This window comes from Pseudomonas retamae (genome assembly GCF_043496865.1).
GTDB lineage: Bacteria > Pseudomonadota > Gammaproteobacteria > Pseudomonadales > Pseudomonadaceae > Aquipseudomonas > Aquipseudomonas retamae.
On the sequence record NZ_JBIEIL010000015.1, the window covers coordinates 54,214 to 163,306 of the forward strand.

Annotated in this window: 96 protein-coding genes and 1 pseudogene (1 of these 97 cut by a window edge); 59 read left to right on the forward strand and 38 right to left on the reverse strand. The window is 60.4% G+C overall.

From position 1 onward, the window contains the following. Both ACGSLL_RS24565 and ACGSLL_RS24570 read left to right on the forward strand, forming a co-directional pair. On the forward strand, window positions 1–448 hold the 3' portion of the coding sequence (locus tag ACGSLL_RS24565) for a carboxymuconolactone decarboxylase family protein (protein WP_394508285.1). 71 nt of this gene lie to the left of the window's left edge; 448 of the gene's 519 nt are visible here — the last part of the coding sequence; its start codon lies beyond the left edge, outside the window; its stop codon occupies window positions 446–448. Between the two features lie 189 nt (window positions 449–637). Further along, the gene (locus ACGSLL_RS24570; protein WP_394508286.1) at window positions 638–2,869 is read left to right on the forward strand and encodes a GAF domain-containing hybrid sensor histidine kinase/response regulator; all 2,232 of its coding nucleotides are present in this window, start codon (window positions 638–640) and stop codon (window positions 2,867–2,869) included. Here ACGSLL_RS24570 and ACGSLL_RS24575 read toward each other — a convergent pair. Continuing rightward, complete coding sequence (locus ACGSLL_RS24575) at window positions 2,837–4,282, reverse strand: SulP family inorganic anion transporter (protein ID WP_394508287.1); 1,446 nt, start codon at window positions 4,280–4,282, stop codon at window positions 2,837–2,839. The two genes, ACGSLL_RS24570 and ACGSLL_RS24575, sit on opposite strands and share 33 nt — an antisense overlap. A 155-nt stretch (window positions 4,283–4,437) precedes the next feature. Here ACGSLL_RS24575 and ACGSLL_RS24580 point away from each other — a divergent pair, with 155 nt between their 5' ends. Continuing rightward, window positions 4,438–4,740, forward strand: a complete 303-nt coding sequence (locus ACGSLL_RS24580) for a DUF7693 family protein (protein ID WP_394508288.1) — start codon at window positions 4,438–4,440, stop codon at window positions 4,738–4,740. A gap of 215 nt (window positions 4,741–4,955) precedes the next feature. Here ACGSLL_RS24580 and ACGSLL_RS24585 read toward each other — a convergent pair whose 3' ends face one another. Together ACGSLL_RS24585 and ggt are read right to left on the reverse strand one after the other, a co-directional pair. Next, the gene (locus tag ACGSLL_RS24585; protein ID WP_394508289.1) at window positions 4,956–5,492 is read right to left on the reverse strand and encodes a cysteine hydrolase family protein; all 537 of its coding nucleotides are present in this window, start codon (window positions 5,490–5,492) and stop codon (window positions 4,956–4,958) included. A 65-nt stretch (window positions 5,493–5,557) separates the two neighbouring features. Beyond that, complete coding sequence (ggt, locus tag ACGSLL_RS24590; protein ID WP_394508290.1) at window positions 5,558–7,285, reverse strand: gamma-glutamyltransferase; 1,728 nt, start codon at window positions 7,283–7,285, stop codon at window positions 5,558–5,560. Window positions 7,286–7,435: 150 nt separating this feature from the next. On the opposite strand from ggt, the gene ACGSLL_RS24595 reads away from it, so the two are divergent. Continuing rightward, a complete protein-coding gene (locus ACGSLL_RS24595) occupies window positions 7,436–7,951 on the forward strand; it encodes a methylated-DNA--[protein]-cysteine S-methyltransferase (protein ID WP_394508291.1) in 516 nt (171 codons plus the stop codon). A gap of 1 nt (window position 7,952) precedes the next feature. On the opposite strand, the gene ACGSLL_RS24600 is transcribed toward ACGSLL_RS24595, so the two are convergent. From ACGSLL_RS24600 to ACGSLL_RS24610, 3 genes are all read right to left on the reverse strand, one after another. Continuing rightward, entirely contained in the window at window positions 7,953–8,543 is a 591-nt protein-coding gene (locus ACGSLL_RS24600) for an NUDIX domain-containing protein (RefSeq protein ID WP_394508292.1), read from the reverse strand. 362 nt (window positions 8,544–8,905) lie between these two features. Next, window positions 8,906–9,541 (reverse strand): lytic polysaccharide monooxygenase auxiliary activity family 9 protein, encoded by a 636-nt coding sequence (locus ACGSLL_RS24605; protein ID WP_394508293.1) that lies wholly within the window; start codon window positions 9,539–9,541, stop codon window positions 8,906–8,908. Window positions 9,542–9,762: 221 nt separating this feature from the next. Further along, window positions 9,763–10,200, reverse strand: coding sequence for a hemerythrin domain-containing protein (locus ACGSLL_RS24610; protein ID WP_394508294.1), 438 nt, complete (start codon window positions 10,198–10,200; stop codon window positions 9,763–9,765). A gap of 146 nt (window positions 10,201–10,346) precedes the next feature. Here ACGSLL_RS24610 and ACGSLL_RS24615 point away from each other — a divergent pair, with 146 nt between their 5' ends. Continuing rightward, window positions 10,347–10,772, forward strand: coding sequence for a GNAT family N-acetyltransferase (locus ACGSLL_RS24615; RefSeq protein WP_394508295.1), 426 nt, complete (start codon window positions 10,347–10,349; stop codon window positions 10,770–10,772). A gap of 106 nt (window positions 10,773–10,878) precedes the next feature. On the opposite strand, the gene ACGSLL_RS24620 is transcribed toward ACGSLL_RS24615, so the two are convergent. Next, a complete protein-coding gene (locus tag ACGSLL_RS24620; protein WP_394508296.1) occupies window positions 10,879–11,229 on the reverse strand; it encodes a hypothetical protein in 351 nt (116 codons plus the stop codon). 134 nt (window positions 11,230–11,363) lie between these two features. Here ACGSLL_RS24620 and ACGSLL_RS24625 point away from each other — a divergent pair, with 134 nt between their 5' ends. The 7 genes from ACGSLL_RS24625 (at window position 11,364) to ACGSLL_RS24655 (ending at window position 15,332) form a co-directional block, all read left to right on the forward strand. Continuing rightward, window positions 11,364–11,693, forward strand: a complete 330-nt coding sequence (locus tag ACGSLL_RS24625; protein WP_394508297.1) for a DUF6388 family protein — start codon at window positions 11,364–11,366, stop codon at window positions 11,691–11,693. Between the two features lie 173 nt (window positions 11,694–11,866). Next, complete coding sequence (tusD, locus tag ACGSLL_RS24630; protein WP_394508298.1) at window positions 11,867–12,259, forward strand: sulfurtransferase complex subunit TusD; 393 nt, start codon at window positions 11,867–11,869, stop codon at window positions 12,257–12,259. Beyond that, window positions 12,260–12,616, forward strand: coding sequence for a sulfurtransferase complex subunit TusC (tusC, locus tag ACGSLL_RS24635; RefSeq protein ID WP_394508299.1), 357 nt, complete (start codon window positions 12,260–12,262; stop codon window positions 12,614–12,616). After that, window positions 12,616–12,909 carry a sulfurtransferase complex subunit TusB gene (gene tusB / locus ACGSLL_RS24640; protein ID WP_394508300.1) on the forward strand — a complete coding sequence of 98 codons (294 nt, stop codon included), beginning with the start codon at window positions 12,616–12,618 and terminating at the stop codon, window positions 12,907–12,909. Before tusC ends, tusB begins: the two co-directional genes overlap by 1 nt. Then, complete coding sequence (locus tag ACGSLL_RS24645) at window positions 12,906–13,241, forward strand: TusE/DsrC/DsvC family sulfur relay protein (protein WP_394508301.1); 336 nt, start codon at window positions 12,906–12,908, stop codon at window positions 13,239–13,241. Before tusB ends, ACGSLL_RS24645 begins: the two co-directional genes overlap by 4 nt. Then, window positions 13,238–14,239 carry a glycosyl transferase family protein gene (locus ACGSLL_RS24650; RefSeq protein ID WP_394508302.1) on the forward strand — a complete coding sequence of 334 codons (1,002 nt, stop codon included), beginning with the start codon at window positions 13,238–13,240 and terminating at the stop codon, window positions 14,237–14,239. The genes ACGSLL_RS24645 and ACGSLL_RS24650 overlap by 4 nt, the downstream gene beginning before the upstream one ends. Window positions 14,240–14,330: 91 nt before the next feature. Next, window positions 14,331–15,332, forward strand: a complete 1,002-nt coding sequence (locus ACGSLL_RS24655; protein WP_394508303.1) for a glutathione S-transferase family protein — start codon at window positions 14,331–14,333, stop codon at window positions 15,330–15,332. A 118-nt stretch (window positions 15,333–15,450) separates the two neighbouring features. On the opposite strand, the gene cysG is transcribed toward ACGSLL_RS24655, so the two are convergent. From cysG to ACGSLL_RS24685, 6 genes are all read right to left on the reverse strand, one after another. After that, window positions 15,451–16,845 (reverse strand): siroheme synthase CysG, encoded by a 1,395-nt coding sequence (gene cysG, locus ACGSLL_RS24660; RefSeq protein WP_090284335.1) that lies wholly within the window; start codon window positions 16,843–16,845, stop codon window positions 15,451–15,453. Next, a complete protein-coding gene (gene serS, locus ACGSLL_RS24665) occupies window positions 16,846–18,126 on the reverse strand; it encodes a serine--tRNA ligase (protein WP_125927824.1) in 1,281 nt (426 codons plus the stop codon). It abuts the gene before it with no gap. 15 nt (window positions 18,127–18,141) lie between these two features. After that, window positions 18,142–18,516 (reverse strand): fluoride efflux transporter CrcB, encoded by a 375-nt coding sequence (gene crcB / locus ACGSLL_RS24670; RefSeq protein WP_208940637.1) that lies wholly within the window; start codon window positions 18,514–18,516, stop codon window positions 18,142–18,144. Then, window positions 18,516–19,838 (reverse strand): replication-associated recombination protein A, encoded by a 1,323-nt coding sequence (locus ACGSLL_RS24675; RefSeq protein ID WP_090284341.1) that lies wholly within the window; start codon window positions 19,836–19,838, stop codon window positions 18,516–18,518. Before ACGSLL_RS24675 ends, crcB begins: the two co-directional genes overlap by 1 nt. 151 nt (window positions 19,839–19,989) lie before the next feature. Beyond that, a complete protein-coding gene (gene lolA / locus ACGSLL_RS24680) occupies window positions 19,990–20,610 on the reverse strand; it encodes an outer membrane lipoprotein chaperone LolA (protein ID WP_208940636.1) in 621 nt (206 codons plus the stop codon). A 76-nt stretch (window positions 20,611–20,686) separates the two neighbouring features. Further along, entirely contained in the window at window positions 20,687–23,116 is a 2,430-nt protein-coding gene (locus ACGSLL_RS24685; RefSeq protein WP_394508304.1) for a DNA translocase FtsK, read from the reverse strand. Window positions 23,117–23,605: 489 nt separating this feature from the next. Between ACGSLL_RS24685 and aat the strand changes: the two genes are divergently transcribed. The 3 genes from aat (at window position 23,606) to infA (ending at window position 25,383) form a co-directional block, all read left to right on the forward strand. Further along, on the forward strand, window positions 23,606–24,286 hold the full coding sequence (gene aat, locus ACGSLL_RS24690) for a leucyl/phenylalanyl-tRNA--protein transferase (RefSeq protein ID WP_394508305.1): 681 nt from the start codon (window positions 23,606–23,608) through the stop codon (window positions 24,284–24,286). 58 nt (window positions 24,287–24,344) lie between these two features. Further along, complete coding sequence (locus ACGSLL_RS24695) at window positions 24,345–25,052, forward strand: arginyltransferase (protein ID WP_332769754.1); 708 nt, start codon at window positions 24,345–24,347, stop codon at window positions 25,050–25,052. Between the two features lie 112 nt (window positions 25,053–25,164). Next, a complete protein-coding gene (infA, locus tag ACGSLL_RS24700) occupies window positions 25,165–25,383 on the forward strand; it encodes a translation initiation factor IF-1 (RefSeq protein ID WP_002553999.1) in 219 nt (72 codons plus the stop codon). A 682-nt stretch (window positions 25,384–26,065) separates the two neighbouring features. Here infA and clpA read toward each other — a convergent pair. Beyond that, window positions 26,066–28,336 carry an ATP-dependent Clp protease ATP-binding subunit ClpA gene (gene clpA, locus ACGSLL_RS24705; protein WP_007964841.1) on the reverse strand — a complete coding sequence of 757 codons (2,271 nt, stop codon included), beginning with the start codon at window positions 28,334–28,336 and terminating at the stop codon, window positions 26,066–26,068. A 30-nt stretch (window positions 28,337–28,366) separates the two neighbouring features. Next, a complete protein-coding gene (gene clpS / locus ACGSLL_RS24710; protein ID WP_011334948.1) occupies window positions 28,367–28,750 on the reverse strand; it encodes an ATP-dependent Clp protease adapter ClpS in 384 nt (127 codons plus the stop codon). Between the two features lie 224 nt (window positions 28,751–28,974). Here clpS and cspD point away from each other — a divergent pair, with 224 nt between their 5' ends. Next, entirely contained in the window at window positions 28,975–29,259 is a 285-nt protein-coding gene (gene cspD / locus ACGSLL_RS24715) for a cold shock domain-containing protein CspD (protein WP_394508306.1), read from the forward strand. Window positions 29,260–29,339: 80 nt separating this feature from the next. Here cspD and icd read toward each other — a convergent pair whose 3' ends face one another. Beyond that, the gene (gene icd / locus ACGSLL_RS24720; protein ID WP_208940634.1) at window positions 29,340–30,596 is read right to left on the reverse strand and encodes an NADP-dependent isocitrate dehydrogenase; all 1,257 of its coding nucleotides are present in this window, start codon (window positions 30,594–30,596) and stop codon (window positions 29,340–29,342) included. 481 nt (window positions 30,597–31,077) lie between these two features. Between icd and ACGSLL_RS24725 the strand changes: the two genes are divergently transcribed. The 24 genes from ACGSLL_RS24725 (at window position 31,078) to ACGSLL_RS24840 (ending at window position 58,274) form a co-directional block, all read left to right on the forward strand. Next, a complete protein-coding gene (locus tag ACGSLL_RS24725; RefSeq protein WP_394508307.1) occupies window positions 31,078–33,303 on the forward strand; it encodes an NADP-dependent isocitrate dehydrogenase in 2,226 nt (741 codons plus the stop codon). A 197-nt stretch (window positions 33,304–33,500) separates the two neighbouring features. Then, entirely contained in the window at window positions 33,501–33,947 is a 447-nt protein-coding gene (locus tag ACGSLL_RS24730; RefSeq protein WP_394508309.1) for an NUDIX hydrolase, read from the forward strand. 59 nt (window positions 33,948–34,006) lie between these two features. Next, the gene (mnmA, locus tag ACGSLL_RS24735; RefSeq protein ID WP_090284358.1) at window positions 34,007–35,131 is read left to right on the forward strand and encodes a tRNA 2-thiouridine(34) synthase MnmA; all 1,125 of its coding nucleotides are present in this window, start codon (window positions 34,007–34,009) and stop codon (window positions 35,129–35,131) included. After that, on the forward strand, window positions 35,128–35,751 hold the full coding sequence (gene hflD / locus ACGSLL_RS24740) for a high frequency lysogenization protein HflD (protein ID WP_090284360.1): 624 nt from the start codon (window positions 35,128–35,130) through the stop codon (window positions 35,749–35,751). Before mnmA ends, hflD begins: the two co-directional genes overlap by 4 nt. Before the next feature lie 126 nt (window positions 35,752–35,877). After that, window positions 35,878–37,248, forward strand: coding sequence for an adenylosuccinate lyase (gene purB / locus ACGSLL_RS24745; protein WP_003223822.1), 1,371 nt, complete (start codon window positions 35,878–35,880; stop codon window positions 37,246–37,248). A gap of 86 nt (window positions 37,249–37,334) precedes the next feature. Continuing rightward, window positions 37,335–38,504, forward strand: a complete 1,170-nt coding sequence (locus tag ACGSLL_RS24750; RefSeq protein WP_332769768.1) for a ribosomal protein uL16 3-hydroxylase — start codon at window positions 37,335–37,337, stop codon at window positions 38,502–38,504. Continuing rightward, window positions 38,497–38,922, forward strand: coding sequence for a GNAT family N-acetyltransferase (locus tag ACGSLL_RS24755; protein WP_394508310.1), 426 nt, complete (start codon window positions 38,497–38,499; stop codon window positions 38,920–38,922). Before ACGSLL_RS24750 ends, ACGSLL_RS24755 begins: the two co-directional genes overlap by 8 nt. A gap of 243 nt (window positions 38,923–39,165) precedes the next feature. Next, on the forward strand, window positions 39,166–39,927 hold the full coding sequence (locus ACGSLL_RS24760) for a secretin N-terminal domain-containing protein (RefSeq protein WP_042609214.1): 762 nt from the start codon (window positions 39,166–39,168) through the stop codon (window positions 39,925–39,927). A gap of 474 nt (window positions 39,928–40,401) precedes the next feature. Further along, window positions 40,402–41,727: an isocitrate lyase gene (aceA, locus tag ACGSLL_RS24765; protein ID WP_016775277.1), complete on the forward strand. Its 1,326-nt coding sequence runs from the start codon at window positions 40,402–40,404 to the stop codon at window positions 41,725–41,727. Window positions 41,728–42,369: 642 nt separating this feature from the next. Next, entirely contained in the window at window positions 42,370–42,783 is a 414-nt protein-coding gene (locus tag ACGSLL_RS24770; protein WP_003223812.1) for an NADH-quinone oxidoreductase subunit A, read from the forward strand. Window positions 42,784–42,793: 10 nt separating this feature from the next. Continuing rightward, the gene (locus ACGSLL_RS24775) at window positions 42,794–43,468 is read left to right on the forward strand and encodes a NuoB/complex I 20 kDa subunit family protein (protein ID WP_016775278.1); all 675 of its coding nucleotides are present in this window, start codon (window positions 42,794–42,796) and stop codon (window positions 43,466–43,468) included. 69 nt (window positions 43,469–43,537) lie between these two features. Beyond that, window positions 43,538–45,322, forward strand: a complete 1,785-nt coding sequence (gene nuoC, locus ACGSLL_RS24780) for an NADH-quinone oxidoreductase subunit C/D (RefSeq protein WP_394508311.1) — start codon at window positions 43,538–43,540, stop codon at window positions 45,320–45,322. A gap of 2 nt (window positions 45,323–45,324) precedes the next feature. Continuing rightward, window positions 45,325–45,822, forward strand: a complete 498-nt coding sequence (gene nuoE, locus ACGSLL_RS24785; RefSeq protein ID WP_003223804.1) for an NADH-quinone oxidoreductase subunit NuoE — start codon at window positions 45,325–45,327, stop codon at window positions 45,820–45,822. After that, window positions 45,819–47,174 carry an NADH-quinone oxidoreductase subunit NuoF gene (nuoF, locus tag ACGSLL_RS24790; RefSeq protein WP_208940627.1) on the forward strand — a complete coding sequence of 452 codons (1,356 nt, stop codon included), beginning with the start codon at window positions 45,819–45,821 and terminating at the stop codon, window positions 47,172–47,174. The genes nuoE and nuoF overlap by 4 nt, the downstream gene beginning before the upstream one ends. A 136-nt stretch (window positions 47,175–47,310) precedes the next feature. Further along, the gene (gene nuoG / locus ACGSLL_RS24795) at window positions 47,311–50,025 is read left to right on the forward strand and encodes an NADH-quinone oxidoreductase subunit NuoG (protein WP_394508312.1); all 2,715 of its coding nucleotides are present in this window, start codon (window positions 47,311–47,313) and stop codon (window positions 50,023–50,025) included. Beyond that, entirely contained in the window at window positions 50,022–51,029 is a 1,008-nt protein-coding gene (gene nuoH / locus ACGSLL_RS24800; protein WP_039763316.1) for an NADH-quinone oxidoreductase subunit NuoH, read from the forward strand. The genes nuoG and nuoH overlap by 4 nt, the downstream gene beginning before the upstream one ends. 11 nt (window positions 51,030–51,040) lie before the next feature. Further along, window positions 51,041–51,589: an NADH-quinone oxidoreductase subunit NuoI gene (gene nuoI, locus ACGSLL_RS24805; protein WP_016775283.1), complete on the forward strand. Its 549-nt coding sequence runs from the start codon at window positions 51,041–51,043 to the stop codon at window positions 51,587–51,589. 9 nt (window positions 51,590–51,598) lie between these two features. Further along, window positions 51,599–52,099 carry an NADH-quinone oxidoreductase subunit J gene (nuoJ, locus tag ACGSLL_RS24810; protein WP_090284375.1) on the forward strand — a complete coding sequence of 167 codons (501 nt, stop codon included), beginning with the start codon at window positions 51,599–51,601 and terminating at the stop codon, window positions 52,097–52,099. 3 nt (window positions 52,100–52,102) lie between these two features. Further along, window positions 52,103–52,411, forward strand: a complete 309-nt coding sequence (gene nuoK, locus ACGSLL_RS24815; RefSeq protein WP_003180046.1) for an NADH-quinone oxidoreductase subunit NuoK — start codon at window positions 52,103–52,105, stop codon at window positions 52,409–52,411. Beyond that, window positions 52,408–54,261 carry an NADH-quinone oxidoreductase subunit L gene (gene nuoL / locus ACGSLL_RS24820; protein ID WP_258448708.1) on the forward strand — a complete coding sequence of 618 codons (1,854 nt, stop codon included), beginning with the start codon at window positions 52,408–52,410 and terminating at the stop codon, window positions 54,259–54,261. Before nuoK ends, nuoL begins: the two co-directional genes overlap by 4 nt. Window positions 54,262–54,300: 39 nt before the next feature. After that, window positions 54,301–55,833: an NADH-quinone oxidoreductase subunit M gene (gene nuoM, locus ACGSLL_RS24825; RefSeq protein WP_208940624.1), complete on the forward strand. Its 1,533-nt coding sequence runs from the start codon at window positions 54,301–54,303 to the stop codon at window positions 55,831–55,833. Between the two features lie 7 nt (window positions 55,834–55,840). Then, complete coding sequence (gene nuoN / locus ACGSLL_RS24830; protein WP_394508313.1) at window positions 55,841–57,304, forward strand: NADH-quinone oxidoreductase subunit NuoN; 1,464 nt, start codon at window positions 55,841–55,843, stop codon at window positions 57,302–57,304. Between the two features lie 315 nt (window positions 57,305–57,619). Continuing rightward, a complete protein-coding gene (locus tag ACGSLL_RS24835) occupies window positions 57,620–57,970 on the forward strand; it encodes a toxin (RefSeq protein ID WP_394508314.1) in 351 nt (116 codons plus the stop codon). Beyond that, window positions 57,960–58,274, forward strand: a complete 315-nt coding sequence (locus ACGSLL_RS24840) for a helix-turn-helix domain-containing protein (RefSeq protein WP_394508315.1) — start codon at window positions 57,960–57,962, stop codon at window positions 58,272–58,274. Before ACGSLL_RS24835 ends, ACGSLL_RS24840 begins: the two co-directional genes overlap by 11 nt. 113 nt (window positions 58,275–58,387) lie before the next feature. On the opposite strand, the gene ACGSLL_RS24845 is transcribed toward ACGSLL_RS24840, so the two are convergent. From ACGSLL_RS24845 to ACGSLL_RS24870, 6 genes are read right to left on the reverse strand one after another with little or no spacing between them, the layout of a single operon-like run. Further along, a complete protein-coding gene (locus ACGSLL_RS24845) occupies window positions 58,388–60,130 on the reverse strand; it encodes an ABC transporter substrate-binding protein (protein ID WP_394508316.1) in 1,743 nt (580 codons plus the stop codon). Between the two features lie 47 nt (window positions 60,131–60,177). Next, on the reverse strand, window positions 60,178–60,450 hold the full coding sequence (locus tag ACGSLL_RS24850) for a DUF2160 domain-containing protein (RefSeq protein ID WP_038861868.1): 273 nt from the start codon (window positions 60,448–60,450) through the stop codon (window positions 60,178–60,180). A gap of 10 nt (window positions 60,451–60,460) precedes the next feature. Further along, complete coding sequence (locus ACGSLL_RS24855; RefSeq protein ID WP_208940615.1) at window positions 60,461–61,261, reverse strand: carbohydrate ABC transporter permease; 801 nt, start codon at window positions 61,259–61,261, stop codon at window positions 60,461–60,463. Between the two features lie 9 nt (window positions 61,262–61,270). Further along, on the reverse strand, window positions 61,271–62,137 hold the full coding sequence (locus ACGSLL_RS24860) for a carbohydrate ABC transporter permease (protein ID WP_007912484.1): 867 nt from the start codon (window positions 62,135–62,137) through the stop codon (window positions 61,271–61,273). Further along, a complete protein-coding gene (locus ACGSLL_RS24865; protein WP_394508317.1) occupies window positions 62,134–63,246 on the reverse strand; it encodes an ABC transporter ATP-binding protein in 1,113 nt (370 codons plus the stop codon). Before ACGSLL_RS24865 ends, ACGSLL_RS24860 begins: the two co-directional genes overlap by 4 nt. Beyond that, a complete protein-coding gene (locus ACGSLL_RS24870) occupies window positions 63,246–64,340 on the reverse strand; it encodes an ABC transporter ATP-binding protein (RefSeq protein ID WP_093100548.1) in 1,095 nt (364 codons plus the stop codon). Before ACGSLL_RS24870 ends, ACGSLL_RS24865 begins: the two co-directional genes overlap by 1 nt. Window positions 64,341–64,722: 382 nt before the next feature. Here ACGSLL_RS24870 and ACGSLL_RS24875 point away from each other — a divergent pair, with 382 nt between their 5' ends. Continuing rightward, the gene (locus ACGSLL_RS24875) at window positions 64,723–66,558 is read left to right on the forward strand and encodes a sigma-54-dependent Fis family transcriptional regulator (RefSeq protein ID WP_394508319.1); all 1,836 of its coding nucleotides are present in this window, start codon (window positions 64,723–64,725) and stop codon (window positions 66,556–66,558) included. Window positions 66,559–66,688: 130 nt separating this feature from the next. Here the strand turns inward: ACGSLL_RS24875 and cysS are convergent, their stop codons facing one another. Then, entirely contained in the window at window positions 66,689–68,071 is a 1,383-nt protein-coding gene (gene cysS / locus ACGSLL_RS24880; RefSeq protein WP_394508320.1) for a cysteine--tRNA ligase, read from the reverse strand. Window positions 68,072–68,092: 21 nt separating this feature from the next. Further along, a complete protein-coding gene (locus tag ACGSLL_RS24885; RefSeq protein WP_394508321.1) occupies window positions 68,093–69,790 on the reverse strand; it encodes a glutamine--tRNA ligase/YqeY domain fusion protein in 1,698 nt (565 codons plus the stop codon). Between the two features lie 249 nt (window positions 69,791–70,039). Between ACGSLL_RS24885 and ACGSLL_RS24890 the strand changes: the two genes are divergently transcribed. Then, window positions 70,040–70,546: a peptidylprolyl isomerase gene (locus ACGSLL_RS24890; protein ID WP_076567676.1), complete on the forward strand. Its 507-nt coding sequence runs from the start codon at window positions 70,040–70,042 to the stop codon at window positions 70,544–70,546. Continuing rightward, complete coding sequence (lpxH, locus tag ACGSLL_RS24895) at window positions 70,543–71,289, forward strand: UDP-2,3-diacylglucosamine diphosphatase (RefSeq protein WP_332769818.1); 747 nt, start codon at window positions 70,543–70,545, stop codon at window positions 71,287–71,289. Before ACGSLL_RS24890 ends, lpxH begins: the two co-directional genes overlap by 4 nt. A 299-nt stretch (window positions 71,290–71,588) precedes the next feature. On the opposite strand, the gene ACGSLL_RS24900 is transcribed toward lpxH, so the two are convergent. From ACGSLL_RS24900 to ACGSLL_RS24930, 7 genes are all read right to left on the reverse strand, one after another. Continuing rightward, entirely contained in the window at window positions 71,589–73,118 is a 1,530-nt protein-coding gene (locus ACGSLL_RS24900) for a DHA2 family efflux MFS transporter permease subunit (protein ID WP_090284406.1), read from the reverse strand. A 161-nt stretch (window positions 73,119–73,279) separates the two neighbouring features. Further along, complete coding sequence (locus ACGSLL_RS24905; RefSeq protein ID WP_394508322.1) at window positions 73,280–74,482, reverse strand: HlyD family secretion protein; 1,203 nt, start codon at window positions 74,480–74,482, stop codon at window positions 73,280–73,282. 15 nt (window positions 74,483–74,497) lie between these two features. Next, window positions 74,498–75,967, reverse strand: coding sequence for an efflux transporter outer membrane subunit (locus ACGSLL_RS24910; RefSeq protein ID WP_394508323.1), 1,470 nt, complete (start codon window positions 75,965–75,967; stop codon window positions 74,498–74,500). Then, on the reverse strand, window positions 75,957–76,439 hold the full coding sequence (locus ACGSLL_RS24915) for a MarR family winged helix-turn-helix transcriptional regulator (RefSeq protein WP_394508324.1): 483 nt from the start codon (window positions 76,437–76,439) through the stop codon (window positions 75,957–75,959). The genes ACGSLL_RS24910 and ACGSLL_RS24915 overlap by 11 nt, the downstream gene beginning before the upstream one ends. Before the next feature lie 247 nt (window positions 76,440–76,686). Beyond that, window positions 76,687–80,361, reverse strand: a complete 3,675-nt coding sequence (locus ACGSLL_RS24920) for a translocation/assembly module TamB domain-containing protein (protein ID WP_394508326.1) — start codon at window positions 80,359–80,361, stop codon at window positions 76,687–76,689. Continuing rightward, a complete protein-coding gene (locus ACGSLL_RS24925; RefSeq protein ID WP_394508327.1) occupies window positions 80,358–82,085 on the reverse strand; it encodes an autotransporter assembly complex protein TamA in 1,728 nt (575 codons plus the stop codon). Before ACGSLL_RS24925 ends, ACGSLL_RS24920 begins: the two co-directional genes overlap by 4 nt. A gap of 65 nt (window positions 82,086–82,150) precedes the next feature. Continuing rightward, complete coding sequence (locus tag ACGSLL_RS24930; protein ID WP_394508328.1) at window positions 82,151–82,801, reverse strand: GNAT family N-acetyltransferase; 651 nt, start codon at window positions 82,799–82,801, stop codon at window positions 82,151–82,153. 296 nt (window positions 82,802–83,097) lie between these two features. Between ACGSLL_RS24930 and xthA the strand changes: the two genes are divergently transcribed. Further along, window positions 83,098–83,910: an exodeoxyribonuclease III gene (gene xthA, locus ACGSLL_RS24935; protein WP_208940602.1), complete on the forward strand. Its 813-nt coding sequence runs from the start codon at window positions 83,098–83,100 to the stop codon at window positions 83,908–83,910. Between the two features lie 204 nt (window positions 83,911–84,114). After that, a complete protein-coding gene (locus ACGSLL_RS24940) occupies window positions 84,115–85,449 on the forward strand; it encodes a substrate-binding domain-containing protein (protein ID WP_394508329.1) in 1,335 nt (444 codons plus the stop codon). A 137-nt stretch (window positions 85,450–85,586) separates the two neighbouring features. On the opposite strand, the gene ACGSLL_RS24945 is transcribed toward ACGSLL_RS24940, so the two are convergent. Next, on the reverse strand, window positions 85,587–86,816 hold the full coding sequence (locus ACGSLL_RS24945) for an acyl-CoA dehydrogenase (protein ID WP_258448685.1): 1,230 nt from the start codon (window positions 86,814–86,816) through the stop codon (window positions 85,587–85,589). 169 nt (window positions 86,817–86,985) lie between these two features. On the opposite strand from ACGSLL_RS24945, the gene ACGSLL_RS24950 reads away from it, so the two are divergent. From ACGSLL_RS24950 to ACGSLL_RS24960, 3 genes are all read left to right on the forward strand, one after another. Continuing rightward, window positions 86,986–87,915 (forward strand): LysR family transcriptional regulator, encoded by a 930-nt coding sequence (locus ACGSLL_RS24950; protein ID WP_090284427.1) that lies wholly within the window; start codon window positions 86,986–86,988, stop codon window positions 87,913–87,915. Window positions 87,916–88,104: 189 nt separating this feature from the next. After that, window positions 88,105–88,503 carry a MerR family transcriptional regulator gene (locus tag ACGSLL_RS24955; RefSeq protein WP_090284429.1) on the forward strand — a complete coding sequence of 133 codons (399 nt, stop codon included), beginning with the start codon at window positions 88,105–88,107 and terminating at the stop codon, window positions 88,501–88,503. 146 nt (window positions 88,504–88,649) lie between these two features. After that, entirely contained in the window at window positions 88,650–89,549 is a 900-nt protein-coding gene (locus tag ACGSLL_RS24960; protein ID WP_394508330.1) for a hydroxymethylglutaryl-CoA lyase, read from the forward strand. A 657-nt stretch (window positions 89,550–90,206) separates the two neighbouring features. Here the strand turns inward: ACGSLL_RS24960 and ACGSLL_RS24965 are convergent. Continuing rightward, entirely contained in the window at window positions 90,207–91,904 is a 1,698-nt protein-coding gene (locus tag ACGSLL_RS24965) for an AMP-binding protein (protein WP_394508331.1), read from the reverse strand. A gap of 294 nt (window positions 91,905–92,198) precedes the next feature. Between ACGSLL_RS24965 and ACGSLL_RS24970 the strand changes: the two genes are divergently transcribed. The 4 genes from ACGSLL_RS24970 to ACGSLL_RS24985 all read left to right on the forward strand — a co-directional run bounded on the left by ACGSLL_RS24970 (window position 92,199) and on the right by ACGSLL_RS24985 (window position 97,869). Further along, window positions 92,199–93,362: an isovaleryl-CoA dehydrogenase gene (locus ACGSLL_RS24970; protein ID WP_394508332.1), complete on the forward strand. Its 1,164-nt coding sequence runs from the start codon at window positions 92,199–92,201 to the stop codon at window positions 93,360–93,362. A 12-nt stretch (window positions 93,363–93,374) separates the two neighbouring features. Further along, window positions 93,375–94,982 carry a carboxyl transferase domain-containing protein gene (locus ACGSLL_RS24975; protein WP_394508333.1) on the forward strand — a complete coding sequence of 536 codons (1,608 nt, stop codon included), beginning with the start codon at window positions 93,375–93,377 and terminating at the stop codon, window positions 94,980–94,982. Window positions 94,983–95,104: 122 nt separating this feature from the next. Further along, on the forward strand, window positions 95,105–95,920 hold the full coding sequence (locus ACGSLL_RS24980; protein ID WP_394508334.1) for a gamma-carboxygeranoyl-CoA hydratase: 816 nt from the start codon (window positions 95,105–95,107) through the stop codon (window positions 95,918–95,920). After that, complete coding sequence (locus tag ACGSLL_RS24985; protein ID WP_394508335.1) at window positions 95,920–97,869, forward strand: acetyl/propionyl/methylcrotonyl-CoA carboxylase subunit alpha; 1,950 nt, start codon at window positions 95,920–95,922, stop codon at window positions 97,867–97,869. Before ACGSLL_RS24980 ends, ACGSLL_RS24985 begins: the two co-directional genes overlap by 1 nt. A gap of 39 nt (window positions 97,870–97,908) precedes the next feature. Here the strand turns inward: ACGSLL_RS24985 and ACGSLL_RS24990 are convergent, their stop codons facing one another. Then, window positions 97,909–98,568 (reverse strand): LexA family protein, encoded by a 660-nt coding sequence (locus ACGSLL_RS24990; RefSeq protein WP_394508336.1) that lies wholly within the window; start codon window positions 98,566–98,568, stop codon window positions 97,909–97,911. Window positions 98,569–98,699: 131 nt separating this feature from the next. Between ACGSLL_RS24990 and ACGSLL_RS24995 the strand changes: the two genes are divergently transcribed. Next, window positions 98,700–99,038, forward strand: coding sequence for a DUF6124 family protein (locus ACGSLL_RS24995; RefSeq protein ID WP_090284444.1), 339 nt, complete (start codon window positions 98,700–98,702; stop codon window positions 99,036–99,038). Between the two features lie 476 nt (window positions 99,039–99,514). Continuing rightward, entirely contained in the window at window positions 99,515–100,666 is a 1,152-nt protein-coding gene (locus tag ACGSLL_RS25000; RefSeq protein WP_394508337.1) for a M14 family metallopeptidase, read from the forward strand. 56 nt (window positions 100,667–100,722) lie between these two features. Here ACGSLL_RS25000 and ACGSLL_RS25005 read toward each other — a convergent pair whose 3' ends face one another. Then, the gene (locus ACGSLL_RS25005; protein WP_394508339.1) at window positions 100,723–101,268 is read right to left on the reverse strand and encodes a cytochrome b; all 546 of its coding nucleotides are present in this window, start codon (window positions 101,266–101,268) and stop codon (window positions 100,723–100,725) included. Beyond that, on the reverse strand, window positions 101,265–102,371 hold the full coding sequence (locus ACGSLL_RS25010) for a catalase family peroxidase (RefSeq protein ID WP_394508340.1): 1,107 nt from the start codon (window positions 102,369–102,371) through the stop codon (window positions 101,265–101,267). The genes ACGSLL_RS25005 and ACGSLL_RS25010 overlap by 4 nt, the downstream gene beginning before the upstream one ends. Before the next feature lie 157 nt (window positions 102,372–102,528). On the opposite strand from ACGSLL_RS25010, the gene ACGSLL_RS25015 reads away from it, so the two are divergent. The 4 genes from ACGSLL_RS25015 to ACGSLL_RS25030 all read left to right on the forward strand — a co-directional run bounded on the left by ACGSLL_RS25015 (window position 102,529) and on the right by ACGSLL_RS25030 (window position 106,450). Further along, window positions 102,529–103,035 (forward strand): RNA polymerase sigma factor, encoded by a 507-nt coding sequence (locus ACGSLL_RS25015; RefSeq protein ID WP_394508341.1) that lies wholly within the window; start codon window positions 102,529–102,531, stop codon window positions 103,033–103,035. Further along, the gene (locus ACGSLL_RS25020; RefSeq protein ID WP_394508342.1) at window positions 103,032–103,787 is read left to right on the forward strand and encodes an anti-sigma factor family protein; all 756 of its coding nucleotides are present in this window, start codon (window positions 103,032–103,034) and stop codon (window positions 103,785–103,787) included. Before ACGSLL_RS25015 ends, ACGSLL_RS25020 begins: the two co-directional genes overlap by 4 nt. Before the next feature lie 99 nt (window positions 103,788–103,886). Further along, the gene (zapE, locus tag ACGSLL_RS25025; protein ID WP_394508343.1) at window positions 103,887–105,017 is read left to right on the forward strand and encodes a cell division protein ZapE; all 1,131 of its coding nucleotides are present in this window, start codon (window positions 103,887–103,889) and stop codon (window positions 105,015–105,017) included. A 119-nt stretch (window positions 105,018–105,136) separates the two neighbouring features. Beyond that, window positions 105,137–106,450, forward strand: coding sequence for a leucine-rich repeat-containing protein kinase family protein (locus ACGSLL_RS25030; protein WP_394508344.1), 1,314 nt, complete (start codon window positions 105,137–105,139; stop codon window positions 106,448–106,450). Window positions 106,451–106,563: 113 nt separating this feature from the next. Here the strand turns inward: ACGSLL_RS25030 and ACGSLL_RS25035 are convergent, their stop codons facing one another. Next, window positions 106,564–107,268: a YebC/PmpR family DNA-binding transcriptional regulator gene (locus tag ACGSLL_RS25035; RefSeq protein ID WP_203418660.1), complete on the reverse strand. Its 705-nt coding sequence runs from the start codon at window positions 107,266–107,268 to the stop codon at window positions 106,564–106,566. 222 nt (window positions 107,269–107,490) lie between these two features. Here ACGSLL_RS25035 and ACGSLL_RS25040 point away from each other — a divergent pair, with 222 nt between their 5' ends. After that, window positions 107,491–108,888, forward strand: coding sequence for a type VI secretion system Vgr family protein (locus ACGSLL_RS25040; protein ID WP_394508346.1), 1,398 nt, complete (start codon window positions 107,491–107,493; stop codon window positions 108,886–108,888). Window positions 108,889–108,980: 92 nt separating this feature from the next. On the opposite strand, the pseudogene ACGSLL_RS25045 reads toward ACGSLL_RS25040, so the two are convergent. Continuing rightward, window positions 108,981–109,093 (reverse strand): annotated as a pseudogene (locus tag ACGSLL_RS25045) (IS110 family transposase); the annotation flags it as partial.

The following is a 109,093-nucleotide window of genomic DNA, read 5'->3' on the forward strand; positions in this document are numbered from 1 at the left end:
AAAGAAAATCGGCTTTCTGCCGAATCTGTTCTCCACCTTGGCCAAGGCGCCGGTCGCCCTCGACACCTATGTGCAGGCTTCGGCGATCCTCGGCAAGACTTCCCTGAGCGCCCAGCAAAAAGAAGCGGTGTACCTCGCCACTTCGCAGGTCAACGGTTGCGACTACTGCCTGGCGGCGCACACCTTGTTCGCTGGCAAGGCCGGGATGTCGGCCGAGGACATCGTCGCCGCCCGCCACGGAGAACTCAACGCCTACGCCGCCCTCGCCCGCCAACTGGTAGAAACCCGCGGCCACCTGAACGATGAGCAGATCGCCGCCGCCCGCGCCGCCGGTATCGACGACGTGAAAATCATTGAAGTCATCGCGCTGGTGGCGGTGCAGACCCTGACCAACTACCTGAACAACACTGCGCTGACGGACATCGATTTTCCTGCCATCGACGCGTGATAAAAAGTCAGCAACAACGCCGTGGCGAGGGAGCGATACCCTCGCCACAAATCGTTTCGTCCGCCGCATCGTGGCATGATGCGCGCAGGTCCGGATCCACCACTGGCCAACACCACGCCAGTGCTCTGAAACCAAACACCGGCACGAGGGTCTTCTTCACATGCTGACGTCAGGATAGACAAGATCCCCATGAAAGACTGGTTGCAGGACAATGGCGCAATGGCCGAACAGATTCGACGTCACGATTGGGCGAACAACCCGCTCGGTCCGTTGGAACACTGGCCCGATGTGCTCAAGACCACTGTCTCGCTCTGTCTCGCCTCGCACTTTCCCCAAGCGATCATTTGGGGCCCGGAACTGATCACCCTCTACAACGACGCGTTTGTGCCGATTCTCGGCGACAAGCCCGACGCACTGGGCCGCCCCTTCAGCGATATCTGGAAAGAAGCCTGGAGCGAAATCAGCCCCATCGCCGATGCGGCCTACGCCGGACGCGCCACCTATATCGAAAACTTCGCGCTGACGATCGAGCGCGGCCGCGGCCCGGAGCAGGCCTATTTCACCTTCTGTTACAGCCCGATTCGCGATTCTCTTGGCAACGTCGTCGGGATGATCGACACCGTCACTGAAACCACTCAGACCGTCTACCTCAACCAGCGCCTGGTGGTCCTCGATGCGATCGGCAAGTCGGTGACCAACGCCACTGACGCCCAGGACATTCTGGCGACGAGTACCCGGCTGATGGTCGAGCAGTTGCAACTGTCCAATTGCGCCTACGCTGACATGGATGCCGACGAAGACGGCTTCACCATTCGCGGCGACTACGCGGCGCCGGGCTCGCCGAGCATTGTCGGCCATTATCAGTTGCGCGATTTCGGCAAAAAAGCCGTGACCCTGCTGCGTGCCGGCAAGCCGCTGGTCATCCATGACAACCGCAGCGAACTGCCGCCGGAAGAATCGGCGACGTTCCAGGCCATCGGCATCACCGCGACCATCTGCATGCCGCTGATCAAGCAAGGTCGCTTGACCGCATTGATGGCCATCCATGACAAGGCGCCACGGGTCTGGTCGGACTTCGAGCAAGCGCTGCTGAACGAAGTGACCGAACGCTGCTGGGCGCACATCGAGCGAGTGCGCGCCGATGCCAGCGTGCGCGAAGGCCTCAACGCGCTGGCCGAACTCAACGCCACGCTCGAACAGCGGGTCGAGGAGCGCAGCCTGCGCCTGGCCCATGCCGAATCGGCGTTGCGCCAGTCGCAAAAGCTTGAAGCCATCGGCCAGCTCACCGGCGGCGTGGCGCATGACTTCAATAACCTGCTGACAATCATTCGGTCGTCGGTGGACTTTCTGCGTCAGCCCAATCTTTCCGAAGAGCGCCGGCAGCGTTATATGCGCGCGGTGTCGGATACGGTCGAGCGTGCCTCCAAGCTGACCAGCCAGCTGCTCGCCTTTGCCCGTCGGCAGCCGCTCAATCCGCAGGTGGTCGATGCCGGCGAGCGTCTGGAAAACATTGGCGAGATGCTCGAATCGGTCACCGGTGCGCAAATCCATGTGTGCGTCGAACGGCCCGATCATCCCTGTTATATCCGCGTCGACCTGAGTCAGTTCGAGACCGCGCTGATCAACATTGCACTCAACGCCCGTGATGCCATGAACGGTCAGGGGCTGCTGAAGTTGCGCCTGGAGTGCAACAAGCCACTGCCAGCGATTCGCGGCCACGCCAGCTCCGGCGGGCAATTCGTATCGATTGCTCTGGCGGACAGTGGCCCCGGCATTGATGCGAAGACGCTCGAGCATATCTTCGAACCGTTTTTCACCACCAAAGATGTCGGCAAAGGCACCGGGCTGGGCTTGTCGCAAGTGTTCGGCTTTGCCAAGCAATCGGGCGGTAACGTCGACGTATCCAGCGTGCTCGGTGAAGGTTCGGAGTTCACCCTGTACCTGCCTCAAGTACCTGCCAGTGAAGTGGAATGCAACAATGCGGCGGACGATGACGACGCAGAGCCGCTGCACGAAAAACGTCGGGTGTTGGTGGTCGAGGACAATCTCGAAGTTGGCCGCTTTGCCAATCAGATTCTGCAGGACCTGGGCTACGAGACGGTCTGGGCGACCAACGCCGAAGAAGCCCTGCAACTGGCCGGTGCCGACGCCATGGGCTTCGATGCGGTGTTTTCCGACGTGGTGATGCCGGGCATCACCGGCGTCGCACTCGCCAAGGAGCTACGCCGACGCCGCCCGGATCTGCCGGTGATTCTGACGTCCGGCTACAGCGAAGAACTGGCGCGCAGCGGTTACGAAGGGTTCGAGTTCATCGCCAAGCCCTACTCCGCCGATCAGGTCTCGCGCATTCTCGGCAAGACCTGGCTCAAGGACACGAACTGTGAAGGTTCAGTCGTGATCGACGCCGGCACGCTTGAGTAGCTTCTTGCAGCGCTCCGACAAATGGAACACCTGCAAATGCTTGCCGGCCTTGGCGTAGCGCTCACGCAACGTTTTCAACGCGGCGATTGCTGAATAATCGACGAAGCTCAGATGCCGGCAATCCAGCGTCACCCGGTCCGGGTCATTGGCCGGGTCGAACTGATTGAGAAACGGCGTGGTCGAGGCGAAGAACAACGTGCCGTGCAAGCGATAAAGCTTGCTGCCGTCGGCTTCCATATGCTCGTCGGCGTACAGTTCGCGCGCCTGCTGCCAGGCGAAGTTGAGCGCAGCAATAACGATGCCGCAGAGTACGGCGGTGGCCAGATCGGTGAACACGGTGATGGTGGTCACGGCGATGATCACCAGCACATCGTTGAGCGGCACTTTGTTGATCACTCGCAACGACGCCCAGGCGAAAGTCTGCTGCGACACCACGAACATCACGCCAACCAGCGCCGCCAGCGGAATCCGCTCGATCAGCGGTGACAGGAACAGGATGAACAACAAGATCAGCACGCCGGCGACCACCCCGGACAACCGCCCGCGCCCGCCGGAACTGAGGTTGATCACGGTCTGGCCGATCATCGCGCAACCGCCCATGCCACCGAACGCGCCCGAGACCATGTTCGCCGCGCCAAGCGCCACGCACTCACGATCCGGGTAGCCGCGGGTTTCGGTGATTTCGTCAGTGAGGTTGAGGGTCAGCAGGGTTTCCAGCAGGCCGACCAGCGCCATCAGGATTGCGTAAGGCGCAATGACGCGCAGGGTTTCAAGATTCCACGGGATGTCCGGCAGCGCGAAGCTCGGCAAGCCGCCAGCAATGTGTGCCATGTCCCCGAGGGTGCGGGTCGGCAGGCCGAACACATAGACCAGCAGACCGACGCCGAGAATCGCCACCAGCGCCGGCGGCACCGCACGGGTCAGGCGCGGCAGGACATAGACGATGGCCATGGTCAGCAACACCAGACCGGTCATTAGGTACAACGGCGTGCCGCTGAGCCAGTCCTCACCATTCTTGAAATGCTCCAGTTGCGCCAGGGCAATGATGATCGCCAGCCCGTTGACGAACCCCAGCATCACCGGGTGCGGCACCATGCGCACCAGTTTGCCCAGGCGCAACAGACCGAACGCCATCATGATCAGCCCGCCGAGCAGCACCGTCGCCAGCAGATACTGCACACCGTGCTGAACCACCAGGGCGACGATCACCACGGCCATCGAGCCTGCAGCGCCGGAGACCATGCCCGGCCGCCCGCCGAACAGTGCCGTCAGCGTACAAATGATGAACGCGCCATACAGGCCCATCAGCGGGTTGAGGTGCGCCACCAGCGCAAACGCAATGCATTCGGGCAACAGGGCAAACGAGGTGGTGAGTCCGGCCAGGACATCGGCGCGCAGACGAATCGGTTTCATGGCTTACCTGACTGAGCGGCCGACGCGGCGACCGCAGGTGTTCGGAAAAAGAGGGGGGCGAATGTTACGGAATTGTTCCGTGTCGGGCCAGTGATCGCTGACAGGTGTCGACCCGGCACTTATGCTGGGGCTTCCTTTTTTCGATCGAGTTCAACATGTCGTCATCTTTGACCGCCCGCGAAGTTTGTCAGCGTCTTCGCGAAGCGGCGCTGGGCGTATTGGCACTCAAGGTCTGCGAAGGACCTGACGCGACGGGGCTGATCAACGTCGATATCGACGGCTGGCGCCTGCTGCTGGATTTTGCTGATCAACGATTGCATCACTGTGAATACGCCTGCAGTCCCGAAGGCCATGAGGGCGCGCTCGAGTCGTGGCAACGTTACGGCACGGACCCGGTGAGTCTGCTCAGTACCTGGGAACTGGCGCAGGTTGAGCGGTTGTTGGTGGCAGATCGTTAACCTGCGGCGACGGTGTGTCAGTTGTTGGTGATTTGGCTGGGCTGGCGCCTTCGCGAGCAGGCTCGCTCCCACAGGTTGTGTGGTGGGCTCGAGTTTTGCGACAACGCAGGACCCTTGTGGGAGCCAGCCTGCTGGCGATGGCGGTGGGTCGGGCGCTGATGATCTGGCTGGGCTGGCGCCTTCGCGAGTAAGCCCTCTCCCACAGGTGTGGTGTGTTATTTGAATTGGATGGTCGCCGCTGGCTTGACGTCGGTCCGCGCCACGGAGCTGGTGAGGGCGGCGAAGTCCTTGTTGTGCTCGGCAATGATGTCTTCGGCGGTCATCATGCCGTTGTCGACGGTCGAATGCGCATCTTGCGCGACCACCACGTCATAGCCCAATTCATGGGCGCGGCGCACGGTGGCATTGACGCAGTAATCGGTCTGCAGGCCGCAGATCACCAGGCGCTCGAAATCTTCGCTGGGCAACAGCTTGCCCAGGTCGGTCTGGTAAAAGGAATCGCCGGTGGTCTTGTTCACACGCAGATCTGTGGGGGAAATCAGCAAGCCTTCGGCGAGTTGCCAACCCTCTGCATCGCGAACGAACGGACCGTCCTTTTCTTCATGTTGAATCAGCACCACCGGAACCCCGGCCTCTCGAGCGCGGCGGCTCAGATCATTGATCGTAGAGATCACGCGGTCGATTTCAAAACACTGATATTCACCAGCACACAAAGCCTGCTGGACGTCGATGATCAGTAATGCGGTGGTCATGGCGAGCCTTCCTTGATCAGTCCTTGAAAATGGGGCGGACCTGAGCCCGCCCCTTTTTACTCCGCTCAGTAGCCCAATGACAACCCGGTATTGCGCCGTGGATCGTTGGCACCGTAAAAGCGGTTCTTGCCGACCGGCTTGCCACCGAGCGATGGCGCGCCGACCAGAATCGCGGCGATATGGTTAGGGTCCTGCGGGCCGGCGAATTTGTGACCCCAGCTCTCCAGCAACTTTTTCGTGTCGGGACTGGCGGCGAAGCCTTCGAGGTTGGTTTCTTCGGGCATCCACTGCTGGTGGAAGCGCGGCGCGTCGACGGCTTCCTGCAAGCCCATGCCGTAATCGATGACGTTGAGCATCGTCAGCAAGGTCGCGGTAATGATCCGGCTGCCACCGGGCGTACCGACTACCATCACCACTTTGCCGTCCTTGGTGACAATGGTCGGGCTCATCGACGACAACGGCGCCTTGCCCGGCGCGATGGCATTCGCTTCGCCCTGCACCAGGCCGTACATGTTCGGCACACCGACCTTGGAAGTGAAGTCGTCCATTTCGTCGTTGAGGATCACTCCGGTCTTGCTCGCCATCACGCCCGCGCCGAACCAGTCGTTGAGGGTGTAGGTGACCGATACCGCATTGCCCCACTTGTCGACAATCGAGTAATGCGTGGTGTTGCTGCCCTCATGTGGCGCGACGCCGGGTTTCAGTTCGGTCGATACGCCGGCCTTCTGCGGCTGGATCGCGTCGCGCAGTTTGGTCGCGTAGTTCTTGTCCAGCAGATGTTCGATCGGGTTTTTGACGAAGTCCGGATCGCCGAGGTAGCTGTTGCGATCCACATAAGCGTGGCGCATCGCCTCGATCTGGTAATGCATGCCCTGGGCGGAATGGAAGCCCAGCTCTTTCATTGGATAGCCTTCGAGGATATTCATGATCTGACAGATCACCACGCCACCGGAGCTTGGCGGCGGTGCCGAAACCACGTGATAACCGCGGTAATCGCATTCCACCGGAGCCAATTCGCGAGTCTTGTATTTGTCGAGGTCGGCCTGAGTGATGATGCCTTTGTTGGCCTGACTGGAGGTCACGATCGCATCCGCGACCCAACCTTTGTAGAAGCCGTCGGCGCCTTTTTCGGAAATGCTGCGCAGGGTTTTGCCAAGATCCTTCTGCACCAGTTTTTGCCCGACCTGCATCGGTTCGCCGTTGTGCAGGAAAATCGAACCGGAATCACGCATGTCCTTTTTGAACACGTCGGTCGCGTACTCCAGCAACTCGACATCGCCCTGCTCCAATGCAAAACCGTCCTCGGCCAGTTTGATTGCCGGCGCGATCATTTCCTTGCGTGATTTGGTCCCGTACTTGCTCAATGCCAGCTCCATGCCGGACACGGTCCCCGGCACGCCAACCGCCAGATGACCGCGGGTACTCAGCTCTGGGATAACATTGCCGTCCTTGTCCAGGTACATGTTCGCCGTTGCCGCCAGCGGCGCTTTTTCGCGAAAATCGAGAAAGGTCTTGCGTCCGTCCGCCAATTGAATGGTCATGAAACCACCGCCGCCGAGGTTGCCTGCCGCGGGATACACCACCGCCAGCGCATAGCCCACCGCGACCGCCGCATCGACGGCATTGCCGCCGCTTTTCAACACATCGACGCCGACATGCGTGGCCAGATGTTGTGCGGTGACCACCATGCCGTTTTCGGCGGCAACCGGCGCCACCGACGCTGCGTGAGCCATCAGACAGCTGAGTGCCAGGGACGTCGCAATCAGCGACCTGGTCAAAGGTTCGTACTTCATGAGTCGATCTCTTTTTTGTTTTAGGGGACGGCGCAAAATCAGGTGCAGCGTTTCAAGCGCAATCAGCAGTATGGTCGGCTTTACATATTGCGCCTCCCTGCGCCGCCGGTATGCTGGACGCTGTTCACACTTTTCAGCGGGGTTGCATTGATGCCGTACACATTCATCACCCTGCCCTCGCCGGTCGGCGAGCTGAAGCTGGTCGCGAACGGATCGCGACTGGCGGCCATCCTCTGGGAAAACGACAAACCCAACCGGGTACGCCTCGGGCCAATGAGCGAAGCGCCGGACAATCCGCTCCTGCAAAACGCTGCGCGGCAACTGGAAGAATATTTTTCCGGCACCCGCATTCACTTTGAGCTGGAACTCGACTTCACTGGCACGCCTTTTCAGCAGCAAGTCTGGGCTGCGCTACTGACCATTCCTTTCGGCGAAACCCGCACCTACAGCCAGATCGCCGAGCAGATCGGCAACCCCACTGCCGTACGGGCCGTGGGCGCCGCGAACGGGCGCAATCCGATCTCCATCGTTGCGCCGTGTCACCGGGTGATCGGCGCGTCGGGAAAACTCACCGGCTTCGCCGGCGGGCTTGAAGCAAAAGAGCGACTGCTGACCCTTGAGGGTGGCCAGTGGTCGCCCATTGGCAAAACCGGCGAGCTGTTCTGATTCACCCGCCAAACAGATTATTCATCGCCGCGTACTGCAACAGCATGATGGTTTTGGCATCGCAGATCTCACCGCGCTGAAACGCCGCCAGCGCCTCGTCGAATGCCCACTCCAACACCTCCAGCTCTTCGGTTTCCTCCTCCAGCCCGCCACCATCACCGACCTTCGAGGCCGCGTCGTATTCGGCGATGAAAAAGTGCAGCTTTTCCGTCACCGAACCCGGGCTCATGTAAGCCTCGAACACCTTCTTCACATCATGCACGCGATAACCGGTTTCTTCTTCGGCTTCATCGCGAATACGTTGCTCCGGCGCGGCACCTTCAAGCAACCCGGCCGCCACTTCGATCAGCAAACCGTCATGCCCGTTGACGAACACCGGCAAGCGGAACTGCCGGGTCAGTACCACCGTGCGTTTGTCGCGGTTGAACAGCAGAATCGCCGCGCCGTTACCGCGATCGTAGACCTCACGGGTCTGACGCTGCCATTCGCCATTGTTGCGGTGATAGTCAAAGGTGATCTTCTTCAATAAATACCAGTCGTGGGACAACACCTGAGTGTCGACGATATTGACCCGCTCGGCTGTGTTGGACATGACGCCTGATCCTTTAGTCATTGATGGCCTCCGGGCCTGCAAATGCCCGGTTATTTGAACGAAAAAAGCCAACCATATATCGCCCCACGAAGCATGTCGAAGCTTCCTACAGGCGCTGCCTGCTTCCTCACCCTCCTCGCTGATGTGCAACTCAAGCGAAAACTCCTCGAGTACCTGAGCGACCTCGAGCTGGAGGCGTTGCTTGCTCTGTTTTCCAATGACGCATAGCCCTTTGAACAAAAGCCCGGCAGCGCTACCGGGCTCGTTCATTTACCGTTAATTAACCATGAAGTCTCCACTGATAAGTCGTTATGGAGCACTGCTTGATCCTTTCAAGCAATTATTCTCGAGGCCATCACCCTTCATTTAAAATCCACATCAAACGCCTGATAAAACGCATTACCAGTATTGGCAACGATCCACATCAGCACGATGACGTGACGACCCTTTTTGCTTGCTGGCAGTATCACCTCGTGGTCGACCTTGGCTTTCAATTCCCCCGCATGGCTGTAATACGGGACCTGCGGATAGAAGTCCTCGAAAAACGGTTGCGCCTCGAGTTGCGCCCGGGTGATACGTTGCTGCGGATCCCAGCCATCCCGGGTAATCAACCAGCGATAACCACGGGTGGTGTGCGGCGCGGTGTATTCCCATTTAACCTGCAGGGTTTGACCGGCGGTGACATTGAGCAGCGGCCATGCAAACGGACGACCGAGCTTAATGCTCATCTCGGCATCGGTGAAGTTCACACAGTCGCGTGCATCGTCCTTCCCGCCGCTGAGGATGTAACCGTCGGCAGGTGGCGCAACGCTGGCCGAGTCGGTTTCATACGGTGGCGGAAACGGCCCTGCCACCAGCGCCGGAAAGTTCTTGCCACCCTCCATCTCGTTGACCTGCCAGCCACCCAGCAAGCCGAGATCGATGGCCACCGCACCGCGACTGGCTGGAGACGTCACGCGACCGTGTTTCAATTGGTTTTCTGGTATTGCCTGATTCATGATTTTCACTCCATTGATTGATGACTCTCCTTCCCGAGGAGAGGACTTCAAGCTAACGGAGGTGAATTTTTTGTCCATTGGCGAATTTGTCGCGGTCAGCGAATTGCTGCCAACCAAACGCCGCAAATACTGGATAGGTATACAGTCATAGACGACAACACCCACGCGCGATAACGGCAAAAGATTACACGCCAACACTACAAGGGCTGCCATCCCGGTATTCAGGTGAGCTGCGCCTGAAACTCCTTCTCATACGCCCCAGCCAACTGCTCTTTCTGCTTCTCATCTAGAAGCTTTCCAGCCATCTGAAAGAACTTATGCTCTTCTTCCTCGAGATGATGATGAACCTTGTCCGACAGCTTCTTCGCCGTCGCCAGCCAGGCCGGGCTGGACATCTCGGTCTCGTCGAGTTCTTCCATCATTTCGTCCATTTCATGGTGCTCGGAGATGGCATGACGGCTTAGGTCTACGCCTTCGTCCATCGCCATCAACGGAATATAGAAATGGCGCTCTTCCGCGGTTTCGTGGGCTTGCAGTTCCGCTTTGAGCTGTTTGTAGGCCTCGACCCGCTCAGGACTGTCGCCGCTGGTTTCAATCAGGGCTTTGGCGTAGCTGCGCTGGCGCTCGTGGCTTTCACGCAGGGCTTCGAAAATATTCATGGGGGTCCTTGTTGGCGGCGTTCGGAAATGACGCTGTAAACGCTAGACCCCGGCGCAAGCGAAGCGGTTCCAAAGCGTAGGCAAGCGCTTGGAAAATGACCGATGGTCAGGATAGTCTGCAAGTTCCTACAACAAGGAAGTCCTGCATGAATTTGCGTATCGAGCTGTCAGAAAATTCCACGGAAGACGAACGAAACGCCATTCTGGCGCCGCTACATGCCTACAACGTGGCGAAGGCCGGCATTGCGGTTTCACAGCCCCTGACCCTGCTGGTACGAGACGATGACGGTCAGATTTTAGGTGGACTGTATGGACGGCTCGCGTGCCAATGGCTGTTCGTCGATCTGCTCTCCGTACCTGAAGCAGGCCGAGGCCAAGGCATTGGCTCGAAGCTGATGCGCATGGCCGAAGATCTCGCGCGGGAGAAAGGTTGCATCGGCGCCTGGCTCGACACGTTCGACTTTCAGGCGCCTGAGTTCTACAAGAAGCTCGGGTATAGCCAATTTGGTGAGATCGTCGACTATCCACCGGGACACAAACGGCATTTCTTCCAGAAGCGGCTGATCGATTGAACGTGCCGCCCCCATTCGCGAGCAGGCTCGCTCCCACCTTTGATTTGTGATCGACACAGAACAAAGTTGGCGTGAGCCATGGCAGCCCAGGGCTCAACGCTATTGCTTACAGACAGGTCGCCAGCGCCGCCAACCGGCGCTTGGCAACAAAATCGTCTTGTTGCGCGTAATAATTCAGCGTCGTGCCGGACGCATTGGTAATCACATCGACGAACGACTCGGCCGAACGCGTGTACACCGTCGTGCCACCTGCGTTGCGCGGTTCCATGTAGGCCGCTGCATCCACGCCGAACACCGCCTCATCCTGCCAGCCAAACTGCACGCACTGCGCGACGATTTTTTCGGCCTTGTCCGAGGACAGCACCTTATAAGGGGTTTTGGTCCGCGCATCGTTCATCACCGAACCCGCACAGCCGGCGAGCATCGTGGCCGCCAGCGCTACCATCAGAATTCGCATCACATTCGCTCATTGGCAAAAAAGCGGACTGTATCACCGCAATCGCCGAAGTCGTTCTGCTTTACTGTATTTATAACGCGACAGGTGCAAGCCGCTGCGGCACCCTAAGGTCATCAGCCTCACAAGGAAAACACATGGCGCCTACCGATCAGCGACATGAGCATGCTCTGAAATTGTTTCTCGACGCACGTCCCGAACTGCGCGACACCCTCGACCACCTCAACCCGTTACTGGCGCAGGCCAAGGGTGAAACCCAGGCGCAGTATCGCGAAGAGCGACTGCACGAAGCGTTTGAAGCCGAGGCGGAACGTCAGGGGTTGTTTGCCTGGGAGCTGACGTTGCAACTGACCGCTGATTCGCCTGAGGACTATCAGGCGCAACGCCTGGAAGTGCACCGCGAAGTCGCGGAAATGGCCGGGATGGACTGGCTGGAGTATTGTGATTTGTATGGCATCAAGCCGTAATCAATCGTAAGAGTGAGCCTGCTCGCGATAGCGGTGTGTCAGGCGAATATCTTGTGAACGACACACCGCTATCGCGAGCAGGCTCACTCCTACAGGGATATGCATCAACTTCGGTTTCGCGGCAGCCTGCATAAAGCTTTATCATGGCCGCAGTTTTGCTGATCGAGTCCGTCATGAAATTCGCCATTGCGCTGTTTTCCGCCGCCCATGCGCCCTCCTCGCGCCGCGCCCTGCTGTTTGCCCAGGCAGCGCTGGCCGGCGGGCATGAGATTGTCCGGCTGTTTTTCTATCAGGATGGCGTCTATAACGCCTCGGACGCGCTGGTCACGCCGCAGGACGAACTGGACTTGCCCAAGCAATGGCGGACCTTTATCACTGAGCAAAAACTCGACGGCGTGGTGTGCATCGCCGCCGCCCTGCGCCGTGGTGCGTTGAACGCTGAGGAAGCCAAGCGCTACCAGCGTGATGCGGTTTCCATCAGCGCGCCGTGGGAATTGTCCGGCCTGGGTCAGTTGCATGACGCGGTGCAGGATGCTGATCGCCTGATCTGCTTCGGAGGCGCGTAAATGGCCAAATCACTGTTGATCATCAGCCGTCAATCACCTTGGTCTGGCCCCGGCGCTCGCGAAGCGCTGGACATCGTGCTGGCTGGTGGCGCGTTCGATCTGCCGATCGGTCTGCTGTTTCTCGATGACGGCGTGCTGCAGCTGGCCTCGGGGCAGAACGCCAAAGCGCTGCAGCAGAAAGACCTCAGCGCCAATCTGCAAGCGCTGCCGATGTTTGGTGTCGAGGAGCTGTTTTATTGCGCAGACAGCGCCAGCGCTCGTGGGCTCGGAAAACTCTCGCTGGACGAAGCGCAGGCGCTCTCTGCCGAGCACATCACCGTCCTTATTGACCGCTACGACCAGGTGATCACCCTCTGATGTCGACTTTGCACGTGTTGTCTCACTCCCCTTTCGGCGATGATCGCCTGAACAGTTGCCTGCGCTTGCTCGGCAGTGCTGATGCGTTGCTGCTGTCCGGCGATGCGGTGTACGCGCTGCAACCGGGTAGTGCACCGTTTTCCGCTCTGCAAGACAAAAAAATCAGCCTGTTCGTGTTACTTGAAGATGTTCAGGCACGTGCGATCGAGATTCCGGACTGGGCCGAAGCCATCGACTACCCGGCCTTCGTCGAGCTGTCGATCCACCACGACAAGGTCAACAGCTGGTTATGAGTGCGTTGACCGTCGGCGCTCGCGCCATCGAACTGGACAAGGACGGCTTTCTCGTCGATCTGAGCGACTGGTCGACCGAAGTCGCCAGCGCCCTGGCCGCCGCAGAAGATATCGAGTTGACAGCCGAGCACTGGGAAATCCTCGAATTGCTGCGTAGCTTCTATGCCGAATTTCAGCTGTCGCCGGCTACTCGCCCCCTGATCAAGTACACCGCGCTGAAACTCGGCGGGGACAAAGGCAACAGCCTGCACCTGAACCGACTGTTCAAAGGCACCCCTGCCAAACTCGCCGCAAAACTGGCGGGCCTGCCCAAACCGACGAATTGTTTATGACCGACTTCCCAGCATTGACCCTCGAAACGCCCGCCGAGCATCCGTTCGCGCAGTTCGTGCGCATTCTCGGCAAAGGCAAGCGCGGCGCGCGTGATCTGACGCGCGAGGAGGCCCGTGAAGCCATGGGCATGGTGCTCGATGACACGGTCGAAGACACCCAGCTCGGCGCCTTCCTGATGTTGCTGCGGCACAAGGAAGAAAGCGCCGAGGAAATGGCCGGTTTCACCGAAGCCCTGCGCGAACGCTTGCAAGCGCCAGCCCTGAACGTTGACCTCGACTGGCCGACCTATGCCGGAAAAAAACGTCACTTGCCGTGGTATCTGCTGACCGCCAAGTGCCTGGCGCAGAATGGCGTGCGCATCTTCATGCATGGCGGCGGCGCGCATACCGCCGGGCGTCTGTACAGCGAACAGCTGTTGGGCGAACTGAATATCCCGCTGTGCCGCTCTTGGTCGCAGGTCGGCGAGGCACTGGATAACGGCGGGCTGGCGTTCATGCCGCTGATGGACTGGGCGCCTCAGCTGCAAAAGATGATCGACCTGCGCAATACGCTGGGCTTGCGCTCGCCGATTCATTCACTGGCACGGATTCTCAACCCGCTGGGCGCGCGATGCGGCCTGCAAAGCATTTTCCATCCCGGCTACCAGGCAGTGCATCGCGATGCCAGCGGTTTGCTCGGCGACACCGCGATCGTGGTCAAGGGTGATGGCGGCGAAGTCGAGATCAACCCGGACGCCGCCAGCCACCTCTACGGCACCACGGGCGGGCAGAGCTGGGACGAGGAATGGCCGCAGCTGTCGGCGCAACGCCATGTAAAACCGGCGACGCTGGAAATCGAGCATTTGAAAGCGGTATGGCGTGGCGACGTGGTCGACAGCTATCCGCAAATGGCTTTGATCGCGACCATGGCACTGGCCTTGCGCGGCCTCGGTGACAGCCGGGAGCAAGCCTTCGCCACGGCTGAGCAGTACTGGGCCGCGCGAGACAAATCGATTTAACCGATCATTCACGCCCGATCTTTGCGCTTTTTGTTCGAACTCATCGGAATAGACTCGGCTCCAATGAATATTGGTTTACGGAGTCTGGATCATGGGTTTACTCGTCGATGGCCACTGGCAGGACAAGTGGTACGAAAGCAGCAAGGACGGCGCGTTTCAGCGCGAACAGGCTCAACGCCGCAACTGGGTCACCGCCGACGGCCAGCCCGGCCCCAGTGGTGACGGCGGCTTTGCGGCCGAAGCCGGGCGCTATCATCTCTATGTTTCGCTCGCCTGTCCGTGGGCGCATCGCACCCTGATCCTGCGCAAGCTCAAAGGCCTGGAGAGTCTGATCGACGTCTCGGTGGTCAGTTGGTTGATGCTGGAAAACGGCTGGACCTTCGACAAGGCCCTCGGCTCGACCGGCGACAAGCTCGACGGCTTCGATTACATGCATCAACGCTACACCGCCGACACGCCGGATTACACCGGGCGCGTCACGGTCCCTGTGCTGTGGGACAAGAAGCTCAAGCGCATCGTCAGCAACGAATCCGCGGAAATCATCCGCATGTTCAACAGCGCTTTCGACGCGCTGACCGGCAACGACCTCGACTTCTACCCGGCGCCGTTACGCAGCGAAATCGATGCGCTGAACGAGCGCATCTATCCGGCAGTGAACAACGGCGTGTATCGCGCCGGCTTCGCCACGTCGCAGCAGGCTTATGAACAAGCATTCGATGAGGTATTCGCCGAACTTGATCATCTGGAACAGCTGTTGGGCGCCAATCGTTATCTGGCGGGCGAATACCTGACGGAAGCCGATGTGCGTCTGTTCACCACGATGATTCGTTTCGATGCGGTGTACCACGGCCACTTCAAGTGCAACCTGCGGCGGATTGCCGATTACCCGAATCTGTCGAACTGGTTGCGGGAGATGTATCAGGTCGACGGTGTTGCCGAGACGGTGGATTTTCAGCACATCAAAAATCATTACTACGGCAGTCACAAGACGATCAACCCGACGGGCGTGGTGCCGAAGGGGCCGGAGCAGAATTTCAGCGTGGCGCATGATCGGTCGCGGTTGATCGGGAAAGGGGTTTGGCGCAGAGGCTGATTGGTTCTGTGTTCTTTAGGGCCTCTTCGCGAGCAGGCTCGCTCCCACAGGGGATTTGTAAACGACACAGATCCAATGTGGGAGCGAGCCTGCTCGCGAATGGGGCGACTCAGTATTTCTAGACCTGCGCCTGAGCCCCTTCAAACCACGCCAGTTTCTCGCGCAATTGCACCACTTCACCGACGATTACCAGTGTCGGGGCATGCACTTCATGCTCCGCCACCAGTCGCGGCAGATCGGCCAGCGTACCGGTAAAAACCCGCTGATTGACCGTGGTGCCCTGCTGAATCAATGCTGCCGGGGTATCCGCCGAACGACCGTGCTTGATCAACTGCTCGCAGATGATCGGCAGCCCCACCAGGCCCATGTAGAACACCAGCGTCTGCGCCGGCGCGACCAGGTCGGACCATGGCAGATCGGTGGAACCGTCCTTCAAGTGGCCGGTAACGAAGCGTACCGATTGCGCGTGGTCGCGGTGGGTCAACGGTATCCCGGCATATGCCGCGCAACCGCTGGCGGCGGTGATCCCCGGCACGACCTGGAACGGAATGCCGTGGGCCGCGAGTTCTTCGATCTCTTCGCCGCCACGCCCGAAAATGAACGGGTCGCCGCCCTTCAGCCGCACGACACGCTTGCCGGCCTTGGCCAGATCGACCAGTTGCTGATTGATCTGCTCCTGCGGCACCGCATGCTCGGAACGGCGCTTGCCGACGTACACCCGCTCGGCATCGCGACGGCACAGTTCGAGGATTGCCGGAGCCACCAGGCGGTCGTAGAGCACCACATCGGCCTGCTGCATCAGCCGCAAGGCCTTGAACGTCAGCAAGTCCGGATCGCCCGGCCCGGCACCGACCAGATAAACCTCGCCGGTGGTGACCATCGCTTCGCCATCGATCTTCGCTTGCAGCAGGCGCTCGGCTTCGGCGCCCTGCCCGGCCAGCTGCCGATCGGCAATCGGCCCCTGAAACACATCTTCCCAAAAACCGCGACGCTGCTGCACATCCGGAAACAGGTTTTTCACCTGATTGCGAAACCGCGCAGCGAGCCCGGCCAGATGACCGTAAGTCGATGGAATCCAGGTTTCGATCTTGGCTCGAATCAAGCGCGCCAGCACTGGCGCGTCGCCGCCGCTGGACACGGCAATGATCAACGGCGAGCGATCGACGATCGCCGGGAAGATCACGCTGCACAGAGCGGGCGCGTCGACCACATTGACCGGTACGCAACGTCGATGCGCATCCGTCGAGACTTGCGCATTGAGCGTTTCGTCGTCGGTGGCGGCGATGATCAGCCCGCACCCATCGAGATCCGCTTCAACGTAACCGCGCAACACGCACTCGCCGCCACTGGCAGCGACGAGTTCGGCCAGTTGCGGTTCGATTTCAGGTGCGACCACCCGCAGCAGCGCACCGGCATCGGCCAGCAGGCGGGATTTGCGCAAGGCAATTTCCCCACCACCGACCACCAACACACGACTGCCGCGCAGGTTGTGAAACAGCGGCAGATATTTCATTTAACCGATGACCTCAAGGCCACCCATGTACGGCTTGAGTACGTCCGGCACGCGGATCGAACCGTCGGCCTGCTGGTAGTTTTCCAGCACCGCCACCAGCGTCCGACCGACCGCCAGACCCGAACCGTTCAAGGTGTGTACCAGTTCAGGCTTGCCGGTTTCCGGGTTGCGGAAACGCGCCTGCATGCGGCGGGCCTGGAAGTCGCCGCAGTTCGAGCACGAGGAAATTTCGCGGTATTTGTCCTGGCTCGGGATCCACACTTCCAGGTCGTAGGTCTTGACCGCGCTGAAGCCCATGTCGCCGGTGCACAGCGCCAGGGTGCGGTATGGCAGACCCAGCAGTTGCAGGACTTTTTCCGCGTTGGCGGTCAGGCCTTCCAGCGCTTCCATCGACTGCGACGGCTCCACGATCTGGACCATTTCGACTTTGTCGAACTGGTGCTGACGGATCATGCCGCGCGTGTCGCGCCCCGACGCGCCGGCTTCGCTACGGAAGCACGGAGTGTGGGCAACGAATTTGATCGGCAGCAGCTTCGAGTCGACGATTTCGCCGGCAACGATGTTGGTCAGCGACACTTCGGCGGTCGGGATCAGGTACAGATCGGCTTCGCCTTCGCGAGCGATCTTGAACAGGTCTTCCTCGAACTTCGGCAGCTGACCGGTGCCTTGCAGCGCCGGCGCCTGAACCAGATAAGGCGTGTACGCCTCTTCGTAGCCGTGCTCGTTGACGTGCAGGTTGATCATGAACTGCGCCAGCGCGCGGTGCAGACGAGCGATCGGGCCACGCAGCAGGGCGAAACGTGCGCCGGACAACTTGGCTGCGGTTTCGAAATCCAGCCAGCCGAACTTCTCGCCCAAGGCAACGTGGTCTTTCACTTCGAAATCAAACTGCGTCGGGGTGCCCCAGCGGCGCACTTCGACGTTGTCGTCTTCGTCCTTGCCGACCGGCACCGATTCGTGCGGCAGGTTGGGAATGCCCAGCAGGATCGAGTCCAGTTCGGTCTGGATCGCGTCCAGCTCGACTTTACCGGCGCTCAACTCGCCCGCCATGCGCTCGACGTCCGCCATCAGCGGCGCGATGTCTTCGCCGCGTTGCTTGGCCTGACCGATGGATTTGGAGCGCGCGTTACGTTCAGCCTGCAGTGCTTCGGTGCGGGTCTGGACGGTCTTGCGCTGTTCTTCCAGCGCTTCGATGCGCGCGGTGTCCAGGGCAAAGCCACGGGAAGCCAGGCGGTCCGCTACGTCCTGAAGGTTGCTACGTAACAGTTTGGAATCGAGCATGTCGGTTTCTCGTTATCAAAGTTTGGTCAGGGACAGGCCAGCCCACGTCGCGAGCAGCCCGCCGAATACGCTGAGTGCCGCATAGCCCAGGGCCAGCGGCACCTGCCCGCTTTCCAGCAGGCGCACCGTATCCAGTGAAAAGGATGAAAAAGTCGTCAGCCCCCCGAGGAAGCCGACCATCAACCCGGCGCGCACCTCAATCGGCACCTCCGGGCGTATCAAAAACAGGCCGTACAACACGCCAATCAGCAGACAGCCCACGATATTAACGGCCAGCGTCGCGGTATAGAAGTGCCGCGGCCAATTGGCGCTGATCCAGTTGCCGGTGGCGAAGCGCAGCAAGGTTCCGGCCATCCCGCCGACAGACACCGCAACGATCAATGGGACCACTATTTTCTCCGCTGCCGAGGGCTCAGGCGATCGAGTTGAGCGAGGTGATTGAGCTTTTCGCCGATCTTCAATTCCAGACCACGCGGCACGGGCTGATAGAACGGGATCGGTTCAAGTTCTTCCGGGAAATAGTCTTCGCCGGCCGCGTAGGCATCCGGCTCGTCGTGGGCGTAGCGGTATTCGTCGCCATAGCCCAATTGCTTCATCAGTTTGGTCGGCGCATTGCGCAGGTGCAGCGGTACTTCCAGCGAGCCGTTTTCGGCAGCGGCACGCAGGGCGGTCTTGAAGCCCATGTACACCGCGTTGCTTTTCGGCGCACAGGCCAGATAAGTGATGGCCTGAGCCACCGCCAGCTCGCCTTCCGGACTGCCGAGACGCTCTTGCACTTCCCACGCCGCCAGGCACAGGCTCAGCGCGCGCGGGTCAGCATTGCCGATGTCTTCGCTGGCCATGCGCACCACGCGTCGGGCCAGGTACAGCGGATCGCAACCGCCGTCGATCATCCGCGCGAACCAGTACAGCGCGCCGTCAGGATTGGAACCACGCACTGACTTGTGCAGTGCAGAAATCTGGTCATAGAACGCTTCGCCGCCCTTGTCGAACCGGCGACGGGTATCGCCGAGCAGGCTTTGCAACAGATCGGTGCCGATCTCGCTGTTGTCTTCTGCCAGGTCCGAGGCGTTCTCCAGCAGATTGAGCAGGCGCCGACCATCGCCGTCGGCGGCAGACAGCAGCATCTGAAAACCTTCATCGCTGAGGGTCAGGTTGCGCTTGCCGAGGCCGCGCTCTTCGCTCAGCGCGCGGCCCACCAGCTTGCGCAGCGCCGCTTCGTCGAGGCTTTTCAGCACATAAACGCGGGCGCGCGACAACAAAGCGTTGTTGAGTTCGAACGAGGGGTTTTCCGTGGTGGCGCCGATGAAAATCAGCGTGCCGTCTTCGACGTAAGGCAGGAAGGCGTCCTGCTGGGACTTGTTGAAACGGTGGACTTCATCGACGAACAGAATGGTGCGTTTGCCGTACTGGCCGGCCTGCTGCTTGGCGATTTCAACGGCCTGACGGATCTCCTTGACCCCGGCGAGCACCGCCGAGACCGTTTCGAAGTGCGCATCTGAGACTTCCGCGAGCAATCGCGCCAGGGTGGTCTTGCCCACGCCCGGCGGCCCCCAGAAGATCATCGAATGCAGGGCACCCTGCTCCAGCGCTTCACGCAGCGGCTTGCCACGCGCGAGCACGTGTTCCTGACCGACGTACTCGTCCAGATTGGTCGCACGCAAACGCGCGGCCAGTGGCTGGGCAATCGGTGCACTGCGAAACAGATCCATCACGTAGCGTTGAAACCTCTATTTGATCTTGAGATCGATCATTGCCCCTGTGGGAGCGAGCCTGCTCGCGAATGCGGTACATCAGTCAACATCAATGCTGAATGAACCACCTGATTCGCGAGCAGGCTCGCTCCCACAGAGGGGTTTGGGTTTATTCCTGGATAACGTCGGCACCCTTGGGAATGTCGAACTTGAATTTCGAGGCCGGCACCGCTTCGTTGGCCTTGACCCCGGTAAACAGGATATTGGTGCGCTGGCCGACGCTGTCGATCAATTGCATGTCGTTGAGCAGACCGTTGCGGAACGACAGGCGCAGGTTGTCGAACAGGGTGTCTTTGGTTTTCGGCTTGAGGGTGAAGTCGATCACGCCGCCCGCCTCTTTCGCACTGATGTCAAAGCTCTGGCTGATCTTCGACACGTCACCGGACAGCAGCAGCGCCGGGGTCTGGGTCAGGCGCTCGTCCAGCTTCTTGATCGTTGCCTGCTCCAGATCCGGGTCCCACAGGGTGACTTTCTTGCCATCGGAGACCATGGTCTGCTCAGCCGGGGCGTTGGTGTGCCAGTAGAACAGGCCCGGACGCTGCAGGGTCATGTTGCCGGTGGTTTCCTGCAACTGGGTGCCGCTGCCGTCGAGGGTCAGCTGCGAAAAGTTCGCGCTCAGGGTCTTGGATGTTTCCAGCAATTGGGTCAGACGCGCCACGTCCTTTTCATCGGCGTGGGCCGTGAAGGTGGTCAGCGCCAGTACTGGCAACAGCATGCGGATCAGACGCATGGGAGTCCTCTTGAATATTCGTTGGGAGAGGACGGCGCGTCATTGCGCCATCCTTTGTGCAAAAAGGCATTTCGAATCAGTCGCGCACCGGGCCCGGGGCCAGGACCTCGCGGGAACCGTTGGTGTTCATCGAGGTGACGACGCCGGCCATTTCCATGGCTTCGATCATTCGGGCAGCACGGTTGTAGCCAATCTTCAGCTTGCGCTGTACCGCGGAAATCGAAGCACGACGGCTTTCGAGGACAAACTGTACGGCTTCGTCATACAACGCATCGGCTTCCGGATCATCGCCGTCGCCGCCACCGCTGCTGCCTTCAAAACCACTGCCCGCTTCTTCGACACCGTTGAGAATGTCGTCGTTGTATTCCGGTGCGCCGCGCAGTTTCCACGCCTCGACCACACGGTGAACTTCATCGTCCGACACGAACGCGCCGTGAACCCGGATCGGCAGACTGGTGCCCGGCGGCATGTACAGCATGTCACCGTGGCCAAGCAGTTGTTCGGCGCCACCCTGATCGATAATGGTTCGCGAGTCGATCTTGCTCGACACCTGGAACGCCATACGGGTCGGAATGTTGGCCTTGATCAGACCGGTGATCACGTCTACCGATGGCCGCTGGGTCGCGAGGATCAAGTGAATGCCAGCGGCACGGGCCTTTTGTGCGATACGGGCGATCAGCTCTTCAACTTTCTTGCCGACGATCATCATCATGTCGGCGAATTCATCGACCACCACAACGATGGTCGGCAGTTTTTGCAGCAGCGGCGCTTCGTCGTGAATGCTTTCGCGCTTGTACAGCGGATCGCTCAACGGCTCGCCGGCGTCCTGGGCTTCCTTGACCTTGGCGTTGAAGCCGGACAGGTTGCGCACGCCCATCTTGGCCATCAGCTTGTAGCGACGCTCCATTTCGGCAACGCTCCAGCGCAGGGCGTTGGCGGCGTCTTTCATGTCGGTCACAACCGGGCACAGCAGGTGCGGAATGCCTTCGTAGATCGACAGTTCAAGCATCTTCGGGTCGATCATGATCAGTTTGGCGTCTTCCGGGCCGGACTTGAACAGGATCGACAGGATCATTGCGTTCACACCGACGGACTTACCGGAACCGGTGGTACCGGCGACCAGCAGGTGCGGCATCTTCGCCAGGTCGGTGATGACCGGTTTGCCGCCGATATCGTGGCCGAGGGCCAGGGTGACCGGCGATTTGAAGTTGTCGTACTCGGGCGTCGACAGCACTTCGGAGAAACGCACAATCTGCCGGTCTTCGTTGGGAATCTCGATACCGACCGTGGTCTTGCCTGGAATCACTTCAACCACCCGCACGCTGGTCACCGCCAGCGAACGCGCCAGATCCTTGGCCAGGTTGGCGATGCGACTGACCTTGACGCCTGCCGCAGGCTGGATTTCGTAACGGGTAATGACCGGGCCGGGATGGATTGAATCCACCGCCACTTCGACACCGAACTCCTTGAGTTTGATTTCCAGCAGATGCCCGACCGCAGCCAGGGATTCCGGCGAATAGTTGAGTTGCTTTTTTTCCGCCGGATCGAGGATCGAGATCGGCGGCAAGGTGCCTTCCACGGCGCTGTCGACAAACAACGGCACCTGCTTCTCTTTCTGCACGCGCTTGCTTGGCTCGGGCGCCTTGGCCGGCGCCGGGGCGATCACTGGCGGCACCTGCTTCTCGCGATCGGACATGTGCTTGCTCAGGGCTTGCTCGCGTTCGATCAGGCGTTCTTTGACTTTGGCCTGCTCGCGCTTATCGGTGACCGTTGGCGCGACCACATCATGCACACGATCATCGACCTCTCGCAGTTGCGCGACGAGTTGCTTGCGTTCGGTGCGCGCCGCCCACCAGCGATTGAGCGCACCCTGAAACAGCTCGAACAGATCGAGGGTGATCTTGCCGGTGATGTCCATCACCTTGAACCACGACAGATCGGTGAACACCGTCAGACCGAACAGGAACAGTGCGATGAACAGCAGCGTGCTGCCCTGAATGTTCAGCGCATTCTTCGCCAGATTACCGAGGCTTTCGCCCAACGCACCACCGGCACCTGCCGGCAGGCCGGACGCGGCATGGAAATGCAGATGCGCCAGCGCCGCGCCGGACAGCACCAGAAATACCAGACCGATCAGGCGCCAGGAGAACAGCCAGCCACTCCACTGCCACGGCTCGTGGCGCTGGCGGAAGATCTGATAGGCCTTGATCGCCAGCAGCAACGGGAAGATGTAGGCGAAGTAACCGAGCACCATGAACAGGATATCGGCGCTGTAGGAGCCCGCCGGGCCGCCGAAATTCTGCACGTCATCGATCTTGCTGTTGTGGCTCCAGCCCGGGTCGTCCTTGCCGTAGGTCAGCAAAGCCATCATCAGGAACAGGCACAAGGCGCCGATGGCGATCAATGCACCTTCCTTGAGCCGGTAGTGCAATTGTTGACGCCAGAGCGGAACGACTGTTTTGGGTGCTTCGGTGGATTTCTTCAAAACGCTTATTTTCCTGCGCACAAGGCGCGTCCATCTATTGAATGACGATAAAAAACTGCCCAATCCAGGCAGGTAAAAAATCAAACGAGCGCAAACGGAACTACTTTTAACATTACGCCGCGCTTTTTATAAACACAGCACATGGCCAACATTGCCTGATAACCCGCCATTGTACGGGTTTGTGCGTTCGATGCCATGCTTCAAGCCCCGTGATTGAGCATAGCCAGGCGCACAGAGACTGCGACGCAATTTGAGCATGCATTTACCTTTTGTGACAAAGGCTTATGACGGCTATTTGATGAACGTAGCGAAGCAGCCGATATCTGCCCGACAGCGACGCTTACCGCGCATCCTCACAGTGACGCTTACGACCACGACAGACATACCAAGTTGCAACACAAAACTCACTGCGCCAGAGAACTGTGCAGGACATCGGCGGAGTTTCGCGGCAAACTCTTTCGCAGGGCCTGCACGCCCCGACCGCCCTCCCCTTTTGCAAGCCTGGATGCCATGCTGACTTGGTTACAACGCAACTCCATGACTTTCCCGCCACTGGAAAAGGCCATGCGCGAGCCCAACGGATTGCTCGCTGCCGGTGGCGATCTGTCTGCCGATCGTCTGATTCAGGCTTATCGCCATGGCTGCTTTCCGTGGTTTTCCGAAGGCCAGCCGATTCTCTGGTGGTCGCCGGACCCGCGCACCGTGCTGTTTCCCGACGAGCTGCACGTTTCGCGCAGCCTCGGCAAGCTGCTGCGCAAGGAACGCTATCAAGTGACCTTCGATCAGGATTTCGAAGCCGTGATTCGCGCCTGCGCCGCACCCAGGGATTACGCCGACGGCACCTGGATCACCGAGGCCATGCAGGACGCCTACATCGAACTGCATCGTCGCGGCTTTGCCCATTCGGTGGAAGTGCACGATCAGGGCGAACTGGTCGGCGGCCTGTACGGTCTGGCGATGGGCCAGCTGTTTTTCGGTGAATCGATGTTCAGCCGCGCTGACAATGCCTCCAAATATGGCTTCGCCACACTGGTGCGCCATCTCAGAGAAGCGGGTTTTGTGCTGATCGATTGCCAGATGCCGACCGATCATCTGCACAGCCTTGGTGCACGAGCGATTCCCCGCGAGCAATTTGCCGATTATCTGGCACGCCATCTGGATCAGCCCAATCAGGCAAGCTGGGTTTGCTGAGCGACTTTTGCGCAGGTGGCTTACACTTAATCCACCAGCTTATTCCGAGGGTTGATTCATGACCGAGTTGGCGCGCCTGAAGTTCTATGCCACTCAGCCCCACTCCTGCAGTTATCTGCCCGAGGAGCAGGCCACGACCCTGTTTCTCGATCCGAGCCAGCCCATGGATGTGCATGTCTACGCAGACCTGTCGGAAATGGGCTTTCGTCGCAGCGGCGATCATCTGTACCGTCCGCATTGCCAGAATTGCAATGCGTGCGTGCCTGCGCGCATTCCGGTGGCGCAGTTCCTGCCCAACCGCCAGCAAAAACGCATCTTCAAACGCAACGCCGATTTGCAGATACGCCCGGCCAAGCCGCAATTCAGCGAAGAATATTTCGACCTGTACCAGCGCTACATCGAACAACGCCACGCCGACGGCGACATGTACCCGCCAAGCCGCGATCAGTTCTCGACCTTTCTGGTCCGCGACCTGCCCTTCTCGCGCTTCTACGAATTTCGACTCGACGGACGGTTGCTGGCGGTAGCGGTGACCGATCTGCTGCCTAACGGCCTGTCGGCGGTCTACACCTTTTACGAACCGGCCGAAGAACGCCGCAGCCTGGGACGTTTCGCGATTCTCTGGCAAATCGCCGAGAGTCAGCGCCTGGGGCTTGAGGCGGTCTACCTCGGGTACTGGATCAAGAACTGTAAAAAGATGAACTACAAGACCCAATATCGCCCTATCGAACTGCTGATCAACCAGCGCTGGGTCATCCTCAACTAAAGCAAAAGCTCAAACCCCTTGGCTTAAACCCCATTTTTCGGGCACAATGCACGCCGCTTTTGCCTGGCGCAGTTGCACCGGGCCATTCACTGGATACCGAGGGCTTTACTGCATGTCGAAAGAAGACAGCTTCGAAATGGAAGGCACTGTCGTCGACACCCTGCCCAACACCATGTTTCGTGTGGAGTTGGAAAATGGGCACGTCGTAACCGCGCATATTTCCGGCAAGATGCGCAAGAACTACATTCGTATTCTTACCGGTGACAAAGTGCGCGTCGAACTGACGCCCTATGACTTGAGCAAAGGGCGCATCACCTACCGCGCTCGCTAATCAAGTCAATACAAAACGCCCGGCTTTTAGCCGGGCGTTTTTGTGTCTGGGGTTTGGTTTTTTTCAGATCCATTTGCTGCGGCTGCGTGGAAGTTGCCTAAGATCAAAGGCAACGTCAAAAGCCCCTCACCCTAGCCCTCTCCCGGAGGGAGAGGGGACTGACCGTGGGGGATGTGAAAGCTACGCCGACCTGCGATACCTAGTCGTACGCAATTTTAAAGCCAACACAGATCAGCTCCCTCTCCAGGGGGAGAGGGCTGGGGTGAGGGGCGAATCCACCGCAAATCCAAAGCCAACCACCCGCTACTAACCACTCAACAATGAGCGCCAGCTCGAGTGCTTTTGATCTTGCGTCACCAGCGACGTCGGAAGGCTGAGTGGAGGGATTGATCCGGGCGTGGGAGCGCAGCGACCGTCTGGCGCAGCCAGACACAGCGGAAGTAGGTGCAGCGAAGCAAACCGTAGCCGCTGCGCCCGGATCAGTCCCGGAGCGAAGGAACCCGAGCCTGCGAGGGCCGAACGTAGGAGCAAGCGTTTTTTTGCTTACTTTTTTTAGCCGTTTGTAAAAAAAGTGAGTCGCCGTCAGGCGAAACCGCCAGCCGCAGCACCCGAAGCAACGGATATACCCCCAACCCCGAGACAAAAAAAAGGCGCCCGAAGGCGCCCTCTTAAACCACAACCGTCAGGCCATCTCCGCCGTGGTCTCGAAGTCAAACGTCAACTCACCATCCTTGATGTCGATGTGCACCACACCGCCATGCTCGGCCAGCTCGCCAAACAGAATCTCTTCTGCCAGCGGACGCTTGATCTTGTCCTGAATCAGACGCGCCATTGGACGCGCGCCCATTGCCGAGTCATAACCACCGGCCGCCAGCCAACTACGCGCCGCATCGGTCACCTCAAGCAACACACGCTTGTCTTCCAACTGCGCCTGTAGCTCGGTGAGGAACTTGTCCACCACGCTCTTGATGACCTCATGACTGAGGCGACCAAACTGGATAATGGTGTCCAGACGGTTACGGAACTCCGGCGTAAAGCTCTTCTTGATCACTTCCATCGCATCGGACGAGTGGTCCTGATGGGTGAAACCGATCGAAGCGCGCGCCGCCGTCTCGGCACCGGCGTTAGTGGTCATGATCACGATCACGTTGCGGAAATCCGCCTTGCGCCCGTTGTTGTCGGTCAGCGTACCGTGGTCCATGACCTGCAACAGCAGGTTGAAGACTTCCGGATGCGCCTTCTCGATTTCATCGAGCAGCAACACGCAATGCGGCTGCTTGGTGATCGCTTCGGTCAACAGACCGCCCTGATCGAAGCCGACATAACCAGGAGGCGCACCGATCAGACGCGATACAGTGTGACGCTCCATGTACTCGGACATGTCGAAGCGCACCAGCTCAATGCCCAACGCCTTGGCCAACTGCCGCGCGGCCTCGGTTTTACCCACACCGGTCGGCCCTGCAAACAGGAACGAACCGACTGGCTTGTCCGGCGATTTGAGCCCGGCACGGGACAACTTGATTGCAGTCGACAGCGAATCGATCGCAGCGTCCTGGCCAAACACCGTCAGCTTCAGGTCACGCTCCAGATTACGCAGCAGCTCCTTGTCGGAACTGGTGACGTGCTTCGGTGGAATCCGCGCGATTTTCGCCACGATGTCTTCGACCTGCGGCACTTCGATACGCTTGACGCGCATCTCGACCGGTTGCAGACGCTGATAGGCGCCCGCCTCGTCGATCACATCGATGGCCTTGTCCGGCATGTGCCGGTCATTGATGTAGCGCGAAGCCAGTTCGGCAGCGGCGCGCAACGACTCATCGCTGTATTCGATATTGTGGTGCTGCTCGAAACGCCCTTTCAGGCCACGCAGGATCCCGATGGTGTCTTCCACCGACGGTTCGACCACATCGACCTTCTGGAAGCGACGCGCCAGGGCACGGTCCTTCTCAAAGATGCCGCGGAACTCCTGGAACGTGGTCGAACCGATGCAGCGAATGTCGCCAGACGACAGCAGCGGCTTGAGCAGGTTCGAAGCATCCATGACGCCACCAGACGCAGCACCGGCACCGATAATGGTGTGGATCTCGTCGATGAACAGAATCGCCTGCGGACGCTTTTTCAGCTCATTGAGCAACGCCTTGAAGCGCTTCTCGAAATCACCGCGGTATTTGGTGCCTGCCAGCAGCGCGCCAAGATCCAGCGAGTAGACGACGCTGTTCGCCAGCAGATCCGGCACCTGGTTGTCGACAATGCGCTTGGCCAGGCCTTCGGCAATCGCGGTTTTACCCACGCCCGCCTCGCCGACCAGCAGCGGATTGTTTTTGCGGCGCCGCGCGAGAATCTGCGCGACGCGCTCGACTTCCGATTCACGGCCGACCAGCGGATCGATACGACCCTGGCGTGCGAGTTCGTTGAGGTTGCTGGCATAAGCATCCAGAGGATTGCCTGAAGAAGAAGACTCACCGCCCTCGTCGTCCTGCATATCTTGTTCACCTTCAGAGTGATCGCCATGCCCCGGCACTTTGGAAATGCCGTGGGCGATGTAGTTGACGACATCAATGCGCGCAACGCTCTGCTGCTTCAGCAGGAATACGGCCTGACTCTCTTGCTCACTGAAGATGGCGACCAGCACGTTGGCGCCAGTCACTTCGCGTTTGCCCGAGCTCTGTACGTGGAAAACAGCACGCTGCAGGACACGCTGAAAGCCCAGGGTTGGCTGGGTTTCGCGATCTTCGTCATGGACGGGGATCAATGGCGTGGTGGAGTCGATGAACTCCTGCAGATCATGCTTGAGTTTGTCGAGGTTCGCGCCGCAGGCACGCAAAACGGTGGCGGCAGCCTCATTGTCCAATAGGGCCAACAGGAGATGTTCGACGGTCATGAACTCATGACGCTTCGAACGAGCCTCCTTGAAGGCTAGATTGAGGGTGACTTCGAGCTCGCGGTTTAACATAGCTTCACCTCATACCCAAGTGGTCGGCGATTAACCGTCCTTCTCGATTTCACAGAGTAGCGGATGCTGGCTTTCCCTGGCGTACTGGTTGACCTGCATGGCCTTTGTCTCGGCGATGTCGCGGGTAAACACTCCACATACTGCCCGCCCTTCTGTATGGACGGCCAGCATGACCTTGGTCGCCAGCTCGCGATTCAGGTTAAAAAACACCTCGAGCACTTCGACGACGAAATCCATCGGTGTGTAGTCATCGTTGAACAAAACCACCTTGTACATTGGCGGCGCCTGTAATGCAGGCTTTGCTTCCTGAACAGCAACGCCTGCCGAATCGTCGTCGTGCTCCTGTGGAAGATCCTTTTGGAGAAGCGGGCGATCCTGATTGAATGTTAGTCGAATCTGGCTGATTGCATGCATGGAAAGAAAGGTTCGTCAGTTGTGCAAATACAGTGGTGGGGGCGGTTGCCTGCGTTTTCAACTCCGACTGCCCGGTCACCTTGACTATCGGGAAAACGGTGTTACAACCAATAGAGCCCACAGTGGGTAAAAAAGATCCGCGGAGTCAATTCTTTTATCGAATTCGATTGCGGATGAACGGGATGATACTCCAGCGATGGAGACTGTTGCAGAGGGATTTGAGCATGGCTGTCGGCAAGGTGAAATGGTTCAACAATGCCAAGGGTTTTGGATTCATTATCGAGAACGGCCAGACAGAAGACCTGTTTGCCCATTACTCGGCTATCCAGATGGATGGCTATAAAACTCTAAAGGCCGGCCAAGAGGTGTACTTCGAACTCCTTCAAGGCCCCAAAGGCCTGCACGCAATCGCGATTCAGGACAAAAAAACAGTGGATGACGCTGTGGGTGCAGCGGGAGCCGCTGCCGCCGCGACCGGCGCCATCAGCAACGCTGTTGTCGTGAGCTGAGCAACCTCACCCAAGACACCCAGCCATAAAAAACCGCCGAACTCACAGATCGAGCCCGGCGGTTTTTAAGTGCCCACGTTTTACATATGCGAAATCAACGCATCCCCGAACCCCGAAGACGAAACCAGCGTGGCCCCATCCATCAAGCGCTCAAAGTCATACGTCACAGTCTTCGCCCCGATCGCACCGTTGGTGCCCTTGATGATCAGATCTGCCGCCTCGGTCCAGCCCATGTGTCGCAGCATCATCTCCGCCGAAAGAATCAGCGAGCCCGGGTTGACCTGATCCTTGCCGGCGTATTTCGGCGCGGTACCGTGGGTGGCCTCGAACATCGCCACGGTGTCGGACAGGTTGGCGCCCGGTGCAATACCGATGCCGCCCACTTCTGCCGCCAGGGCGTCGGACAGATAGTCGCCGTTAAGGTTTAGCGTCGCGATCACATCGTATTCGGCCGGACGCAGCAGAATCTGCTGGAGCATGGCGTCGGCGATGGCGTCTTTGACCACCACGTTCTTGCCGGTTTTCGGATTCTTGAACTGCATCCACGGACCGCCGTCCAGAAGGGTCGCGCCGAATTCTTCCGCCGCCACTTCGTAGGCCCATTCCTTGAAGGCACCTTCAGTGAACTTCATGATGTTGCCTTTGTGCACGATGGTCAGCGAATCGCGATCGTTATCGACCACATATTGCAGAGCCTTGCGCGCCAGACGCTTGGTGCCCTCGCGGGAAACCGGCTTGACGCCGATGCCGCAGTTTTCGTCGAAACGGATCTTGGTGACGCCCATTTCTTCTTTAAGGAATTTGATCACCTTGGTGGCCTCCGGCGAACCGGCTTTCCACTCGATGCCCGCGTAGATGTCTTCGGAGTTCTCGCGGAAGATGGTCATGTCGACGTCGCCAGGCTTTTTCACCGGGCTAGGCACGCCTTCGAACCAGCGCACCGGGCGCAGGCAGACGTAGAGGTCGAGTTGCTGACGCAGGGCCACGTTCAGCGAGCGGATGCCGCCACCGACCGGCGTGGTCAGCGGGCCCTTGATGGAAACGACGTAATCCTTGACCGCGTCGAGGGTTTCCTGCGGCAGCCAGGTGTCCTGATCGTAAACCTGGGTGGCTTTTTCCCCGGCGTAGACTTCCATCCAGGAAATCTTGCGCTTGCCGCCGTAGGCCTTTTCAACAGCAGCATCGACAACCTTGATCATCACCGGACTGATGTCGACACCAATCCCGTCACCTTCGATGAAGGGGATGACCGGGTTATCAGGAACATTGAGAGAATGGTCTGCATTGACGGTGATTTTGTCGCCGACGGCTGGAACCTGAATCTTCTTGTAACCCATGCTGAACTCCATTGTTTGGATTGAACACCTGGCTTGCTTCGAGCGTAACCCAGTTGAATCAACACGCAAACCCTATGTTCCGCCGCCGCGCACATCTCGTTTCGTACAACCCTGAAAGCAAAGGGAAAAGCGCCAAACTCCAGCATTCGTAACGAGTCCTTGCCCGGAACCGCCCTGCGACCTTTAGACCAATGGACGAGAATCGTTGCATATGAACCATCGGCAGATTGCCAGCTACCTATGTATAATGCCGCCCGCTGACCACAGGGTCACGACGGCTGGCCTCTCTAGCACGAGACTTTCCGCCTGATTGGTCGGGTTGTTACCGCAGCCTGACTGCTTGACGCTCTACTGATGCACCCAACATCACCGCGAAGAATCTCGACATTCGGTTCATGGATGACTTTGAACGAACGCGCTTACCCGGCGCCCCTCGAGTTTCTGCGCACGCTTTAGCAAAGAAGAGAGAGTTAATCCGAATATGCCCACCCGCTCGAAGATCATCTATACCTTCACCGACGAAGCTCCTGCCCTCGCCACCTATTCCCTGCTGCCGATCATCGAGGCCTACACCGCCTCGGCCGATATCGCCGTGGAAACCCGCGATATCTCTCTTGCAGCGCGCATTCTGGCAAGCTTCCCCGAGCAACTGGGCGACAAAGCCGTAGCCGACCACCTCGCCGAGCTGGGCGAACTGGCCGTTACGCCTGAAGCCAACATCATCAAGCTGCCGAACATCAGCGCTTCGGTGCCACAACTGCAAGCCGCGATCAAAGAGCTGCAGGCGCAGGGCTACAACCTGCCGGACTACCCGGAAACCGTGACCAGCGACGCCGACAAAGACGCCAAGGCGCGTTACGACAAGGTCAAGGGCAGCGCCGTGAACCCGGTGCTGCGTGAAGGCAACTCCGACCGTCGCGCTCCGCTGTCGGTAAAGAACTACGCGCGCAAGCACCCGCACAAAATGGGCGCCTGGGCCAAAGACTCCAAGTCCCACGTCGCTCACATGAGCACCGGCGATTTCTACGGCAGCGAAAAAGCCGCCCTGATCGACGCCGCTGACGCTGTGAAGATCGAACTGATCGCCAAGGACGGTACTGCGACCGTTCTGAAAGAAAAAACCACCGTTCAGGCTGGCGAAATTCTCGACTGCGCCGTGATGAGCAAAAACGCCCTGCGTGCGTTCATCGCTGCTGAAATCGAAAGCGCCAAGACCCAGGGCGTGCTGCTCTCGGTACACCTGAAAGCGACCATGATGAAGGTCTCCGACCCGATCATGTTCGGCCAGATCGTTGCCGAGTTCTACAAAGACGCGCTGACCAAGCACGCCGACGTGCTGGCCGAGATCGGCTTCAACCTGAACAACGGCATCGGTGACCTGTACGCGCGCATCAAAGCGCTGCCGGCAGAGCAGCAAGCGCAGATCGAAGCCGACATGGCGGCGGTCTACGCTGTGCGTCCGGCACTGGCGATGGTCAACTCCGACAAGGGCATCACCAACCTGCACGTGCCGAGCGACGTCATCGTTGACGCCTCGATGCCGGCGATGATCCGTGACTCCGGCAAGATGTGGGGCACCGACGGTCAGTTGCACGACACCAAGGCAGTCATCCCGGATCGCTGCTACGCGACTATCTATCAGGCGGTGATCGAAGACTGCAAAGCCAATGGCGCGTTCGATCCGACCACCATGGGCAGCGTGCCGAACGTCGGTCTGATGGCGAAGAAAGCCGAAGAGTACGGCTCGCACGACAAGACCTTCCAGATCAAGGCTGACGGCGTGGTTCGCGTCACCGACAGCAAAGGCACCGTGCTGATGGAGCAGGCCGTTGAAGCCGGCGACATCTTCCGCATGTGCCAGACCAAAGACGCGCCGATCCAGGACTGGGTGAAACTGGCCGTCAACCGCGCTCGCGCCAGCAGCACGCCGGCGATCTTCTGGCTCGACCCGATGCGCGCTCACGATGGCGTGGTGATCGAGAAGGTTCAGGCTTACCTGAAGGATCATGACACCGCCGGTCTGGACATCCAGATCATGGCGCCGGTCGATGCCATGAAGTACACCCTGCAGCGCACCCGCGAAGGCAAGGACACCATTTCGGTGACCGGCAACGTACTGCGCGACTACCTGACCGACCTGTTCCCGATCATGGAACTGGGCACCAGCGCCAAGATGCTGTCGATCGTGCCGCTGATGAACGGCGGTGGCCTGTTCGAAACCGGCGCTGGCGGTTCGGCACCGAAGCACGTGCAGCAACTGGTTGAAGAAAACTTCCTGCGCTGGGATTCGCTGGGTGAGTTCCTCGCCCTCGCCGCTTCTCTCGAGCATCTGGGTGTGAACTACAACAACCCGAAAGCACTGGTGCTGTCGAAGACTCTGGACCAGGCCACCGGCCAGTTCCTTGACAACAACAAGTCGCCATCGCGCAAAGTCGGCAACATCGACAACCGCGGCAGCCACTTCTATCTGGCGATGTACTGGGCTCAGGCCCTGGCTGCCCAGACCGAAGACGCTGCACTGCAAGCGCAGTTCGCGACTCTGGCCAAAACCCTGACCGAGAACGAGGCAACCATCGTTGCCGAACTCAACGCCGTTCAGGGCAAGCCAGTCGACATCGGCGGTTACTACCACGCCGACGCCGAGCTGATCAGCCAGGCCATGCGCCCGAGCGCAACCTTCAACGCGGCGATTGCTGCGCTGGTTTAAGGTTGTAAAGGAACATCACAAACCCCGGCCTTGTGCCGGGGTTTGTGTTTCCGAACACAACACAAATCCCCTGTGGGAGCGAGCCTGCTCGCGAATGCGTTTATCATTCAGCATCTTCATTGACTGACACAACGCTATCGCGAGCAGGCTCGCTCCCACAGGGGTCGGGTTTTAACCTGGATATTGAGGAAGGTTTTATGGAATGGCTACCCCACATAACCGTCGCCACCATTGTCGAGGACAACGGTCGCTTTCTGATGGTCGAAGAGCACAAGGCCGGGCGCAATGTGCTCAATCAGCCCGCCGGGCATCTCGATCCGGATGAAACTCTGATCGAAGCCGCCGTGCGCGAAACCCTCGAAGAAACCGGCTGGGACGTAGAACCCACCGGCGTCATCGGCATTTATCTGTACACCGCGCCGAGCAACGGCGTGACTTACCAGCGTGTGTGCTTCAGCGCCAAAGCCGTAAATCACCACCCGGACTATCAGCTCGACGACGGCATCCTCGGCGCCAAGTGGCTGAGCCGCGACGAATTATTGGCCCAGCGGGACAACTGGCGCAGCGAGTTGATCATGCGCTGCATCGACGATTATCTGGCCGGTCATCACTTCAGCCTCGAACTGATCCGCCCTTCCCTTTAGCCTTGCGGCCGCGAGCCTGCTAGAATCGCGCCCTTTTCCAAGACACTCATTGAATCCCTATGCGTGATCCAGCCCCTTCTGACACATCCAAGAAGCGCGTCATTGTCGGCATGTCCGGCGGCGTGGACTCTTCCGTTTCCGCTCTACTGCTGATCGAGCAGGGGTATGAAGTGGAAGGCCTGTTCATGAAGAACTGGGAAGAAGACGACGGAACGGAATACTGCACCGCCATGGACGACCTGGCGGATGCTCAGGCTGTCTGCGACAAGATCGGCATCAAGCTGCACACCGCCAACTTCGCCGCTGAGTACTGGGACAACGTGTTCGAGCACTTCCTGGCCGAATACAAGGCCGGACGCACGCCGAACCCGGACATCCTGTGCAACCGCGAAATCAAGTTCAAAGCGTTCCTCGACTACGCGATGATGCTCGGCGCCGACCTGATCGCCACCGGCCACTACGTGCGCCGCCGTGACATCGATGGCCGCACCGAACTGCTCAAGGGCCTCGACCCGAACAAGGATCAGAGCTACTTCCTGCACGCGGTTGGCGGTGAACAGATCGCCAAGACCCTGTTCCCGGTCGGCGAACTGGAAAAGCCTGAAGTGCGTGCGATTGCCGAGAAATACGAACTGGCGACCGCGAAGAAGAAGGATTCCACCGGGATATGCTTCATCGGCGAGCGGCGTTTCAGCGACTTCCTCAAGCAATACCTGCCGGCGCAACCGGGCGAGATCAAAACCACCGAAGGCGAAGTCATCGGCCGTCACCACGGTTTGATGTACCACACCATCGGCCAGCGCCAAGGCCTTGGCATCGGCGGCTTGAAAGACGCCGGCGATGAACCGTGGTACGTGCTGCGCAAGGATCTGGATGTCAACGAACTGATCGTCGGCCAGGGCAACAACCATCCGTGGCTGTTCTCCGGCGCCCTGCTCGCTTCGGACATCTACTGGGTCAACCCGATCGACCTGAGCCAGCCGCTGCGCCTGACCGCCAAAGTGCGTTACCGCCAGAGCGATCAGGCCTGCACCCTGGAGAAAACCGCCAGCGGCTATCGCGCCGTGTTCGACGAGCCGCAACGCGCGGTGACGCCGGGCCAATCGGTGGTGTTCTATGACGGTGAAATCTGCCTCGGTGGCGGCGTGATCGAAGTCGCCGAGCCATGGAGCGGCCAGGCATGAGCCCGACTCAGGAGCAACTGACGGCGCTCGGCGGCGTGTTTCTCGCCGCCGTGCTGGTCGACCGCATCGCCAAGACCGGCCAGACCAACGAAGCCGGCCTGAGCTGCATGCTCGGCAGCCTGCTGGTGCGCGACCCGAAAGACACGCTGGACGTATACGGCGGCGACGACATCAATCTGCGCGAAGGCTATCGCGCGCTGATTGGCGCTTTGGAGCGCGACCCGAGCACCTTGCAGCGCGAGCCGCTGCGTTATGCGCTGTCGATGCTCGGCCTGGAACGTCAACTGGCCAAGCGCGACGACATGCTCGACACCATCAGCAAGCGGTTGCCGCAGATCCAGTCGCAGGTCGAGCACTTCGGTCCGGCCCACGAAAACGTCGTGGCTGCTTGCGGCGCGCTGTATCAGGACACCCTGAGCACCTTACGCCAGCGCATTCAGGTGCACGGCGACATGCGCAACCTGCAGCAACCGAGCAACGCCTCGAAGATTCGCGCGCTGCTGCTGGCCGGGATCCGTTCGGCGCGTCTGTGGCGCCAGCTCGGCGGGCATCGCTGGCAATTGGTGATCAGCCGGCGCAAGTTGCTCAAAGAGCTGTATCCGCTGATGCGCAGCGAGTAAACGCCGCGTAATACGAGTTTTGTAGTCTGTAACGCGTAATACGCCGGTCAGTTGGCGACGGACCGGCGGATTTTTTCATGTATGATACGCGCCCCATTTCGTTGCCCGACTGTCCGAGAACACCCCATGCAGCTCTCTTCGCTCACTGCGGTTTCCCCTGTTGACGGCCGCTACGCCGGCAAAACCCAGGCCCTGCGCCCGATTTTCAGCGAGTACGGCCTGATCCGTGCCCGCGTTCTGGTTGAAGTGCGCTGGCTCCAGCGCCTGGCCGCCCACGCCGGTATCCCTGAAGTACCGGCCTTCTCCGCCGAGGCCAACGCCGTTCTCAATGAACTGGCTGAAAACTTCTCGCTGGAGCACGCCGAGCGCGTCAAAGAGATCGAGCGCACCACCAACCACGACGTCAAAGCGATCGAATACCTGCTCAAGGAGCAGGCGGCCAAGCTGCCGGAGCTGGCCAAGGTCAGCGAGTTCATCCACTTTGCCTGCACCAGCGAAGACATCAACAACCTGTCCCACGCGCTGATGCTGCGCGAAGGTCGTGACGACGTGATGCTGCCGCTGATGCGCCAGACCGCCAACGCCATCCGCGAACTGGCCATCCGTTTCGCTGACGTGCCGATGCTGTCGCGCACCCACGGTCAGCCGGCTTCGCCGACCACTTTGGGCAAAGAGCTGGCCAACGTGGTTTACCGTCTCGAGCGGCAGATCGCGCAAGTCGCTGCCGTACCGCTGCTGGGCAAGATCAACGGCGCTGTCGGCAACTACAACGCGCACCTGTCGGCCTACCCGCAGATCGACTGGGAAGCCAACGCTCGCGCCTTCATCGAAGACGAGCTGGGCCTGGGCTTCAACCCGTACACTACGCAGATCGAACCGCACGACTACATCGCCGAGCTGTTCGACGCGATCGCGCGTTTCAACACCATTCTGATCGACTTCGACCGCGACATCTGGGGCTACATTTCCCTGGGTTATTTCAAGCAGCGCACCATCGCTGGCGAAATCGGTTCGTCGACCATGCCGCACAAGGTCAACCCGATCGACTTCGAAAACTCCGAAGGCAACCTGGGCATCGCCAACGCATTGTTCCAGCACTTGGCGAGCAAACTGCCAATCTCCCGCTGGCAGCGCGACCTGACCGACTCCACCGTTCTGCGCAACCTCGGTGTCGGCTTCGCCCACAGCGTGATCGCCTACGAAGCCAGCCTCAAAGGCATCAGCAAACTCGAACTCAACGAGCAGAAGATTGCCGCTGACCTCGACGCCTGCTGGGAAGTGTTGGCCGAGCCGATCCAGACCGTGATGCGCCGCTACAACATCGAAAACCCGTACGAAAAGCTGAAAGAACTGACCCGCGGCAAGGGCATCAGCCCTGAAGCGCTGCAGACTTTCATCGATGGCCTGGACATGCCAGCCGAAGCGAAAGCCGAGCTCAAGCAACTGACCCCGGCCAACTACATCGGCAACGCTGTGGCACAAGCCAAACGCATCTGATCGACCGTTTGCCCCGTTCAAGACGCCCGGCCGCGCCGGGCGTTTTTATTCCCGTCTGAAAAGTGCTTTTTTTCAATAGGTTACATATGAATTCCGACATTCCTCTTCAACTTCTGGGCGGCCTCACGGCACGCGAATTCCTGCGTGACTACTGGCAGAAAAAACCCCTGCTGATCCGTCAGGCGATTCCTGACTTCGAAAGCCCGATCGACGCCGACGAGCTGGCCGGCCTGGCCCTGGAAGAAGAAGTCGAATCGCGCCTGGTCATCGAGCACGGCGAGCGCCCATGGGAGCTGCGTCGTGGCCCGTTCGCCGAAGACGAGTTCAGCAAACTGCCGGAAAAAGAGTGGACCCTGCTGGTACAAGCGGTCGACCAGTTCGTCCCGGAAGTCAGTGAGCTGCTGGAAAACTTCCGCTTTCTGCCGAGCTGGCGCGTCGACGATGTGATGATCAGCTTCGCCGCTCCCGGTGGCAGCGTTGGCCCACACTTCGATAACTACGACGTGTTCCTGCTGCAAGGCCACGGCAAGCGCAACTGGAAAATCGGCCAGATGTGCGATTCCGAGAGCCCGCTGCTGCAACACGCCGACTTGCGCATCCTCGCCGAATTCGAACAGACCGAAGAATGGGTCCTGGAACCGGGCGACATGCTCTACCTGCCGCCGCGCCTGGCTCACTGCGGTGTCGCGGTCGACAACTGCATGACCTACTCGGTCGGCTTCCGCGCGCCGAGCGCCGCTGAAGTACTGACCCACTTCACCGACTTCCTCAGCCAGTTCCTGACTGACGAAGAGCGCTACACCGACGCTGACGCCAAGCCGGCCGCTGATCCGCATCAGATCCAGCACGATGCGCTGGACCGCCTGAAAAGCCTGCTCGCCGAACACATGAGCGACGAGCGCCTGCTGCTGACCTGGTTCGGCCAGTACATGACCGAGCCGCGCTACCCGGAACTGGTAGTGGGCCCGGAAGACGTCGAAGAGGAAGATTTCCTCGCCGCCCTGCAGGACGGTGCCGTGCTGATTCGCAACCCGAGCGCGCGTCTGGCCTGGTCGGAAGTCGATGACGACCTGCTGCTGTTCGCCAGTGGCCAGAGCCGCTATCTGCCGGGCAAGCTGCGCGAACTGCTGAAACTGATCTGCGCCGCTGACGCCTTGCACACCGACAACCTCGGTGACTGGCTGAACGACGAAGACGGCCGCAGCCTGCTCTGCGAGCTGGTCAAGCAAGGTAGCCTGGGGTTCGCCGATGAATAAAATTCGCGTTCGTGTCGCAGACTGGCAAAAGGACAACGCCGAGATCCGGCGCATTCGTGAAACGGTGTTCATCGCCGAACAATCGGTGCCACCCGAGCTTGAGTGGGACGCGGACGACGCGACCGCCGTGCATTTTCTGGCGTTTGAAGGCGACTACCCGATCGGCACCGCGCGCTTGCTGGCCGATGGGCACATCGGCCGGGTTTCGGTGCTCAAAGACTGGCGCGGCATGAAGGTCGGCGACGCATTGATGCAAGCGGTCATCGCCGAAGCGGAAGCGCGCGGCCTGAAGCAGCAAATGCTCAGCGCGCAGGTGCAGGCCACGGCGTTCTACGAGCGCCTGGGCTTCAGCCTGGTCAGCGAGGAATTCCTCGAAGCCGGGATTCCGCATGTCGACATGGTTCGGCATTCGGCTTAAGACCGCGTCGCGGCTTTCGCGAGCAGGCTCGCTCCCACAAGGGATAATCAGTGAACACAAGTTTGGTGTCCGGCCGAGATCCAATGTGGGAGCGAGCCTGCTCGCGAAGGGGCCCTTGAGAACACCACTAAACGCCCCGCCATCCAACGATGCCGGGGCGTTTTGCTGTCTACGATTCAACTTGCTCCACCCCGGGCCGACAAACTGGCAATATCAAGCCTTTCGAACGCGGAGATAACGGACATGTCCCTACGCACACTGCTCACCACCCTGCTGCTCGGCTGCAGCTTTTCGGTGCTGGCAGCCACAGAAATCGTGCCCCTCAAATACCACACCAGCGCTGACATGCTGCCAGTCGCGCAGGACTTCATCGGCCAGGACGGCCAGGTCAGCGCTTACGGCAACCAACTGATCGTCAAGGCCGAGCCGGGCAAGATTCAGGAACTGAAAGATTTGCTCGCGCAACTCGATACCGCACCAAAGCGCCTGCTGATCACCGTTGACACCAACGAAAACAATGGCCGCGGCGACGAAGGTTATTCGGTCAATGGCGCCCAGCCGAACCAGACCCGGATCATCAGCCGCAGCACCACCAGCCGCAACGGCGGCGTGCAGCAAGTGCAGACCAGCGAAGGCACTCCGGCGCTGATTCAGGTTGGCCAGAGCGTGCCGATCACCAACACCCAAAGCGATTCCTACGGTGGCTACAGCAGCGAGACTCAATACCGCAACGTCACCCAGGGTTTCTACGTCACCGCCAGCGTCACTGGCGAGACCGTGCATCTGGCGATCAGTACCAACCGTGACCGCATGAGCCAGGAACGTCCAGATGTAGTGAACGTTCAGAGTACCGACACAACCGTCACCGGGCGCCTCGGCGAATGGATCACCCTGGCGGGCGTCAACAGCCAGACCCAGGCCGATAAACAGGGCCTGACCCGCAGCTACTCGACACAAGGCCGGGATGACATGACCCTGCGGGTGAAAGTCGACGCACTGGACTAAAGCACCAAAAACTGACTGATTAGTCGTATTAGACCAAAGATGTAGTGCTTGAAAAAAAGCACTACAAAACGTTTGACGCGAAAAAAAAGCGCGGGCATGATGGCCTCGCTCCCGCTAATCAGAGGCCCTGGCAAGGGCCTTCGAAGCGCCGCCCGCATCTACCCCGCGAGCCGTTTCGTGTCTGTACCGCCCACAAGGTGTGTTTGACGAGGTTGCCGACTGGAACGAAGTTGTCCCGAGGGACGGAAGCGTATTTAGGTAACCCGGCTTCACGCTGCAGACCGCATAAAGGCCCACGACGCCGGAATGCGCCCGCATCGCGCCACTACCTGCTCACTTCCCCTCGAGCCCATCGTTCATCCCGTCGCCTACCCCGCCGAATCCGACTTGACCACCTAAGCTTCTGGTCAGCGAGCGCAGGAATTTTCCACCGCAGAACAACTTTTCAATAAAGACGCGACGAGGTTTATCTCCATGGCACTGACACGCGAACAGCAAATTGCAGCCCTCGAAAAAGACTGGGCTGAGAACCCGCGCTGGAAAGGCGTGACACGCACTTACTCCGCTGCTGACGTGGTCCGTCTGCGTGGCTCGGTCCAGCCTGAGCACACCTTTGCGAAGATGGGCGCCGAGAAGCTGTGGAACCTGGTGACCCAGGGTGCCAAGCCGTCCTTCCGTCCTGAGAAAGATTTCGTCAACTGCATGGGCGCCCTGACCGGCGGCCAGGCTGTTCAGCAGGTCAAAGCCGGTATCCAGGCGATCTACCTGTCGGGCTGGCAAGTGGCTGCGGACAACAACTCCGCAGAATCCATGTACCCGGACCAGTCGCTGTACCCGGTGGACTCGGTGCCGACCGTGGTCAAGCGCATCAACAACTCGTTCCGTCGTGCTGACCAGATCCAGTGGAAAGCCGGCAAGAACCCGGGTGACGACGGCTACATCGACTACTTCGCGCCAATCGTGGCGGACGCTGAAGCCGGTTTCGGCGGCGTCCTGAACGCCTACGAGCTGATGAAGAGCATGATCGAAGCAGGCGCCGCCGGCGTTCACTTCGAAGACCAGCTGGCCTCGGTTAAGAAATGCGGCCACATGGGCGGCAAGGTACTGGTACCAACCCAGGAAGCCGTACAGAAGCTGACCGCTGCGCGTCTGGCGGCTGACGTTGCCGGCACGCCGACCATCATTCTGGCGCGTACCGATGCCAACGCCGCGGACCTGCTGACTTCCGACTGCGACCCGTACGACCAGCCGTTCGTGACTGGCGAGCGTACCCAGGAAGGCTTCTACAAGGTTCGCGCCGGTCTGGACCAGGCGATTGCCCGCGGCCTGGCTTACGCGCCATACGCCGACCTGATCTGGTGCGAAACCGCCAAGCCGGATCTGGAAGAAGCCCGTCGCTTCGCTGAAGCGATCAAAAAGGAATACCCGGACCAACTGCTGTCGTACAACTGCTCGCCTTCCTTCAACTGGAAGAAAAACCTCGACGACGCGACCATCGCCAAGTTCCAGCGCGAACTGTCCGCTATGGGCTACAAGCACCAGTTCATCACCCTGGCCGGCATTCACAACATGTGGCACAGCATGTTCAACCTGGCGCACGACTACGCCCGCAACGACATGACTGCCTACGTGAAGCTGCAAGAGCAGGAATTCGCTGATGCCGCCAAGGGTTACACCTTCGTGGCGCACCAGCAGGAAGTGGGCACTGGCTACTTCGACGACATGACCACCGTGATCCAGGGCGGCTCGTCCTCGGTAACCGCGCTGACCGGTTCGACCGAAGAAGAACAGTTCCACTGATAGCGCTTCACTGAGCAAACGGCCTTTGCGGATCGAATAAAAAGCTAACCGCAGAGCCGCAAGACTGACGCCCCGACTGGTTCGGGGCGTTTTTTTGTCTGCAGTTATCTCTGAATCACCTCAACCCCCTGTGGGAGCGAGCCTGCTCGCGAAGGCTTTTCGCCAGGTTGCACATCCGGTGACTGACCCGACGCTTTCGCGAGCAGGCTCGCCCCCCAGGGGATATGCGGCGTCAGCACAAAACATTGATCTGACGCGCCACAAGCGTCAGAAATTTCCGCTACAACGGTAGGCTTTGCTACTTGCAGTAACGCGCAAGTAAGACAACTTCCCAGCCCCTCACCCGATAAACAGTTACAAATCCCACTCAAACGATATCAATTATCATTTAGACGCAACTTTGATCATTACCGTTCGAACAAAACATTATTCGTGGAAAACCGCCTGACGCCCGTAAAGCCTGGGCCGAAAGGGTTTCGAAGGCCGCTATGTCCTTATTCCAATAAATAATTTCGCTACAGGAATTTTACTTGCCGGGTGTTTAGCCATAAAATCAGCCCGATTGATTGCTGCGACATATCGTCACTGCCTTATTTCTTTATCAAGCTCAGAGACCTTTGCTCTCTGTTAAGGATTACCAGCATGCCCGAAGCGACAGGACTCATGGCCCACAACTGGGGCTTTGCCATTTTCCTTCTGGGTGTCGTCGGCCTCTGCGCCTTCATGCTTGGGGTCTCCAGCCTCCTCGGGTCAAAAGCCTGGGGTCGCAGCAAAAACGAACCGTTCGAGTCGGGCATGCTACCTACCGGTGGCGCCCGCTTGCGGCTCTCAGCCAAATTCTATCTGGTCGCGATGCTCTTCGTGATCTTCGATATCGAAGCCCTCTTTCTCTTTGCATGGTCTGTGTCCGTCCGCGAAAGCGGCTGGACCGGATTCGTCGAAGCTCTCGTTTTCATAGCAATTCTGTTGGCAGGTCTTGTCTACCTGTTCCGAGTGGGCGCCCTTGACTGGGCTCCGGAAGCTCGTCGCAAGCGGCAGGCGAAGCTGAAACAATGAGGCTTTGGCAATGCAATACAATCTCACCAGGATCGACCCCGATGCTCCTAACGAGCAGTATCCGATTGGCCAGCGGGAAACCGTTGCCGATCCGTTAGAAGATCAAGTCCACAAAAACATTTTCATGGGCAAGCTGGAAGACGTGCTGAGTGGCGCGGTCAACTGGGGGCGTAAAAACTCCCTGTGGCCGTACAACTTCGGCCTGTCGTGCTGCTACGTGGAAATGACCACCGCCTTCACGGCGCCCCACGACATCGCGCGCTTTGGCGCCGAAGTGATCCGGGCCTCGCCGCGTCAGGCCGACTTCATGGTTATCGCCGGTACCTGCTTCATCAAGATGGCGCCGATCATTCAGCGTCTCTACGAGCAGATGCTTGAACCGAAATGGGTAATTTCCATGGGTTCCTGCGCCAACTCCGGTGGCATGTACGACATCTACTCCGTGGTTCAAGGCGTGGACAAGTTCCTGCCCGTGGACGTCTACGTACCTGGCTGCCCGCCCCGTCCGGAAGCATTTCTGCAAGGCTTGATGCTGTTGCAGGAATCGATTGGACAGGAGCGTCGTCCGCTTTCCTGGGTCGTTGGTGATCAAGGCGTGTATCGCGCCGACATGCCTTCGCAGAAGGAACAGCGCCGCGAACAGCGAATCGCAGTCACCAATCTGCGCAGCCCTGACGAAGTCTGATCCAGATCTGTTCTTAGTAACGAGAAGCTGGCTTCATTCTTTACGTTGACCGAAAGCGAAAAAATAACCATGACTACAGGCAGTGCTCTGTACATCCCGCCTTACAAGGCAGACGACCAGGATGTGGTCGTCGAATTGAACAACCGCTTTGGCGCCGAGGCGTTCACCGCTCAGGCAACCCGCACCGGCATGCCGGTGCTGTGGGTGGCCCGCGCCAAACTGGTTGAAGTCCTTACTTTCCTGCGCAACCTACCCAAGCCGTACGTCATGCTCTATGACCTGCACGGCGTGGACGAGCGTCTGCGCACCAAGCGTCAAGGGCTGCCGACCGGCGCCGATTTCACCGTGTTCTATCACCTCATGTCGCTGGAACGTAACAGTGACGTGATGATCAAGGTGGCCTTGTCCGAAGGCGACCTCAGCATGCCTTCCGTCACCAGCATCTGGCCGAACGCCAACTGGTACGAGCGTGAAGTCTGGGACATGTTCGGCATCGACTTCAAAGGCCACCCGCACCTGTCGCGCATCATGATGCCGCCGACCTGGGAAGGTCACCCGCTGCGCAAGGACTTCCCGGCGCGCGCCACCGAATTCGATCCGTTCAGCCTCAACCTCGCCAAGCAGCAGCTTGAGGAAGAAGCCGCGCGTTTCTGCCCTGAAGACTGGGGCATGAAGCGTTCCGGCGCCAACGAGGACTACATGTTCCTCAACCTCGGCCCGAACCACCCTTCGGCGCACGGTGCGTTCCGTATCATCCTGCAGCTGGACGGTGAAGAAATCGTCGATTGCGTCCCGGACATCGGTTACCACCACCGTGGCGCCGAGAAGATGGGCGAGCGTCAGTCCTGGCACAGCTACATTCCGTACACCGACCGCATCGACTACCTTGGCGGCGTGATGAACAACCTGCCGTACGTGCTCTCGGTCGAAAAGCTGGCCGGCATCAAGGTGCCGCAGAAGGTCGACGTCATCCGCATCATGATGGCCGAGTTCTTCCGGATCACCAGCCACCTGCTGTTCCTGGGTACCTACATCCAGGACGTCGGCGCGATGACACCGGTGTTCTTCACCTTCACCGACCGCCAGAAGGCGTACACGGTGATCGAAGCGATCACCGGTTTCCGTCTGCACCCGGCCTGGTACCGCATCGGTGGCGTCGCCCACGACCTGCCGCGCGGCTGGGAAAAACTGGTCAAGGACTTCGTCGAGTGGATGCCCAAGCGTCTGGACGAATACACCAAGGCCGCCCTGCAGAACAGCATCCTCAAGGGTCGTACCGTCGGCGTCGCTGCCTACAACACCAAAGAGGCCCTGGAATGGGGCGTCACCGGTGCTGGCCTGCGTTCGACCGGTTGCGATTTCGACCTGCGTAAAGCGCGTCCGTACTCGGGCTACGAGAACTTCGAATTCGAAGTGCCGCTGGCCGTCAACGGCGATGCCTACGACCGCTGCATGGTCCGCGTCGAAGAGATGCGCCAGAGCATCAAGATCATCGACCAGTGCATGCGCAACATGCCGGAAGGCCCGTACAAGGCGGATCACCCGCTGACCACGCCGCCGCCGAAAGAGCGCACGCTGCAGCACATCGAAACCCTGATCACGCACTTCCTGCAGGTTTCGTGGGGCCCGGTCATGCCGGCCAACGAATCCTTCCAGATGATCGAAGCGACCAAGGGTATCAACAGTTATTACCTGACGAGCGACGGCGGCACCATGAGCTACCGTACCCGGATCCGCACTCCGAGCTTCCCGCACCTGCAGCAGATCCCTTCGGTGATCAAAGGCAGCATGGTCGCGGACTTGATTGCGTACCTGGGTAGTATCGACTTCGTTATGGCCGACGTGGACCGCTAAGCATGAACAGCACGCTTATCCAGACAGACCGTTTCACCTTGAGTGAAACCGAGCGCTCGGCCATCGAGCACGAGTTGCATCACTACGAAGACCCGCGCGCGGCGTCGATCGAAGCCCTGAAGATCGTTCAGAAGGAACGCGGCTGGGTGCCGGACGGTGCCTTGTACGCGATCGGCGAGATCCTCGGCATCCCGGCCAGCGACGTTGAAGGCGTGGCGACGTTCTACAGCCAGATCTTCCGTCAACCGGTTGGCCGCCACATCATTCGCGTCTGCGACAGCATGGTCTGCTACATCGGCGGCCACGAGTCGGTGGTCAGCGAAATCCAGAACAATCTGGGCATCGGCCTGGGTCAGACCACCGCCGACGGTCGTTTCACCCTGCTGCCTGTCTGCTGCCTCGGCAACTGCGACAAGGCACCGGCGCTGATGATCGACGACGACACCTTTGGCGACGTGCAGCCTGCTGGCGTGGCCAAACTGCTCGAGGGCTACGTATGACCCTGACATCTTTTGGTCCTGCCAACCGCATTCAGCGCTCGGCCGAGACTCACCCGCTGACCTGGCGTCTGCGCGATGACGGCGAAGCCGTGTGGCTCGACGAATACCAGGCCAAGAACGGTTACGCCGCTGCGCGCAAAGCCTTCGCCGACATGGATCAGGACGCCATCGTCCAGACCGTGAAAGACGCCGGCCTCAAAGGTCGCGGCGGTGCAGGCTTCCCCACTGGCGTGAAGTGGGGTCTGATGCCCAAGGACGAATCCATCAACATCCGCTACCTGCTGTGCAACGCGGACGAGATGGAGCCGAACACCTGGAAAGACCGCATGCTGATGGAGCAACTGCCCCATCTGCTGATCGAAGGCATGCTGATCAGTGCTCGCGCGCTGAAAACCTACCGTGGCTATATCTTCCTGCGCGGCGAATACACCACCGCCGCCAAGCACCTCAACCGTGCCGTGGAAGAAGCCAAGGCTGCGGGCCTGCTGGGCAAGAATATTCTGGGCAGCGGTTTCGATTTCGAGCTGTTCGTCCACACTGGCGCCGGGCGTTACATCTGCGGTGAAGAAACCGCACTGATCAACTCCCTCGAAGGCCGCCGCGCCAACCCGCGCTCCAAGCCGCCCTTCCCTGCCGCCGTTGGCGTTTGGGGCAAGCCGACCTGCGTGAACAACGTCGAAACCCTGTGCAACGTGCCGGCGATTATTGCCGACGGCGTTGACTGGTACAAATCGCTGGCCCGCGAAGGCTCCGAAGACATGGGCACCAAGCTCATGGGCTTCTCCGGCAAGGTCAAGAACCCTGGCCTGTGGGAACTGCCGTTCGGCGTCACCGGTCGCGAGTTGTTCGAAGATTACGCCGGCGGCATGCGCGACGGCTTCAAGCTCAAGGCCTGGCAGCCAGGTGGCGCCGGTACCGGTTTCCTCCTGCCAGAACACCTCGACGCACAAATGTATGCCGGTGGCATTGCCAAGGTCGGCACCCGTATGGGTACCGGTCTGGCGATGGCCGTGGACGACAGCGTCAACATGGTCTCGCTGCTGCGCAACATGGAGCAGTTCTTCGCCCGCGAATCCTGCGGTTTCTGCACACCGTGCCGCGATGGCCTGCCATGGAGCGTCAAGCTGCTGATGGCCATCGAAGAAGGCCGCGGTCAGCCCGGCGACATCGAGACCCTGCTGGGTCTGGTCGGTTTCCTCGGCCCGGGCAAGACCTTCTGTGCTCACGCACCGGGTGCCGTGGAGCCATTGGGCAGTGCCATCAAATACTTCCGTCCAGAGTTCGAAGCCGGTATCGCGCCTGTCAGCGCCGCCGTCCCGCCTCTGGCAAGGCCGATCGTAGTCGGCGCGTAAACGCTTAAAAAGGCGAAGGGTCCGTGCCCTTCGCCTTTCGTCCGATGACGCCTTTCGGGGCTGACTGGATTCGGACGCATAACAAGATTCCATTAGCCACGCCCGCTGACACCGGGCCAACGAAGACCTTTGAACCATGGCCACTATCCACGTAGACGGCAAAGCGCTCGAAGTCGACGGGGCAGACAACCTGTTACAGGCATGTCTGTCGCTGGGCCTCGACATTCCATATTTCTGCTGGCACCCCGCGCTTGGTAGCGTCGGGGCCTGCCGCCAGTGCGCGGTCAAGCAGTACACCGACGAAAACGACACCCGCGGTCGCATCGTCATGTCCTGCATGACGCCTGCCACCGACAACACCTGGATCTCCATCGACGATGAAGAATCCAAGGCGTTCCGCGCCAGCGTTGTCGAATGGCTGATGACCAACCACCCGCACGACTGCCCGGTGTGCGAGGAAGGTGGTCACTGCCACCTGCAAGACATGACCGTGATGACCGGCCACAACGAGCGCCGTTATCGCTTCAGCAAACGCACCCACCAGAACCAGCAACTGGGCCCGTTCATTTCCCACGAAATGAACCGCTGCATCGCCTGCTACCGCTGCGTGCGTTTCTACAAGGACTACGCCGGCGGCACCGACCTCGGTGTGTTCGGCGCCCACGACAACGTGTACTTCGGTCGCGTTGAAGACGGCACCCTCGAAAGCGAGTTCTCCGGCAACCTCACCGAGGTCTGCCCGACCGGTGTGTTCACCGACAAGACTCACTCCGAGCGCTACAACCGTAAATGGGACATGCAGTTTGCCCCAAGCATCTGCCATGGCTGCTCGAGCGGTTGCAACATTTCGCCGGGCGAGCGTTACGGTGAACTGCGTCGCATCGAAAACCGTTTCAACGGTTCGGTGAACCAGTACTTCCTCTGCGACCGTGGCCGTTTCGGTTATGGCTACGTCAACCGCACCGACCGCCCACGTCAGCCGCTGCTGGCCGACGGCACCAAGCTGAGCCTGGACGACGCGCTGGATAAAGCCGCCGACCTGCTGCGCGGCCGCAACATCGTCGGTATCGGTTCGCCGCGTGCCAGCCTCGAAAGCAACTATGCGTTGCGCGAACTGGTCGGCGCCGAGCACTTCTACTCGGGTATCGAAGCCTCCGAACTGGAGCGCATCCGTCTGGTCCTGCAGGTGCTCAAAGACAGCCCGCTGCCCGTGCCGAACATGCGCGACATCGAAGACCACGACGCGATCTTCGTCCTCGGCGAAGATCTGACCCAGACCGCCGCGCGTATGGCGCTGGCCCTGCGTCAGTCGGTCAAGGGCAAGGCTGAAGACATGGCCGAAGCCATGCGCGTCCAGCCTTGGCTCGACGCGGCAGTGAAGAACATCGGTCAGCACGCGCTGAACCCGCTGTTCATCGCCAGCCTCGCCGAAACCAAGCTCGACGACGTCGCTGAAGAATGTGTACACGCCGCTCCAGACGATCTGGCACGCATCGGTTTCGCCGTTGCTCACGCTTTGGATGCCAGCGCTCCGGCCGTTGAAGGTCTGGACGCTGAAGCGCTGGAACTGGCGCAGCGCATCGCCGACGCCCTGCTCGCGGCCAAGCGTCCGCTGATCATCGCCGGTACTTCGCTGGGCTCCAAAGCCTTGATCGAAGCTGCCGCGAACATCGCCAAAGCCCTGAAGCTGCGCGAGAAGAACGGTTCGATCAGCCTGATCGTGCCGGAAGCCAACAGCCTCGGCCTGGCCATGCTCGGTGGCGAATCGGTCGACGCCGCGCTGCAAGCGGTGATCGATGGCAAGGCCGATGCGATCGTCGTGCTGGAAAACGATCTGTACACCCGCACTGCCAAAACCAAAGTCGATGCCGCACTGAACGCCGCGAAAGTGGTGATCGCTGCCGACCATCAGAAAACCGCCACCACTGATCGCGCGCACCTGGTTCTGCCAGCGGCGAGCTTTGCCGAGGGCGACGGTACGCTGGTCAGCCAGGAAGGCCGCGCCCAGCGCTTCTTCCAGGTTTTCGATCCGCAATATCTGGACGCGAGCATCCTCGTTCACGAAGGCTGGCGCTGGCTGCACGCCCTGCGTGCGACCCTGCTGAACCAGCCGATCGACTGGACGCAACTCGACCACGTTACCGCTGCCGTGGCTTCGAGCACCGAACAGCTGGCACGTATCGTCGATGCAGCCCCTTCAGCTGCGTTCCGCATCAAGGGTCTGAAACTGGCGCGTGAGCCGCTGCGTTATTCCGGTCGCACCGCGATGCGCGCCGACATCAGCGTCCACGAACCGCGCATGCCGCAAGACCACGACACCGCGTTTGCCTTCTCCATGGAAGGTTACTCGGGCTCTGCCGAACCGCGTCAGCAGGTGCCGTTTGCCTGGTCGCCGGGCTGGAACTCGCCACAAGCGTGGAACAAGTTTCAGGACGAGGTCGGTGGTCACCTGCGTGCTGGCGATCCGGGCACCCGCCTGATCGAAAGCACTGGCGACTCGCTGAACTGGTTCGCCGCTGCGCCGCGTGCATTCAACCCGGCGCCGGGTACCTGGCAAGCCGTGCCGTTCTTCCACCTGTTCGGCAGCGAAGAAAACTCTTCGAAAGCCGCCCCGGTGCAAGAGCGCATTCCGGCCCCTTACGTGGCACTGGCGAAATCCGAAGCGGATCGCCTGGGCGTCAACGACGGTGCCCTGCTGAGCCTGAACGTGGCCGGCCAGACCCTGCGTCTGCCGCTGCGCATCAAGGAAGAACTGGGCGCCGGTCTGGTGGCACTGCCTGCGGGCATCGCCGGCATTCCACCGGCATTCGCCGGCGTGTCCGTCGACGGTCTGCAGGAGGCAGCGCAATGACCTGGTTCACCCCTGAAGTGATCGATGTGATCCTGACGGTCATCAAAGCCATCGTGATCCTGCTGGCCGTGGTGGTCGCAGGCGCCTTGCTGAGCTTTGTCGAACGTCGCCTGCTGGGCTGGTGGCAGGACCGTTACGGTCCGAACCGCGTTGGCCCGTTCGGCATGTTCCAGATCGCCGCCGACATGCTCAAGATGTTCTTCAAGGAAGACTGGACCCCGCCGTTTGCCGACAAGGTGATCTTCACCCTGGCACCGGTGGTCGCCATGTCGGCCCTGCTGATCGCCTTCGCAATCATCCCGATCACCCCGACCTGGGGCGTGGCGGATCTGAACATCGGCCTGCTGTTCTTCTTCGCCATGGCCGGTCTGTCGGTCTACGCGGTGCTGTTCGCCGGCTGGTCGAGCAACAACAAGTTCGCCCTGCTCGGCAGCTTGCGCGCCTCGGCGCAGACCGTGTCCTACGAAGTGTTCATGGGCCTTGCGCTGATGGGCATCGTGGTTCAGGTCGGCTCGTTCAACATGCGCGACATCGTCGAGTACCAGGCGCAGAACCTGTGGTTCATCATTCCGCAGTTCTTCGGCTTCTGTACCTTCTTCATCGCTGGCGTTGCCGTGACTCACCGTCACCCGTTCGACCAGCCGGAAGCAGAACAGGAACTGGCCGACGGTTACCACATTGAATACGCCGGTATGAAATGGGGCATGTTCTTCGTCGGTGAATACATCGGCATCATCCTGATCTCGGCGCTGCTGGTCACCCTGTTCTTCGGTGGCTGGCACGGTCCGTTCGGCATCCTGCCGCAACTGTCCTTCGTCTGGTTCGCACTGAAGACCGCGTTCTTCATCATGCTGTTCATCCTGCTGCGCGCGTCCATCCCGCGTCCGCGTTATGACCAGGTGATGGATTTCAGCTGGAAATTCTGCCTGCCACTGACCCTGATCAATTTGCTGGTGACCGCTGCGGTTGTGTTGTTGAACACGCCTGCGGTTGCGGTTCAGTGAGGATTTGACCCATGTTCAAATATATTGGCGACATCGTTAAGGGTACCGGTACCCAGTTGCGCAGCCTGGTCATGGTCTTCGGCCATGGCTTTCGCAAGCGTGACACCCTGCAATATCCGGAAGAACAGGTCTACCTGCCGCCGCGTTACCGTGGCCGCATCGTCCTGACCCGCGACCCCGATGGCGAAGAACGCTGCGTAGCCTGCAACCTGTGCGCCGTGGCGTGCCCGGTGGGTTGCATCTCGCTGCAGAAAGCTGAAACCGAAGACGGTCGCTGGTACCCGGACTTCTTCCGTATCAACTTCTCGCGCTGCATTTTCTGCGGTCTCTGCGAGGAAGCCTGCCCGACCACCGCAATCCAGCTGACCCCGGATTTCGAGATGGCCGAGTTCAAACGTCAGGATCTGGTGTACGAGAAAGAAGATCTTCTGATCTCCGGCCCCGGCAAAAACCCTGATTACAACTTCTATCGTGTTGCAGGTATGGCAATCGCTGGCAAGCCGAAAGGCGCTGCGCAGAACGAAGCCGAACCGATCAACGTGAAGAGCTTGCTGCCTTAAGGAAGAACGATGGAATTCGCTTTCTATTTCGCATCGGGTATCGCGGTGGTGTCCACGCTTCGTGTGGTCACCAACACCAACCCTGTGCACGCCCTGCTCTACCTGATCATCTCGTTGATCGCCGTGGCCATGACCTTCTTCGCCCTCGGCGCACCGTTCGCCGGTGTGCTGGAAGTGATCGCCTACGCCGGCGCCATCATGGTGCTGTTCGTGTTCGTGGTGATGATGTTGAACCTCGGCCCGGCCTCGGTTCAGCAGGAACGCACCTGGCTCAAGCCCGGCATCTGGGCAGGACCGGTGATTCTCGCCGGGCTGCTGCTGGCCGAACTGCTGTATGTGCTGTTCGCTCACCAGAGCGGTCAGGCCATCGGCCACACCACCGTAGACGCCAAGGCCGTGGGCATCAGCCTGTTCGGCCCGTATCTGCTGGTGGTCGAACTCGCCTCGATGCTGCTGCTCGCCGCAGCCGTCACGGCGTTCCATTTGGGCCGTAACGAGGCGAAGGAGTAAGACATGCCTGCTATCCCTCTCGAACATGGACTGGCGGTTGCCGGCATCCTGTTCTGCCTTGGTCTGGTCGGCCTGATGGTCCGCCGCAACATTTTGTTCGTGTTGATGAGTCTGGAAGTGATGATGAACGCCTCTGCCCTGGCCTTCATCGTCGCGGGCGCCCGCTGGGCGCAGCCGGATGGACAGATCATGTTCATCCTGGTGATCAGCCTGGCAGCCGCCGAGGCCAGTATTGGCCTGGCGATCCTGCTGCAACTGTATCGCCGCTTCCACACGCTCGATATCGACGCTGCCAGTGAGATGCGCGGATGAACCTGATCTTTCTGACTTTCGTATTTCCTCTCATCGGTTTCCTGCTGCTGTCGTTCTCCCGTGGACGCTGGTCGGAAAACCTCTCGGCGCTGGTCGGCGTGGGCTCCATTGGCTTGTCGGCGATCGTCACCGCTTACGTCATCTGGCAATTCAACGTCGCGCCTCCCGAAGGCGGTCACTACACCCTGGTGCTGTGGCAGTGGATGGCGGTGGAAGGCTTCAAGCCTGACTTCGCCCTCTACATCGACGGCCTGTCGATCACCATGCTCGGCGTGGTGGTCGGCGTCGGTTTCCTGATCCACCTGTTCGCGTCCTGGTACATGCGCGGCGAAGCGGGCTACTCGCGCTTCTTCTCGTACACCAACCTGTTTATCGCCAGCATGCTGTTCCTGGTGCTCGGCGATAACCTGTTGTTCCTGTACTTCGGCTGGGAAGGCGTGGGCCTGTGCTCGTACCTGTTGATCGGTTTCTACTACAGCAACCGCAACAACGGTAACGCGGCACTCAAGGCTTTCATCGTGACCCGGATCGGTGATGTGTTCATGGCCATCGGCCTGTTCATCCTGTTCCAGCAAGTGGGCACGTTGAACATTCAGGAACTGCTGGTGCTGGCACCGCAGAAATTCCAGGTCGGCGACTTCTGGATCACCCTGGCCACTCTGATGCTGCTGGGCGGTGCGGTTGGTAAATCGGCACAACTGCCGCTGCAAACCTGGCTTGCGGATGCGATGGCTGGCCCGACTCCGGTGTCGGCACTGATCCACGCCGCGACCATGGTCACCGCCGGTGTCTACCTGATCGCCCGTACCCACGGTCTGTTCACCCTGGCGCCGGACATCCTGCACCTGGTCGGCATCGTTGGTGGCGTGACGCTGGTACTGGCCGGTTTCGCCGCGCTGGTGCAAACCGACATCAAACGTATCCTCGCCTACTCGACCATGAGCCAGATCGGCTACATGTTCCTGGCGCTGGGTGTTGGCGCCTGGGATGGCGCGATTTTCCACCTGATGACCCACGCATTCTTCAAGGCCCTGCTGTTCCTTGCTTCCGGTGCGGTGATCGTTGCCTGCCACCACGAGCAGAACATCTTCAAGATGGGCGGTCTGTGGAAGAAACTGCCACTGGCCTACGCCAGCTTCATCGTCGGTGGTGCTGCATTGGCCGCTCTGCCACTGGTCACCGCAGGCTTCTACTCCAAGGACGAAATCCTTTGGGAAGCGTTCGCCAGCGGCAACCACGGTCTGCTGTATGCCGGTCTGGTCGGTGCGTTCATGACCTCGCTGTACACCTTCCGCCTGATCTTCATCACGTTCCACGGTGAAGCCAAGACCGAAGCCCACGCCGGCCACGGCGTCGCACACTGGCTGCCACTGTCGGTGCTGATCGTGCTGTCGACCTTCGTCGGCGCGATGATCGTACCGCCGCTGCACGGCGTTCTGCCGGAAAGCGTCGGGCATGCCGGTGGCGAAGCCAAGCACAGTCTGGAAATCGCTTCGGGCGCCATCGCCCTGGCCGGTATCCTGCTGGCGGCCCTGCTGTTCCTTGGCAAGCGTCGTTTCGTCACGGCGATCGCCAACAGCGGCATCGGCCGTTTCCTTTCGGCCTGGTGGTTCGCTGCCTGGGGCTTCGACTGGATCTACGACAAACTGTTCGTCAAGCCGTACCTTGCGATCAGCCATGTACTGCGCAAAGACCCGCTCGACCAGACCATCGGTCTGATCCCGCGTATGGCCAAGGGTGGTCACACTGCCCTGAGCCGCACCGAGACCGGTCAACTGCGTTGGTATGCCGCCTCGATGGCTGCTGGTGCCGTGCTGGTAATCGGCGCCATCGTGCTGGTAGCGGTCTGATATGAACCTTGCGAATTTGCGAAAGGAAACGAGCCCGTCATGATTCTGCCTTGGCTAATCCTGATTCCCTTCATCGGCGGCCTGCTGTGCTGGATGGGTGAGCGCTTCGGCGCTACCCTCCCGCGCTGGATTGCGCTGTTGACCATGACCCTGGAACTCGCCCTCGGCCTCTGGCTGTGGGCCCACGGTGACTATTCATTTGCACCGGCGCCTGGCGCCGATCCGACCTGGGCACTTGAGTTCAAGCATGTCTGGATCCAGCGCTTCGGCATCAACGTGCACCTGGCCCTCGACGGCCTGTCGCTGTTGATGATCCTGCTGACCGGTCTGCTGGGTATCCTCTCGGTACTCTGCTCGTGGAAAGAGATTCAACGTCATGTTGGCTTCTTCCACCTGAACCTGATGTGGATCCTGGGCGGCGTTGTCGGCGTGTTCCTCGCCCTCGACCTGTTCATGTTCTTCTTCTTCTGGGAAATGATGCTGGTGCCGATGTACTTCCTCATCGCGCTCTGGGGTCACAGTTCTTCGGACGGCAAGAAAACCCGGATCTACGCGGCGACCAAGTTCTTCATCTTCACTCAGGCTTCCGGCCTGATCATGCTGGTGGCGATCCTCGGTCTGGTGCTGGTCAACTTCAACAACACTGGCGTGATTACTTTCAACTACGCCGACCTGTTGAAAACCAAGATGTCGATGACCACCGAGTACATCCTGATGCTCGGCTTCTTCATCGCCTTCGCGGTCAAGCTGCCGGTCGTACCGTTCCACTCGTGGCTGCCTGATGCCCACGCCCAGGCGCCGACTGCCGGTTCCGTCGACCTCGCCGGTATCTTGCTGAAAACCGCTGCTTACGGTCTGCTGCGTTTCGCCCTGCCACTGTTCCCGAATGCTTCGGCCGAGTTTGCGCCGATTGCCATGACCCTCGGTCTGATCGGGATTTTCTACGGCGCGTTCCTGGCGTTCGCACAAACCGACATCAAGCGTCTGATTGCCTTCTCTTCCGTTTCCCACATGGGCTTCGTGTTGATCGGCATCTACTCCGGCAGCCAACTGGCGCTGCAAGGCGCAGTGATCCAGATGTTGGCGCACGGTCTGTCGGCCGCGGCACTGTTTATCCTCAGCGGTCAGTTGTACGAGCGTCTGCATACTCGTGACATGCGCGAGATGGGCGGCCTGTGGTCGCGCATCGCCTACCTGCCGGCGATCAGCCTGTTCTTCGCGGCGGCGTCGCTGGGTCTGCCGGGTACCGGTAACTTTGTCGGCGAATTCCTGATCCTGATCGGCTCCTTCGCCAGCGCTCCATGGGTCACGGCGATCGCCACCTCCGGTCTGGTGTTCGGCTCGGTGTACTCGCTGATCATGATCCACCGTGCCTACTTCGGCCCGTCGAAATCCGACGCGGTGCTGCACGGCATGGACGCGCGCGAACTGATCATGGTGCTGGGCCTTGCGGTGCTGCTGGTTTACCTCGGCGTCTACCCGCAACCGTTCCTCGACACCTCTGCCGCCACGATGCATGGCGTGCAGCAGTGGCTCGGCACCGCCTTCACTCAACTCGCTTCGGCCCGGTAAGAGCGCTATGGAATTCACGATTCAACACTTTATTGCGCTTGCGCCACTGTTGATCACCAGCCTCACCATTATCGTGGTGATGCTGGCAATCGCCTGGCGCCGCAACCACTCGCAGACCTTCCTGATCTCGGTCGCTGGTCTGAACCTGGCCTTGCTGTCGATCCTGCCAGCACTGAAAGTCGCGCCTCTGGCCGTGACCCCGTTGCTGCAGATCGACACCTTCGCTTGCCTGTACATGGCGCTGATCCTGGTCGCCACCCTCGCCTGCGTCACGCTCGCCCATGCTTATCTGGGTGATGGCGGCTCGGGCTACCCGGGCAACCGCGAAGAACTGTACCTGCTGATCCTGATGGCCGCCGCCGGTGGCCTGGTCCTGGTCAGCGCGCAGCACCTGGCCGGTTTGTTCATCGGCCTGGAACTGCTCTCGGTACCGGTTTACGGTCTGGTGGCTTACGCCTTCTTCAACAAGCGTTCGCTGGAAGCCGGCATCAAGTACATGGTGCTGTCGGCGGCCGGTTCCGCGTTCCTGTTGTTCGGTATGGCGCTGCTGTACGCAGACTCGGGTTCGCTGAGCTTCGTCGGTATCGGTCAGGCGCTGGCTGCAACTGGCTTGCCGAGCTCGCTGGCGCAACTGGGCCTGGGCATGATGCTGATCGGTCTGGCGTTCAAGCTGTCGCTGGTACCGTTCCACCTGTGGACGCCGGACGTTTACGAAGGTGCGCCGGCCCCGGTGGCGGCGTTCCTCGCCACGGCTTCGAAGGTGGCGGTGTTTGCGGTGATGGTGCGTCTGTTCCAGATCTCCCCTGCCGCCAGCAGCGGTGTGCTGAGCGATGTGCTCAGCGTCATCGCCGTCGCGTCGATCCTGTTCGGTAACCTGCTGGCCCTGACCCAGAGCAACCTCAAGCGTCTGCTCGGTTACTCGTCCATCGCGCACTTCGGCTACCTGCTGATCGCGCTGGTGGCGAGCAAGGGTCTGGCGGTGGAAGCCATCGGCGTGTACCTGGTCACCTACGTGATCACCAGCCTCGGCGCCTTCGGTGTGATCACTCTGATGTCCTCGCCATACAACGGCCGTGACGCCGACGCCCTGTACGAGTATCGCGGCCTGTTCTGGCGCCGTCCGTACCTGACCGCCGTGCTGACCGTGATGATGCTGTCGCTGGCCGGTATCCCGCTGACCGCAGGCTTCATCGGCAAGTTCTACATCATCGCCAGCGGTGTCGAATCGCACCAATGGTGGCTGGTCGGTGCGCTGGTGCTGGGCAGCGCCATCGGCGTGTTCTACTACTTGCGCGTGATGGTCACCCTGTACCTGATCGAGCCGAACCTGCGTCGCCACGACGCCCAGTTGCACTGGGAACAAAAGGCAGGCGGCGTCATGCTGCTGGCCATCGCCCTGGTCGCGTTCTTCCTGGGTGTGTACCCGCAGCCATTGCTGGTGCTGGTACAACAGGCGGGTCTGGCGGGCTGATTGCTCCGTTAGAACTGGAAACAAAAAAACGGCACCTTCGGGTGCCGTTTTTTTTTGCGCGGGTTTTCCGCAGTAAACAGTACTTGGCGAGCGCCGCGTCCGGTCCGGCTTACGGAGTCGGGGGCGTTTTCCGACACGCCAGTCGCGACGTCTCCCCTCCCCTCTATCGAACCTTCTCACCCCACCTGTCGACGCTTCCTACAGGTGTTTTTTTGACCGAAGTCTAGCGTTGAATAAGCAGCGAAATGGATGGCTCGGAAGCCTTGACCGATTCGCTTTTTCAGGACAACACTATACGTAGGCAGCGTACAAAACATGGATGCTCTTTTTATCGAACTCCCTGCGTTTCAGAAGCACCGCAACGATTACCTGGACGAAGACCTGTTTCTCAGCTTCCAGTTGGAATTGCTGAAAAATCCCGAAGCAGGCGATCTCATCGAGGAAACCGGAGGGCTACGAAAAATCCGCTTCTGCGATCAACGAAGAGGCAAAGGCAAGCGCAGCGGATTACGCATCATTTATTACTGGTGGTCAGGCTTCGATCAGTTCTGGCTGTTCACCGTCTACAGCAAAAGCGATCAAGACGACCTGACGCCCTCGCAAAAGAAACTGTTCAGGCAAACGCTGGATCGAGAACTCAACACGAGAACCCACTATGAAACGTGACATTTTTTCCGAACTGATGGATGGCCTGGACGCCCTGGCCGATGAGCGTCAAGGCAAGATTACGCTGCGCACCCACAAGGTCCAGTTGCCCAAACTGGTGCCGATCACCGCCGAAGAAGTGGTCGCCATCCGTCAACAACTCAACCTCTCCCGATCGGTGTTTGCAATGTACCTGCGCACCAACACCCGCACTCTCGAAAACTGGGAACAGGGCCGAGCCACGCCCAATGCCCAGGCGACGACATTGATTCGTCTGGTCGAGCGTTTTCCGCAGACGATCGAACAGCTGGCAGTTCTGAGCTGAAAGTCAGAATCGCTGACCTGAAAAATCAGGAGCCAGTCTGTTGGCGACTCGGTAAATCAGCCAGAAAAGAAAACGGCACCTTCCGGTGCCGTTCGCTTCTCACATCTCCAACATCACTTACGCGCATCCGCCCACGATTTCAGCAGCTCGCTATAGCTCACCGTCTCGCCCTTCGGCTTCTCGTTGGCCAGTTTCGGCTTCGGTGCGCCCGGCTGGTCAAACCAGTATTGCGCGTCGCGTTCCGGGTTCATTTTCGGTGCACATACGGCCTGGGCCTTGGAGCGTTCGAGGCGTTCCATGATGCGGTCCTGGTCCTTGGCCAGGCCATCAAGCGCCTGTTGCGGGGTCTTCTCGCCGCTCGCCGCTTCGGCGATGTGGCTCCACCACAGTTGCGCCAGACGCGGGTAGTCCGGCACGTTGGTCCCGGTCGGGGTCCATTGCACGCGGGCCGGGCTGCGGTAGAACTCGACCAGACCGCCGAGTTTCGGCGCCATATCGGTCATCGCCTGCGAGTTGATGTCCGACTCGCGAATCGGCGTCAGGCCGACAATGGTTTTCTTCAGCGACACGGTTTTCGAAGTGACGAACTGCGCGTACAGCCACGCTGCGAGTTTCTGCTTCTCAGGCGTGGATTTCATGAACGTCCACGAACCCACGTCCTGATAACCAAGCTTCATGCCCTCCTCCCAATACGGCCCGCGCGGCGATGGCGCCATGCGCCATTTCGGCGTGCCATCGGCGTTGACCACCGGCAGGCCCGGTTTGGTCATGTCGGCGGTGAAGGCGGTGTACCAGAAGATCTGCTGGGCGATGTTGCCTTGCGACGGCACCGGGCCGGATTCGGAGAAGGTCATGCCGGCCGCTTCCGGTGGCGCGTACTTCTTCAGCCAGTCGACGTATTTGGTGGTGGCAAACACCGCCGCCGGGCCGTTGGTGTCACCGCCGCGGGTCACGCTGGAGCCGACCGGGTGGCAGTCCTCGACGCGGATGCCCCACTCGTCCACCGGCAACCCGTTGGGAATGCCCTTGTCGCCGCCGCCAGCCATGGAGAACCAGGCGTCGGTGAAGCGCCAGCCTAGCGACGGGTCTTTCTTGCCGTAGTCCATGTGCCCGTAAACGCGTTTGCCATCAATTTCCTTGACGTCTTCGCTGAAGAATTTGGCGATGTCTTCATAGGCCGACCAGTTCACCGGCACGCCCAGCTCGTAACCGAACTTCTCCTTGAACTTGGCTTTCAGGTCGGCGCGTTCGAACCAGTCGGCACGGAACCAGTACAGGTTGGCGAACTGCTGGTCGGGCAGTTGATAGATCTTGCCGTCCGGTGCGGTGGTGAACGAGATGCCGATGAAGTCCTTGATGTCGAGGGTCGGCGAGGTGAAGTTCTTGCCTTCGTTGGCCATCAGGTCGGTGATCGATTCGGTCTTGCCGTAGCGAAAGTGCGTACCGATCAGGTCCGAGTCGTTGACCCAGCCGTCATAGATGTTCTTGTCCGACTGCATCACCGTCTGCATTTTCTCGACCACGTCGCCTTCCTGCAGCAGGTCGTGGGTGAGCTTGATCCCGGTGATTTCGCTGAAGGCCTTGGCCAGCACCTTGGACTCGTATTCGTGGGTGGTCAGGGTCTCGGAAACGACCTTGATGTCCATGCCGCGAAACGGCTCGGCGGCCTTGATGAACCACTTCAATTCTTCCAGCTGCTGTTCGGCCGTCAGGGTCGAGGGCTTGAACTCGCTGCCGATCCATTTTTTCGCAGCATCTTCGTAGGCGTCGGCCCAGGCAGACGCGCTCAAACCGCTGAGTGCCAGCATGGCTGCCAATGAAATGCTATGTCGCAGCTTATTGTTTTTATCGAACATAGAGACCTCCTGTTTAAGTTGTGGAGCCGCATTGCCGAACGATTCGACTAGCCCCAACGCATCACAGCCAACAGCCACACCAGGGACAGCGCGGACGCGACCCAGATGCTCCAGTCGGTGACGCCGATTACCAGCAAGTGCAGGTAGGCGCTGCCGAGAAGACCGATAAACAAGCGATCGCCACGGGTCGTGGCAATCGGCAGAAACCCGCGCCGCAAGATGCTCGGCGAGCGCAATTCCCAGGTGGTCATGCCCACCAGAATCAAACCGATGCCGATGAAGAACGCGGCGGTCGGAGTCGTCCAGCTCATCCATTCCATCATCAGCTCCTCACACCCGACCGAGGGCAAAGCCCTTGGCCACGTGGTTGCGTACAAACCAGATCACCAGCATGCCCGGCAGGATGGTCAACACCCCCGCCGCTGCCAGCACGCCCCAATCGATCCCCGACGCCGACACCGTGCGCGTCATCACCGCCGCAATCGGCTTGGCATTGACCGAGGTCAGCGTGCGCGCCAGCAGCAGTTCGACCCAGGAAAACATGAAGCAGAAAAATGCCGTGACACCGATGCCGGAACCGATCAAAGGGATGAAAATCTTCACGAAGAACTTGGGGAAACTGTAGCCGTCGATGTAGGCCGTTTCGTCGATCTCCTTGGGCACGCCGGACATGAAACCTTCGAGAATCCACACCGCCAGCGGCACGTTGAACAGGCAGTGCGCCAGCGCCACGGCGATGTGCGTATCGAACAGGCCGATCGACGAATACAACTGAAAGAACGGCAGCAAGAACACCGCCGGCGGCGCCATGCGATTGGTCAGCAGCCAGAAAAACAGGTGTTTGTCGCCGAGGAAACGATAGCGTGAAAACGCGTAAGCCGCCGGTAACGCCACGCTCAGGGAAATCACCGTGTTGAGGCTGACGTAATACAGCGAGTTGAGATAACCGGTGTACCAGCTCGGATCGGTGAAGATCACCTTGTAGTTCGCCAGCGTGAAGGCCTGTGGGAAAAGCGTCAGGCCGCCGAGGATTTCGGTGTTGCTCTTGAACGACATGTTCAGCAGCCAGTAGATCGGCACCAGCAGGAACAGGATGTACACCAGCAACGGAACCAGCTTTCTTTTGCTCATGGCCGGGCCTCAGCGGTTGGCGTCGGAGTGCGTCATGGCGGTATAGAACAGCCAGGACACCAACAGGATGATCAGGAAGTACACCAGCGAAAACGCCGCTGCCGGACCGAGGTCGAATTGCCCTACGGCCATCTGCGTCAACGTCTGACTCAAGAAGGTCGTGGCGTTACCCGGCCCGCCGCCGGTGAGCACGAACGGCTCGGTGTAGATCATGAAGCTGTCCATGAAGCGCAGCATCACCGCGATCAGCAGCACGCTTTTCAGCTTGGGCAACTGAATGTGGCGGAACACTGCCCAGGCCGAGGCCCGATCAATCCGTGCGGCCTGGTAGTACACGTCGGGAATCGCGCGTAAACCGGAAAAGCACAGCAGCGCCACCAGCGAGGTCCAGTGCCACACGTCCATCACCAGCACCGTGACCCAGGCGTCCATTGTATTGGCCGCGTAGTTGTAGCTGATGCCCATAGCATTGAGGCTGGAACCGAGCAGACCGATGTCGGCGCGGCCGAAGATCTGCCAGATGGTGCCGACCACGTTCCACGGAATCAGCAGCGGAATTGCCAGAATGATCAGCACCACCGAGGACCAGCGCCCCTTGGTCGGCATGGTCAGGGCGACAGCGATGCCCAGCGGAATTTCGATCAGCAGCACGCAGGCCGAATAGATGAACTGGCGCAGCAGCGAGTCGTGCAGACGCGGGTCGAGCAGCACCTGCTTGTACCAGTCGGCGCCGACGAAGTAGCGGCTGGACTGGTCGAAGATGTCCTGCACTGAATAGTTGACCACGGTCATCATCGGGATCACCGCACTGAACGCCACCAGCAGAAACACCGGCAGCACCAGCCACCAGGCCTTGTTGTTCTGCACCTTGTTCATGGCTGCACCTCATCGTCGCTGACTTCAAGCAAGAACTCGTCGGCATAGACCATCAACCACTGCGCCGGAAAACTGATGTACGCGGTACCCTGCGGCACCGGTTTGTCCTCGGCCAGACGCACCTTCAACGGCGCGCCGTCGAGGTTGAGGGTCATGATTTTGTAGGTGCCGAGGTCTTCGACGTGGACGACGTTGGCCTGCATCGCGTCATCGAACGGCTCGTCCCACACATGAATGAACTCGGGGCGGATACCGACCTTGAGATTTTTCCACTGGCCGTGCTCGATATGGCGCTGCAAGGCTTCGGACAACGGCAAGTGCGTGGAAGCGAAACCGACGCCACCGGGCTGCGGCTGCACCTCGATCAGGTTCATCCCGGGGCTGCCGATGAAATAGCCGACAAAGGTGTGGCTCGGCCGCTCGAACAACTCCCGTGGCGTGCCGAACTGGACGATCTGGCCGCCGTACATCACCGCGATCTTGTCAGCGAAGGTGGAAGCTTCGAGCTGATCGTGGGTGACGTAGACCATGGTGATGTTGAACTGCTCGTGGATCTGCTTGAGCTTGCGCCGCAGTTTCCATTTCAGGTGCGGGTCGATCACCGTCAGCGGCTCGTCGAACAGAATCGCCGAGACGTCGTCGCGCACCAGCCCACGGCCCATGGAGACTTTCTGTTTTTCGTCGGCGGTGAGGTTGCGCGCCTTTTTGCTCAGCAGGTTTTGCAGGTCGAGAACTTCGGCAATTTCCTGCACCTTGCTGTGCACTTTCGCCTCGGCCATGCCTTGATTGCGCAGGGGGAAGGCAAGGTTGTCGAACACGCTCATGGTGTCGTAGACCACCGGAAACTGGAACACCTGGGCGATGTTGCGCTTCTCCGGCGTCAGCTCGTTGACCGCTTTGCCATCGAACAGCACATGGCCTTGGGACGGGCTGAGCAGGCCGGAAATGATGTTGAGCAAGGTCGACTTGCCGCAACCGGACGGGCCGAGCAAGGCGTAGGCGCCGCCCTGCTCCCAGATGTGATCCATCTCGCGGATCGCGTAGTCCTCAGCGCCGCTCGGGGTTTTGCTGTAGCTGTGGGCGAGGTGTTGCAAACGGATTTCGGCCATCAGGCAACCCTCGCGACACGCCGGCCCGGTGCTTGCACCAGACGGCCCTGCGCATCGAAAACGAACAGTTTGTGGGTCGGGATATAGATGCGGATCGGCGCATCGACGTCGTATTCGTGAACACCGGGCAAATGCAGCACCAGCAAAAAATGCTCGTTGCGCACATGCAGGAAGGTTTCCGAGCCACTGATCTCGGCCACTTCGACGGTCACCGCCAGTTCCAGATCGTCGTCGTTGCTCGGCACCAGCGAAATATGGCTGGGGCGCACGCCGAAACGGTATTCACCCTCGCCCACCGGACGCAGGTCGACGTTCAACGGGAAGTGGACGAAATTGGCGAAGCTGACTTCGTTACCGGCAATGCGCCCGGGCATCAGGTTGATCGGCGGTTCGGAGAACAATTCGGCAGCCAGCACGGTTTGCGGCTGGTGATAAACCGAAGTCGACGGCCCGCTCTGAATCACCCGGCCTTCATGCAAGATCGTCGTGGTGCCGCCCAGCGCCAACGCTTCGTTGGGTTCGGTGGTGGCGTAGATGGCGATGGTGTGGCGCGCCTTGAACAGCTCGCGCATTTCCTGACGCAGCTCTTCGCGCAGTTTGTAATCGAGGTTGACCAGTGGCTCGTCGAACAGGATCAGCTCGGCATCCTTGACCAGCGCGCGGGCCATGGCCGTGCGCTGTTGCTGACCGCCGGACAACTCCAGCGGGTAGCGCTGCAGAAACTTCTCGATGCGCAGCATCTTCGCGGTTTCCAGCACTTTGCTGTGGATGATGTCTTTCGCCACACCGGCCTGGCGCAACGGCGAGGCGATGTTCTCGAACACGGTCATGGTCGGGTAATTGATGAACTGCTGATAGACCATCGACACATTGCGCAGACGCACCGGGCGCTGGGTGACGTCGACGCCGTTCATCAGGATGCGCCCGCTGTCGGGCTTGTCGAGCCCGGCCATCAAACGCATCAGGCTGGTCTTGCCGGACAGCGTGCGGCCGAGCAAAACGTTGAAGGAACCGGGTTCGAATTTCAGGCACGCATCGTCGATCCAGATCTGGCCCTCGACGGTACGGCTGACGTGCTCCAGGGTGAGTGACATGGCTCGGCCTTTTTTATTTTTGGAGTCAAGCGACCGGAGCAACAGAGCGACATTCGTGCCAGAAATGGCAAGTACTTGATTTGCCTCGAGAACCAATGTTTACGGGGGCAAGCGCCGTTCACAGCTGAACACTTTTGAACAGTCGGGTGATTGACAATGAACAATAGTGAACAACACTCTATGAACGCTTTTTGCCCGATCCGGAAAGCAACAGAGATCCCCTGTGGGAGCGAGCCTGCTCGCGAAAGCGGTCTATCAGATACATTTTATTGACTGGCAGACCGCATTCGCGAGCAGGCTCGCTCCTACAGGGGATTTGTGCAGGTTTCGAAGATCGGGCTCATAACAATAATAAAATCGCTGCACTCAGAGGCTCGCCCCCATGGCCGCACCTGCTTCGCCGCTGTCCCACGATGCGATCGTCCAGACGTCCTGGCAACGTTGTCGCGCGTTCGGTCTCGACCACCAGAGCGCCCCGGCCTTCGATCAACTGCCCGCCGCCGGCATTGCGCAACTGCTCGACCGCCATCATTCACTGGTGCAGACCACGCATCAGGAAGTCCTGCCCTATTACGAAAACATCCTCAGCAACTCGAACTGCCTGATCATGCTCGCCGACAATCAGGGCCAGGTGCTGACTTCGTGGGGCACACAACGCTTTATCGAACCGAACCTGGCGCGCGGCTTTCAGGCCGGGGCGAGCTGGATGGAGCGCTGCAGCGGCACCAATGCGATCGGCACCGCGCTGGCCTGTGAGCAGGCGGTGCACATTGAACACGATGAACACTTTCTCAAGGCCAACCGCTTCATGACCGGTTCCGCCGCGCCGATTTTCGACGCCGAACGCAAGGTCATCGCTGTGCTCGACGTGTCCAGCGACAGCTACCTGCCGCCCTCGCACACCTTGGGCATGGTCAAGATGATGAGCCAGACCGTGGAGAACCGGCTGATCCTCAACCTGTTCCATGGCCAGCATTTCCAACTGACCTTCAACACCGGGTTGAACAACCTCGACAGCCAGTGGGCCGGGCTGTTGATCTTCGATGAGAGCGGTCAGGTACTGTCGGCCAATCGTCGCGCCGACAATCTGCTCGGTGTGCGCTTGTCGCGGGTCAGCGTTGAAAGCCTGTTCAAGGTCTCTCTGCTGGAGCTGATCAATCAGCCGGACGGTTTGCCATTCGCCTTGCAGACCTCCGGGCGTAACCGCTTTCAGTGTCTGTTGAAACGGCCGAAACAGGCGCCGGTTCAAGCCCGGGTATTTGTCACGGAAGAAAAGCCCCCGCCATCCAGCGCGATCAGCCTCAACAGCCTGCATTTCGGCGATAACCGCGTGGAAAAAGCCGTGCGTCAGGCTGAGCGTTTGCTGGAAAAGGACATTCCATTGTTGATCCACGGCGAGACCGGCGTCGGTAAAGAGGTATTCGTCAAAGCCCTGCATCAGGCCAGCTCGCGCAACAAACAGGCGTTCATTGCGGTGAACTGCGCGGCGATCCCCGCCGAACTGGTCGAGTCCGAGCTGTTTGGTTATGAGAAAGGTGCGTTCACCGGGGCGAATCAGAAAGGCAGCATCGGCCTGATTCGCAAGGCGGACAAAGGCACGCTGTTCCTGGATGAAATTGGCGATATGCCGTTGCCGACGCAGGCGCGCCTGTTGCGGGTATTACAGGAGCGTTGCGTGCAACCGGTGGGCAGTAGCGAGTTGTTCCCGGTGGATCTGCGGATCATCTCGGCGACCAACCGTTCGCTGCGTGAACAGGTGCAGTTGGGGCGGTTTCGTGAGGATTTGTATTACCGCATTGGCGGGCTGACCCTGGAATTGCCGCCGCTGCGTGAGCGCAGTGATAAACAGGCGTTGTTCAAGCGGTTATGGGAACAGCATCGTGAGCCGACGCAGTGGGCGGGTTTGAGCTCAGAGGTGCTGGAATTATTCGAACGGCATCCGTGGCCGGGGAATTTGCGTCAGGTCAGCAGCGTGATGCAGGTGGCGCTGGCCATGGCCGAGGAGCAACCGGTGCGGCCGGAGCATTTGCCGGATGATTTTTTTGTCGATCTGGAGATGGAGCCAGTGGAGACCTGCGCCCCGCTAGGGATTGATCTGAACGATGTCGAGGCGTTGAACCGGGAATTGAAGGCTTCCGGGGGGAATATCTCGCATCTGGCGCGGCGGTTGGGGGTGAGTCGGAATACGCTTTATAAGCGGTTGCGGCAAGCTGAATGACACGTTGTCTGGACCGGCCTCTTCGCGAGCAGGCTCGCTCCCACAGGGGATTTGTGTCGCTTGTTGATCGTTCCCACGCTCCGCGTGGGAACGATCATGGTAGGGGCTTTTGACTTTTGGCTTTTTTAGATCAGTCAGCCAACCGCCAGGTCGTACCACCCTTGCCATCTTCCAGCACCACGCCCATCGCCGTGAGCTGATCACGAATGCGGTCCGACTCGGCCCAATCCTTCCCGGCCCGAGCCGCCAGACGCGCGGCAATCAGCGCATCGACTTCAGCCGCATCGACACGCCCTTCGGCGCCGGCCTGGAGGAAGTCATCCGCTTCGAGCTGCAACACACCCAGCACACTCGCCAGCTCTTTCAGACGCGCCGCCAGACCCGCTGCTGCATCAAGATCGCTTTCACGCAGGCGGTTGATCTCGCGCACCATTTCGAACAGCACGGCGCACGCTTCCGGGGTGCCGAAGTCGTCGTTCATCACCGTAGTGAAACGCTCAACGAACGCTTCGCCGCCGGCCGGCGCCACGTTCGGCAGGCCTTTCAACGCATGGTAGAAACGCTCCAGTGCGCCCTTGGCGTCCTTGAGGTTGTCTTCCGAGTAGTTGATCGCGCTGCGGTAGTGGCTCGACACCAGCAGGTAGCGCACGACTTCCGGGTGGTACTTTTCCAGCACGTCGCGGATGGTGAAGAAGTTGTTCAACGACTTGGACATCTTCTCGCCATTGATGCGAATCATCCCGCAATGCATCCACGCGTTGGCGTAGGTCTTGCCGGTGGCCGCTTCGCTCTGGGCGATTTCGTTTTCATGGTGCGGGAATTCCAGATCGCTGCCGCCGCCATGAATATCGAAAGTCTCCCCCAGGCAGCAGGTCGACATCACCGAGCACTCGATGTGCCAGCCCGGACGCCCGGCGCCCCACGGCGATTCCCAGCTCGGCTCACCCGGTTTGGCGGCTTTCCACAGGACGAAGTCGAGCGGGTCCTGTTTCGACTCGTCGACTTCGATGCGTGCGCCGATGCGCAGGTCTTCGATTTTCTTGCGCGACAGCTTGCCGTAGCCCATGAATTTGGCGACGCGGTAGTACACGTCGCCGTTGCCCGGGGCGTAGGCGTAACCCTTGTCGATCAGCGCCTGAATCATCGCGTGCATGCCAGCGATGTGATCGGTGGCGCGCGGCTCCATGTCCGGCTTCTGGATGTTCAGGCGCGCTTCGTCCTCGTGCATCGCGGCGATCATGCGCTCGGTCAACGCTTCGAACGATTCACCGTTCTCGTTGGCGCGGTTGATGATCTTGTCGTCGATGTCGGTGATGTTGCGCACGTAGGTCAGGTCGTAGCCGCTGAAGCGCAGCCAGCGCGTCACCAGGTCGAACGCGACCATGCTGCGGCCGTGGCCGAGATGGCAGTAGTCGTACACGGTCATCCCGCAGACGTACATGCGCACCTTGTTGCCATCCAGCGGCTTGAAGACTTCTTTGCTCTTGGTGAGCGTGTTGTAGATCGTCAGCACGTTAATTTCCTTGACGCTGTCTCACTGGCCCCACGAATCACGCAGGGTCACCGTACGGTTGAATACCGGCTGACCGGGTTTCGAGTCCTTCAGATCCGCGACGAAGTAGCCTTCGCGTTCGAACTGGAAACGGTCTTCCGGCTGTGCATTGCCAAGCGATGGCTCGGCACGACAACCGGTCAGCACTTGCAGTGAGTCAGGGTTGATGTTGTCGAGGAAACTCGCGCTGTCTTCGGCCTTCTCCGGGTTCGGCGAGCGGAACAGGCGATCGTACAGACGCACTTCGCACTCGACGCTGGCGGCGGCCGGCACCCAGTGGATCACGCCTTTGACCTTGCGCCCTTCCGGGTTCTTGCCGAGGGTGTCCGGGTCGTACGAGCAACGCAGTTCGACGATGTTGCCGTCGGCGTCCTTGATCGCTTCGTCGGCACGGATCACGTAGCTGCCGCGCAGACGCACTTCACCGGCCGGCTCCAGGCGCTTGTAGCCTTTTGGCGGCTCTTCCATGAAGTCTTCGCGATCGATGTAGATTTCCCGGGCGAACGGCAAGGCGCGCACGCCCATGTCTTCTTTCGGGTGACGCGGCAGTTCGAGGTTTTCGACCTGGCCTTCCGGGTAGTTGGTGATGACCACTTTCAGCGGACGCAGCACGCACATGGCGCGCGGCGCGCTGTGGTCGAGGTCGTCACGGATGCTGAATTCGAGCATGCCGAAGTCGACTACGCCGTCGGAACGGTTGGTGCCGATCATTTCGCAGAAGTTGCGGATCGATTTCGGCGTGTAGCCACGGCGGCGGAAGCCCGACAGCGTGGACATGCGCGGATCGTCCCAGCCATTGACGTGCTTTTCATCGACCAGTTGCTTGAGCTTGCGCTTGCTGGTGATCGTGTAGTTCAGGTTCAGGCGGCTGAACTCGTACTGACGCGGCTGCGCCGGCACCGGCAAGTGCTCGAGGAACCACTCGTACAGCGGACGATGGCTTTCGAACTCCAGGGTGCAGATCGAGTGGGTGATGCCTTCGATGGCGTCCGACTGACCGTGGGTGAAGTCGTAGTTCGGGTAGATGCACCACTTGTCGCCGGTCTGGTGGTGATGGGCGTGACGAATGCGGTACATGATCGGGTCGCGCAGGTTCATGTTCGGCGAGGCCATGTCGATCTTCGCCCGCAGCACGCGCGCGCCGTCGGGGAATTCACCGGCCTTCATGCGCGCGAACAGGTCGAGGTTTTCCTCAACCGAGCGGTCGCGGAACGGGCTGTTCTTGCCCGGCTCGGTCAGGCTGCCACGGTATTCCTTGGCCTGCTCCGGGGTCAGGTCGTCGACGTAGGCCTTGCCGGCCTTGATCAGCTCGACCGCCCAGTCGTGCAACTGGTCGAAATACTGCGAGGCGTAGCGCACTTCACCGGACCACTCGAAGCCCAGCCATTTGACGTCGGATTCGATCGCGTCGATGTATTCCTGATCTTCCTTGGCCGGGTTGGTGTCGTCGAAACGCAGGTGCGTGACGCCGCCGAACTCCTGGGCCAGGCCGAAGTTCACGCAGATCGACTTGGCGTGGCCGATGTGCAGGTAGCCGTTGGGCTCAGGCGGAAAACGCGTGACGATCTGGGTGTGCTTGCCCGAGTCCAGGTCTGCCTGGATGATCGGCCGCAGGAAATTGACCGGCACGGCAGGGCCGGACTTGGCATTCGAGGTAGGGTCGACAGTGGGCTTGCTCATAGGATCCTTGACTTACATGTGCGCGGCCGCAGAACGGGCCAGACAAAACAAAGCCGCTATCATAGCCGATGCCGTCAAGGGGCTGACAGAGCAGGCTCCATAAAGCGGCGCATTTAATCGCGCGGAAATGAAAAACCGCCTCGAAATTCGCGCCTGTCACGCTAAACTGCGCACCTTGGCCGAAGCAGGCTGAACCGGTTGCGGGGCTGAAGGTCCCAAAACCACGAATTCCTCAGAAGAGTAGCGATCATGACTCAAGTCAAACTGACCACCAACCATGGCGACATCGTCATCGAACTGAACGCTGAAAAGGCGCCGATCACCGTCGCCAACTTCATCGAATACGTTAACGCCGGTCACTACACCAACACCGTGTTCCACCGCGTCATCGGTAACTTCATGATCCAGGGCGGCGGTTTCGAGCCAGGCATGAAAGAGAAGAAAGACAAGCGTCCAAGCATCCAGAACGAAGCGGACAACGGTCTTTCCAACGACAAGTACACCGTCGCCATGGCCCGCACCATGGAGCCGCATTCGGCTTCGGCACAGTTCTTCATCAACGTCGCCGACAACACTTTCCTCAACCACAGCGGCAAGAACGTGCAGGGCTGGGGCTACGCGGTATTCGGTAAAGTCACCGCCGGCACCGACGTTGTCGACAAGATCAAAGGCGTGTCGACCACTTCCAAGGCCGGCCACCAGGACGTGCCAGCAGACGACGTGATCATCGAGAAAGCCGAGATCATCGCCGCGTGATATTGCTGATTTCAGACTTGCATCTGGAAGAGGAGCGCCCGGACATTACCCGGGCGTTTCTGGATTTGCTCGCCGGACGCGCCCGCTCGGCGAGTGCCTTGTACATCCTCGGCGACTTTTTCGAGGCGTGGATCGGCGACGACGCCATGACGCCCTTTCAGCGTTCGATCTGCCAGGCCCTGCGCGACTTGAGCGACAGCGGCACGGCCATTTTCCTCATGCACGGCAATCGCGACTTCATGCTCGGCAAGGCCTTTTGCAAACAGGCCGGCTGCACGCTGTTGAAGGACCCGAGTGTCGTGCAGTTCTACGGCGAGCCGGTGCTGCTGATGCACGGCGACAGCCTGTGTACCCGCGACGTCGGCTACATGAAGCTGCGCCGCTACCTGCGCAACCCGATCACCTTGTTCATCCTGCGTCACCTGCCGCTGCGCACGCGCCACAAACTGGCGCGCAAGCTGCGCAGTGAAAGCCGGGCGCAGACGCGGATGAAGGCCAATGACATCGTTGATGTCACGCCCGAGGAGATTCCGCGGATCATGCAAGAGTTCGGCGTGAAAACCCTGATCCACGGCCACACCCACCGCCCGGCGATTCACAAGTTGCAACTCGGTGAGCAAGCGGCCAAGCGCATTGTGCTGGGGGATTGGGATCGTCAAGGTTGGGCGTTGCAGGTGGATGAGAGCGGGTATGCGCTGGCACCGTTCGATTTCGCCCCACCGCTGGCATTGCCGCACGGCTGAAGTTCGCTACCCCCTCAACCCCAGCCCTCTCCCCCAGGGGCGAGGGGGAAAGGGAGCTGACCGCGTGCAGTTCAAAACCTGAGTTCGACTCGGTATCGCAAGTCGATGTACCTCGAACATGCACCGCGGTCAGTCCCCTCTCCCTCCGGGAGAGGGCTAGGGTGAGGGGCTTTTGATTGATCGTTCCCACGCTCTGCGTGGGAATGCCTCAACGGACGCTCCGCGTTCGGCTCTGGATGGGACGCAGAGCGTCCCGGGCTGCATTCCCACGCCGAGCGTGGGAACGATCTTCGCGCAGATCAGTGACCGCTCGCGGCAGGCCCCGCCTTCGCCGCAAACGGCGGCTTCGCCAGCCACACGATCAGAATCAACCCCATAAACCCCCAACCCAGCAGCGTGAAGTAATCCACGGTCGACAACATGTACGCCTGACTGGACAGGATCTGATCCATCTGCGCATAAGCCGGCTGACTCGCCCCGCCCAGCGCATGCAAGGTCTCGCGCGTGGCCGGTTCGAAGGTGCTGATGCTCTCGCTCATATAGGCATGATGCTGATTCGCCCGGCGAATCCAGATCCACGTGGTCAGCGACGCCGCAAAGCTGCCGCCCAAGGTCCGCAGGAAGGTCGCCAGACCGGCCCCGTCGGCGATCTGGCTCGGCGGCAGATCCGACATCAGGATGCTCAGCGTCGGCATGAAGAACAGCGCCACGCCAATACCCATGAACAACTGCACCAGGGCGATGGACTGGAAGTCGACCTCGTTGGTGAACTCGGCGCGCATGAAGCAGCTCAGGCCGATCGCCAGAAACGCCAGCCCGGCGAGCAGGCGCAGGTCGAACTTGTGCGCGTACTTACCGACAAACGGCGACAGCAATACCGGCAGAATGCCGATCGGCGCCACGGCCAGACCGGCCCAGGTCGCGGTGTAGCCCATTTGCGTCTGCAGCCATTGCGGCAGGATCAGGTTGATGCCGAAGAAGCCGGCGTAACCCAAGACCAGCACCAGCGTGCCGATGCGGAAGTTGCGATAGGCGAACAGGCGCAGGTTGACCACCGGATGCTGGTCAGTCATTTCCCAGATCACGAACACCGCCAGCGCCACTACGGAAATAGCCGCGCCAATGATGATGAAGTTCGACTCGAACCAGTCCAGGTCATTGCCCTTGTCGAGGATCACCTGCAACGCGCCGACACCGATGATCAACGTGATCAGCCCGACGTAATCCATCGGCTGACGGCTGGTGACCACCGGCCGCTTGGCCAGTTGCGAACGCACCACCATCACCGCAAAAATCCCGATCGGCACGTTGATGAAGAAAATCCACGGCCAGCTGTAACTGTCGGTGATCCAGCCGCCGAGAATCGGCCCGGCAATCGGTGCGACCACCGTGACCATTGCCAATAACGCCAGGGCCATCCCGCGCTTCGCTGGCGGATACACTGCGATCAACAGCGTCTGGGTCATCGGGTACAGCGGCCCGGCGACCAGACCTTGCAGGACCCGGAAACCGATCAGCTCGGGCATCGATGTAGAAATACCGCAGAGAAACGATGCCAGCACAAACAGCATCGTCGCCCACAGAAACAGTTTCACCTCGCCGAAGCGGCGGCTGAGCCAACCGGTCAGCGGCAGCGCGATCGCGTTGCTCACAGCGAACGAAGTGATCACCCAGGTGCCCTGCTCCGAACTCACCCCCAGGTTTCCGGAAATCGTCGGCAGCGCCACGTTGGCGATGGTGGTATCGAGCACCTGCATGAACGTCGCCAGCGACAGGCCAATGGTGCTGAGCAACAGGCTGGGCGGCGTGAAAGAAGCGTTATTGCTCATGGTGGATCCTATGAAACCTGAGAGGCGCTGCGCCATGACAGGCACAGCTGACCCTGTGGGAGCGAGCCTGCTCGCGAAGGCGGTGGATCAGCCGACATTCATGTTGAATGTCAGTCAGCATTCGCGAGCAGGCTCGCTCCCACAGGGTTTGGGGTCAGCATTCAGCGCTGCGCGGTCTTGCTCGCCGCAGCGCTGTTGTCGTGGATCAGCTGGGCAATCATCGCGTCCGCTTCGGCCAACTGGCGGTCATACACATTGGTGCTGAACGAGGCTTTTTGCGGTGGTTGCTGCGCCAGCACCGGGCCGCTCTGGTCGTGCAGGTTGACTTCGACGTTGGTCGACAGACCGACGCGCAGCGGATGTTTGGCCAGCTCTTCGGCATTGATGTGAATGCGCACCGGCACGCGCTGGACGATCTTGATCCAGTTACCGGTGGCGTTCTGCGCCGGCAGCAAGGCAAACGCGCTACCAGTGCCGGCGCCGAGGCTGTCAACGGTGCCGCTGTACTTGACGTCACTGCCGTACAGGTCGGCTTCGATGTCTACCGGCTGACCGATGCGCATGTCACGCAGTTGGGTTTCCTTGAAGTTGGCGTCGATCCACAGTTGATTCAACGGGATCACCGCCATCAGCGCGGTGCCCGGCTGTACCCGCTGGCCGAGCTGCACGGTGCGCTTGGCGACGTAACCGGTCACCGGGGCGATCAAAGTGCTGCGCGCATGGGTCAGGTAAGCCTGACGCAGGTCCGCCGCCGCCGACATCACGTCCGGGTGCGACGACACCACGGTGTCATCGACCAGCGCGCTGGTGGTTTTCAGTTGCTGTTTGGCGTTAGCCAAGGCGTTCTGCGCCGAGGTCAGGTCGTCGCGAGCGTGGGACAGTTCTTCCTGGGAAATCGCCCCGCCCTGCGCCAGATTCTTGCGGCGGTTGTAGTTGTCCTGCGCCTTCTGCACTTCGGCCTGCTGCGCGTTGACCTGGGCTTTCATGCCGTCGACGTTGCTGTACAAGCCGCGCACCTGACGCACCGTACGCGCCAGTTTGGCCTTGGCACTTTGCAGGCCGACTTCGGCGTCGTTGGGGTCGAAGTTGACCAGCACCTGGCCTTCCTGAACCAGATCACCGTCGTCGGCGCCGATACTGACCACGGTCCCGGTCACCAGCGGGGTGATTTCCACGACGTTGCCGTTGACGTAGGCGTCGTCGGTGCTTTCACTCCAGCGCCCGATGAATTCGTGGTACGCCCAGACGCCAGCGATGGCGAGCAGGACGACCACGGCCAGGGTCAACAGCATCACCTTGCGTTTGCGCGGATTGCCGGTGTCCGGGGTGTTGTCTTGAGCTTGAGTGTTTTCGGCAGTGGCCATGACAAATACCTTGAATTAGTTGTGCGCGGTGGCTGGGGTGGCGTTGGCTGCGGTCAGGGTTTCCCCCTGGAAGCCGCCGCCCAGCGCTTGCATCAGTTGAATCGACAGGTCGATCTGCTCGGCATTGAGCGTGGCCAGCTGACGCTGGGCCTGGAGCAATTGCTGCTCGATGCTGAGCACGTCCAGGTAGTTACCGATGCCGGAACCGTAACGCTGGACCGCGGTGTTGTAAGAATCCTGAGCGATGTCGGTGGCGTGCTGTTGCGCACCGATCTGCCGGCTGATATCCCGCAACTGGTTGATCGTGTCGCCGACATCGCCGAGGGCTTTCACCAGGCTTTTGTTGTACTGCGCCACCGCGAGGTCGTAATCGGCGTCGCGGGCATCGAGGTTGGCGCGCAGGCGGCCGCCATCGAAAATCGGCAGCGACACGGTTGGCGCAATATTGAAGAAGCGACTGGCCGAGCCGAACATCGCGTCGCCCAATAGCGATTCGGCACCGGCCGACGCGCTCAGGTTGAGATTCGGATAGAAACGCGTCTTGGCGGCATCGATATCTTTGCTCGCCGCCTCGACACGCCAGCGCGCCGCGACCAGATCAGGACGCCGCCCGAGCAGTTCGGCAGGCAACACCGACGGCACGGCAACGGCGCTGGCTTGCAGGACTCTCGGCCGGGCGATTTCGTTGCCGCGATCCGGGCCTTTGCCGAGCAATACCGCCAGCGCGACTTTTGCGCTGTGCAGGCGTTTTTCCGCGTCGATCAGGCTGGCCTGGGAACTGGCTTCCAGACTTTGCGTTTGCTGAAACTGGTACTGGCTGTCGATTCCGGAACTCAGGCGACGCTGGCTCAGGTCGAGCATCTGCCGGGTGCGCTTGAGGTCTTCGTTGGCCAGGTCATAAACGATATGCGCCTGGCCGAGATCGCTGTAAGCGCGGGCAACGTCAGCGGCCAGCGTCAGTTGCGCGGCCTGACGATCGACTTCGGCGGCGCGCGCCTCACCGAGTGCGGCTTCCCAGGCATCGCGCTGGCCGCCCCACAGGTCGAAGTTGTAATTGAAGCCGGCGCTGACATTGCGCACCGTCGAATAGGCGCCGCCCTGCCCCAGCGGATCCTGATCACGGGCCAGCCGTGAACGGCTGATGCCGGCGCTGGCGTCGAGGGTCGGGTAGCGCTCGGCATCGGCGGCATAGGCCGCAGCGCTGGCCTGATGGGCGCGGGCGGCGGCGATCTGCATGTCCGGGCTGTCGTGCAGCGCTTCGCGGATCAGGCCGTCGAGCTGCGGATCGCCGAGGCTGGTCCACCAGTCGCTCTTCGGCCACGCCGCTGGAGACAGCGTGACGCCATCGAGAGACTGCGCTGTCTTGAGGTTCGCGGCGTCGAGACGCTGACCTTCGGTATCGAGGCCCCTGTAGTTGGCGCAACCGGCGAGGATCATCGCCGACAGCACCAGGGTCAGGCTGCTGCGCAAGGTTTTACCGCTCATTGTGATCACCTAAGCGCTGGAGGGTGATCGGGTCACCGGCCGCCAGCAGGATTTTCTTGAGGATATATTCGAGGGTTTTCAGCTCTTCGCGGGAGATGGCGCCAGCCAGTTCGTTCATCGCATCGGCGCCAATCTGCGGCAGGCGATCGGTCAGTTGCTGGCCCTGTTCGGTCAGCTTCAACTGCACCTGTCGGCGGTCGTCTTCGCTGCGTTGGCGCAGCAGAAAACCTTTCTGCTCCAGACGATCGAGCATGCGCGTCATCGACCCGCTGTCCAGCGACAGGTGCCGGCACAGCTCGGCCGGGGTGTCGACGCCGAACTGAGCCATGATGATCAACACCTTGAACTGCGCAGCGGTGATGCCGTGGGGTTCCATGTGCGTGTCGATGATCCGGTCTTTGAGCAGCGCGGCACGGCCGAGCAACAGGCCGAGATGGCAGTGTTTGAATTCTTCCGGGGTGAAATGCTTCATGGGCTGACCTGATAACTGCCTAGGCAGTGAATGTATGTCGAGATGTTACTGCTTAGGCAGCGAATGTCAACGTAATAGTTAGGGGGCTTGGTAATTAGTCACTGACCGACCACACGGGATCGTTCCCACGCTCCGCGTGGGAATGCAGCTTGGGACGCTCTGCGTCCCTGTCGGGAGCTGGAACGCAGAGCGTCCCTTGAGGCATTCCCACGCGGAGCGTGGGAACGATCAATAACGCAAGCGCGATCTAGAAATCGCGCTTGTAAAAGATATCCAGCGAACTGGCGACGCCGCTCGCCGCTTCGACATAGACCTTCTTGCTCAGCTTGTAGCGCAGGGCAATCGTGCTGGCCGGTTCGAAGACACCGACGCCGTAGCGCAGGCTGAGTTTTTCGGAGATGTTGCCGCTGGCGACGACGCTGGTGTCGTTGCCGCTGCCCTGAGTGTCGAGCTGGAAATCCTGAATGCCCAGGTCCTTGGCCAGCCCGCTGGTGACCCCGGCGCTGCCCATCAGGCCCAGGCCCAATGCGGCTTGCGCGAGCATGTTGTTGTCTTCGCCATTGGTGCTCAGCGGACGCCCCAGGACCAGATAGGACAAGGCCTGCTCCTGGCTCATGGCCGGTTCGGAGAAGATCTGCGTGGTCGGCTGCTCGGCGCTGCCGCTGAGGCGGATGCCGGCGATCACGTCGTCGGTCTGGCGGATCGCTTCGATGTCCAGATACGGCTGATCGATGGGCCCGGCGAACAACAGCCGCGCACGGCGCACCGTCAGGCGTTGGCCGTAGGCGCGGTAGCGGCCGTCGTTGAGCCACAGTTCGCCACGGGTGTCCATGTTGTCGCCGATGTGCACCTGCCCCTGCAGATTGGCGGTCAGGCCGAAGCCGGCGAAGCTCAGCTTGTTCTGGCCGACGATCACGTCGATGTCCATTTTCATCGCGAGCGGCGCTTTGCCCTCTTCGGTCTGTGCGCCGACGATGATCGTGTCGTCGGAGACTTTCACGGTAGATGGCGGCAGTTCGCGCACGGTGATTTCACCGTTGGGCACCAGCACCTTACCGGCAATTTTCAGCTCGTCGCCGGCCATGGAAATCTTCAGGTCTGGCGCCACTTCAAGCTTGGCGTACGGCTCGACAGTGACTGGCAACTGCGTGCCTTTCAACGCCAGATCAACCACCAGCGCCTGGCCCCAGGCGACGTTGCCGTTGAGACTGCCGCGGCCGGTTTTGCCGCTGTTCCAGCCGCCATCAAGGCGCACCGATTCGCCGGCAATCGCCGCAGTCAGTTGCAGGTTCTGCAGCTCCATCGGCAACTCGGCGCCGGATACTTCGCCGTCGCTCAGTTGCACCGTGCCGTTGACCAGCGGCGCCAGCAGGCCGCCGGAAATCGTGCCGCTGCCGTTGAGGCGGCCGGTGAGTTTTTCCACCATCGGCACAAACGGCCGCGCGACCGACAGGTCGAGGCCGGAGAGGCGGAACGAGCCGCTCAACGGTTTGTTTTTCGGCAGTGGATTGAGCTGCGCCTGCACCAGCAGTTCGCCGAGCTTGCCGCCAACGAAGTTCAGTTCAGTGTCGACGCGTTTCGGCGTCAGTTTGCTGGTGAGCCTGAGCGTCTGGTAGGGGAAGTCCAGCCATTGCTGCTGGTCGCGCATGCGCAAGGTGCCGCCGCTGGCGTCGATGCTGACCACGCCGTTGGGGCCACTGGCCGGCAGATCAAGCTGCAGATCGGCATTAAGCCGGCCCTGCCAGGCGAAGTCTTTCGGCAACCACTGCGCCAGACTTTCCAGCGGAAACTGCTTGAGGTGATAGCGCAGTTTCGGCTCGGGCATCAGCCGTTGATCTTCGCCGCACAGGCTGGCACTGCCGGAGGTCCAGCAGTGCGCGCCGAAGTTGATCTTGCCGTCGGCGAGGCGTTCCAGTTTCGCCGGATTCTGCAACTTCCAGTCCTGCCCGCCGGCCTGGATATCACCACTGGCCAGACGTCCGCGCCAGTTGCCCTGATCGAGATTGCCGTCCAGCCCGAGCGCCAGTTTCAGCTTGGGTCCGAGCAGATCAAGGTTGAGCTTCTGGCTTTTGATATCTCCTTGGGCGCTGGCGGTCAGCGTGCCCAGCGAGGTGTCGCCGGCCTGAATGCCGCTGCCCTTCAGATCGATCTTGGCCCGTTGCGCACTGTCGAGATTGGCGTCGAGGTTGAGGCTTTGCAGGCGATTGTCCTGGAACACCAGTTGCGAGCCCTGCAAATCGAGTTTGCCCTGCGGTGCCTTCAGCGTGCCGGCGACGTTGACCTGCCCGTTGACCTGCCCGCGCAATTGCGGCCAGAGCTGCGCCAGACGCGGCAGCTTGATGTCGATCTGCCCGGCGAGCTTCTGTTGCAGGCTGCCCTTGCCGCTGATGCTGTTGTCGCCGAGGCGGATTTGCAGAGCGTTGAGATTCCACTGTTCACCAGCGCCATCAGCCTTGGCTTGCAAGATCGCCGGTTGCCCGCGCAGTTTGCCTTTGAGATCCAGATCGGCGTTGAGGCTCAGGCGCTCATTTTTCATTTCGCCAGAGCTTTTCAGCGGCCCGGCCAACGTGCCCGGCAGTTCGGCGACCCAGTACGCCGGATTCAGTGCCGACAGTTGCAGCGCGGTATCCCAGGCGATGCCGTCGGCGAACTTGACCTTGACGTGGCCTTCGGCCTTGCCCTGCCCGGCTTGCATCACCAGTTGCGGCAAGGCGATCTGTTCGAGGCTGCCGCTGAACGGACTGCTCAGGGTGAACGCGCCCGCCGGACCGTCCAGTGCGGCGGCAAAGTTGCCGAGGTACTGACCGTCGGTGTAGGAAACTTCACCCGTGAAGGTACGCAAAGCGACTTGCGGCTCGTCGATTTCGTTGTAGAGCCGATGCCAGGGGAAGTCCTGCCAGTTGATGTTGGCTTGCGCGCTGAGGCCCTTGCTCCAGTCGACGCTGCCGCTGAGTTTCAAGCTTTGCTTGTCGTTGGCGGTCAGATCAAGGCCGGCGATTTGCGCACCGTTGGCGTCGACTTTGCCCTTGAGCAGCAGCGCCACCGGGGCTGTGTCGGCGGGCAATGTGGCGGTGCCGTTGAGCTGATAACCGCTTTTCAGGTCGCCTTCGCCGGTCAGCACCAACTGGTTGAGTTGCAGGGTGTCCGGCAGCTCGGCGCTCGGTTTGAACGCTTCGCTGGTGATACGCACCTTGGCCGGCAGGTTGTCCACCAGTGGCTGCAACTCGCCGGTCAATTGGCCGTCGAGGTAGCCACGACTGTCGGCGTGCAGGCTGAGCGTCTTGAGCAGATCGCCCTCGGCTTTCAGGGCCAGCGTCCACGGTTCAGTACCCGGCGCAGGTAACGTCAAATCACCTTGGATAGTCAGCGGCCAGTTGCCGGTCGGTTGCAGCAGACCGGAGAGGTTCAGGCTGAGTTCGTCACGCTGCAGTTTCACGCTGTCGATCTGCAGACCCTGGGCGCTCCAGTGCGCGGCCAGTTGCAAACCTTTGAGCTGCTCACTGCCGTTGAACAGCAGGCTGCCGACCTGCACGTCGCCCAGTTCGATGGCCAGCGGCAATTGCAAATCCGGCAGTTCGATCGGCCCGCTCTCAGTGGTTTCTGCACTCGGCGGAAATTGCAGCACCACCTGCTCGGCCTTGAGCTGATCGATGCACAGGGTCATGCGCGTCAGGCACAGCGGCGACCAGGCGAAGATCGCCTTGTTCAGCTCGACACGGCTGGTGCCCTGCTGCCACAAAAGATGATCGGCACTCCACTGGCCGCCGAGGCGACCCTGAAAATTCTCCACGCTCAAGCCCGGTACCAGGCTCAGCGCCCAGCGGCTGCCGGCCTGAGTGCCGAGCACCGCGCTGATCGTCAATATAATCAACAGCAACAACGCCAGCAGCGTCACAGCCGTTATTTTCAAACCACGCTTCACAGCTCAGGCCCCATGGAAAAGTGCAGCCGGATGCCGCCGTCGTCGTCCAGCGCATGGGCGAGGTCGAGGCGGATCGGCCCGACCGGCGAGACCCAGCGCACACCGATGCCGACCCCGGTCTTGAGGTTCGGCAGTTCGAGTTTGTTGAAAGAGTTGCCTTGATCGACGAAGGTCGCCACGCGCCATTTCTCGGCGACCGAATACTGATATTCAACGCTGCCGGCGACCATGTAGCGCCCGCCGATGCGATCGCCATCGGAGTTTTTCGGCGACAGGCTCTGATAGTCGTACCCGCGCACGCTCTGATCGCCACCGGCGAAAAAGCGCAGCGATGGCGGAATCGAGTTGTAGCCGTTGGTGGCGCTGCCACCGACCTGCACTCGACCGAGCAAACGGTGTTTGTCGAATACCGTGGTCAGGCCTTTGACCAGCGCCGTGCCATATAACAGGTTGTTGTCGGAACCCAGGCCTTCCTTCGCCACTTTGCTTTCGAAGCTCAGGCGATAACCGTTGCGCGGGTCGATGCGGTTGTCGCTTTTCAGGTAGGAGTAACTGATGCCGGGCATCAGCAAGGTGCTCAGGCCCGAGTCGTCGCCGAGTTCGTATTCCTCGCGCTGCCATTTCAGCGAGATCACCCGCTGCCAGCCGCTGGGCAACTTGCTGTGCCATTCCGGGCCGAAGGTCAGCAGTTTGCTGCGCGTGTCGGAACCTTCAATGTCTTCGAATTGATAACCGCCAGCCCAACGCAGTTTGTCGGTCAGCGGCGGGTCGAGCGGAATGTCGTAGAACAGTCCGACGTTTTGCCGTGGCGCGGAAAGTTCGGCTTCCCAGCCGTAGCTGTCGCCCTGCGGATTGACCCAGTGGCGGGTCCAGTTGGCTTTGATGCGTGGGCCGACGTCGGTCGAATAACCGAGACCCAGGCCCATGGTGCGCGGCTTGCGCGTGTCGAGTTTGACGTCGACCGGGATCACCTGATCTTGGGCGGCCGTCGGTGCCGCGTCGACGCGCACGCCTTCAAAATAGCCGCTCGACTGCAGGTCACGGTTGAGTTCGGCGATCAGCTCGGAGTCGTAAGGCTCGCCGGCCTTGAACGGCACCATGCGTTGCAGCAGGTCTTCGTCGAAAGGCGTGTCGCCCTCGAATTTCACTTTGCCGAGCGCATAGCGCGGGCCGCTGTCGTAGATCAGCTCGACATCGGCGACGCCGGCGCGTGGGTCGACCAAGAGTTTTTGACTGGTAAAGCGACCACTGAAATAGCCGAAGCGCGAGGCCTGATTCTGAATAAGTCTTTTCGCGTCCTCGTAATGGCCGTGATTGAGCACCGCGCCGGACTTGAGCAAATCGCTTTTCGGCACCCGAAAGGCTTTCAACGAGGCCGCCGGGCCATCGACCCGCACGGTGACGTTGCGCAGGCGGATCGGCTCGCCCGGATCGATGTTGAGCACCAGACGCGGTTTTTCCCCGCCCTTGACGTCGCTGTCGATCTGCGGCTGGTAGTAGCCCAGCGCCTGGGCGGCCTTGCGCGCCTGCTCTTCGGCACCGCGGCTGAAGCGCTGCAAGGCTTCTTCGTCACGATCGCCGAGGCTGCCGATATAGCCTTCTATATTGGCCTTGAGTTCATCGTTGGACGGTTTGATCCGTACATCCAATTCACTTTGCGCCAGCGCCGCGCAGCTGGATAACAGCATCAGCACGCCACTGGTAAATCTTCCTGGAAACTTCATAGGCGCGGATGCTATCAGGGCTGGGGAGCGTGATAGAACAGGAAATTTCCCAAGAAGTTCGATTATTACGCTGTCGCCGTGTGTAACACCTGCGGATTGGCATGGAAAAACACATGCTCGCGCACCGGCCCGACGGCAACCTCGCCGATCTCCTGATAACCCTGCCTTTTATAGAATTCCAGGTAGCGCGGGTTGCCGGTGTCGAGCACCACGCCTTGCGAGGTTTCATCCACGGCGCACCAGTTATGTACGGCGGTGAGCAGTTGTTCGCCGTAGTGCTTGCCTTGGAATTGTGGATGCACGCCGAGCAACGGCAGCATGTGCACCGAGTCACCGGGGACGCACGCGGCGACGGCATCGTGATATTCCAGATAGCGCCGGGTGCAGCGAAACCCGGTGCTGAGCACCATGCGCAGGCGCCACGCCCAGCTTTCCGTCACGCCCAGGCGCCGTTGCGGCGGCGCGATCAGGGCGATGCCGATCAGCCGATCGTTGACCAGCAGACCGATGGCAGGCAGATCCTGGAGGAAATGTTGCTTGACCAGCTCGCGCACCGTGGCGCGCACGCGCTGCTCATAGCCCGGGCGCTCGGCTTCGAACAGGTAGCCGAAGGTCGGCTCGTGGCGGTAGGCCTGATACAGCAGCGAACGCGCTTCGCGGGAATAACCGCGGTCGAGCATGTGGATGTCGGCGATGGCGGTCTGGGTTTCAGGCATGGTGGTGATTCTCCCCGGGGCGCGCTCGAAGGATGGCGCGCTTGTTGGTACGAACCTTTTATGGGTGGCGTGGTTCCCCCACAGGTATAGACCAACTCGGGATCTTCATCGATTTTGCCGGCCTCTTCGCGAGCAGGCTCGCTCCCACACGGACCGCGGTCTGAATGTGGGAGCGAGCCTGCTCGCGAAAGCGTCATCACAGGCAATCCAAATCCCACAGGCCAAAATGATTTCTCCCACACTGGCCCCCATCTCCCATGTCAGCTAGCATCGCCCTTTTGCCAGGACTGCCGACCATGAAGATTGTTTCCTTCAACATCAATGGACTGCGGGCCCGTCCGCATCAGCTGGCGGCGCTGATCGAAAAACATCAACCGGACGTGATCGGTCTGCAGGAAACCAAGGTCCACGACGACCAGTTCCCGCTGGAAGAAGTGCGCGCCCTCGGCTACCACGTGTACTTCCACGGGCAGAAAGGCCATTACGGTGTCGCCCTGCTCTCGCGCAACGAACCGATCGCCATTCACAAAGGTTTCGCTACCGACGAAGAAGATGCCCAACGGCGCTTTATCTGGGGCACCTTCGCTGATGCCAATGGCGTACCGGTAACCATCATGAACGGCTATTTCCCCCAAGGCGAAAGCCGCGATCACCCGACCAAATTCCCCGCCAAGCAGCGTTTCTACAGCGATCTGCAAGCGTTGCTGGAAAGCCAGTTTCACAACGAACAACCGCTGGTGGTGATGGGCGATGTGAACATTTCCCCGGAAGACTGCGACATCGGTATCGGCCCGGACAACATGAAGCGCTGGCTGAAAACCGGTAAATGCAGCTTCCTGCCGGAAGAACGCGAGTGGATGGCGCGCCTGAAAAACTGGGGCCTGACCGACAGCTACCGGCACCTGAACCCGGACGTGACCGACATGTTCAGCTGGTTCGACTACCGCAGCCGTGGTTTTGAGGATGAACCCAAGCGTGGCCTGCGCATCGACGTGATTCTCGCCTCGCATGGTTTGCTGCCGCGGGTAAAGGACGCCGGCGTGGACTACGAATTGCGCGGCATGGAAAAGCCCTCGGACCACGCGCCGATCTGGCTCGAGCTGGCCTGATCCCGGTTTCGCTGTAGTCCCTGTGGGAGCGAGCCTGCTCGCGAATGCGGGTGTATCAGAAACATGTCTGGTACTGACACTCCGCCTTCGCGAGCAGGCTCGCTCCCACAGTTGGCATTCACCGGCATTAAATCGCTGTCATCTTTCGGTCATGCGCCTGACTTAATCTCCCCGGCAATCCCCTTGGCTTGTTTCGGTGCCGGCATGTCCCTGCGTGTGTTCTGCGTTGTTCTACTCAGCGCCTGGCTGTCGGTCTGCGCCGCTGCCCTGCCGTTGCCGGAAAGCGGCCCGGCCCTGCGCATTCAGGGTTCCAACACCATCGGCGCTGAACTCGGCCCGGCCTTGGTGGAAGGTCTGTTGCAGGAACAAGGTCTGTTGAAGATCCACCGCGAAACCCCGGACGCCGCCAACGAACAGCGCATCGTCGGCCAGACCGCCGAAGGTCAGCGCGTGGTGATCGAAGTGGCCGCGCACGGTTCCAGTACCGGCTTCGTCGCCCTGAAAAATGCCAGCGCTGACCTCGCCGCCGCGTCCCGCGAGATCAAGGATAGCGAGTTACAGGCCCTGCAAACGCTGGGCGATCTGAAAAGCCCGGGCGCTGAGCAGGTGATCGCCATCGATGGCCTGGCAATCATCGTTCATCCCGACAATCCATTGCAGCAACTGGACACCGAGCAACTGGCGCGGATCTTTGCCGGCGAGGTGAAAACCTGGGAAACGCTCGGCGGGCGTGGTGGTGCGATTCATTTATATGCACGCGATGATCAGTCCGGCACTTACGACACGTTTAAGGAATTGGTCCTCAGCCATCGTGGGAAAAGTCTGCACAGCACGGCGAAACGTTTCGAATCCAGCGAGCAATTGTCCGATGCGGTCAGCAGCGATCCGCAGGCCATCGGTTTTATCGGTCTGCCTTATGTGCGCCAAGCCAAAGCCGTGGCCATCAGCGACGGCGCATCATTGCCAATGCTGCCCCTCGGCAGCCTGATTGCCACCGAGGATTATCCGTTGTCGCGACGATTGTTCTTCTATCTGCCACCGCAGAGCCAAAATCCCTGGGCGAAAGCCTTGGTGATGTTTGCGCAAAGTCGCCAGGGTCAGCAGATTGTCGCAGCCAACGGTTTTGTCAGCCAGACCGTGCACGCCATGAGCGTGGCGCCGAATGCGCTGATGCCCGAGGGTTATCAAGCGCTGAGCCGGCATGCCCAGCGTCTGACGGTGAATTTTCGTTTCGAAGAAGGCAGCGCGAGCCTGGACAACAAGGCGCGACAGGATCTGGCGCGGGTGCTCGACTATATAAAGCGCCACGACAAGAGCGAGCGCGCGGTGACATTGGTCGGCTTTGGCGATGCCAAGGATGACCCGGCACGTGCGGATCTGTTGTCGAAGCTGCGGGCGATGGCGGTGCGCCGGGAGTTGGTCAAGAACGGCGTGGTGCTGCGCGAAGTTCGCGGCTTCGGCGCGTTGATGCCGGTGGCGACGAATGATGCGGATGAGGGGCGGATCAGGAATCGGCGGGTTGAGGTTTGGGTTTACTAGCCTGCGATTGATGGACTTAATCTGAAGGCCCCTTCGCGAGCAGGCTCGCTCCCACATTTCAATCGCATTTCAACTCAAGGAATGCGATCAAAAGTGGGAGCGAGCCTGCTCGCGAAGAACGATAACGCGGTCTCGGATCAGCGCTCGCTACGCAACATTTCCTTCGGCACATACTTGCCGATTTCGAACTTGCCGATCGCCGCGCGGTGCACTTCGTCCGGGCCGTCGGCCAGGCGCAGGGTGCGTTGCATGGCGTACATGTAGGCCAGCGGGAAATCGTTCGACACGCCGGCACCGCCATGCATCTGTATCGCCCGGTCAATCACCCGCAAGGCGACGTTCGGCGCGACCACCTTGATCTGCGCGATCTCGCTTTTGGCGATCTTGTTGCCGACGGTGTCCATCATGTACGCCGCTTTCAGCGTCAACAGGCGTGCCATGTCAATCTCCATCCGCGAGTCGGCGATCTTGTCGATGTTGCCGCCCAGGCGCGCCAGCGGTTTGCCGAACGCAGTACGGCTGACCGAGCGTTTACACATCAGCTCCAGCGCACGTTCAGCCATGCCAATCGAACGCATGCAGTGGTGAATCCGTCCCGGGCCGAGGCGCCCCTGAGCGATTTCGAAACCGCGTCCCTCACCGAGCAGAACGTTTTCATACGGCACGCGCACGTTGTCGAACAGCACTTCGGCGTGGCCGTGCGGTGCGTCGTCGTAACCGAACACCGGCAGCGGACGGACGATTTTCACCCCGGGGGTGTCGACCGGCACGAGGATCATCGAGTGCTGGGCGTGGCGCGGTGCGTCGGGATTGCTCAGGCCCATGAAAATCAGGATTTTGCAGCGTGGATCACAGGCGCCTGAGGTCCACCACTTTTTGCCATTGATCACCCACTCGTCGCCATCGCGCACCGCACGGGCGGCCATGTTGGTCGCGTCAGAGGAGGCAACGTCCGGCTCGGTCATGGCGAACGCCGAGCGGATTTCGCCGCGCAGCAGCGGTTCAAGCCAGCGCTGTTTCTGCTCTTCGTTGGCGTAACGCACCAGCACTTCCATGTTGCCGGTGTCCGGCGCCGAGCAGTTGAACGGCTCCGGCCCGAGCAACGAGCGGCCCATGATTTCCGCCAGCGGCGCATACTCAAGGTTGGTCAGGCCGGCGCCCAGTTCCGATTCCGGCAGGAACAGGTTCCACAAACCTTCGGCTTTGGCCTTGGCTTTGAGCTCGTCCATGATTGCCGTCGGCTGCCAGCGATCGCCCTCGGCAACCTGGCGCTCAAACACGGCTTCGGCCGGATAAACGTAAGTGTCCATGAACGCGGTCACGCGCTCACGCAGTTGTTGAACCTTGGGCGAATAAGCGAAATCCATGGGCAATACCTTCTCTTATGGAGGTTGTTCAGGTCATGCAATCGATGCTAGAACAGCGCTGATAATTTACCTAGCCTATTCTCGGCGTGTATAAACATTCATCACCGATATATGATCGGCTGATGGCCAGCCCTGAATATCGCCCCTGAATAACAAGAGAAGCCGCGTTATGAATCTGAGCAAGGTCGACCTCAACCTTTTCATCGTCTTTGACGCGATCTACACCGAAGCCAACCTGACCCGCGCCGGGCAGATCGTCGGCATCACCCAGCCGGCGGTGTCCAACGCGTTGGCGCGGTTGCGCGAAACCTTCAATGATCCGTTGTTCGTGCGTACGGCTCAGGGCATGGTGCCGACGCCGATGGCGCAGAACATCATCGGCCCGGTGCGCAACGCCCTGTCGCTGCTGCGTGTATCAGTGCAGGAGAGCCGCATTTTCAACCCGGCGCAAGCGGTCAAGACCTACCGCATCAGCATGACCGACCTCACGGAAGCAATCATTCTGCCGCCACTGTTCCAGCGCTTACGCCGACTGGCGCCGACGGTAATCATTGAGAGTTTTCTGTCCAAACGCCGGGAAACCACCAAGGAACTGGCCGCCGGGCGTCTGGATTTCGCCGTCGACGCACCGCTCAACACTGACCCGCAGGTGCGCCACGTGAAGCTCATGGACGACCGTTACGTCTGCGCAATGCGCAAGGGCCACCCCATGGCGGGCAAGGAAAAACTCTCGCTGGATGATTACCTGTCGCTGACCCACATTCACATTTCCAGCCGCCGCAGCGGGCTGGGTTATGTCGATCTGGCGTTGGGCAAAATGGGTATTCAACGCAAGATTGCCCTGCGTTCGCAGCACTATCTGATGGCCTCGCAGGTCATGCAGCAGACCGACATGGTCATGACCGTGCCGGAACGCTTTGCCCGCCGTCATGACCTGCAATCGTTCAATTTGCCGGTGAACGATGTGCCGTCGGTGGAAACGCACCTGTACTGGCATGAGAGCACCGACCAGGACCCGGCGAATCGCTGGATGCGCGAGCAGATGATCGAGTTGTGCCAGCAGGTGACGGCGCAGGAGAAGAAGCTGGATAAGGTGTAGGGCTTTTTACCGCGTTAGCGTTCTTCGCGAGCAGGCTCGCTCCCACAGGGATCTATGGCGTACACAAAACCAATGTGGGAGCGAGCCTGCTCGCGAAGGGGCCATCAACCACAACACAAAATCATCCCGCTTGACGTAAACGTCAACACGCCATTAGCTTAGCGCCATGCCCCTTCTCCGAGCGCTTTAATGAGCAGCCAGACCTACAGCATTTCCGACCTCGCCCGCGAGCTGGACATCACCACGCGGGCCATCCGTTTCTATGAAGAACAAGGCCTGCTGCGCCCCGAGCGCCGCGGCCAGGAACGCATTTACTCGCCGCGCGACAAGGTCAGCCTGAAGCTGATTCTGCGCGGCAAGCGCATCGGTTTTTCCCTCGCCGAATGCCGCGAGCTGATCGAGCTGTACGACCCGTCCAGCGGTAACACCAAACAGCTCAACAGCATGCTGGCGAAAATTGCCGAACGCCGCGAACAGCTCGAACAGCAATTGCTGGACATCGAACAGATGAAGCTCGAGCTCGATACCGCCGAAGAGCGCTGCGTGCAGGCGCTGGAGCAGACACTCAAGAGCCAGCAGGCGATCTGACAAACAACCGGTTGCCCCTGTGGGAGCGAGCCTGCTCGCGAATGCATTCCGTCATCCAACATTGATGGTGACTGATTCACCGCTTTCGCGAGCAGGCTCGCTCCCACAGGGTTCTTCGTGAACTCAACAAACAGGCAGGTCAACTCATGTCCCTCCCCTCCCAAGTACGCCTGATCGAAGTCGGCCCGCGCGATGGCCTGCAAAACGAGGCCCAACCGATCAGCGTCGCCGACAAGGTGCAGCTGGTTGATGCCTTGAGCGCCGCCGGCGTTGGCTACATCGAAGTCGGCAGTTTCGTCTCACCCAAGTGGGTGCCGCAGATGGCCGGCTCCGCCGAGGTGTTCGCGCAGATTCAGCGCAAGCCCGGCGTGACCTATGGCGCACTGGCGCCGAACCTGCGCGGTTTTGAAGATGCGCTCGCGGCCGGGGTCAAGGAGGTCGCGGTGTTTGCCGCCGCGTCCGAAGCGTTCTCGCAGCGCAACATCAATTGCTCAATCAGCGAAAGCCTGGCGCGGTTTGCGCCGATCATGCAAGCGGCGCAACAACACGGCGTTACCGTGCGCGGTTACGTCTCCTGCGTGCTCGGCTGCCCGTACGAAGGCACGGTCGCGCCGGAGCAAGTGGCGATGGTCGCGCGCGAGTTGTACGCGATGGGCTGCTACGAGGTGTCGCTGGGCGACACTATCGGCACGGGCACTGCGGGTGAGACTCGCCGCCTGTTCGAGGTGGTGTCGGCGCAGGTACCGCGCGACAAACTCGCCGGACACTTCCATGACACCTACGGCCAGGCCATGGCTAATATCTACGCCAGCCTGCTCGAAGGCATTGCCGTGTTCGACAGCTCGATTGCCGGCCTCGGCGGTTGCCCCTACGCCAAAGGCGCGAGCGGTAACGTTGCCAGCGAAGACGTGGTGTACCTGCTCAACGGCTTGGGCATCGAGACCGGTATCGACCTGGACGCCTTGATTGCAGCGGGCGAGCAGATCAGCACGGTGCTCGGCCGCCCGAGCGGTTCGCGCGTGGCCAAGGCGCGCAGCGCACAGTGAGGTGTTACCGCTGAGTTCGTGATGTGCGCAAAAGCGAGTAACACGGAAACAAATTGTCTGGCTTTGCCCTCGCTGAAAAAACCTGAAAATTTCAACCCACTGATTTTAAAGGCTTTTTAAAAGTTGGCACGACACCTGCTATCTCTATCGCATAACAAGAATAAAAAGCCGCAAACCAATAAAAACAAGACGAAACGACTCTGACATAACAAAAACAACACGGCAGAGACGCAGCTAACAGATTTTTTTGGAGAAGGTGTGCTTTTCAGGGTGCTCTCAGGAGTGACCCGCAACCGGGCAGAGAACAATAAAACTACCTTCAGGTAGCTCCCGAATCGGTTGGATCGTTAAACGAGAAAGCAGATCAGCGCTCAAAAAAATACGTTTGCTCTTGACCCCGGATGGGGGTCGCCAAAAACAGCGGTAAAGGGCCACGGTTGCCAAAAACAACAACAGACCGACCCTCAATAATAAAAAAGAGCACGCAACGACAAATTAAAGGGGAGCTTCGGCTCCCCTTTGTGCTTTCTGTGATTCCTCTCTCTAACGCCCCCCTGTGGGAGCGAGCCTGCTCGCGAAAACGGTGTGCCAGACACATTTTGCGCTGAATGACACACCGCATTCGCGAGCAGGCTCGCTCCCACAGAAGTTTTGTGATTATTCCTCGATTGTTTTCAGCTCTTCTATGCTGATCTCGCGCATCCTGAACTTCTGAATCTTGCCCGTTACCGTCATCGGAAACTCCTCGACGAATTTGAAGTGCCGCGGCGTCTTGAAATGCGCGATGCGTTCCTTGCACCAGGTTTGCAACTCCAGCTCGGACGCGCTGTGGCCGGGGTGGGACCTGATCCACGCGACAATCTCTTCGCCGTAACGCGAGCACGGAATGCCAATCACCTGCACGTCCGCCACCGCCGGGTGAGTGAAGAAAAACTCCTCCAGCTCACGCGGATAAATGTTTTCGCCGCCACGAATGATCATGTCCTTGTTGCGCCCGGCGATGTTGACGTAGCCGGCCTCGTTCATGCTCGCCAGATCACCGGTGTGCATCCAGCCCGCCTCGTCGATGGCTTCCGCGGTGGCTTGCGGGTTGTTCCAATAGCCAAGCATCACGCTGTAACCGCGGGTGCAGAGTTCGCCGATGGTGCCACGCGGCACAAGGTTGCCGGCCTCGTCGATGATCTTGCTTTCCAGTTGCGGCTGGGTGCGGCCGACGGTGGTCACGCGCAATTCCAGTTCATCGTTCGGCCCGGTCTGCAGTGACACCGGGCTGGTTTCGGTCATGCCATAGGCGATCTGCACTTCGCTCATGTGCATCTCGCTGATGACCCGGCGCATCACTTCGATCGGGCACGTCGCGCCGGCCATGATTCCGGTGCGCAGGCTCGACAGATTGAATTCGCGGCGTTGCGGCTGATCAAGCATGGCGATGAACATGGTCGGTACGCCGTAGAGGCCGGTGGCGTGTTCTTCGGCGACGGTTTGCAGGGTCAGCAGCGGATCGAAGGCGTCATTGGGATAAATCATCGTGCTGCCATGGGTGATGCAGCCGAGGTTGCCCATGACCATGCCGAAGCAGTGATACAGCGGCACCGGGATCACCAGGCGATCGCGCGGGGTCAGGCCGATGCTTTCGCCGACCATGTAACCGTTATTGAGGATGTTGTAGTGGCTGAGGGTCGCGCCCTTGGGGAAACCGGTGGTGCCGGAGGTGTACTGGATGTTCACCGGTTGATCGAAGTGCAGGCTGTCACTGCGCTCGCGCAGTTGCGCAGGCGAAACACTCGCCGCCAGTTCAGCCAGTTGCGACCACGGCAGAAAACCTGCCGGCGGCTGCGCATCGAGGCTGATCAGCCCGCGCAGATCCGGCAGGCGCTCGCTGTGCAGTTGGCCGTCGGCGTGCCCGGCCAGCTCCGGCAGCAGGCCCTGCAACATTCCGTGATAGTCGGACGATTTGAACGCCCCGGCGCAGACCAGCCACTGGCAGCCCGATTGCTTGAGCACGTATTCGAGTTCAGCGCTGCGATAGGCCGGGTTAATGTTGACCAGAATCACGCCGATTTTCGCCGTGGCGACCTGGGTGATGCACCACTGCGCGCAGTTCGGTGCCCAGATACCGAGGCGGTCGCCAGCCTGCAAACCCAGTGCGAGCAGCGCCCGAGCGTGTAGATCCACTGCATCGGCCAGTTGCCGCCAGGAATAGCGCAACTGCTGATGGCGCACCACCAGCGCCTCACCGTCGGGATAGCGAGCGACGGTCTCGTCGAACTGCTGACCGATGGTCAGCGCCAGCAAGGCCTTGTCCTGAGAACCACGGGTGTAGCTGCGCTGCGGTGCGGCACTGGATTGATCCATGATGACCCCTGTTGTCTTTATTTATGGGTTGCCGGCGGTCACTTGTGGGAGCGAGCCTGCTCGCGAAGAGGCCAGCAGACTCAGCATAAATGTCGACTGAACTGCCGCTTTCGCGAGCAGGCTCGCTCCCACAGGTTTCATCCGGCTTTCGATCGTGAATAGCCCTACTCTCGCCCAAGTTGACGTTAACGTAAAGTGTGATTGACAGTCATTCGTCGCAGGCTTACGTTAACGTAAAGGTGATAACTGACCGACCGTTGTCACCGCTCCTACAAAAAAGCCAAAAGGTGCCGCATGAGCTATCCATCCCTGAACTTCGCCCTCGGTGAAACCATCGACATGCTGCGCGATCAGGTTCAGTCCTTCGTCGCCGATCAGATCGCTCCGCGTGCGGCGCAAATCGACAGCGACAACCTGTTCCCCGCCGACCTGTGGCGCAAATTCGGTGACATGGGCCTGCTCGGTGTCACCGTCCCGGAAGAATATGGCGGCGCTGGCCTCGGTTATCTGGCGCACGTGGTGGCGATGGAAGAAATCAGCCGCGGCTCGGCTTCGGTGGCGTTGTCCTACGGCGCGCATTCCAATCTCTGCGTCAACCAGATCAACCGCAACGGCAACCACGAACAAAAAACCAAATACCTGCCGCAACTGATCAGCGGCGAACACGTCGGTGCGCTGGCAATGAGCGAGCCAAACGCCGGTTCCGACGTGGTCTCGATGAAACTGCGCGCCGACAAGCGCGGCGATCGTTTCGTGCTCAACGGCAGCAAGACCTGGATCACCAACGGCCCTGACGCCAACACTTACGTGATCTACGCCAAGACCGATCTGGAAAAAGGCCCGCACGGCATCACCGCCTTCATCGTCGAGCGCGATTGGAAAGGCTTCAGCCGCAGCAACAAGTTCGACAAGCTGGGCATGCGTGGCTCCAACACCTGCGAGCTGTTTTTCGATGACGTCGAAGTGCCGGAAGAGAACATTCTCGGCGTGCTCAACGGCGGCGTGAAAGTCTTGATGAGCGGTCTCGATTACGAACGCGTGGTGCTCTCCGGCGGGCCAACCGGGATCATGCAGTCGTGCATGGATCTGATCGTGCCGTACATCCATGATCGCAAGCAGTTCGGCCAGAGCATCGGCGAGTTCCAGCTGATCCAGGGCAAAGTCGCCGACATGTACACCCAGCTCAACGCCAGCCGCGCCTACCTCTATGCGGTGGCCCAGGCTTGCGAGCGCGGCGAAACCACGCGCAAGGACGCCGCCGGGGTGATCCTCTACACCGCCGAGCGCGCCACGCAAATGGCCCTCGACGCGATCCAGATTCTTGGTGGCAACGGTTACATCAATGAATTCCCGGCGGGCCGTCTGCTACGCGACGCCAAGCTGTACGAAATCGGCGCTGGCACCAGCGAGATCCGACGCATGCTGATCGGCCGCGAACTGTTCAACGAAACCCGCTAACCGGAGCTGACCATGGCTATCCTGCACACTCAGCTCAATCCGCGTTCAGCCGAGTTCGCCGCCAACAGTGCGGCGATGCTCAAGCAGGTCGACGCGCTGCACACGTTGCTCGCGCAAATTGCGCAGGGCGGCGGCGCGAAAGCTCAGGAACGACACACGTCGCGGGGCAAACTGCTGCCGCGCGAGCGCATCAACCGCTTGCTCGATCCGGGCTCACCGTTTCTGGAAATCAGCCAGTTGGCCGCTCACGCGGTGTATGGCGAGGACGTGCCGGCGGCGGGCGTGATTGCCGGGATCGGCCGGGTCGAAGGCGTCGAGTGCATGATCGTCGCCAACGATGCCACGGTAAAAGGCGGCTCGTACTACCCGCTGACCGTGAAGAAACACCTGCGCGCGCAGACCATCGCCCAGCAGAATCGCCTGCCCTGCATCTATCTGGTGGATTCAGGCGGCGCCAACCTGCCACGTCAGGATGAAGTGTTTCCTGACCGCGAACATTTCGGGCGGATCTTCTTCAATCAGGCCAACATGAGCGCGATGGGCATCCCGCAGATTGCCGTGGTGATGGGCTCGTGCACCGCTGGCGGTGCGTACGTGCCGGCAATGGCCGACGAGGCGATCATGGTGCGCAACCAGGCGACGATTTTCCTCGCTGGCCCACCGCTGGTGAAAGCGGCGACCGGTGAAGTGGTCAGCGCCGAAGATCTCGGCGGTGCCGATGTGCATTGCAAGACGTCCGGCGTGGCCGATCATTACGCCGAGAGCGACGAACACGCCCTCGCCCTCGCCCGCCGCAGCGTCGCCAACCTCAACTGGCGCAAGCTCGGCGAAGTGCAGCAGCGCACGCCGATTGCACCGCTATATGCGAGCGACGAGTTGTACGGCGTGGTCTCGGCCGACGCCAAGCAGCCGTTCGATGTGCGCGAAGTGATTGCGCGGCTGGTCGACGGTTCGGTGTTCGATGAGTTCAAGGCCCTGTTCGGCACCACGCTGGTCTGCGGTTTCGCCCACCTGCACGGCTACCCGATCGCGATCCTGGCGAACAACGGCATCCTTTTCGCCGAAGCCGCGCAGAAAGGCGCGCACTTCATCGAACTGGCCTGCCAGCGCGGCATTCCGTTGCTGTTTTTGCAGAACATCACCGGTTTCATGGTCGGGCAGAAATACGAGGCCGGCGGCATCGCCAAGCACGGCGCCAAACTGGTGACCGCAGTGGCCTGCGCCAAGGTGCCGAAATTCACGGTGATCATTGGCGGCAGCTTCGGCGCCGGTAACTACGGTATGTGCGGGCGTGCTTACGACCCGCGTTTCCTGTGGATGTGGCCGAACGCACGCATCGGCGTGATGGGTGCCGAGCAGGCGGCCGGTGTGCTGGTGCAGGTCAAACGCGAGCAGGCTGAACGCAGCGGTCAGGCCTTCACCGCCGAACAGGAAGGCGAGATCAAGCAGCCGATTCTCGACCAGTACGAAGAACAGGGTCACCCCTACTATTCCAGCGCACGACTGTGGGACGACGGCGTCATCGACCCGGCGCAGACCCGCGATGTATTGGCCCTGGCCTTGTCCGCGTCGCTGAACGCGCCAATCGAACCGAGCCGCTTCGGCGTGTTCCGGATGTGATGCTTTTTTTGTGGGAGCGAGCCTGCTCGCGAATCAGGTTTGTCAGGTAGCGAATGTATCGCCTGATACGTCGCTTTCGCGAGCAGGCTCGCTCCCACAAGAAACCGTGGAGACGGATGAATATGAGCGACTTCAATACCCTCGAGCTGCAAAGCGATCCACGCGGTTTCGCCACGCTGTGGCTTGACCGCGCCGAGAAAAACAACGCCTTCAACGCCGAGATGATCCGCGAACTGATCCTCGCCCTCGACAAGGTTGCCAGCGACGCCAGTCTGCGTTTTCTGCTGGTGCGCGGCCGTGGCAAGCACTTCAGCGCCGGCGCCGACCTGGCGTGGATGCAGCAATCGGCCGAGCTCGATTACCACACCAACCTCGACGACGCCCGCGAGCTGGCCGAGCTGATGTATAACCTCGCCAAACTGAAAATCCCTACCCTGGCCGTGGTGCAAGGTGCCGCGTTCGGTGGCGCGCTGGGACTGATCAGCTGCTGTGACATGGCGATCGGTGCCGATGATGCGCAGTTCTGTCTGTCGGAAGTGCGCATCGGCCTGGCGCCGGCGGTGATCAGCCCGTTCGTGGTGCAGGCGATCGGCGAACGTGCGGCGCGGCGCTATGCGCTGACGGCCGAACGCTTCGGCGGGCAGCGGGCACGGGAGATCGGTTTGTTGTCGGAAAGTTATCCGGCAGCGGCGCTTGAGCAACACGTCGAACAGTGGATCGACAATCTGTCGCTTAACAGTCCGGCGGCCATGCGCGCCAGCAAGGATTTGCTGCGTGAAGTCGGCCATGGCGCGCTGACCCCGGCGCTGCGCCGCTACACCGAAAACGCCATCGCCCGCATTCGCGTCAGTCCCGAAGGCCAGGAAGGCTTGCGTGCGTTCCTGCAAAAACGTCCGCCGAGCTGGCAAGCCGCAACCACCACCAAGGAGCCGCGTTGATGAGCGCACCCGTCCTCACCACCCTGCTGGTGGCCAACCGTGGCGAAATCGCCTGCCGCGTGATGCGCACCGCCAAAGCCCTGGGCCTGACCACCGTCGCGGTGCACAGCGCCACCGACCGCGAAGCGCGGCACAGCCGTGAAGCGGACATCCGCGTCGATCTGGGCGGCAGCAAAGCGGCCGACAGTTATTTGCAGATCGACAAGTTGATCGCGGCGGCCAAGGCCAGCGGCGCGCAGGCGATTCATCCGGGTTACGGATTTCTTTCGGAGAATGCCGGTTTCGCCCGCGCCATCGAAGCGGCCGGGCTGATGTTCCTCGGCCCACCCGCCTCGGCCATCGACGCCATGGGCAGCAAGTCCGCCGCGAAGGCGCTGATGGAAACGGCCGGCGTGCCACTGGTGCCGGGTTACCACGGCGAAGCGCAGGACCTTGATACCTTTCGCGCCGCTTGCGAGCGCATCGGTTATCCAGTGCTGCTCAAAGCCACCGCCGGCGGTGGTGGCAAAGGCATGAAAGTGGTCGAGGACGTCAGTCAACTCGCCGAAGCGCTGGCCTCCGCTCAGCGTGAGGCGCAGTCATCGTTCGGCGACTCGCGCATGCTGGTGGAGAAATACCTGCTCAAGCCGCGACATGTGGAGATCCAGATCTTTGCCGATCAGCATGGCCATTGCCTGTATCTCAATGAGCGCGATTGCTCGATTCAACGTCGTCACCAGAAAGTCGTCGAGGAAGCCCCGGCGCCGGGCCTGTCCGCGGAGCTGCGGCGGGCAATGGGCGAAGCGGCCGTGCGCTCGGCGCAGGCGATCGGTTATGTCGGCGCGGGCACGGTGGAGTTTTTGCTGGATGCGCGCGGCGAATTCTTCTTCATGGAAATGAACACGCGGCTGCAGGTCGAACATCCTGTGACCGAAGCCATCACCGGTCTGGATCTGGTCGCCTGGCAGATTCGCGTCGCCCGTGGCGAGGCACTGCCGATCACTCAGGAGCAGGTGCCGCTCAACGGTCATGCGATTGAAGTTCGCCTGTATGCAGAAGATCCGGCGAATGATTTTCTCCCGGCGACTGGCCGTTTGGCGCTGTACCGCGAATCCGCTGACGGACCGGGGCGTCGCGTTGACAGCGGCGTCGAGGAAGGCGATGAAATTTCGCCGTTCTATGACCCGATGCTCGGCAAGCTGATCGCCTGGGGCGAGGACCGCGAACAGGCCAGATTGCGCTTGTTGAGCATGCTCGACGAATTCGCCATTGGCGGTTTGAAGACCAATATCAATTTCTTGCGGCGGATCATCGCGCATCCGGCGTTTGCTGCGGCTGAACTGGATACCGGGTTCATTCCGCGCTTTCAGGCGCAACTGCTGCCCGCGCCGCAACCGTTGAGCGATGCGTTTTGGAACGCGGCGGCGCACGCAGTGGCGCACAGCCTGCCGCCGTTGACGCGAGAAGATGATCCGGCATCGCCGTGGTCAATCAACAGCGGTTTGCGCGCAGGCTTGCCACCGGAAACGACCCTGCATCTGAGTTGCGAAGGTCAGGATAAAGCGCTGACGCTGAATTACATCGGCAATGCCAGACTGAGCGGCGAAGCACTCATCGTTGAAGACGCAGGTGTGCGCCGTAGTTTGCGCACCATTCGCCAGGGCGATGCGCTGTACCTGCAGTGGGACGGCGAGTTGCGACGTGTCGAAACGTACGACCCGATCAGTGCCGTTGAAGCCAGTCACAGCCATCAGGGCGGTCTTACTGCACCGATGAACGGCAGCATCGTCCGCGTGCTGGTCGAGGCCGGGCAAGCGGTCGAGGCCGGAGCGCAGCTGGTGGTGCTTGAGGCGATGAAAATGGAGCACAGCATTCGCGCGCCGCACGCCGGTGTAGTCAAAGCGCTGTATTGCCAGGAAGGCGAAATGGTCGGCGAAGGCAGCGCTCTGGTGGAGCTGGAAGCCGTGTGAATGAAGAATCGGTCCTACACAGAATGAGGACCGATCTGACTAGTAACGTGCCGTGGCTTGTACCACAACGCCGATGATTCGACATTCGTCGGTCAACACGGCTTTCGGCCAGGTCGGATTGAGCGGTACCAGGTAACGCTGGCCGCCCTGCTCGTCGAGTTTGCGAAAAATCGCTTCAGGGCTGTCGGGCCACTGGGCGATTACCAGTTTGCCCGGCACGGCCTCAACCGCCGGGTCGACCAGAATCAGCATGCCTTCGGCAATGCTCTGGCCGGTCGGCGCGGTCATCGAATCCCCCGCTACCGTCAACCAGAACGCCGCGCCACGCGCGTGGTAATCGGTGAGTTCGAAACGCTGTTTAGCGGTCGCCCGGTTGTAGGACGCCGGATCACTTTCGCGCACCTCACACGTCGTCTGCCAATCGCTGACCGGGTAACGGAAGTACGGGTTGTACTTCTGTGCCAGCGGCATCTCGTCCTCCAGCGTGACTTGCGGCTCGCGAATCACCAGCACCACTTCGAGGAAATCCATGCCCAGCGCCTGCAGCACGCGGTTCATTTCGGTGATGCCGGGTTCGCGACGCTTGTTCAGCCAATGACCGATCCCGCCCTGGGACATGCCGACGCGCTCTCCGAGCTCTGTTTGAGTGATTTTGAGTTCACTCATCTTGGCCTTGACCAATTCAATCCATTTATCCATGTGCAGCACCATACTGTCCGCGCCTTCGGCCGGCAAAACACAAATTGTAGTATTTAAATTCTAGTCACAACTACGCACAGTACTATGCTGAGAGGACGGATTCTCAATCGAACAAGGAGTGCCTTTTCATCATGACTATCAGCAGCAAAGACTTGCCCGATCTGCAAATGGACACCACGTTCACCTCGCCTCAAGGCAACGCGGCCGCCCAGCGGGCGCTGGATTATTACTTGAAACCGGCTGTGTCAGAACCCGAGGTGGATGAACGTTTCTTCGACGTCAAACGTCACCTCAGCGGTGAAGAAGCCCTGGTACATGCTTCAGATCTGTTGCGCTGTGCGGCGGCGACAGCTTTCAAGGCAGCCGAAACCCTGCAGGGCGCGAGCCGTGATCTGGCGTTTTCAGTGGTTCACATGGTGGATATGGCGCGAGCGATGGTTGACCACTCGCTTGATGGCGAAGAAGCCTGATAGATCGATACATCAGGACCGGAAAGAATTTTCCAATCGCGCAGACAAAAACATTTGACTTGCAAATGATAATGATTATTATTGCATGCAGCTGGTCGCGAGATCAGTCGATGGACCAGAGACCTTAGGTCGGTCTTCTGGACTATCTCCTCATCAGGCTAATCACGGTTTTTGACCCGGCTTTTTGCCGGGTCTTTTTTTGCCGTTATTCGGGCTTATGGCTTCAGGCTAATGAAGTCTTTGGGTGTTGCGCGTTCGATGGCGCGGATAATATCAAAAGAATATCGGATGACAAGCCAGGCCCGGCCACATTGGGTCAAACTTTGCCAATTAGCACTTGAGAATCACTCGCACACTCACTAAGCTGCTTGCGCGTCACGGAGGACGCCCCCCGCTGCAACCCCTCAATTCCCCTCGGTTTCAATCCTGCCTGCGTGTAAAGTGACGGCCATAAAAATCGTATTCAGGAATCGATCATGTCCGTGGCCAAATCCTCGTTCGACATCAGCGCCAATTTCGACAGCGGCAACATTCAAGTCATCGACCTCAGCAATCCGCTCAGCCCGGTTCTGGCGATTCGCCCGGACACCCGCAGCCCTCATTTTCAATGGTTCCACTTCAAGGCCAGCGGCCTGCATGTCGGCCAGGAACACTGGTTTCGGCTGATCAACGCCAGCCAGTCTTCGTACAACAAAGCCTGGACCGGCTACCAGGCCGTGGCGTCATACGATCACGTCAACTGGTTCCGCATTCCGACCATTTTCGAAGGCGACTCCCTGCGGTTCTGCCTCGAAGCCACCCAGACCCACGCCTGGTTCGCCTATTTCGAACCGTACAGCCGCGGCCGCCACGACTGGCTGATCGAGCAGGCACTGAGCAAGGCCGGCACGCAACTGCTCGCGACGGGCAAGAGCGTCGAAGGTCGTGACATCCAGTTGCTGCGCAAAGGCAGCGGCGCCGAGGGCCAGCGCAAGGTCTGGATCATTGCGCAGCAACATCCGGGCGAACACATGGCCGAATGGTTCATGGAAGGCGTGATCGAGCGTCTGGAAAGACACGACGACCCGGTGCTCAACAAACTGCTGGCCAGCGCCGACCTGTACCTGGTGCCAAACATGAACCCGGACGGTGCCTTCCACGGCCATTTGCGCACCAACGCCATGGGCCAGGACTTGAATCGCGCCTGGCAGAACGCCAGTCAGGACATCAGCCCCGAGGTACTTTTCGTACAGCAGCAAATGGAACAGTATGGCGTCGACCTGTTCATCGACGTACACGGCGACGAGGAAATCCCCCACGTCTTCACCGCCGGTTGCGAAGGCAATCCGGGCTTCACGCCGCGCATCGAAAAGCTCGAGGAGCACTTCCGCACGCACCTCAAGCACACCACCAGGGATTTCCAGACCCAGTACGGCTACACCCGCGACGAACCGGGCCAAGCCAACATGACCCTGGCCTGCAACAGCGTCGGGCAGAAATACGACTGCCTGTCACTGACGCTGGAGATGCCGTTCAAGGATCACGATGATCACCCTGACACAGTCACCGGCTGGTCGGGCAAGCGCTCGAAACAATTGGGCAAGGATGTACTGACGACCATCGCCGACATGGTCGACAGCCTGCGCTGATCCTCTTCCCCGCTGACTCGCGACTGGCGCATCGACTCGATGCGCCAGTCGGGCGATCAACTGCGATCGCGACCGCGCAACATGCTGTCGAGTACTTCGTCGCGACGTATCCAGCCGTGAAACAGCGCCGCGGCCAGATGCACCAGCACCGTCAGAAACAGCAGATAGGCCAGATAGCCGTGCGCCTTGCGCAGCAGCGCGAACAACTGCGCATCAGCAGGCACGATCGAAGGCAATTGCAACGCGGTACCGAGCATCACCGGCTCGCCCGAGGCGCTGATCATCGCCCAGCCGAGCAACGGCAACACCAGCATCAATCCATACAACAGCCAATGCGAAGCCTTGGCCGCCAGCGCTTGCCAGTCCGGCAGATCGGCGGGCAGTGGTGGCTGACGCGTACTCCAGCGCACCAGCAGACGCACGATCACCAGCGCCAGAATGGCAATGCCCAACGGCTTGTGCAGATGGATCAGCCATTCATGCCGCTCGGACACCGAGGTGACCATGCCGGCGCCGATAAACAGCATGGCGATGATCATCACGGCCATCAGCCAGTGCAGCAGCCGTGCCAGCAAAACGAAATGGGTCGGTTGCGTGCTCATGGACGAGCCTCCTGTTTGGCGGCGGGCAACTGGCTGACTTCGCTGGTGCGGCGCAGGTAGGAATCGGCGTAACCGGCGGACCGGGCGGCGAGCAGCGGGTCGTCGGAACCCTGAATACCGGCCGGCAGTACCAGCGGATCATAGTTGATGTCACGGCACTCGCCGCTCAGTTGCGGCTGGGTTTTCTCCAGCACCAGCGTGCCGGCGTTCAACACCTTGCGCTCGGCGGGCCAGTTCTTGCTGGCGTCGTTGACCGGATCCTCAGGATTGGCCAGGGTGATGTTCAGCTGAAAGCGCAATGGGTCGGATGCCAGCCGTTGCACCAGATCCTTTTCCAGAAAATCGCCGCCCTCAGGCGCAGTGGCACCGGCGGCATCGCGCGCAACCGGGGCCATGCTCCAGCGCACCGCCTGCTTCTTGCCGTTGCCGTCAACCAGATAAAACGCGTTGACGCTGTTATAGGTTTCGGTGGCGTAACTGGCCGACGGTTTGGCCGTCTTGATCCAGGTCAGAAAGGGCACCGCTTCCGGGTGCGCGGCGAAGAACGCCGGGACCTTCGTTGGGTCCGGTTTACCGGTGGCCGGGTCCGGCGATTGCGCCTGCTGCAATTGATAGAACGCTTCGGGGGTGCCCACTGGGAACACCGGCATGCTGTTCATGCCGGTGCGCCATTGTTGGCCATTGGCCTGGGTGAAGCGCAGCGCCAGACTGCGGATCGGCACGCTGCTGTCCGGCGCGTACGGGTTGCCCGACGGCAGTGCGAAACGCCCGACCACTGGCGTTTGCGCCTCGTTGAACACTTGCGCCGTGGAGAACGCGCGCGCCTCGCCGCTGCTTTCGAAGTGGCCGATCACGCACACGCCTTTGCCATGGTTGCGGCGAAAGCCGGGATGCACGCCGTTGTTTTTTTCCAGTACATCGACCAGCGCTTTTGGCGTCAGGCGTTGTGGGTCGAGGTTGCCATGCACATAGGCAAACGCCCCGGCGACAGCCGCCACGACTACGGCAATGCCGCTCAGACGCAACATCAGGCTTGCCGCCGACAAGGGTGGGCGCCGTGGCCCGCCGGGCGGCGCAGTATCAGGTGAAGAGCGATCAACCATGAAAGGCTCCAGGGCCAGTGGCCGCAAGTGGGAAGAATCAGCAAGACGCACCCCGTCGGGTTTTATTCCACGCCTCGGTATTTATTTTTCCGAACGTGGAATAACCTTCGGCGACGGGCGTCTTCCTAGTCCACAGCGTAGTGAATGGCAGCACGTGATGAGCGAATTCGACGAACAGTTGCGAGAAATCATTCCCAGATTGCGCCGCTTCGCCGTGTCACTGACACGCAACAGCAGCAGCGCCGACGACCTGGTCCAGGCCAGCCTGGAACGGGCATTGTCGAGCTGGGGCGAAAAACGCGCCGACGGTGACCTGCGCGCATGGCTGTTTGCGATTCTGTACCGGCAGTTTCTCGACGCGCATCGCCGCTCTCGACGCTATGCGCGGATGCTCGATTTTTTTACCGGTCGCGATGACGCCGAACCGTCGGTGGAACGCACGGTGATCGCCCAGTCGACCCTGCAGGCCTTCGACCGCCTGCCCACCGAACAACGTGCGCTGCTGCTGATGGTCTCGGTCGAAGGCCTGTCCTATAAAGAGGTCGCCGAGATTCTTGGCACCCCGCTCGGCACCGTGATGTCGCGCCTGTCCCGCGCCCGCCAGGCCTTGCGCCAATTGAGCGACGGTGAAATCAGCAGCCCTTCTTTGCGGATACTCAAATGATCAGCCTGCCTCCCAATGAGCGTGACCTGCACGCCTACGTCGACCATCAACTCAGCGACGCCGACCGGCGTGTGCTGGAAACCTGGCTGGCCAGCCACCCGGACGAAGCGGCGCAGGTGCGCGCCTGGCAACACGATGCCCAGCAACTGCGCGCAGCCCTCAGCGGTGCGTTGCAGCAACCGGCCAATCCGGCGCTTGATCCGGCATTGATTCGCCAGCGCCGCCAGCGTCAGTCACGGCGCCAGCTGGCCAGTGCGGCGCTGCTGCTGATCGCCGTCAGCATCGGCGGTTTCAGTGGCTGGCAGGCGCGGGAGATGACCCTCGTGCGCGGCTCGGTGTTACCGATGACCGATGCCTTGCAGGCTTATCGATTGATTGCCCAGAAAGGCCTGCTTCCGGCCGATTATCAGGTCGACAATGACGGTGACATGCAGCGCTGGCTCGATCGCTACTTCACCCGAGCCAGCCGCTTGCCGGATCTTACGGCGGCCGGGTTCGAACCGGTCAGCGGACGCTTGCTCAGCACCGATGAAGGGCCGGCGGCGATGGTCATGTATGAAGATCGCAGCGGCCACAAGGTGAGTTTCTACGTGCGCCCGCCAGGACCGAAAAATACTTTTTTGCCACGCGGGCGGCGCAGTGACGGCGATCTGCAGGCCGAGTACTGGTCGGGTGGTGGCTACAACTATGCGATGGTCAGCCCGACGGATTCGCCGGCAGCGCCTTTGCTCCAACAATCGCAGCCCCTCTGAACGGAACATTGACCTGCGGTGGCCGATCGACCCGACCTCTGGTTACACTGAACCGCCGCGCTTCCGGGCGCCGGTTCAATGAACACGGAGACGCCGCGATTGCCTGCCCCACCGTCGAAACGATCAAAACTGCTGGCGCGTTGGCCGGCATTGCGCCGCTGGCTCGGCAAGGGCGTGCCGGCCAGCGCCGGGCATGATGCCAACGCCCAGGTCATCCACGATCATTTCCGACACAAGGCCCACGAACAGGGCTACACCCTCAGCCACAGCCAGCAGCGCGTCATCGATTGCATGGCGCAGCAGGCCAGCCTGTTGCTCGGCACCGGCGCGCATCGACCGCCGAGCCTGTATCTGTTCGGCGCGGTCGGGCGCGGCAAGAGCTGGCTGCTCGACGGTTTCTTTCAGGCGTTGCCGATCACCCAGAAGCGCCGGCTGCATTTCCATCAGTTCTTTGCGCAATTGCACGACGGCATGTTCCGCCATCGCGGTCAGGAGGATGCACTGGAGCTAACCCTTGATGAACTGCTGAAGGACTGTCGGGTGCTGTGTTTCGACGAGTTCCATGTACATGACATTGGCGATGCGATGCTCATCACCCGGCTGTTCAAGGCACTGTTCAAACGGCAGATGCTGCTGTTGGTGACGTCCAATTACCCGCCCGAAGGCCTGCTGCCCAACCCGCTGTATCACGCGCGTTTCAAACCGGTGATCGAACTGATCCATGCGCGCATGCACGTCATGGAGGTGGGCGGGCCACATGATTACCGCAGCCAGCAGCGCCCGGTTGAACATCAAGTGTTTACCCAGGGCCATTACGTCTGGCCCGGTACGCCCGCGCAACGCGCCGCCCTCGATCTACCGCCAACTGATGCGCCCGCAGCTACGCTGACCGTCGGCACTCGACAGTTTCGGGCGCGGTTCTGCGCGGATAGGCGCATCGGTTTCACCTTCGCCGATCTGTGCGAACAGCCGACGGCGGTCATGGATTATCTGGAACTGTGTCGACGGTTTGATCGCTGGGTCATTGAAAATCTGCCCGAGCTGGGCGAATGCCCGATCGCCACTCAGCAGCGCTTCATCAACCTGATCGATGTGCTTTACGACCAGGACAAGCACCTGACGCTGATCGGGCGGTTGCCACTGCGCGCCAGCCTGGAAGGCCACGCCATCGATCTGGCGCGCACCCGCAGCCGCCTGGGGCAATTGCAAGCAATGCACGACCCTTTTTGAGCCACCACCATTCCCTGTGGGAGCCAGCCTGCTGGCTCGCACAGGTTTCGTGGTGCCAAACCGCTTTGCCGGTATCATGTCGCCCCGCGCCGCTCCTTAATCAAAAGCGAACACCTACCATGCACACCCTTGCTCAATTGCGTGCCGGCGAACTGTCGGGCATTACTCGTCTGGATCTGTCGTGTGGCCTGACCGAGTTTCCGCGCGAGATTTTCGATCTGGCCGAAACCCTGGAAATCCTCAACCTCAGCGGCAATGCCTTGAGTCGTCTGCCCGATGATCTGCATCGTCTGACGCGGCTGCGCGTGCTGTTCTGCTCTGACAACCGGTTCACCGAGCTGCCGGCGTGCCTCGGTCAGTGCGCGGCCTTGACGATGGTCGGCTTCAAGGCCAATCGCATCGCCAACGTACCAGGCGCCGCCCTGCCGCCCCTGCTGCGCTGGCTGATTCTCACCGACAACTGCCTCGAGCGTCTGCCGAGCGAACTCGGTGAGCGCCCTGCCCTGCAGAAACTCATGCTCGCCGGCAACCGCTTGCAAGCGCTGCCATCGTCGCTGAACCAATGCCACCGGCTGGAGCTGATCCGCATCGCCGCCAATCGCCTGACCGAACTGCCGCAATGGCTGCTGACCCTGCCGAGCCTGACGTGGCTGGCCTATGCCGGCAATCCGCTGGAAACCGAGGCGGATGCTGCTGCGCTGCAGGCGACGCCGCAGATCGACTGGTCGGCGCTGCGCCTGCAGCAGCGCCTGGGCGAAGGCGCCTCGGGGGTGATCTCTCGCGCAGACTGGCAACGTGACGACGGATCACTGACCCCGGTGGCAGTGAAGCTATACAAAGGCGAGATGACCAGTGACGGCTCCCCGCTACACGAAATGAATGCCTGCATCACCGCCGGCCAGCATCCCAATCTGATCCGCATCGAGGGGCGTATCAGTGGCCACCCTGACGACCAGCAAGGGCTGGTGATGCAGTTGATCGATCCGTCGTTCGCCAACCTCGCCGACCTGCCCAGCCTTGAATCCTGCTCGCGCGATGTTTACGCCGCCGATCGCCGCTTCAGCGCCGAGGTCGCGCTGAACATCGCCAAAGGCATCGCCTCGGCAGCGCAGCATCTGCATCGCCAAGGCATTACTCACGGTGATCTGTATGGGCACAACATCCTGTTGAATGAGCGTGGCGATTGCCTGCTCGGCGATTTTGGTGCGGCGTCGTTCCATGCCGTCGACGAGGCCCCGCAGACGCGCGCATTGCAGCGCATCGAGGTGCGAGCCTTCGGGGTTTTGCTCGGAGAATTGCTGGCGCGCGTCGATAGCGGGCTGAGCGATCGGCAGCGGCTGGCGCTTGAGGCGCTCGAGCAGCGTTGCTGCCAGGCGGATGTGCTGGGGCGTCCGGGGTTCGGCGAGATCATTGAAGTGTTGGGGAAGTTGTGACCGCTGCGCGGTCAATCGCTAGCAGGCTAGCTCCCACTGGAGATTTCGTGAACACCAAAATCCAGTGTGGGAGCCAGCCCTGCTAGCGATGGGGCCATCACTGATGAGGCAGATCAGCCCGCCAGACCGACGAACATGTCCTGCACGTCGTCATGGTTGTCGAGGCCTTCGAGGAATGCTTCGACTTCGGCCATCTGCTCGTCGCTGAGACCGCTGACCGGGTTTTTCGGCTGGTAGCCGAGCTTGGCCGACAGTACGGTGAAGCCTTGCTCCGGCAGCGCTTTCTGCACGGCATCCAGATCGGTCGGATCGGTCAGGAACAAGGTGGCGCCGTCTTCACCCGGCTCGAAATCCTGCGCGCCGGCTTCAATCGCGGCCATTTCCGGGTCCGCGTCCGGGCTCTCCGGCGCGGCTTCGATCATGCCGACATGGTTGAACATCCAGGCCACCGAACCGGAAGCGCCCAGTTGGCCTTTGCGGAAGGCCACACGGATTTCCGCAACGGTGCGGTTGATGTTGTCGGTCACGCACTCGACGATCAGCGGCACCTGGTGCGGGGCGAACCCTTCGTAGGTCACGCGATGGTATTGCACCGTCTCACCCAGCAGACCTGCGCCTTTCTTGATCGCGCGGTCGAGGGTTTCTTTTGGCATCGAGGCTTTCTTGGCCTGTTCGACCACCAGACGCAAATGTGCGTTGGTGGCGGTATCGGCACCGTTGCGGGCAGCGATGGTGATTTCCTTCACCAGTTTGCCGAAGATCTTGCCCTTGGCATTGGCAGCCGCTTCTTTGTGTTTAACCTTCCACTGTGCGCCCATTACTCACTCTCTTTGATCTGTGGCGCCGAGACATCTATTGGCCGACGCGTGGCGGCAAGTTTATACGGCCTAAACTCGGCAATCGACCAAAAAAACGCGATGCCGAATCGACAACTTCACCAGACCTTGTAGGGGGATTCTGAAAAACCTCTTTGACATGACCATTCCGCGCCGCGGTTTCGTACCCTCTGACTCCCGTATTGCCTGACAGAGCCTGTGCGAATGCTCAATGACATGGAAAGTCCCTTCACCCTGACGCTGACCGACAGTGGCCTGAGCCTGCCGGTGGTAGGTTTTGACGGTGAGGATGCGCTCAACCAGCCCTATCGTTTCGACGTTGAACTGATCGGCCTCGCCCCCGCCGTGACGCCGGGCGCTTTTCTCCATCAACCGGCCTTTCTGCGTCTGGATGAGCGGCACGGGATCCACGGCGTTATCGACCGTGCCAGTTGCGAACATCGCGGTACGCACCGGATCGGTTATCGGATGAGCCTGGTGCCGCGCCTGCAACGCCTGGCACAACCGCCCAAGCGACGCGTGTTCGTGCAACTGAGCGTGCCGCAGATCATTCAGCAGCTACTCGTTGAAAACGCTCTGGCGACAGACGATTACCGGATCGAAATGACAGTCGGGCATTATCCGCTCCGGCCATTTTGCATTCAGTATGAAGAAAGCGATCTGGCGCTGCTCAACCGGCTCTGCGAAGAAGAAGGCCTTCACTACCACTTCGAGCACCGCGCTGACGGCCACGTCGTGGTGTTCGCCGATGACAGCCTGAGTCTGCCGCAAACGCCGATATGGGTACCGTTCAAAGCGTGCGAAGAAACCCCGTCACCGTGTATCAGCGCGCTGTACCAGCACCACCACGCTGCGCCCATTGCCACCCTGTCAGCGGTGCGTGACCGAGGCCAACAGGCGAGCAGCGACGCGGCAGCCAATCAGCGACTGGCGCATTCACTGCCACCGATACCTGCGCTTGACCAGCGTTACCATGAACAGCGCAGCCGCCGTCATCTGCAACGCCAGCGCTGCCAGCACCGCACGATCAACGGCCGCAGCGACCGGACCGGTTTGTTCAGTGGCGACCTGTTGCAGGTCTCGGCGCATCCGATCAGCCATTTCAACGAACAATGGCGGATCACCGCGATCCGTCATCGCGGGCAGCATCCCTCGATTCTCGACCCGAGCGCCTGCGTGCATCGCTATCACAACGACTTTTGCGCGCAGCCGTGGTCGAGCGATTTTCGCCCGGCGCTCAAACAACCGCGGCCGAGCATAGCCGGTTTTCATCTGGCCCAAGTGCGGGGCACCCACGGGCAACCGGCGCAACTGGACGAACAGGGCCGCGTTGCGATCAGGCTGTGGCCTTCAGCGTATGCCGAAATGCCGGATAGCCACGCGATCTGGCTGCCCGTGGCCATGACACGCACCCAGCGTCGCCTTGCGCCCGACGATCTGCCCTGCGCCGGCAGTGAAGTGTGGGTAAGCTTTCTTGATGGCGATCCTGATCGGCCGATCCTGTGCCTGGGCAACTCACCCGACCCGGCACCGCGCCCGCCACCGCCTGCGCGCGATAACGGCTTGTTGCTCGACTGGCTACTCAATCGCACCGAACCGTAGTCGGCACTGGCCCTATAGCAGGCTAGCCGCCACAGGGGATCTTGCGTCGTTCACAAAACCTGTGGGAGATTCTATGGTTTTCACCAAGCTTTTTAGGCCGTTTTGCTGACGTAGTTCGTCTTCGTTTTCATCAAGGCAAACGCAATGCGAGCGAGTTTACGTGACAGAATCACCAACGCTTCAGTGGTGGCCTTGCCCTTGTTTC

Excerpts from the sequence above, each read along its gene's own strand:
- ACGSLL_RS24570 (WP_394508286.1), top strand. The coding sequence starts at position 638 with ATGAAAGACTGGTTGCAGGACAATGGCGCAATGGCCGAACAGATTCGA.
- ACGSLL_RS24575 (WP_394508287.1), bottom strand. The coding sequence starts at position 4,282 with ATGAAACCGATTCGTCTGCGCGCCGATGTCCTGGCCGGACTCACCACC.
- ACGSLL_RS24580 (WP_394508288.1), top strand. The coding sequence starts at position 4,438 with ATGTCGTCATCTTTGACCGCCCGCGAAGTTTGTCAGCGTCTTCGCGAA.
- ACGSLL_RS24585 (WP_394508289.1), bottom strand. The coding sequence starts at position 5,492 with ATGACCACCGCATTACTGATCATCGACGTCCAGCAGGCTTTGTGTGCT.
- ggt (WP_394508290.1), bottom strand. The coding sequence starts at position 7,285 with ATGAAGTACGAACCTTTGACCAGGTCGCTGATTGCGACGTCCCTGGCA.
- ACGSLL_RS24595 (WP_394508291.1), top strand. The coding sequence starts at position 7,436 with ATGCCGTACACATTCATCACCCTGCCCTCGCCGGTCGGCGAGCTGAAG.
- ACGSLL_RS24600 (WP_394508292.1), bottom strand. The coding sequence starts at position 8,543 with ATGTCCAACACAGCCGAGCGGGTCAATATCGTCGACACTCAGGTGTTG.
- ACGSLL_RS24605 (WP_394508293.1), bottom strand. The coding sequence starts at position 9,541 with ATGAATCAGGCAATACCAGAAAACCAATTGAAACACGGTCGCGTGACG.
- ACGSLL_RS24610 (WP_394508294.1), bottom strand. The coding sequence starts at position 10,200 with ATGAATATTTTCGAAGCCCTGCGTGAAAGCCACGAGCGCCAGCGCAGC.
- ACGSLL_RS24615 (WP_394508295.1), top strand. The coding sequence starts at position 10,347 with ATGAATTTGCGTATCGAGCTGTCAGAAAATTCCACGGAAGACGAACGA.
- ACGSLL_RS24620 (WP_394508296.1), bottom strand. The coding sequence starts at position 11,229 with ATGCGAATTCTGATGGTAGCGCTGGCGGCCACGATGCTCGCCGGCTGT.
- ACGSLL_RS24625 (WP_394508297.1), top strand. The coding sequence starts at position 11,364 with ATGGCGCCTACCGATCAGCGACATGAGCATGCTCTGAAATTGTTTCTC.
- tusD (WP_394508298.1), top strand. The coding sequence starts at position 11,867 with ATGAAATTCGCCATTGCGCTGTTTTCCGCCGCCCATGCGCCCTCCTCG.
- tusC (WP_394508299.1), top strand. The coding sequence starts at position 12,260 with ATGGCCAAATCACTGTTGATCATCAGCCGTCAATCACCTTGGTCTGGC.
- tusB (WP_394508300.1), top strand. The coding sequence starts at position 12,616 with ATGTCGACTTTGCACGTGTTGTCTCACTCCCCTTTCGGCGATGATCGC.
- ACGSLL_RS24645 (WP_394508301.1), top strand. The coding sequence starts at position 12,906 with ATGAGTGCGTTGACCGTCGGCGCTCGCGCCATCGAACTGGACAAGGAC.
- ACGSLL_RS24650 (WP_394508302.1), top strand. The coding sequence starts at position 13,238 with ATGACCGACTTCCCAGCATTGACCCTCGAAACGCCCGCCGAGCATCCG.
- ACGSLL_RS24655 (WP_394508303.1), top strand. The coding sequence starts at position 14,331 with ATGGGTTTACTCGTCGATGGCCACTGGCAGGACAAGTGGTACGAAAGC.
- cysG (WP_090284335.1), bottom strand. The coding sequence starts at position 16,845 with ATGAAATATCTGCCGCTGTTTCACAACCTGCGCGGCAGTCGTGTGTTG.
- serS (WP_125927824.1), bottom strand. The coding sequence starts at position 18,126 with ATGCTCGATTCCAAACTGTTACGTAGCAACCTTCAGGACGTAGCGGAC.
- ACGSLL_RS24675 (WP_090284341.1), bottom strand. The coding sequence starts at position 19,838 with ATGGATCTGTTTCGCAGTGCACCGATTGCCCAGCCACTGGCCGCGCGT.
- lolA (WP_208940636.1), bottom strand. The coding sequence starts at position 20,610 with ATGCGTCTGATCCGCATGCTGTTGCCAGTACTGGCGCTGACCACCTTC.
- aat (WP_394508305.1), top strand. The coding sequence starts at position 23,606 with ATGCTGACTTGGTTACAACGCAACTCCATGACTTTCCCGCCACTGGAA.
- ACGSLL_RS24695 (WP_332769754.1), top strand. The coding sequence starts at position 24,345 with ATGACCGAGTTGGCGCGCCTGAAGTTCTATGCCACTCAGCCCCACTCC.
- infA (WP_002553999.1), top strand. The coding sequence starts at position 25,165 with ATGTCGAAAGAAGACAGCTTCGAAATGGAAGGCACTGTCGTCGACACC.
- clpA (WP_007964841.1), bottom strand. The coding sequence starts at position 28,336 with ATGTTAAACCGCGAGCTCGAAGTCACCCTCAATCTAGCCTTCAAGGAG.
- clpS (WP_011334948.1), bottom strand. The coding sequence starts at position 28,750 with ATGCATGCAATCAGCCAGATTCGACTAACATTCAATCAGGATCGCCCG.
- cspD (WP_394508306.1), top strand. The coding sequence starts at position 28,975 with ATGGCTGTCGGCAAGGTGAAATGGTTCAACAATGCCAAGGGTTTTGGA.
- icd (WP_208940634.1), bottom strand. The coding sequence starts at position 30,596 with ATGGGTTACAAGAAGATTCAGGTTCCAGCCGTCGGCGACAAAATCACC.
- ACGSLL_RS24725 (WP_394508307.1), top strand. The coding sequence starts at position 31,078 with ATGCCCACCCGCTCGAAGATCATCTATACCTTCACCGACGAAGCTCCT.
- ACGSLL_RS24730 (WP_394508309.1), top strand. The coding sequence starts at position 33,501 with ATGGAATGGCTACCCCACATAACCGTCGCCACCATTGTCGAGGACAAC.
- mnmA (WP_090284358.1), top strand. The coding sequence starts at position 34,007 with ATGCGTGATCCAGCCCCTTCTGACACATCCAAGAAGCGCGTCATTGTC.
- hflD (WP_090284360.1), top strand. The coding sequence starts at position 35,128 with ATGAGCCCGACTCAGGAGCAACTGACGGCGCTCGGCGGCGTGTTTCTC.
- purB (WP_003223822.1), top strand. The coding sequence starts at position 35,878 with ATGCAGCTCTCTTCGCTCACTGCGGTTTCCCCTGTTGACGGCCGCTAC.
- ACGSLL_RS24750 (WP_332769768.1), top strand. The coding sequence starts at position 37,335 with ATGAATTCCGACATTCCTCTTCAACTTCTGGGCGGCCTCACGGCACGC.
- ACGSLL_RS24755 (WP_394508310.1), top strand. The coding sequence starts at position 38,497 with ATGAATAAAATTCGCGTTCGTGTCGCAGACTGGCAAAAGGACAACGCC.
- ACGSLL_RS24760 (WP_042609214.1), top strand. The coding sequence starts at position 39,166 with ATGTCCCTACGCACACTGCTCACCACCCTGCTGCTCGGCTGCAGCTTT.
- aceA (WP_016775277.1), top strand. The coding sequence starts at position 40,402 with ATGGCACTGACACGCGAACAGCAAATTGCAGCCCTCGAAAAAGACTGG.
- ACGSLL_RS24770 (WP_003223812.1), top strand. The coding sequence starts at position 42,370 with ATGCCCGAAGCGACAGGACTCATGGCCCACAACTGGGGCTTTGCCATT.
- ACGSLL_RS24775 (WP_016775278.1), top strand. The coding sequence starts at position 42,794 with ATGCAATACAATCTCACCAGGATCGACCCCGATGCTCCTAACGAGCAG.
- nuoC (WP_394508311.1), top strand. The coding sequence starts at position 43,538 with ATGACTACAGGCAGTGCTCTGTACATCCCGCCTTACAAGGCAGACGAC.
- nuoE (WP_003223804.1), top strand. The coding sequence starts at position 45,325 with ATGAACAGCACGCTTATCCAGACAGACCGTTTCACCTTGAGTGAAACC.
- nuoF (WP_208940627.1), top strand. The coding sequence starts at position 45,819 with ATGACCCTGACATCTTTTGGTCCTGCCAACCGCATTCAGCGCTCGGCC.
- nuoG (WP_394508312.1), top strand. The coding sequence starts at position 47,311 with ATGGCCACTATCCACGTAGACGGCAAAGCGCTCGAAGTCGACGGGGCA.
- nuoH (WP_039763316.1), top strand. The coding sequence starts at position 50,022 with ATGACCTGGTTCACCCCTGAAGTGATCGATGTGATCCTGACGGTCATC.
- nuoI (WP_016775283.1), top strand. The coding sequence starts at position 51,041 with ATGTTCAAATATATTGGCGACATCGTTAAGGGTACCGGTACCCAGTTG.
- nuoJ (WP_090284375.1), top strand. The coding sequence starts at position 51,599 with ATGGAATTCGCTTTCTATTTCGCATCGGGTATCGCGGTGGTGTCCACG.
- nuoK (WP_003180046.1), top strand. The coding sequence starts at position 52,103 with ATGCCTGCTATCCCTCTCGAACATGGACTGGCGGTTGCCGGCATCCTG.
- nuoL (WP_258448708.1), top strand. The coding sequence starts at position 52,408 with ATGAACCTGATCTTTCTGACTTTCGTATTTCCTCTCATCGGTTTCCTG.
- nuoM (WP_208940624.1), top strand. The coding sequence starts at position 54,301 with ATGATTCTGCCTTGGCTAATCCTGATTCCCTTCATCGGCGGCCTGCTG.
- nuoN (WP_394508313.1), top strand. The coding sequence starts at position 55,841 with ATGGAATTCACGATTCAACACTTTATTGCGCTTGCGCCACTGTTGATC.
- ACGSLL_RS24835 (WP_394508314.1), top strand. The coding sequence starts at position 57,620 with ATGGATGCTCTTTTTATCGAACTCCCTGCGTTTCAGAAGCACCGCAAC.
- ACGSLL_RS24840 (WP_394508315.1), top strand. The coding sequence starts at position 57,960 with ATGAAACGTGACATTTTTTCCGAACTGATGGATGGCCTGGACGCCCTG.
- ACGSLL_RS24845 (WP_394508316.1), bottom strand. The coding sequence starts at position 60,130 with ATGTTCGATAAAAACAATAAGCTGCGACATAGCATTTCATTGGCAGCC.
- ACGSLL_RS24850 (WP_038861868.1), bottom strand. The coding sequence starts at position 60,450 with ATGGAATGGATGAGCTGGACGACTCCGACCGCCGCGTTCTTCATCGGC.
- ACGSLL_RS24855 (WP_208940615.1), bottom strand. The coding sequence starts at position 61,261 with ATGAGCAAAAGAAAGCTGGTTCCGTTGCTGGTGTACATCCTGTTCCTG.
- ACGSLL_RS24860 (WP_007912484.1), bottom strand. The coding sequence starts at position 62,137 with ATGAACAAGGTGCAGAACAACAAGGCCTGGTGGCTGGTGCTGCCGGTG.
- ACGSLL_RS24865 (WP_394508317.1), bottom strand. The coding sequence starts at position 63,246 with ATGGCCGAAATCCGTTTGCAACACCTCGCCCACAGCTACAGCAAAACC.
- ACGSLL_RS24870 (WP_093100548.1), bottom strand. The coding sequence starts at position 64,340 with ATGTCACTCACCCTGGAGCACGTCAGCCGTACCGTCGAGGGCCAGATC.
- ACGSLL_RS24875 (WP_394508319.1), top strand. The coding sequence starts at position 64,723 with ATGGCCGCACCTGCTTCGCCGCTGTCCCACGATGCGATCGTCCAGACG.
- ACGSLL_RS24885 (WP_394508321.1), bottom strand. The coding sequence starts at position 69,790 with ATGAGCAAGCCCACTGTCGACCCTACCTCGAATGCCAAGTCCGGCCCT.
- ACGSLL_RS24890 (WP_076567676.1), top strand. The coding sequence starts at position 70,040 with ATGACTCAAGTCAAACTGACCACCAACCATGGCGACATCGTCATCGAA.
- ACGSLL_RS24900 (WP_090284406.1), bottom strand. The coding sequence starts at position 73,118 with ATGAGCAATAACGCTTCTTTCACGCCGCCCAGCCTGTTGCTCAGCACC.
- ACGSLL_RS24905 (WP_394508322.1), bottom strand. The coding sequence starts at position 74,482 with ATGGCCACTGCCGAAAACACTCAAGCTCAAGACAACACCCCGGACACC.
- ACGSLL_RS24910 (WP_394508323.1), bottom strand. The coding sequence starts at position 75,967 with ATGAGCGGTAAAACCTTGCGCAGCAGCCTGACCCTGGTGCTGTCGGCG.
- ACGSLL_RS24915 (WP_394508324.1), bottom strand. The coding sequence starts at position 76,439 with ATGAAGCATTTCACCCCGGAAGAATTCAAACACTGCCATCTCGGCCTG.
- ACGSLL_RS24925 (WP_394508327.1), bottom strand. The coding sequence starts at position 82,085 with ATGAAGTTTCCAGGAAGATTTACCAGTGGCGTGCTGATGCTGTTATCC.
- ACGSLL_RS24930 (WP_394508328.1), bottom strand. The coding sequence starts at position 82,801 with ATGCCTGAAACCCAGACCGCCATCGCCGACATCCACATGCTCGACCGC.
- xthA (WP_208940602.1), top strand. The coding sequence starts at position 83,098 with ATGAAGATTGTTTCCTTCAACATCAATGGACTGCGGGCCCGTCCGCAT.
- ACGSLL_RS24940 (WP_394508329.1), top strand. The coding sequence starts at position 84,115 with ATGTCCCTGCGTGTGTTCTGCGTTGTTCTACTCAGCGCCTGGCTGTCG.
- ACGSLL_RS24945 (WP_258448685.1), bottom strand. The coding sequence starts at position 86,816 with ATGGATTTCGCTTATTCGCCCAAGGTTCAACAACTGCGTGAGCGCGTG.
- ACGSLL_RS24950 (WP_090284427.1), top strand. The coding sequence starts at position 86,986 with ATGAATCTGAGCAAGGTCGACCTCAACCTTTTCATCGTCTTTGACGCG.
- ACGSLL_RS24955 (WP_090284429.1), top strand. The coding sequence starts at position 88,105 with ATGAGCAGCCAGACCTACAGCATTTCCGACCTCGCCCGCGAGCTGGAC.
- ACGSLL_RS24960 (WP_394508330.1), top strand. The coding sequence starts at position 88,650 with ATGTCCCTCCCCTCCCAAGTACGCCTGATCGAAGTCGGCCCGCGCGAT.
- ACGSLL_RS24965 (WP_394508331.1), bottom strand. The coding sequence starts at position 91,904 with ATGGATCAATCCAGTGCCGCACCGCAGCGCAGCTACACCCGTGGTTCT.
- ACGSLL_RS24970 (WP_394508332.1), top strand. The coding sequence starts at position 92,199 with ATGAGCTATCCATCCCTGAACTTCGCCCTCGGTGAAACCATCGACATG.
- ACGSLL_RS24975 (WP_394508333.1), top strand. The coding sequence starts at position 93,375 with ATGGCTATCCTGCACACTCAGCTCAATCCGCGTTCAGCCGAGTTCGCC.
- ACGSLL_RS24980 (WP_394508334.1), top strand. The coding sequence starts at position 95,105 with ATGAGCGACTTCAATACCCTCGAGCTGCAAAGCGATCCACGCGGTTTC.
- ACGSLL_RS24985 (WP_394508335.1), top strand. The coding sequence starts at position 95,920 with ATGAGCGCACCCGTCCTCACCACCCTGCTGGTGGCCAACCGTGGCGAA.
- ACGSLL_RS24990 (WP_394508336.1), bottom strand. The coding sequence starts at position 98,568 with ATGGATAAATGGATTGAATTGGTCAAGGCCAAGATGAGTGAACTCAAA.
- ACGSLL_RS24995 (WP_090284444.1), top strand. The coding sequence starts at position 98,700 with ATGACTATCAGCAGCAAAGACTTGCCCGATCTGCAAATGGACACCACG.
- ACGSLL_RS25000 (WP_394508337.1), top strand. The coding sequence starts at position 99,515 with ATGTCCGTGGCCAAATCCTCGTTCGACATCAGCGCCAATTTCGACAGC.
- ACGSLL_RS25005 (WP_394508339.1), bottom strand. The coding sequence starts at position 101,268 with ATGAGCACGCAACCGACCCATTTCGTTTTGCTGGCACGGCTGCTGCAC.
- ACGSLL_RS25010 (WP_394508340.1), bottom strand. The coding sequence starts at position 102,371 with ATGGTTGATCGCTCTTCACCTGATACTGCGCCGCCCGGCGGGCCACGG.
- ACGSLL_RS25015 (WP_394508341.1), top strand. The coding sequence starts at position 102,529 with ATGAGCGAATTCGACGAACAGTTGCGAGAAATCATTCCCAGATTGCGC.
- ACGSLL_RS25020 (WP_394508342.1), top strand. The coding sequence starts at position 103,032 with ATGATCAGCCTGCCTCCCAATGAGCGTGACCTGCACGCCTACGTCGAC.
- ACGSLL_RS25030 (WP_394508344.1), top strand. The coding sequence starts at position 105,137 with ATGCACACCCTTGCTCAATTGCGTGCCGGCGAACTGTCGGGCATTACT.
- ACGSLL_RS25035 (WP_203418660.1), bottom strand. The coding sequence starts at position 107,268 with ATGGGCGCACAGTGGAAGGTTAAACACAAAGAAGCGGCTGCCAATGCC.
- ACGSLL_RS25040 (WP_394508346.1), top strand. The coding sequence starts at position 107,491 with ATGCTCAATGACATGGAAAGTCCCTTCACCCTGACGCTGACCGACAGT.